The 112961-nt window shown below is 68.9% G+C and carries 108 protein-coding genes and 1 tRNA gene (2 of these 109 running past the window's edge); 59 read left to right on the forward strand and 50 right to left on the reverse strand.

Translation table 11 applies throughout. From position 1 onward, the window contains the following. From ACLIME_RS16365 to ACLIME_RS16380, 4 genes are all read right to left on the reverse strand, one after another. Positions 1-556, reverse strand: partial view of a potassium channel family protein gene (locus ACLIME_RS16365; RefSeq protein ID WP_411557578.1) — the 5' portion only. The gene continues 131 nt to the left of window position 1, outside the view; the window shows 556 of its 687 coding nt (coding positions 1-556); its start codon is at positions 554-556; the stop codon falls past the left edge of the window. Then, complete coding sequence (locus ACLIME_RS16370) at positions 549-1928, reverse strand: TrkH family potassium uptake protein (RefSeq protein ID WP_411557579.1); 1380 nt, start codon at positions 1926-1928, stop codon at positions 549-551. Before ACLIME_RS16370 ends, ACLIME_RS16365 begins: the two co-directional genes overlap by 8 nt. Before the next feature lie 251 nt (positions 1929-2179). After that, positions 2180-5155, reverse strand: coding sequence for a helix-turn-helix transcriptional regulator (locus ACLIME_RS16375; RefSeq protein WP_411557580.1), 2976 nt, complete (start codon positions 5153-5155; stop codon positions 2180-2182). Then, positions 5152-5334, reverse strand: coding sequence for a hypothetical protein (locus tag ACLIME_RS16380; RefSeq protein WP_137242578.1), 183 nt, complete (start codon positions 5332-5334; stop codon positions 5152-5154). The genes ACLIME_RS16375 and ACLIME_RS16380 overlap by 4 nt, the downstream gene beginning before the upstream one ends. 193 nt (positions 5335-5527) lie before the next feature. Between ACLIME_RS16380 and ACLIME_RS16385 the strand changes: the two genes are divergently transcribed. Next, a complete protein-coding gene (locus ACLIME_RS16385; protein ID WP_411557581.1) occupies positions 5528-5716 on the forward strand; it encodes a hypothetical protein in 189 nt (62 codons plus the stop codon). A gap of 49 nt (positions 5717-5765) precedes the next feature. Here the strand turns inward: ACLIME_RS16385 and ACLIME_RS16390 are convergent, their stop codons facing one another. Both ACLIME_RS16390 and ACLIME_RS16395 read right to left on the reverse strand, forming a co-directional pair. After that, positions 5766-6623, reverse strand: a complete 858-nt coding sequence (locus ACLIME_RS16390; RefSeq protein ID WP_411557582.1) for an SDR family oxidoreductase — start codon at positions 6621-6623, stop codon at positions 5766-5768. An 11-nt stretch (positions 6624-6634) separates the two neighbouring features. Beyond that, positions 6635-6862, reverse strand: a complete 228-nt coding sequence (locus ACLIME_RS16395; protein ID WP_411557583.1) for an RNA-binding S4 domain-containing protein — start codon at positions 6860-6862, stop codon at positions 6635-6637. A gap of 100 nt (positions 6863-6962) precedes the next feature. On the opposite strand from ACLIME_RS16395, the gene ACLIME_RS16400 reads away from it, so the two are divergent. The 8 genes from ACLIME_RS16400 to ACLIME_RS16435 all read left to right on the forward strand — a co-directional run bounded on the left by ACLIME_RS16400 (position 6963) and on the right by ACLIME_RS16435 (position 12853). After that, a complete protein-coding gene (locus tag ACLIME_RS16400; RefSeq protein ID WP_411557584.1) occupies positions 6963-7109 on the forward strand; it encodes a hypothetical protein in 147 nt (48 codons plus the stop codon). Positions 7110-7229: 120 nt separating this feature from the next. Beyond that, positions 7230-8426, forward strand: a complete 1197-nt coding sequence (locus ACLIME_RS16405) for a M20/M25/M40 family metallo-hydrolase (protein ID WP_411557585.1) — start codon at positions 7230-7232, stop codon at positions 8424-8426. Next, the gene (locus ACLIME_RS16410; RefSeq protein WP_411557586.1) at positions 8423-9319 is read left to right on the forward strand and encodes an oxidoreductase; all 897 of its coding nucleotides are present in this window, start codon (positions 8423-8425) and stop codon (positions 9317-9319) included. The genes ACLIME_RS16405 and ACLIME_RS16410 overlap by 4 nt, the downstream gene beginning before the upstream one ends. 45 nt (positions 9320-9364) lie before the next feature. Then, entirely contained in the window at positions 9365-10525 is a 1161-nt protein-coding gene (locus ACLIME_RS16415; RefSeq protein WP_124768385.1) for a hypothetical protein, read from the forward strand. 16 nt (positions 10526-10541) lie between these two features. Then, positions 10542-11111, forward strand: a complete 570-nt coding sequence (locus ACLIME_RS16420) for a hypothetical protein (RefSeq protein ID WP_411557587.1) — start codon at positions 10542-10544, stop codon at positions 11109-11111. Positions 11112-11156: 45 nt separating this feature from the next. Next, positions 11157-11672 carry an ASCH domain-containing protein gene (locus ACLIME_RS16425; RefSeq protein WP_411557588.1) on the forward strand — a complete coding sequence of 172 codons (516 nt, stop codon included), beginning with the start codon at positions 11157-11159 and terminating at the stop codon, positions 11670-11672. Positions 11673-11708: 36 nt separating this feature from the next. Further along, a complete protein-coding gene (locus ACLIME_RS16430) occupies positions 11709-12194 on the forward strand; it encodes an NUDIX domain-containing protein (RefSeq protein WP_411557589.1) in 486 nt (161 codons plus the stop codon). Then, positions 12191-12853, forward strand: a complete 663-nt coding sequence (locus tag ACLIME_RS16435; protein ID WP_411557590.1) for an HAD-IA family hydrolase — start codon at positions 12191-12193, stop codon at positions 12851-12853. Before ACLIME_RS16430 ends, ACLIME_RS16435 begins: the two co-directional genes overlap by 4 nt. On the opposite strand, the gene ACLIME_RS16440 is transcribed toward ACLIME_RS16435, so the two are convergent. The 6 genes from ACLIME_RS16440 to ykgO all read right to left on the reverse strand — a co-directional run bounded on the left by ACLIME_RS16440 (position 12803) and on the right by ykgO (position 18504). After that, on the reverse strand, positions 12803-14476 hold the full coding sequence (locus ACLIME_RS16440) for a RecQ family ATP-dependent DNA helicase (RefSeq protein WP_411557591.1): 1674 nt from the start codon (positions 14474-14476) through the stop codon (positions 12803-12805). The genes ACLIME_RS16435 and ACLIME_RS16440 overlap by 51 nt on opposite strands. Positions 14477-14684: 208 nt before the next feature. Beyond that, the gene (locus ACLIME_RS16445) at positions 14685-15494 is read right to left on the reverse strand and encodes a class I SAM-dependent methyltransferase (protein ID WP_411557592.1); all 810 of its coding nucleotides are present in this window, start codon (positions 15492-15494) and stop codon (positions 14685-14687) included. After that, positions 15491-16288 carry an ABC transporter ATP-binding protein gene (locus tag ACLIME_RS16450; protein WP_411557593.1) on the reverse strand — a complete coding sequence of 266 codons (798 nt, stop codon included), beginning with the start codon at positions 16286-16288 and terminating at the stop codon, positions 15491-15493. Before ACLIME_RS16450 ends, ACLIME_RS16445 begins: the two co-directional genes overlap by 4 nt. Then, on the reverse strand, positions 16285-17289 hold the full coding sequence (locus tag ACLIME_RS16455) for an ABC transporter substrate-binding protein (protein ID WP_411557594.1): 1005 nt from the start codon (positions 17287-17289) through the stop codon (positions 16285-16287). The genes ACLIME_RS16450 and ACLIME_RS16455 overlap by 4 nt, the downstream gene beginning before the upstream one ends. Before the next feature lie 34 nt (positions 17290-17323). After that, positions 17324-18385, reverse strand: coding sequence for a FecCD family ABC transporter permease (locus ACLIME_RS16460; RefSeq protein ID WP_411557595.1), 1062 nt, complete (start codon positions 18383-18385; stop codon positions 17324-17326). Then, positions 18382-18504: a type B 50S ribosomal protein L36 gene (gene ykgO, locus ACLIME_RS16465; RefSeq protein ID WP_064295097.1), complete on the reverse strand. Its 123-nt coding sequence runs from the start codon at positions 18502-18504 to the stop codon at positions 18382-18384. Before ykgO ends, ACLIME_RS16460 begins: the two co-directional genes overlap by 4 nt. Before the next feature lie 317 nt (positions 18505-18821). On the opposite strand from ykgO, the gene ACLIME_RS16470 reads away from it, so the two are divergent. After that, on the forward strand, positions 18822-19166 hold the full coding sequence (locus ACLIME_RS16470; RefSeq protein ID WP_411557596.1) for a hypothetical protein: 345 nt from the start codon (positions 18822-18824) through the stop codon (positions 19164-19166). A gap of 19 nt (positions 19167-19185) precedes the next feature. On the opposite strand, the gene ACLIME_RS16475 is transcribed toward ACLIME_RS16470, so the two are convergent. Then, positions 19186-20088 (reverse strand): serine hydrolase domain-containing protein, encoded by a 903-nt coding sequence (locus tag ACLIME_RS16475; protein WP_411557597.1) that lies wholly within the window; start codon positions 20086-20088, stop codon positions 19186-19188. Between the two features lie 74 nt (positions 20089-20162). Between ACLIME_RS16475 and ACLIME_RS16480 the strand changes: the two genes are divergently transcribed. Next, complete coding sequence (locus ACLIME_RS16480) at positions 20163-20633, forward strand: hypothetical protein (RefSeq protein WP_159877177.1); 471 nt, start codon at positions 20163-20165, stop codon at positions 20631-20633. A gap of 30 nt (positions 20634-20663) precedes the next feature. On the opposite strand, the gene ACLIME_RS16485 is transcribed toward ACLIME_RS16480, so the two are convergent. After that, positions 20664-22070 (reverse strand): MFS transporter, encoded by a 1407-nt coding sequence (locus ACLIME_RS16485; RefSeq protein WP_411557598.1) that lies wholly within the window; start codon positions 22068-22070, stop codon positions 20664-20666. 60 nt (positions 22071-22130) lie between these two features. On the opposite strand from ACLIME_RS16485, the gene ACLIME_RS16490 reads away from it, so the two are divergent. Further along, complete coding sequence (locus tag ACLIME_RS16490) at positions 22131-22778, forward strand: TetR-like C-terminal domain-containing protein (protein WP_411557599.1); 648 nt, start codon at positions 22131-22133, stop codon at positions 22776-22778. On the opposite strand, the gene ACLIME_RS16495 is transcribed toward ACLIME_RS16490, so the two are convergent. Beyond that, positions 22737-23309 carry an RBBP9/YdeN family alpha/beta hydrolase gene (locus ACLIME_RS16495; protein ID WP_411557600.1) on the reverse strand — a complete coding sequence of 191 codons (573 nt, stop codon included), beginning with the start codon at positions 23307-23309 and terminating at the stop codon, positions 22737-22739. The two genes, ACLIME_RS16490 and ACLIME_RS16495, sit on opposite strands and share 42 nt — an antisense overlap. A gap of 99 nt (positions 23310-23408) precedes the next feature. Between ACLIME_RS16495 and ACLIME_RS16500 the strand changes: the two genes are divergently transcribed. The 3 genes from ACLIME_RS16500 to ACLIME_RS16510 all read left to right on the forward strand — a co-directional run bounded on the left by ACLIME_RS16500 (position 23409) and on the right by ACLIME_RS16510 (position 25088). Continuing rightward, entirely contained in the window at positions 23409-23864 is a 456-nt protein-coding gene (locus tag ACLIME_RS16500; protein ID WP_079704740.1) for an Lrp/AsnC family transcriptional regulator, read from the forward strand. A gap of 105 nt (positions 23865-23969) precedes the next feature. Beyond that, a complete protein-coding gene (locus tag ACLIME_RS16505) occupies positions 23970-24476 on the forward strand; it encodes a GNAT family N-acetyltransferase (RefSeq protein WP_411558802.1) in 507 nt (168 codons plus the stop codon). Positions 24477-24551: 75 nt separating this feature from the next. Next, complete coding sequence (locus tag ACLIME_RS16510; RefSeq protein WP_411557601.1) at positions 24552-25088, forward strand: MOSC domain-containing protein; 537 nt, start codon at positions 24552-24554, stop codon at positions 25086-25088. Between the two features lie 45 nt (positions 25089-25133). Here ACLIME_RS16510 and ACLIME_RS16515 read toward each other — a convergent pair whose 3' ends face one another. Further along, the gene (locus ACLIME_RS16515; protein WP_411557602.1) at positions 25134-25553 is read right to left on the reverse strand and encodes an Lrp/AsnC family transcriptional regulator; all 420 of its coding nucleotides are present in this window, start codon (positions 25551-25553) and stop codon (positions 25134-25136) included. 70 nt (positions 25554-25623) lie between these two features. Between ACLIME_RS16515 and ACLIME_RS16520 the strand changes: the two genes are divergently transcribed. Continuing rightward, positions 25624-26250, forward strand: coding sequence for a LysE family transporter (locus ACLIME_RS16520; RefSeq protein ID WP_411557603.1), 627 nt, complete (start codon positions 25624-25626; stop codon positions 26248-26250). Positions 26251-26254: 4 nt separating this feature from the next. Here the strand turns inward: ACLIME_RS16520 and ACLIME_RS16525 are convergent, their stop codons facing one another. Next, positions 26255-26767, reverse strand: coding sequence for a GNAT family N-acetyltransferase (locus ACLIME_RS16525; RefSeq protein WP_411557604.1), 513 nt, complete (start codon positions 26765-26767; stop codon positions 26255-26257). Positions 26768-26914: 147 nt separating this feature from the next. Here ACLIME_RS16525 and ACLIME_RS16530 point away from each other — a divergent pair, with 147 nt between their 5' ends. After that, on the forward strand, positions 26915-28069 hold the full coding sequence (locus tag ACLIME_RS16530; RefSeq protein ID WP_411557605.1) for an epoxide hydrolase family protein: 1155 nt from the start codon (positions 26915-26917) through the stop codon (positions 28067-28069). Here ACLIME_RS16530 and ACLIME_RS16535 read toward each other — a convergent pair. Together ACLIME_RS16535 and ACLIME_RS16540 are read right to left on the reverse strand one after the other, a co-directional pair. After that, the gene (locus ACLIME_RS16535; RefSeq protein ID WP_411557606.1) at positions 28053-29072 is read right to left on the reverse strand and encodes a helix-turn-helix transcriptional regulator; all 1020 of its coding nucleotides are present in this window, start codon (positions 29070-29072) and stop codon (positions 28053-28055) included. The genes ACLIME_RS16530 and ACLIME_RS16535 overlap by 17 nt on opposite strands. 110 nt (positions 29073-29182) lie before the next feature. Continuing rightward, on the reverse strand, positions 29183-29479 hold the full coding sequence (locus tag ACLIME_RS16540; RefSeq protein ID WP_079704745.1) for a hypothetical protein: 297 nt from the start codon (positions 29477-29479) through the stop codon (positions 29183-29185). Between the two features lie 100 nt (positions 29480-29579). Between ACLIME_RS16540 and ACLIME_RS16545 the strand changes: the two genes are divergently transcribed. Next, positions 29580-30092, forward strand: a complete 513-nt coding sequence (locus ACLIME_RS16545; protein ID WP_411557607.1) for a hypothetical protein — start codon at positions 29580-29582, stop codon at positions 30090-30092. 34 nt (positions 30093-30126) lie between these two features. Here ACLIME_RS16545 and ACLIME_RS16550 read toward each other — a convergent pair whose 3' ends face one another. Next, positions 30127-30642 carry a MarR family winged helix-turn-helix transcriptional regulator gene (locus ACLIME_RS16550; RefSeq protein WP_411557608.1) on the reverse strand — a complete coding sequence of 172 codons (516 nt, stop codon included), beginning with the start codon at positions 30640-30642 and terminating at the stop codon, positions 30127-30129. Positions 30643-30708: 66 nt separating this feature from the next. Next, positions 30709-31944 carry a DUF2254 domain-containing protein gene (locus tag ACLIME_RS16555; protein WP_411557609.1) on the reverse strand — a complete coding sequence of 412 codons (1236 nt, stop codon included), beginning with the start codon at positions 31942-31944 and terminating at the stop codon, positions 30709-30711. A gap of 170 nt (positions 31945-32114) precedes the next feature. Between ACLIME_RS16555 and ACLIME_RS16560 the strand changes: the two genes are divergently transcribed. Further along, positions 32115-33581 carry an alanine/glycine:cation symporter family protein gene (locus tag ACLIME_RS16560; protein ID WP_411557610.1) on the forward strand — a complete coding sequence of 489 codons (1467 nt, stop codon included), beginning with the start codon at positions 32115-32117 and terminating at the stop codon, positions 33579-33581. Positions 33582-34077: 496 nt separating this feature from the next. Further along, positions 34078-35070 carry an NADP-dependent oxidoreductase gene (locus ACLIME_RS16565; protein ID WP_411557611.1) on the forward strand — a complete coding sequence of 331 codons (993 nt, stop codon included), beginning with the start codon at positions 34078-34080 and terminating at the stop codon, positions 35068-35070. Between the two features lie 70 nt (positions 35071-35140). On the opposite strand, the gene ACLIME_RS16570 is transcribed toward ACLIME_RS16565, so the two are convergent. Beyond that, a complete protein-coding gene (locus tag ACLIME_RS16570; protein ID WP_411557612.1) occupies positions 35141-35854 on the reverse strand; it encodes an SDR family oxidoreductase in 714 nt (237 codons plus the stop codon). A gap of 131 nt (positions 35855-35985) precedes the next feature. Here ACLIME_RS16570 and ACLIME_RS16575 point away from each other — a divergent pair, with 131 nt between their 5' ends. The 5 genes from ACLIME_RS16575 to ACLIME_RS16595 all read left to right on the forward strand — a co-directional run bounded on the left by ACLIME_RS16575 (position 35986) and on the right by ACLIME_RS16595 (position 39907). Further along, entirely contained in the window at positions 35986-36588 is a 603-nt protein-coding gene (locus ACLIME_RS16575) for a TetR/AcrR family transcriptional regulator (protein ID WP_411557613.1), read from the forward strand. Positions 36589-36696: 108 nt separating this feature from the next. Next, a complete protein-coding gene (locus tag ACLIME_RS16580; protein WP_192004307.1) occupies positions 36697-37908 on the forward strand; it encodes an inorganic phosphate transporter in 1212 nt (403 codons plus the stop codon). A gap of 11 nt (positions 37909-37919) precedes the next feature. Further along, positions 37920-38228 carry a hypothetical protein gene (locus ACLIME_RS16585; protein WP_085512127.1) on the forward strand — a complete coding sequence of 103 codons (309 nt, stop codon included), beginning with the start codon at positions 37920-37922 and terminating at the stop codon, positions 38226-38228. Positions 38229-38230: 2 nt separating this feature from the next. Further along, positions 38231-38959 carry a DUF3349 domain-containing protein gene (locus tag ACLIME_RS16590; RefSeq protein WP_411557614.1) on the forward strand — a complete coding sequence of 243 codons (729 nt, stop codon included), beginning with the start codon at positions 38231-38233 and terminating at the stop codon, positions 38957-38959. 81 nt (positions 38960-39040) lie between these two features. Next, on the forward strand, positions 39041-39907 hold the full coding sequence (locus tag ACLIME_RS16595; protein ID WP_411557615.1) for a hypothetical protein: 867 nt from the start codon (positions 39041-39043) through the stop codon (positions 39905-39907). 45 nt (positions 39908-39952) lie between these two features. On the opposite strand, the gene ACLIME_RS16600 is transcribed toward ACLIME_RS16595, so the two are convergent. Next, a complete protein-coding gene (locus ACLIME_RS16600; RefSeq protein ID WP_411557616.1) occupies positions 39953-40771 on the reverse strand; it encodes a sulfite exporter TauE/SafE family protein in 819 nt (272 codons plus the stop codon). A 107-nt stretch (positions 40772-40878) separates the two neighbouring features. On the opposite strand from ACLIME_RS16600, the gene ACLIME_RS16605 reads away from it, so the two are divergent. The 3 genes from ACLIME_RS16605 to ACLIME_RS16615 all read left to right on the forward strand — a co-directional run bounded on the left by ACLIME_RS16605 (position 40879) and on the right by ACLIME_RS16615 (position 42050). Continuing rightward, positions 40879-41160: an ArsR/SmtB family transcription factor gene (locus tag ACLIME_RS16605; RefSeq protein ID WP_079704757.1), complete on the forward strand. Its 282-nt coding sequence runs from the start codon at positions 40879-40881 to the stop codon at positions 41158-41160. 113 nt (positions 41161-41273) lie between these two features. After that, positions 41274-41570, forward strand: a complete 297-nt coding sequence (locus ACLIME_RS16610) for a hypothetical protein (RefSeq protein ID WP_411557617.1) — start codon at positions 41274-41276, stop codon at positions 41568-41570. A 126-nt stretch (positions 41571-41696) separates the two neighbouring features. Further along, entirely contained in the window at positions 41697-42050 is a 354-nt protein-coding gene (locus ACLIME_RS16615) for a hypothetical protein (RefSeq protein ID WP_411557618.1), read from the forward strand. A gap of 39 nt (positions 42051-42089) precedes the next feature. Here ACLIME_RS16615 and ACLIME_RS16620 read toward each other — a convergent pair whose 3' ends face one another. Both ACLIME_RS16620 and ACLIME_RS16625 read right to left on the reverse strand, forming a co-directional pair. Continuing rightward, entirely contained in the window at positions 42090-42314 is a 225-nt protein-coding gene (locus ACLIME_RS16620; RefSeq protein WP_411557619.1) for a hypothetical protein, read from the reverse strand. Positions 42315-42613: 299 nt separating this feature from the next. After that, positions 42614-43795: an ROK family protein gene (locus ACLIME_RS16625; protein WP_411557620.1), complete on the reverse strand. Its 1182-nt coding sequence runs from the start codon at positions 43793-43795 to the stop codon at positions 42614-42616. Between the two features lie 194 nt (positions 43796-43989). Here ACLIME_RS16625 and ACLIME_RS16630 point away from each other — a divergent pair, with 194 nt between their 5' ends. The 10 genes from ACLIME_RS16630 to ACLIME_RS16675 all read left to right on the forward strand — a co-directional run bounded on the left by ACLIME_RS16630 (position 43990) and on the right by ACLIME_RS16675 (position 55959). Continuing rightward, entirely contained in the window at positions 43990-44994 is a 1005-nt protein-coding gene (locus ACLIME_RS16630) for an SIS domain-containing protein (RefSeq protein ID WP_411557621.1), read from the forward strand. Between the two features lie 7 nt (positions 44995-45001). Further along, positions 45002-45922, forward strand: coding sequence for an ROK family protein (locus tag ACLIME_RS16635; protein WP_411557622.1), 921 nt, complete (start codon positions 45002-45004; stop codon positions 45920-45922). Between the two features lie 110 nt (positions 45923-46032). Further along, the gene (locus tag ACLIME_RS16640; RefSeq protein WP_411557623.1) at positions 46033-47613 is read left to right on the forward strand and encodes an ABC transporter substrate-binding protein; all 1581 of its coding nucleotides are present in this window, start codon (positions 46033-46035) and stop codon (positions 47611-47613) included. 152 nt (positions 47614-47765) lie between these two features. Next, entirely contained in the window at positions 47766-48749 is a 984-nt protein-coding gene (locus ACLIME_RS16645) for an ABC transporter permease (protein ID WP_411557624.1), read from the forward strand. Then, on the forward strand, positions 48746-49648 hold the full coding sequence (locus ACLIME_RS16650) for an ABC transporter permease (protein ID WP_411557625.1): 903 nt from the start codon (positions 48746-48748) through the stop codon (positions 49646-49648). The genes ACLIME_RS16645 and ACLIME_RS16650 overlap by 4 nt, the downstream gene beginning before the upstream one ends. 35 nt (positions 49649-49683) lie before the next feature. Further along, positions 49684-50547, forward strand: a complete 864-nt coding sequence (locus tag ACLIME_RS16655) for an ABC transporter ATP-binding protein (RefSeq protein WP_411557626.1) — start codon at positions 49684-49686, stop codon at positions 50545-50547. 31 nt (positions 50548-50578) lie between these two features. Next, on the forward strand, positions 50579-51403 hold the full coding sequence (locus ACLIME_RS16660) for an ATP-binding cassette domain-containing protein (RefSeq protein WP_411557627.1): 825 nt from the start codon (positions 50579-50581) through the stop codon (positions 51401-51403). Positions 51404-52298: 895 nt separating this feature from the next. Beyond that, the gene (locus ACLIME_RS16665) at positions 52299-52586 is read left to right on the forward strand and encodes a hypothetical protein (protein ID WP_411557628.1); all 288 of its coding nucleotides are present in this window, start codon (positions 52299-52301) and stop codon (positions 52584-52586) included. A 208-nt stretch (positions 52587-52794) separates the two neighbouring features. Beyond that, positions 52795-53007: a hypothetical protein gene (locus tag ACLIME_RS16670; RefSeq protein WP_411557629.1), complete on the forward strand. Its 213-nt coding sequence runs from the start codon at positions 52795-52797 to the stop codon at positions 53005-53007. Between the two features lie 606 nt (positions 53008-53613). Next, complete coding sequence (locus ACLIME_RS16675; RefSeq protein ID WP_411557630.1) at positions 53614-55959, forward strand: DUF6923 family protein; 2346 nt, start codon at positions 53614-53616, stop codon at positions 55957-55959. A 143-nt stretch (positions 55960-56102) separates the two neighbouring features. Here ACLIME_RS16675 and ACLIME_RS16680 read toward each other — a convergent pair whose 3' ends face one another. Then, positions 56103-59456: a DUF5979 domain-containing protein gene (locus tag ACLIME_RS16680; protein WP_411558803.1), complete on the reverse strand. Its 3354-nt coding sequence runs from the start codon at positions 59454-59456 to the stop codon at positions 56103-56105. 271 nt (positions 59457-59727) lie between these two features. After that, positions 59728-61506 (reverse strand): sigma-70 family RNA polymerase sigma factor, encoded by a 1779-nt coding sequence (locus ACLIME_RS16685; protein WP_411557631.1) that lies wholly within the window; start codon positions 61504-61506, stop codon positions 59728-59730. A gap of 527 nt (positions 61507-62033) precedes the next feature. Between ACLIME_RS16685 and ACLIME_RS16690 the strand changes: the two genes are divergently transcribed. From ACLIME_RS16690 to ACLIME_RS16700, 3 genes are all read left to right on the forward strand, one after another. Continuing rightward, positions 62034-62465 carry a hypothetical protein gene (locus tag ACLIME_RS16690; protein WP_411557632.1) on the forward strand — a complete coding sequence of 144 codons (432 nt, stop codon included), beginning with the start codon at positions 62034-62036 and terminating at the stop codon, positions 62463-62465. Between the two features lie 334 nt (positions 62466-62799). Further along, positions 62800-64311: a helix-turn-helix domain-containing protein gene (locus ACLIME_RS16695; protein WP_411557633.1), complete on the forward strand. Its 1512-nt coding sequence runs from the start codon at positions 62800-62802 to the stop codon at positions 64309-64311. Between the two features lie 469 nt (positions 64312-64780). Then, positions 64781-68326: a DUF5979 domain-containing protein gene (locus tag ACLIME_RS16700; RefSeq protein ID WP_411557634.1), complete on the forward strand. Its 3546-nt coding sequence runs from the start codon at positions 64781-64783 to the stop codon at positions 68324-68326. A 142-nt stretch (positions 68327-68468) separates the two neighbouring features. Here ACLIME_RS16700 and ACLIME_RS16705 read toward each other — a convergent pair whose 3' ends face one another. From ACLIME_RS16705 to ACLIME_RS16720, 4 genes are all read right to left on the reverse strand, one after another. Then, a complete protein-coding gene (locus ACLIME_RS16705) occupies positions 68469-68852 on the reverse strand; it encodes a YybH family protein (RefSeq protein WP_411557635.1) in 384 nt (127 codons plus the stop codon). A gap of 86 nt (positions 68853-68938) precedes the next feature. Continuing rightward, positions 68939-69421 (reverse strand): RNA polymerase sigma factor, encoded by a 483-nt coding sequence (locus ACLIME_RS16710; protein ID WP_411557636.1) that lies wholly within the window; start codon positions 69419-69421, stop codon positions 68939-68941. Between the two features lie 32 nt (positions 69422-69453). Beyond that, positions 69454-69951 (reverse strand): hypothetical protein, encoded by a 498-nt coding sequence (locus ACLIME_RS16715; protein ID WP_411557637.1) that lies wholly within the window; start codon positions 69949-69951, stop codon positions 69454-69456. A gap of 740 nt (positions 69952-70691) precedes the next feature. Continuing rightward, a tRNA-Gly gene (locus ACLIME_RS16720) sits at positions 70692-70765 on the reverse strand. A gap of 263 nt (positions 70766-71028) precedes the next feature. Here ACLIME_RS16720 and ACLIME_RS16725 point away from each other — a divergent pair. Then, on the forward strand, positions 71029-72117 hold the full coding sequence (locus tag ACLIME_RS16725) for an alpha/beta fold hydrolase (protein ID WP_411557638.1): 1089 nt from the start codon (positions 71029-71031) through the stop codon (positions 72115-72117). 463 nt (positions 72118-72580) lie between these two features. On the opposite strand, the gene ACLIME_RS16730 is transcribed toward ACLIME_RS16725, so the two are convergent. The 3 genes from ACLIME_RS16730 to ACLIME_RS16740 form a co-directional block, all read right to left on the reverse strand. Beyond that, positions 72581-73951 (reverse strand): LLM class flavin-dependent oxidoreductase, encoded by a 1371-nt coding sequence (locus tag ACLIME_RS16730; RefSeq protein ID WP_411557639.1) that lies wholly within the window; start codon positions 73949-73951, stop codon positions 72581-72583. Positions 73952-74034: 83 nt separating this feature from the next. Further along, positions 74035-75459: an APC family permease gene (locus tag ACLIME_RS16735; protein WP_411558804.1), complete on the reverse strand. Its 1425-nt coding sequence runs from the start codon at positions 75457-75459 to the stop codon at positions 74035-74037. Between the two features lie 94 nt (positions 75460-75553). Further along, positions 75554-76975: a DUF222 domain-containing protein gene (locus ACLIME_RS16740; RefSeq protein WP_411557640.1), complete on the reverse strand. Its 1422-nt coding sequence runs from the start codon at positions 76973-76975 to the stop codon at positions 75554-75556. 189 nt (positions 76976-77164) lie between these two features. On the opposite strand from ACLIME_RS16740, the gene phnD reads away from it, so the two are divergent. From phnD to ACLIME_RS16770, 6 genes are all read left to right on the forward strand, one after another. Beyond that, complete coding sequence (gene phnD / locus ACLIME_RS16745) at positions 77165-78061, forward strand: phosphate/phosphite/phosphonate ABC transporter substrate-binding protein (protein WP_411557641.1); 897 nt, start codon at positions 77165-77167, stop codon at positions 78059-78061. Then, a complete protein-coding gene (locus ACLIME_RS16750; protein WP_411557642.1) occupies positions 78058-78879 on the forward strand; it encodes a phosphonate ABC transporter ATP-binding protein in 822 nt (273 codons plus the stop codon). Before phnD ends, ACLIME_RS16750 begins: the two co-directional genes overlap by 4 nt. Continuing rightward, positions 78860-79723, forward strand: a complete 864-nt coding sequence (gene phnE, locus ACLIME_RS16755; protein ID WP_411558805.1) for a phosphonate ABC transporter, permease protein PhnE — start codon at positions 78860-78862, stop codon at positions 79721-79723. The genes ACLIME_RS16750 and phnE overlap by 20 nt, the downstream gene beginning before the upstream one ends. Continuing rightward, positions 79720-80475: a tyrosine-protein phosphatase gene (locus ACLIME_RS16760; protein WP_411557643.1), complete on the forward strand. Its 756-nt coding sequence runs from the start codon at positions 79720-79722 to the stop codon at positions 80473-80475. The genes phnE and ACLIME_RS16760 overlap by 4 nt, the downstream gene beginning before the upstream one ends. Then, a complete protein-coding gene (locus ACLIME_RS16765; RefSeq protein WP_411557644.1) occupies positions 80472-81119 on the forward strand; it encodes a TetR/AcrR family transcriptional regulator in 648 nt (215 codons plus the stop codon). Before ACLIME_RS16760 ends, ACLIME_RS16765 begins: the two co-directional genes overlap by 4 nt. Before the next feature lie 110 nt (positions 81120-81229). Continuing rightward, complete coding sequence (locus ACLIME_RS16770; protein WP_079704767.1) at positions 81230-82684, forward strand: threonine/serine exporter ThrE family protein; 1455 nt, start codon at positions 81230-81232, stop codon at positions 82682-82684. Between the two features lie 141 nt (positions 82685-82825). On the opposite strand, the gene ACLIME_RS16775 is transcribed toward ACLIME_RS16770, so the two are convergent. The 12 genes from ACLIME_RS16775 to ACLIME_RS16830 form a co-directional block, all read right to left on the reverse strand. Then, complete coding sequence (locus ACLIME_RS16775) at positions 82826-84055, reverse strand: MFS transporter (protein ID WP_411557645.1); 1230 nt, start codon at positions 84053-84055, stop codon at positions 82826-82828. Between the two features lie 43 nt (positions 84056-84098). Continuing rightward, positions 84099-84239 carry a hypothetical protein gene (locus ACLIME_RS16780; protein WP_159877259.1) on the reverse strand — a complete coding sequence of 47 codons (141 nt, stop codon included), beginning with the start codon at positions 84237-84239 and terminating at the stop codon, positions 84099-84101. Continuing rightward, positions 84229-84681 carry an SRPBCC family protein gene (locus ACLIME_RS16785; protein ID WP_411557646.1) on the reverse strand — a complete coding sequence of 151 codons (453 nt, stop codon included), beginning with the start codon at positions 84679-84681 and terminating at the stop codon, positions 84229-84231. Before ACLIME_RS16785 ends, ACLIME_RS16780 begins: the two co-directional genes overlap by 11 nt. Before the next feature lie 154 nt (positions 84682-84835). After that, complete coding sequence (locus tag ACLIME_RS16790) at positions 84836-85522, reverse strand: response regulator (RefSeq protein WP_079704770.1); 687 nt, start codon at positions 85520-85522, stop codon at positions 84836-84838. Further along, on the reverse strand, positions 85519-88014 hold the full coding sequence (locus tag ACLIME_RS16795; RefSeq protein WP_411557647.1) for a DUF4118 domain-containing protein: 2496 nt from the start codon (positions 88012-88014) through the stop codon (positions 85519-85521). Before ACLIME_RS16795 ends, ACLIME_RS16790 begins: the two co-directional genes overlap by 4 nt. A 78-nt stretch (positions 88015-88092) precedes the next feature. Beyond that, a complete protein-coding gene (kdpC, locus tag ACLIME_RS16800; protein WP_411557648.1) occupies positions 88093-88701 on the reverse strand; it encodes a potassium-transporting ATPase subunit KdpC in 609 nt (202 codons plus the stop codon). Between the two features lie 150 nt (positions 88702-88851). Continuing rightward, a complete protein-coding gene (gene kdpB, locus ACLIME_RS16805) occupies positions 88852-91017 on the reverse strand; it encodes a potassium-transporting ATPase subunit KdpB (RefSeq protein WP_411557649.1) in 2166 nt (721 codons plus the stop codon). A 94-nt stretch (positions 91018-91111) separates the two neighbouring features. Next, positions 91112-91207 carry a potassium-transporting ATPase subunit KdpA gene (locus tag ACLIME_RS16810; RefSeq protein WP_202939527.1) on the reverse strand — a complete coding sequence of 32 codons (96 nt, stop codon included), beginning with the start codon at positions 91205-91207 and terminating at the stop codon, positions 91112-91114. Continuing rightward, complete coding sequence (gene kdpA, locus ACLIME_RS16815) at positions 91204-92877, reverse strand: potassium-transporting ATPase subunit KdpA (RefSeq protein ID WP_192004347.1); 1674 nt, start codon at positions 92875-92877, stop codon at positions 91204-91206. The genes ACLIME_RS16810 and kdpA overlap by 4 nt, the downstream gene beginning before the upstream one ends. Further along, complete coding sequence (gene kdpF / locus ACLIME_RS16820) at positions 92877-92966, reverse strand: K(+)-transporting ATPase subunit F (RefSeq protein WP_056009336.1); 90 nt, start codon at positions 92964-92966, stop codon at positions 92877-92879. The genes kdpA and kdpF overlap by 1 nt, the downstream gene beginning before the upstream one ends. A gap of 209 nt (positions 92967-93175) precedes the next feature. Next, positions 93176-94114: a hypothetical protein gene (locus ACLIME_RS16825; RefSeq protein ID WP_411557650.1), complete on the reverse strand. Its 939-nt coding sequence runs from the start codon at positions 94112-94114 to the stop codon at positions 93176-93178. Continuing rightward, positions 94111-94533, reverse strand: a complete 423-nt coding sequence (locus ACLIME_RS16830) for a carboxymuconolactone decarboxylase family protein (RefSeq protein ID WP_411557651.1) — start codon at positions 94531-94533, stop codon at positions 94111-94113. The genes ACLIME_RS16825 and ACLIME_RS16830 overlap by 4 nt, the downstream gene beginning before the upstream one ends. Positions 94534-94586: 53 nt before the next feature. On the opposite strand from ACLIME_RS16830, the gene ACLIME_RS16835 reads away from it, so the two are divergent. Then, a complete protein-coding gene (locus tag ACLIME_RS16835) occupies positions 94587-95135 on the forward strand; it encodes a CGNR zinc finger domain-containing protein (protein ID WP_411557652.1) in 549 nt (182 codons plus the stop codon). Positions 95136-95168: 33 nt separating this feature from the next. Here ACLIME_RS16835 and ACLIME_RS16840 read toward each other — a convergent pair whose 3' ends face one another. Beyond that, positions 95169-95861, reverse strand: a complete 693-nt coding sequence (locus ACLIME_RS16840; RefSeq protein ID WP_411557653.1) for a FadR/GntR family transcriptional regulator — start codon at positions 95859-95861, stop codon at positions 95169-95171. A 138-nt stretch (positions 95862-95999) separates the two neighbouring features. Here ACLIME_RS16840 and ACLIME_RS16845 point away from each other — a divergent pair, with 138 nt between their 5' ends. The 3 genes from ACLIME_RS16845 (at position 96000) to ACLIME_RS16855 (ending at position 99866) form a co-directional block, all read left to right on the forward strand. Next, a complete protein-coding gene (locus tag ACLIME_RS16845; RefSeq protein ID WP_411558806.1) occupies positions 96000-97670 on the forward strand; it encodes a 2-isopropylmalate synthase in 1671 nt (556 codons plus the stop codon). A gap of 50 nt (positions 97671-97720) precedes the next feature. Then, the gene (locus ACLIME_RS16850) at positions 97721-98887 is read left to right on the forward strand and encodes a hypothetical protein (RefSeq protein WP_411557654.1); all 1167 of its coding nucleotides are present in this window, start codon (positions 97721-97723) and stop codon (positions 98885-98887) included. A 112-nt stretch (positions 98888-98999) separates the two neighbouring features. After that, the gene (locus ACLIME_RS16855) at positions 99000-99866 is read left to right on the forward strand and encodes an AraC family transcriptional regulator (RefSeq protein ID WP_411557655.1); all 867 of its coding nucleotides are present in this window, start codon (positions 99000-99002) and stop codon (positions 99864-99866) included. 25 nt (positions 99867-99891) lie between these two features. Here the strand turns inward: ACLIME_RS16855 and ACLIME_RS16860 are convergent, their stop codons facing one another. Next, positions 99892-101118 (reverse strand): MFS transporter, encoded by a 1227-nt coding sequence (locus ACLIME_RS16860; protein ID WP_124768453.1) that lies wholly within the window; start codon positions 101116-101118, stop codon positions 99892-99894. A gap of 227 nt (positions 101119-101345) precedes the next feature. Here ACLIME_RS16860 and ACLIME_RS16865 point away from each other — a divergent pair, with 227 nt between their 5' ends. Further along, positions 101346-101993 (forward strand): TetR/AcrR family transcriptional regulator, encoded by a 648-nt coding sequence (locus ACLIME_RS16865; protein WP_411557656.1) that lies wholly within the window; start codon positions 101346-101348, stop codon positions 101991-101993. Between the two features lie 63 nt (positions 101994-102056). Then, on the forward strand, positions 102057-104948 hold the full coding sequence (locus ACLIME_RS16870) for an MMPL family transporter (RefSeq protein WP_411557657.1): 2892 nt from the start codon (positions 102057-102059) through the stop codon (positions 104946-104948). Between the two features lie 103 nt (positions 104949-105051). Here the strand turns inward: ACLIME_RS16870 and ACLIME_RS16875 are convergent, their stop codons facing one another. After that, positions 105052-105699 (reverse strand): pyridoxal 5'-phosphate synthase, encoded by a 648-nt coding sequence (locus tag ACLIME_RS16875; protein WP_086472919.1) that lies wholly within the window; start codon positions 105697-105699, stop codon positions 105052-105054. A gap of 203 nt (positions 105700-105902) precedes the next feature. Between ACLIME_RS16875 and ACLIME_RS16880 the strand changes: the two genes are divergently transcribed. Further along, entirely contained in the window at positions 105903-106760 is an 858-nt protein-coding gene (locus ACLIME_RS16880; RefSeq protein ID WP_411557658.1) for an alpha/beta fold hydrolase, read from the forward strand. 47 nt (positions 106761-106807) lie between these two features. On the opposite strand, the gene ACLIME_RS16885 is transcribed toward ACLIME_RS16880, so the two are convergent. Further along, complete coding sequence (locus ACLIME_RS16885) at positions 106808-108307, reverse strand: PucR family transcriptional regulator (protein WP_411557659.1); 1500 nt, start codon at positions 108305-108307, stop codon at positions 106808-106810. Between the two features lie 73 nt (positions 108308-108380). On the opposite strand from ACLIME_RS16885, the gene ACLIME_RS16890 reads away from it, so the two are divergent. The 4 genes from ACLIME_RS16890 to ACLIME_RS16905 all read left to right on the forward strand — a co-directional run. Next, positions 108381-109517, forward strand: coding sequence for a DUF917 domain-containing protein (locus ACLIME_RS16890; RefSeq protein ID WP_085512084.1), 1137 nt, complete (start codon positions 108381-108383; stop codon positions 109515-109517). Continuing rightward, the gene (locus ACLIME_RS16895) at positions 109514-111118 is read left to right on the forward strand and encodes a hydantoinase/oxoprolinase N-terminal domain-containing protein (protein WP_159877291.1); all 1605 of its coding nucleotides are present in this window, start codon (positions 109514-109516) and stop codon (positions 111116-111118) included. Before ACLIME_RS16890 ends, ACLIME_RS16895 begins: the two co-directional genes overlap by 4 nt. A 106-nt stretch (positions 111119-111224) precedes the next feature. After that, the gene (locus ACLIME_RS16900) at positions 111225-112817 is read left to right on the forward strand and encodes an ABC transporter substrate-binding protein (protein WP_079704786.1); all 1593 of its coding nucleotides are present in this window, start codon (positions 111225-111227) and stop codon (positions 112815-112817) included. Between the two features lie 2 nt (positions 112818-112819). Beyond that, positions 112820-112961, forward strand: partial view of an ABC transporter permease gene (locus ACLIME_RS16905; RefSeq protein WP_137242513.1) — the 5' portion only. 911 nt of this gene lie beyond the right edge of the window; only the first 142 of its 1053 coding nucleotides appear in the window; its start codon is at positions 112820-112822; the stop codon falls past the right edge of the window.

Raw genomic sequence — 112961 nt, forward strand, 5'->3', positions numbered from 1 at the left:
TCACGCTGAACCGGTCGCGGATGCGCGCGGCGGTCAGCGTCTGCCCGACGACCTCTGCCGGAGCGGTCGTCTTGGCCATGACGAAGTCCTTCTCCACCGCGAGGAAGTCGAGCATCCCGCCGCCACGGACGAGGTGCGCCACGCGACGCCCCATGTCGGACTCCGGGTAGACGACGTGCTCGACCCCGATCTGCTCGAGGATGAGCCCGTGCTGGTCGCTGACGGCCTTCGCCCAGATGTTCGTGGTGCCGCGGCGCTTGAGGAGCGACGCGGTCAGGATGCTCGCCTGCAGGTCGGTGCCGATGGCGATCACGACGCGGTCGAACTCGTCGATGCCGAGCTGGTCGAACACGCCGTCACGGGTGGTGTCGGCACGCACCACGTGGGTGAGGACGCCGTTGAGCGACTGGACGATGTCCTCGTCGGTGTCGATCCCGAGGACCTCGGTGCCCGAGTCGACGAGCTCGACGGCGAGGGCACGCCCGAACCGGCCGAGGCCGATGACGACGACGGACTCGACGCCGCGCTGACGCTTGTTGCTGAACGGTCTAGCCAATGATCGGACGCTCCTTCGGGAGTTCATACAGACGGGTCTCGGTCCGAAGCGCGAGCGCGGAACCGAGGGCGATGGGGCCGATGCGGCCGACGAACATGAGGACCACCAGGATCAGCTGCGCGGCGACCGGGAGGGAGGCGGTGATGCCCGTGGAGAGTCCGACCGTCGCGTAGGCGGAGATGACCTCGAACAGGACGCGGTCGAGGCTGTAGTCGGTCATCAGCATGATCGCGGCCGTGGCGCCGACGACGAGGCCGACGGAGAGGAGCGCGACGGTGATGGCCTCCCGATGCGTCGACCGTGGGAGACGCTTGCCGAACATGTTCACCGCCGCACCACCGCGCAGCTCGGTCACGATGATGAAGAACAGCACCGCGAAGGTGGTGATCTTGAGTCCCCCGGCGGTGCTCGCCGGGCCACCGCCGATGAACATGAGGAGGTCGGTGACGAGCCACGTCACCGGGTGCATCTGGCCCACGTCGAGGTTGTTGAACCCGGCGGTGCGGGGGAGGACGCCGGCGGTGAACCCCGCGAGCAGTCGGTCGGCCGGAGCGAGGGCCCCGAGCGTCGCCGGGTTCGACCACTCCAGCGCGGTGATGAAACCGCAGCCGACGACGAGGAGGATCAGGGTGCCGACGACGACGGTCATGGTGTTGAGCGTCCACCGCGAGGGCGTCCTGAACCGGCGGCGCAGCTCCAGGATCACGCCGAAGCCGAGCCCGCCGAGGATGACCGCCGCGCAGATCGTCAGGGAGATCCACGGGTCGGTCGCGTACCCCATGATGCTGTCGCTGAACAGGGCGAAGCCGGCGTTGTTGAACGCCGACACCGCGTGGAACACGCCGAACCAGATCGCGTCGCCCGGCGCCCAGCCGTAGCCGATCATCCACCGCAGGGCGAGGATGGTGGCGCAGAGGACCTCGACCCCGAGCGCGATGAGGATGACCCCGCGCAGGACCCGGCGGACGTCGCCGATCGCGAGCGTGTGGGTCTCGCTGACCGCGGTGAGTCGCGTCCGCAGGCCCAGCCGCCGGGCTACGAGCAGGCCGAGGAGCGTCGCGAACGACATCACCCCGATGCCGCCGATCTGGACGAGTGTGAGGATGACGGCGTGCCCGAACGGCGTCCAGAACACGGGGGTGTCGACGATGATGTGTCCGGTGACACAGATGGCGCTCGTCGCGGTGAACAGCGCCTCGATGAGGTTCGCGCCGCCCGGGCCGGTCTTCGAGATGGGAAGCATCAGGAGCAGGGTGCCGACGAGGGTCGCAGCCCCGAACGCGATCGAGATGACCTGGACGGGACGCGCGGCGGCGAGTTGCCCACGGCGGCGGGCTCTGCCGCCGGCCGACCTCGATCCGTCTCTCGCCACCCGAGAACCATAGCGGCCAGTGCGGCTCGTCGGTGATGCGGACCGATGTCGCGCGTGCTCCGGATGACGATGCGGTCATCAGTACAGATGTTTGGAGCGCTCGGCTATCCACAGAGCGCAACGGGCCACACGACACCCGGCTCCGTGATTACGCTGATGCCCGACAGGACCCTTTCGCCCTGTCGGGGTCCCCGGCCGGCTTCCCCTCGATTCCGGCCGGGACCCACTTCACCGCCAGGCGGACGTCAGAGTCAGTCGGTGTGTCCGGCGCTCGCCGCGAGCAACCCGCTCGCTCCGGCGACCATGGCGGCCTCGGTCCGGGTCGCCACTCCGAGCTTCCGCAGGATGGCCGAGACGTGGACGCTCGCCGTCTTCGCGCTGATGAACAGGCGCTCGCCGATCTGACGGTTGCTCAGGCCTTCCGCGATGAGCTGCAACACCTGGCGCTCCCGGGCGGTCAATTCGATGGAGCCGCTCGTGCCACGCGCTCGGGGGCGGCCGTCGAGGTTCAGCGACGCTCGCTCCGCCAACGCCCGCGCACCGTCGAGCACGAGGCCGGCACCGAGCGTCGTCGCCTCGGCGACCGCGACGACGAGCGTGTCCTGTGCGCCGGCACGATCGCCGGCGGCCACCTGCGCCTCCGCGAGCCGGAGTGCGGCGTAGGGCGCGAGCACGGCCGGTGCGAACGGTCGCTCGGCCATCGCACGAGCCGTCTCCCACGCGCCGACGTCGTCACCGGTGCCGTCCGGTCCGCCGAGTTCGGCGTCGACCAGCGCGCTCCACAGCGGTGCGGTCGGCCAGAACCCCTCCTCGGCGAGCAGCGCCCGCCAGCGATCTTCCAGCTGCCGGAGCTGATCGTCGTCGACGCCCGCGAACGGGCCGGACTCCACGTCGAGCGTGCCGGTGGACAGCGCGACACGGACCCGGGCCAGGACGCGTGCCGCGTCCGCCAGCGCCGGGAGGTCGTACGCCGGCATCGGGCGATGGTCCGGTGCTTCGAACACGCCGACCCCCGCCGGCGACCAGGCCCCGGCGAGGTCGCCGGCCGCCAAACCGACCTGCATCACGACGCGGGCGACACCGAACCTCGTCTGCACCTCCAGGCCGGACAGGGAGAGCATCCCCTTCCGCCACCGGCGGTACATGGTCGCTGCACTCTCGGTGTCGCCCCGCCAGAGGGTGAGCAGGATCAGCGACTGGCGGAGGTACACCGAGAACGCGAGGGGCGGCTGCAGTGCCAGGGCCCGATGCACACGCTCCTCCGCTTCGTCCCAGCGTCCGAGCGCCACCAGCGGGTCGACCGCGTTCGACGACAGGATGAGGCCCGAGCTGCGCTCGACACCCAGCTCCTTCGCCCGCTCGACGCCTTCCAATGCCGACGCGAGCGCCTCCTCGTACGATCCGAGGAGGTTCGCCATGTCAGAGGCGTTCACCCGGTATCGCAGCAACGCACTGCCGTCGCCTTCGGCCAGTGGCTCCGCCGTCGCGAGGAGCGCCCGCCCGGCTTCCAGCTCGCCGTGGTGGATCCGCGCGATGCCGCCGATGTTCGCCGCGACCGAGGCGTTCCGCGCCGAACCGGTCCGCGCCGCCTCCCGGGCCGCCTCGTCGGCGTACTCGATCGCCCGCTCCAGCCGCCCGATGATCATGTGACGAGCGCCGAGGCTCGTCAGTAGCACGCCGCGCAGTTCGCCGGGCGTCTCGGGTGGAACCCGGTCGAGCGCCTGCTCCAGGAGATCGACCGAGCCCGGCCGACCGAGGTTGGCGAGGTAGAAGGCCTTGTCTCGGAGGAGCTTGGCCTGGTCGAGGTCGTCGCGGTCCTCGGGCGTCGCAAGCACCTCGTCGACCATGGCGATCGCCCGGTCCGTCCAGCCGGCGTTCCGCAAGGCGCTCGCCGTCCGTCGCATGAGCTCCGAACGCGAGCGGCCGACGAGTGCCGCGGCATCGGGGACCTGGTCCCAGATCTCCAGGAGACGCTCGCCGAGCTGCGACTCCGTGCTGTACGCGTATGCCGCGTGCGCCTGCTCCATGGCGCGGACGGTCGCGGGGAAGGCCCGTCCGAAGTCGCGGGCGAGCATCCAGTGGTGCGACACCGCGGCAGCGACCGGCTCACCACCGACGCCTGCCTCCAGCGCCTCGGCGAACCCCGCATGGAACCGGCTCCGTTCGCCGGGCAGCAGATCGTCGTGGATCGCCTCCCGGACCAGTGCGTGCCGGAACTCGTACGTGGTCGCATCAGCGACGAGGACGTTCGACCCGATCGCCTCCCGCACACCGGTGTCGAGAGCGTCGGGGCCGCCCGTGAACACCCGCTCCAGGAGGGCGTGCTCGACGCAGACGCCACCGGCCGAGATCACGCGCAGCAGCTGTTGGGTCGCGGGCGCGAGGCGCTCGTAGCGTGCGAGCAGGAGTTCGCGGAGCGTGTCCGGGAGCTCGTCGCCGTCGCCGTCGCGGTCCTGGTCGAGACCGAGCAGCTCCTCGACGAAGAACGGGACGCCCTCGCTCCGCGCGTACACGCTGTCGATCGAGACCGTGTCGAGCGACGTGCCACGGATGGCGATCGCCTGGCGGAGCACGTCGCTGCGGCTCAACCGTTCGAGACTGTGCCGCTCGACGCGCCTCGTGCGGTCGAGCTCGGCGAGGAACCCACGCAACGGGTGTCCGCGGGGGACGTCCTCGCGCCGGAAGGTGAGCACGATCATCACGCGATCGCAGGTGAGCGCGCGGACGAGGAACGCGAGCAGGCTGAGCGTCGCGCCGTCTGCCCAGTGGACGTCCTCGACGACGACCACGACCGGCCGGTCGCGGGAGAGCGCTTCGAACAGCACGGCGACGGTCTCGTGGAGCCGCCCGACGCCGCCCTCCCGCTGATCCTCCGCATCGGGACCGAGTGTCGGCAGCAGCGTCGCGAGGGAGGCCTTGCCCGGGCCCGCAGCCTCCAGCACTGCGTCGCGCCCGCGCTGCGCGACGAGGTCCTTCATGAGGCCGAGGACCGGTGCGTAGGGCGCGGCGACGTCACCGAGGTCCACGCACTGGCCCCTGATGACGAGCGCCGACGACCGGATCGACCGCGCGAACTCGGTGAGCAGGCGCGTCTTGCCGATACCGGCCTCGCCACTCAGGACCACACTGCGTGACTCGCCGGCGGCGACGGCGTCGAACACGGCCTGCAGCGCTCTGAGGTCGGAGGCGCGCCCGATCATCGTCGGGCTGGTGGTGGGCAGGCTCACCACTCCATGGTCCCACCCTCGTCGGAGTCGGCCGCGGCCTCCGCGAGTCGCCCCTGCTCCTCGGGTCGTCGTTCCCGGCGGCGACGCTCCCGCTCGAGATCCCGCTGGAGTTCCTGCTCGATGAACCGTCTCGTCTCGACGGATGTGAACGGGCTGTGACTGGCGCTCGTGATCAACATGGTTCCTCCGCTGCGCACGGTGCTGGTGTCCGTGCTCGACGACTCACGTTCCTCGCTGAGGCCTGATGCCTACCTCGGGCATCTGCCCTAGTTCCGTCGGAAGCGCGTCGCTGTGGAGCCGTAAGACGGGTTCGCACCGCTCGATGGCGTGCGGTTGCCGTTCGCGCACCATGACCTCATTGAGGACATCACGATGGAGCGCACCGCGCTGTCCGGGGGCGGTTTCGTCGACTTGGACGTTGTCGGCGAGGACTTCGCGAGCGTCTTCGTGAGCCCTGGGACGTCCATCTACTTCACGACCAACGACGTGTCCGAGTCGACGCACGTCGACCTCAGCCCCACGGAAGCGGTCGACTGGGAACTGGGGTTCTACAGCCTGTGATCCAGCGGAGCGGTCGTGCCCGGTCGATCGACCGTCGGACGGGGAGTCCTCAGTTCGCGTTCGCCCGCAGGTAGGTCTCGAGGTCCATCGGTGGGACACCAGTGACGTCCTCGATCGCTGGACTGACCTCGGCCATCACACCACTGGCGATGGCTGTATAGGTGCTCACCCAGGCGTCGACCTCCCAGTCGGGTGCGCCGTAGGAGGCTCGCGACGCGTAGGCCTCCTCGATCGTCTCGTCGTGGAAGGTGACCTCGCGGTCGCGCACCCGGCTGATCGTCGCGGCGACCTCGGCCATCGAGAGCGCCTCCGGTCCGGTGAGGTCGTAGGTGCGACCGGCGTGGGACGCCGGGTCGATGAGGATCGCCGCGGCGGTCCGCGCGATGTCGGCGCGTGCCACGAAGGAGGCGCGACCGTCCCCGGCCGGCCCGCGGATGACGCCGTCCTCACCCACGAGGGCTTCCATGAAGTCCAGGTAGAAGCCGTCGCGCAGGAACGTCCACCGCATGCCGGACGATCGGATGTGCTCCTCGGTCGCATGGTGGTCGCGCGCCAGGGTGAACACGGCATCCGGTGCCGCCGCAGCGAACGAGGTGTACACGAGGTGCTGCACGCCGGCGGCTGCTGCCGCATCGATGAACGACCGGTGCTGGTCGACCCGGTCGGCGCTCTCGGAGCCCGACACCATGAACAGGGTGTCGACGCCCTCAAGTGCCGCGCGGGCAGCGTCCTGGTCCGTGTAGCTGAACGGGTGCACGGTGCTCTGCGGGTGCTGCGGCGCCTTCGCCGGGGTGCGCACCAGCAGACGCTGCAGGATCCCGCGAGCGGCGAGATCGTTCGCCACCAGGCCGCCGAGCACACCGGTCGATCCGGTGACGGCGATGGGTCGGGGTGTGCTCTGGTTCACGGGGGTTCCTCTCAGGGGCGGACGCGGACGGCGCGTCCCTCGATCGAGACGACGTCGTCGATCTGGAGCTGGCGACCACGTCGGAGGTCGACCTCGCCGTTGACGCTCACCACGCCGTCGGCGATCGCCGCCTTCACGTCTCCGCCGGAGTCGAGCAGACCGGCGAACTTCAGGAACTGCCCGAGTCGGATGCCCTCGCCGCCGATCGGGACGTCGGTGATCTGTGTCGGGTTCGTCATCCCCGAATGCTAACAAGGATGCGGCGGCTGGACCCGGGGACAGGATGTGGCTGTACCCTCAGCGGTACCGGGCCATCGTGGCTCGCAAAGGAGCAACACCATGGGCGAGAAGTCCGCACGGAAAGAAGGCGGCAAGACCGCACCCGCGAAGACGCTGAAGGAGAAGCGCACCGCGAAGGCCGACAAGAAGGCCGGCAATGCGCGTTCGGAGAACACCGACGCGTTCACGCGGGTCAAGAACCGCTAGTCCTGATCAGCGGCCCATCGTGGCCGGTGATGCGCTCAGGCGTCTGTCCCCTCACGGAGACGGGCGCCTGTTCTGGTCTTCAGGCGTCTCCGTGACGAGCCGTCCCGCTATCGTCGTGGCATGTCCGACCTCAGCCCCGGCGACGACGCGCTCGAGCTCGCCCGCCTGCTCATCTCGATCGACTCCGTCAGTCCGACTCTTGTGCCAGGGGCTCCCGGTGAAGGACGGATCGCGGCGGTGATCGCGCAGCGACTCGAGGGCGCCGGCTTCGTGGTCGACCTCGTGCCCGCGCCGGAGGACGCTCGCCGCGTCAGCGTCGTGGCCGTGCACGCGGGATCGCAGCCTGGTCGGACGGTCGTGTTCAACGGCCATCTCGACACCGTGGGCGTCGAGGGCATGGTCGACCCCTTCAACCCGCGGATCGCGGACGGCAAGCTCTTCGGGCGCGGCGCCAGCGACATGAAGTCCGGCCTGGCTGGGTTGATGGTCGCCGCGGAGCGACTCGCCGCGGCGGACCACCCCGGCACGGTCGTCTTCACCGGTGTCGCCGATGAAGAAGACGCGAGCGTGGGGGCCGCAGCCGTCCTCCGACACCTCGCCGATCGTGGTGTGACGGCGGACGTGTGCCTCATCGCCGAGCCCACCTGGTTGGATCGTGTGTCGGCGCACCGGGGGTACGCAGTCGTCGAGGTGACGCTGCAGGGGACGGCCGCGCACTCGTCACAGCCCGGTCTGGCCGTCGATGCGATCCGCGCCCTCGGCGCGCTGCTGCAGGAGGTGGAGCGGGCCGACGACGAGCTCCATCGGCGACCGGCGCACCCGTTGCTCGACCACGGTTCGTTCACGACGACGGTGGTCCGGGCAGGGAGCGCCCCGTTCACGATCGCCGCCGACGCGACCCTCGTCATCGAGCGACGCACCCTGCCGGGTGAACGCGCGGAGGATGCCCTGGTCGAGGTCCAGGCGATCCTCGACGCGGTCGCCGCCCGGATGCCTGGTCTCCGCACGGGCGCGCGGCTGACCCATCAGCGCGAGGCCTGGGAGGCGGACGAGCATGGGCCGGCTGCGCGGTTCGCCGACATCCTCGCCGCCGAACTTTCCCGGGAGGCTGAGGCCGTACCGGCGGCGGTCGGAGCGCCGTACTGGATGGAGTCGGCGCTCTGGCAGGCGGCCGGGATCCCGACCGTCGTCTGCGGCCCAGCGGGTGGCGGACTGCACGCCGCCGAGGAATGGGTCGACCTCGACCAGCTCCGCCGGTTCCCGGAGGCGGTCATCGCCGCGACGATCGACTCGCTGTCCGGATCGAGCGAGGCATGACGCCCGGTGGGCCCGACCGCATCGCGGTGATCGGGCCGGGCGCGATCGGAACCGTGGTCGCCGCAGCGCTCCATGAACAGGGACGGACGCCGTTCATCGCTGGGCGGTCGAAGCGGCCGGAACTCCAGCTCCAGGTCGATGACGAGACGGTGACGGTCCCCGGGCCGGTCCACACCGATCCGGCGGAGTCTCCGGGCACCGCGGACCTCGTCTTCCTGGCGGTCAAGGCGACCCAGACGGCTGCCGCTGCCGACTGGCTCGCCGCGTTGTGCGGCCCGGACACGGTCGTGTGCGTCCTGCAGAACGGCGTCGAGCAAGGCGAGATGGTGGAGCCACTCGTCCGAGCGGGAACGGTCGTCCCCGCGGTCGTGTGGTTTCCGGCCACCCGTGAGCCCGGCGGCCCGGTCACCCTGCTGAGCCCGCCGCGCCTGTCCCTGCCGGAGGAACCGGGTGCCGACGTGGTGTCGGACGTGCTGCGCGGCTCCCGCTGCACCGTCGAGGTCTCGACCGACTTCGCGACCCTCGCATGGCGCAAGCTCCTGCAGAACGCCGCCGCCGGACTCATGGCGTTGACCGGACGCCGATCCGGCATGTACCGACGCGACGACATCGGCAACTTGATGCTCGGCTACCTCGAGGAGTGCGCGACCGTCGCGCGCGCGGAGGGTGCGCGGTTGACCGACGACGAACCTCGACGGCTCCTCGACCAGTTCCGAGCCGCCCCGGTCGGCCGCGGGACGTCGATCCTCGCCGACCGCGAACAGGGGCAACCGCTCGAATGGGATGTCCGCAACGCGGTGATCCAACGGCGGGGGAGCGTGCACGGCATCCCCACGCCGATCAGCGACGTCATCGTGCCCCTGCTCGCCGCGGCGAGCGATGGACCCGGCTGAACCGCCGGCGGTGGTGGGATCGAGCGCTTCGATAAGGTCGAAAGCATGCTTCGTCTGATCGCCTTCGCGGCTCTCGGTGCTCTGCTCGGCGGCGTCATCGTGATCACCGTCGGTCCGCCCGACGTCGGGTACGCAGTCGCCGGTGTCGCACTCCCCGTCTTCATCATGACCTCGGTGCTCACGCTCGTGGCCCGGTCGGTGGGTAACGCCGTCGGTGCTTCGCCTCAGGCCGTCCAGCAGGCCAAGGACGCTCGTCGGCTCGGGGTCGCCCGCGTCGATGCGCTCCGTCAGACCGGCACCCAGATCAACGACCAGCCGCTGTGCGAACTCGACCTGACCGTCCAGCCGCTTCACGGAGCGGCGTTCGCGAGCACGATGCGCACCGTCGTCCCGCTGACCGCCATCCCGATGTTCCAGCCGGGCACCGAGCGCGATGTCGCGATCCTGCTCGACGGCGGCCCCGAGGTCGCCTTCATCGACGCCGGCGAGCTCGCTCCGGCGGAGCGTTCACGGTTGCGCGTGCCGGCTCGCGCGTCCGTCCCGTTCCTCCCCGTCGAGCCGCACCGGCGCATCGTCGACGGACGGCGACGCGGACCGTTGCTCGGCGTCGGCCGGGCCGGTCGTCCCGGCCGCTTCGCCCTGTTCGCGATCGTCGCCATCGCGGCAGCGGCCATCGTGGTCGTGCCGTACCACCAGTCCGTCGCGCAGGCGATCGCTGCCCTCGAGGACGGACGCCTCCGACCCGACCTCCGTCGCCCGGGGGCGCTCGCGGAGGCGCAGCGCGCGCTCCAGGAAGCGATCGGTCATGACCGTGTGGTGTCGATCACGGTCGCCGCCGATTTCGTCATCGTCCAGGCGCCGCTCACCGTGGGGGACACGAAGACCGACCGGTGGGAGTACCGGTATGGCCAGGTCACCAACGACGGCGCGGCGAGCATCCAACCCGAATCGGCGGCCGAGCAGTTCTCCTGGTCGGACGTCGCGCTCGACCGCGTCTGGGCGTTGATGCAGGACGGCGCAGAGCAGGTCGGCCTGCCCGTGGGTGACGCGCTCGCATACGTCGTCCGGTCGACCGACACCGACGTCGACAGCCCCACGTTCGCCCGTTCGGCCGGACCGCCGCAGATCACCTTCAGTGTCGGGGACGACTACGGTTCCACCTCGTTCGTCGCCGATGCGGACGGCTCGGGCCTCACCGCGCGGTGAGCGGCATACTGTCCTCATGAACGGTGCACCGCAGTCCTTCCCGCCACTCGTCGTCGGCTCCGACCCGGTGCGTACGGAGCGGGCGACCCGCCCGGCGTTCGTCTTCACCCTGATCGGAGCGGCACTGATCCCGGTGCTCGGGATGCTCCTCGCCGTGCTGACCACGACGTCCGGCGGATTCGCCCTCGGCATGCTGTCCGGACTGTCCTTCAGCGTCATCTCCTGGCTCATGCTGTTCGCGGTGGTGCAGTTCGCGACGGTCCGTGGAGCGCAGTCAGTGGCTCGCACGGTACTGACGCTCGACGCCGACGGCCTTCGTGGGAGCATTCCGCAAGGAGAGGTCTTCCTCCCGTGGGGAGCGATCGAGCGCATCTCGGTACGCTCACGCGGCAAGTGGCGGATCCTGACCTTCCACCTCGTGCCCGGTCTGACCGCGCAGTCACCGGGCGTCTCGACCACCCTCCCGCCAAGGTCCTTCGCCGCGCTCGGCAAGCTCGGTTTCCAGGTCGGCGAAGTGGCGATCGACACACCCGTCGACACCGTCCTCGCCGCGACGAACGCGTTCACCGGCGGCCGTCTGCGCTGAGCCATGGTCGACGGCTCTGGCGGATGGTCTGGCACGATCGACGGTATGAACTCCTCGAACGACGCAGCACCGGTCGCGTCGCCCGACCATGACGCTGCGATCGCGATGTGGCAGGCGTACGTCGAGCATCGCGGCGGAGCGCGTGTGGTCGACGCCGACTACACGGTCGAGCATTTCGGTGACACGGCCGGGCTGGCCGACGAACTGCTCGACATCGTCCTGAGCGGACGGAAGCGGGCCACCGCCGAACTCGTCTCGGAGTTCGCGCACCGCGGGGACCCGCTACCGCGGATCGGGTCGCACTGGATCGCGTGCGACAGTACCGGGGACCCGCGGATCATCATCCGCAGCACCGCGCTGCGCATCGGACCGTTCGCGAGTGCAGACGCCGCGTTCGCGTTCGCCGAAGGTGAGGACGACCGCACGCTCGAGAGCTGGCAGCGCGAACACCGACGCTACTGGGAGCGGACCAGCGCGGCCCGGGGTGCGGCGTGGTCGGAGTCCGAGGACATCGTCTTCGAGTACTTCGCCGTGGTGTGGCCGCCGGAGCACGCCGACTGACACGTTCCGGTCAGACCGGTTCCGTAGACTCCCCGCATGCCGATGTCCGACTACGTCGCCTCGATCCGCGCCCACATCGGGACCGGGTTCCTCATGCTCCCCGGGGTCACCGCGGTGATCAGGGACGGGGACCGGTTCCTCCTCGGTCGCCATCACCACTCCGGCCTCTGGAGTCTGATCGGCGGCGGTGTCGAGCCGGGTGAGGAGCCCGCCGACGCACTGCTCCGCGAGGTCCTCGAGGAGACCGGTGCCCGGGTCCGCATCCGCGGCATCGTCGGGGTGTACGGCGGTGAACCGATGATGGTGCGCTACCCGAACGGCGACCACGTCGGGTACGTCACCACCGCCTACGACTGCGAGCTCCTCAGTGAAGCGACCGCGGACCCCGAGGAGCTCCTCGAACTCGGCTGGTTCGCGCGTGACGAGATCTCGACGCTGCCGCGACGCGAGTGGATCGACCGGGTCATCGACGACGCCCCTGGACATGAGTCGGCGGGTAGCGAGGAACGGGTCGGGTCGTGATCAGCGTCGTTCTGTTCGACCTCGACGGCGTGATCCGACACTTCGATCCGGCACCAGTGACCGACATCGAGGTCAGGTACGGGCTGCAGCCCGGGGCGCTCGCCGGGATCGCCTTAGCGGCGACGCTCATCGACGAGGTCACCACCGGCCGGATCACGAGAGCCGAATGGGTCAGCCGGATCGGACACCTCGTCGGTGACCCGGCGGCAGCTGAGGAATGGGGTGCTCAGACGTGGTCGGTCGACGACGCGCTACTGGACCTGTCCGATGAGATCCGCGCCGCCGGGCTGAGGACGGCGGTGCTCACGAACGGCACGGACACCATCGCTGCGGAGCTGGCGACGTCCGGCATCGCCGACCACTTCGACGCGATCTTCAACTCGGCGGACATCGGCTTCGCGAAACCCGACGTCCGAGCGTTCCAGCACGTGCTCGATGCGCTGCAGGTGCGGGGCGAGGACGTGTTCTTCACCGATGACTCGGCAGCGAAGCTCGCCGGAGCAGCACGCCTGTCGATGTCCACGCACCGGTTCACGACGGTCGACGACCTTCGGGGCCGCCTGCACGCCGCGGGAGTACCGGTTCGCGGTGCGCAGGCGCCCGAGCGCTCAGGCCGAGGCGAGCTCTCGGGCGGTGAGGACGCCGGTCTCGAGCGCTGAGAGCGCCACGATCTTGTAGCCCTCCGCGTCGAAGAAGATGGTGACGCGGTCGGGCTCGACGCCCATCACGGTGCCTGGACCGAACTCCTCGTGGTGCACCGCCTGGTCGACGTGCAAGGGGGAGGCGTCGCTGGCGCTGTCCGTCCCGGCGTGCTGCTGTGCCCGCTCCTGCTCCTGATGCGCTTCGTGCCGTTCGCAGCCGTCGCAGTTCCCGCACCACTCCGGGGCCTCGACACCGAAGTACTCCAGCAGGACGCGCCGGCGGCAGTGGGAGGTCTCGGCATAGGTGCGCATCATCGCCAGCCGCGACTCCGCGATGCGTTCCCGCGACGCGAGCGTCTCGCGGACGGCGGCGACGGCTCGCTTGGGACCGACCTCCTGGACGGCCCGGACGCCGTCCACCGTGTCGACCAGCCGTGCGTCGGCGAGGTCGTTGACGAGCCTCGTGACGCTCCGTCGCGGCTGGTTGACCTTCGTCGCGAGCTCGCCGACCGACAGGCCGGGCGTCGAACGGACGGCCCGCCAGACGGCGCGCAGTGCGGATTCCGACACCGAACGCTTGGTGAAGAAGCGCCGGAGACCGAGATCCTCCGCGCGGTAGTGGAGCGCGGTGGTGGCCGGTTCGCCGTCCCGCCCCGCACGACCGACCTCCTGATAGTAGGCGTCGAGCGATTCGGAGGTCGTGGCGTGCAGGACGAAGCGGACGTCTGCGCGGTCGATCCCCATGCCGAACGCCGAGGTGGCGACGACGACGTCGAGCTCGCCGGCGCGCCAGCGGTCGTGGACGGCGCGACGCTCCTTCGACGACAGGCCCGCGTGGTACGCGGCCACCTGTCGTCCGTCGGCGGCGATCTCCTCCGCATATCGGGTCGTCTCGGCTCTCGTGGCCACGTAGACCAACCCGGGGGCGGTCCAGCTGCGGGCCTCGTCGACGACCGCGGCCCGTTTCTCCGCTTCGCTCTCGTGGCGGCGCACGAGGAGTCGGATCTCCGGTCGGTCGACGCCGTGGACCTGGACGTCCGGGTCGTGCATGCGTAACCGTTCGATGATCTCCGAGCGGACGGGCCCGGAGGCGGTGGCCGTCATGGCGAGGACGGGCGGGTCGCCGAGGTCGTGACGGACGTCGGCCAAGCGGAGGTAGTCGGGTCGGAAATCGGTCCCCCACGAGGACACGCAGTGCGCTTCGTCGACGACCATCAGGGACACGCCGGCCGCCCGGAGTCGAGCGACGGTCTCCTCGTTCGCGAGCTGCTCCGGAGCCAGCAACACGTAGACCGGGCCGCCCTGGTCGATGAGGTCCCATGCCGCGGCGACGGCGGCCGTCCCGAGCGAGGCGTTGAGCGCGACGGCCGGCGGTGCGTCCGGTGCGTCGGCGATTGAGGCGATCTGGTCGGCCTGCAGGGCGACCAGCGGTGAGATCACCAGGGTCACGCCGCCGCGCTGGGCGCCGGCGACCTGGTAGACGGCCGACTTCCCGCCGCCGGTGGCGAGGACCAGGAGCGTGTCCCGGCCGGCGACGGCCGACTGGATCGCCTCGCGCTGTCCCGGCAGGAACGTGTCCCACCCGAAGTCCTCGCGGGCGATGCGGGCGAGGGAAGCGGCGGACGAGCGAGAAGAACCCATGTCGGCGACGCTACCTCCGCGCACCGACGCGCAGTTGACTCTTGACGACCGTGCCTGGCTCTGCAACAGCGATCCGTCGAACGCTGTCGGTGGCCTCGTCTACCGTGGGGACCGGTCGACGTCGCATCCTGAGCAGACAGTCCTCGGGCCTCACCGGTGAGGCTTGAGCGAGACATCTTCGCGACGTCGGCCCACCCCGGCGTGGCGATCAGTGCGCCATGATGCCGTAGAGCACGTGGTCGTCGAGGTACTGCCAGACGGTCCCGGTCTCGCTGAACCCCGCGCTACGGAGCGTCTCGAGGTGGAAGCCGAGGGTGACCTTCGGCGGAGCCTGGTGGATCGACTCGCCCCAGACCTCGTCGCGTCGGCGGAGCGCGTCGGCGTAGCGCGGCGTGGCCGCAACCGCGTCCCACCAGTCGTCCCACGTGTCGGTGTCGCCCGAGAAGGTCTCCTGCTGCATCGCTTCGTCGTCGGCGCGGGCGATCCCGGCCAGGGTCGGTTCGTGGTGTCCGCCGTACAAGAGGTGATCGCCGTTCAGGACGATGCCGCCCGGCCGGATGAGTGCGGGCAGCGCCCGGTAGACCTCCACGAGCTCGGCGGGCTGCAACCAGTGCAGCGCGGTCGACGAGACCACGGCGTCGAATGGTCCGTCGCCGATCTGCGGATGCGTGATCCAGTCGCTCAGGGACAGGTCGACCTCGGCGATCGAGAGCCGCGGGTCAGCGGTCGCGAGGTCGGCGGCGATGGCGAGGAGCGCGGGGTCCTTATCCGCGACGACCGCCTGACCGTTCGGGACGGTCGCGAGGACGTGCTCGGCGAGGGAGCCCGTCCCGCCCGCGAGATCGAGGATGCGGGGCGCGGGCGAATCCGCGCAGATCGCCGCGACCACGCGCGCGATCGTGTCGAACCGCTCGGCTCGATGCCTGATGTAGCCGGTCTGCTGCGCATCCCAGCGCGATGCGAGGCTCCGAGCGGTCGCGAGCGTCGTCGCGTCGCCGGCTGAAGTGGATTCGGTCATGAGGACTCCTTGGTGTCGGGGTGGAGGTGTCGTTGGGGTGGCAGTGAGAATTCGAACCGCACCCGGCCGGCCGCGTCTTCGAGCCGCCGGGTGCTCACGTCGTAGACCCGGTCGATGAGGCCGGGATGCAGGACGTCGCGGGGCGGGCCTGCCCCGGCGACGCGGCCGTGGTGGAGGAGGACGAGGTGGTCGCAGACCCGTGCCGCGAGGTCGAGGTCGTGCAACACGACCACCACGGTGGGCGCGATCGTGCGCAGGAGTGCCACGACCTCCAGCCGATGTCTGAGGTCGAGGTGGTTCGTGGGTTCGTCGAGCAGGGCGTGCGGTGCGCGCTGCGCAAGCGCCCTGGCGAGTGCGACCCGCTGGAGCTCGCCGCCGGACAGGGTGGCCAGGCGGTCGAACGCGCGAGGGGTCAGCCCGACCGTGTCGATCGCACCGGCCACCTGCTCATCGTGCGCGGTGCCGCCGGCGCGCAGCACCCCTCGCTCGGCGAGACCACCCAACGACACCTCGTCGACGACGCGCAGCCCCGGGTCAGGGTCGATGCGTTGGCCGACCTCGGCGACCGTTCGGGCGATCCACCGTCGGCGCCGCGTACGGATGTCCTGACCGTCGACGGTGATGCGTCCGCTCACGACCGGGACGGCCCGCACGAGCGCGCGCAGCAGTGTCGTCTTCCCGCCGCCGTTCGGCCCGACGATGCCGGTCACGCTGCCGGTCGGCGCGGTGAAGGAGACGGCGTCGAGCAGCGTTCGGCCGCCGGAGCGGACGGTCACCGCCGCGGCTTCGATCATCCCAGGCCGTCCAGGAGTCGGGCGAGCTCGCCGGGCCCCCGGACCGAAAGCACGCTCGGCGGATCCGTGTACGGGAAGCGGAGGGCCACGACTCGGTCGTCACGGACAGCACGCAGTCCGGAGACGCCCGGCGTGTTCAGGAAGGTGTCGATCGTGCCCTGCGGGTCGCCGCTCGAGTACAGCAGCACGATCGTGCCGGGATCGCGGGAGATGATGTCCTCCACGCTGGCATCGAAGACCCGCTGATCCGAGTCCGCGTACACGTTGGTGAGACCTGCGGCCGCGAAGACCGGGGTGACCATGCTCGGGCCGCCGTATGGTGACAGCACGGCGCCGCCGGACGAGACGTAGAGTGCCGCGGCCGTCCCCGCAGCGGGAGCAGATGACTGCACCGTCGCCTTCGCCGCGGCGATGGCTTGCTCCGCTTGGTCGCCAGCTCCGAGCAGACTTCCGAGTGACCGGACCTCGTTCCAGACCCGGTCGAAGGTCGCGGTCGTGCTGAGCTCCGGGTCCGGGTTCGAGCAGTACGCGGTGGGGGAGTAGACGGGGATTCCACTCGCCGCCAGGGCGTCGCGGTCCACGGCGTTCTCAGGGGCGATGACCAGATCAGGTGACGCGCCGAGGATGCTCTCCTGGGAGACGACCGAACCACCCGTCGCATTCTGCTCGGTGGTGAGCGGCGACAGGGCGTCGAGCGCGTCGTACGTGGCGTCCGCATACAGTCCGGGTTGCGGGGTCGCGGTGATGGCGACGATCCGGTCGACGGCTCTCAGCGCCTCCAGGTTGGGGAGCTCGTCGTCGTTCACGAGCACGATGCGTCGGGCGGGTGCGTCCAACGTGATCGTCGAACCGCAGTTCTCGATGGTGACCGGGAAGCCGGCGTCGCTCGGAGCGGGCGACGTCTCGGCGGCGGTGGTGGCCGTGCAGCCGCTCAGCAGGCCGAGCGCGAGCACGGGGACGGTCGCGGCGAGGAGCGCTCGCCGGAATCGGGGTGTGGTCATCGGTGTCTTCCGTTCTGATGGATGGGTGGGGAGCTCATGCCTCAGACCGGGCGCCTTGGCCCTGCCGGAGGAGCACGAGGAGGAACGGGGCGCCGAGGATCCCGGTGATCACGCCGACCGGGATCTCCTGCGGGGCGAACGCGGTTCGGGCGATGGTGTCGGCGACGACCAGGACGATGCCGCCGAGCAGGGCGGCGACCGGGATCACCGCCCGGTGGCGTCCGCCGACGAGTCTGCGCGCGAGATGCGGGATCACGAGACCGATGAAGCCGACCCCGCCGACGGCCGCGACCGTCACGCCGACCATCGCCGAGACGCCGACCATCAGTCCGATCCGAGCTCGCTCGGGATCGATCCCGACCGATCTGGCCGAGTCGTCGCCCGATGCGAGCGCGTCGGTCCACGGTGCGAGGACGATGAGGGCGCCGAGACCGATGGTCGCCGAGACGGCTGCGGCGAGGAGAGCGACCGGCTGCACCGACGCCAGCGACCCCAGGAGCCAGAACAGCACGGAGCGCGCCGCCTCCGGTGCGTCGCTGGAGAAGACGAGGAAGCTCGTGGTGGCGTTCAGTGCGTATCCGACAGCGAGCCCGGCGAGGACCAGCCGCAGGGGCCCGCGGCGGTTCGCGACCCCGGCGAGCAGAACGACCAGCACCACCGCACCGATGGCCCCGGCCAGGGCGGCACCGGCGACCAGGAGTGCGCCGCCACCGCCGATGACGAGCACGACGAGGGCGACACCCGTCGAAGCGCCAGAGTTGAGCCCGAGCAGGTACGGGTCTGCGAGCGCATTGCGGACGAGGGCCTGCAGCATGACTCCGGCGACGGCGAGCACGGCGCCGGCGACGAGCCCCATGGCCACCCGCGGCGCTCTCGTGATCCAGACGATCTGATCGACCGAGTCCGGCCAGGGGCCGGGCGCGGCCCCGACGAGGTGCCGGGTGAGCACGCCGAGGACCGTCGCCGGGTCGATGGGGACTGGGCCGATCGCCACGGCGACCAGGATCGTCGCCACGGCGAGCAGGACCAGGCCGACGGTCATCGCCGCGTCATGCCGGCGGCCACGCCGGATGGACGCGACGACGACCTCGCTCAACCCTGACGCGCCTTGAAGCGCGGGTTGAGCTTGTTGATGACGAACACGCGACCGCGTCGACGCACCACTTGTGCGCCCGGCATCTTCTTGAGCGACTTCAACGAGTTCCGGACCTTCATGAACGCAGCCTCCGTATTGATAATGGTTATCAATACCATAGCGCGAGCAACGAACCGCTGTCACATCGGGCGGCCGCTCAGAGGTGTGCTCGCCCGGCAGTGGGCGTGGTGCGCGGAACGACGGTGCCGCGGCCACGACCGCGATCACGACGATGATCGCCGTCGACCACGGTGCTGGTCCGCATGAGGCGTGGGTGGGTGATGCGGTGGGGTTCGGATCCCGTGCACCGCGGGTGGTCCCGGCGCTGGTATCTTACGGATGGCGCCGACACCATCGGGGTATGACTCCGGATGCGGTGACGAGTGACGAGGTATCGATGCGAACGGTCGGCGTACTGGACAGTGACGACCGTGCCCGCGCGTCTGCCGTGTCGTGGCTCGACTCCCACGCGCCCGATCTGCAGGTGACCATCGCGGCGTCGTCCTGGGGCGAGATGCTCACGGACGACCGCTTCCCGCCGAGCGCGGTCGTCTTGTGCCCGCGAGCTGGGGACCGCGTCGACATCGCGTACAAGGCGCGTGTCTGCCGCATCCTCGACATCGACGTAGTCGTGCTCTCCGACGCTCCGCAGCAGGAGATCCGGTCGGGGCACCGGAGCGTCGGCGCCACATTCGTCTCGACCGTCGAAGCGGCGGCGGGAGTGCTCCGCGCAGGAAGCTGACCCGCGCCCGCAGGCGGGCTCAGTCCGCGGTGTCGGTGAGGAGCGAGGACACGGAGGCCGCGATGCGGTCGGCCCCCTCGTGGTCTTCGGCCGTGATGGTGACCACAGCGTCGCCGGCGAAGACGACGAGCTGCCCATAGGCACCGTGGAGTCGCCAGGCCGCGCCCGGACCGTCCCATCCGGCGAGCGCATAACGCTCGTACCCGGCACCGGTTCCGGACGGCACCCAGTCGGCGTGCATGGCGTCGACCCACTCCGGCGACAGGAGTTGTTCGCCTGCCCACCGGCCGTGGTCGCGGATGAGTCGTCCGATTCGCGCGAGTTCCGCGGTGCGGAGCTGCAGCCCTCCGCCGGACGCGATGAATCCGCGGGGGCACCGCTCCCAGGGCGCTTCGTGGATGCCGAGCGGTGCGAGGAGTCGCTGCTCGAGGTAGTCGCCGACGTCGCCGACCCTGGTCTCGACCGCGCGCATCGCCGTGTAGGTGCTGGCGGTCGAGTACTGGAAGACGCGACCACGGGACGGCCTGCTCAGGAACTCGAGGGTCAGGTCCGGCCAGTCGGACAGCAGGGTCGGCGACCAGGGGAGGTCGACGCCGCTCGTCATGTTCAAGAGGTGCCGGAGGGCGACGTCGGCGGTGCCCTCGCCGAAGTCGGCTTCCGGGAAGACGGCACCCAGCGTCGTGTCCATCGTGATGAGTCCGTCGTCGATGGCGAGGCCGGCGGCGAGCACACAGACGCCCTTCGCCGCGGAGTGGATGTCCTCACGGACGTCCTCGGTCCAGCGATGCTCGGCCTCGTCGTCACCGGCGAGCACGTGCAGGCCGTGCGCGCCGAAGCCCTGCTCGGCGACCTGCTGGACGATGCGGTCACGGAGGAGGGCTGCTCGGGTGGTGTCGGCTCGGATCGGGTCGGATCTGGTCACCGGTCCAGTCTGCCCGACGGGCGTCCCCGGCACCTACGCTGGAGACCTTGGTCCATTCGGGGAGGGATCGCATCATGCGTCGGACAATGCTCGGCCTCATCGGCATCGTCCTCGCCTGCGCGCTCGCAGGCTGTGGATCGTTGCAGATCAGGCCGGACTACGACACCACGAAGTCGGAGGCGCTCTCGCTCCGTGCCGAGTTCGAGGCGACGCTGCCTGCCGACAGCGCGTCGACGGGGGTCGAGGACGACGTCGACATCCAGTGCACCGGTGGCGCCGCGCAATTCAACGGGATCCTGACGGTCAGCGTCGCAGCGGACTTCGACCGTGCCGCCTGGTTGGACGATGCGGCCGCCATGTACGCCGGACGCGCGGGATGGAAGGTGGAGAAGAAGGTGGCTGCGGATGGATCGTCAGACGCCACTCGGGCCGTGGCGTTCACGTCTGACGACGGATTCTACCTGCGTCTCGGGGAGTTCGCCGATGCGCCCGAAGTGGGCCCGGTCATCGTGTTGTCCGCCTCGGGCCCCTGCAGCGTCCGCTGATCGCGTTGGAGCGCCGGTCGCACGCTGCGCTCACCGTCGCAGGCCTTCGTCCGCCTTCGCCGTGTCCAGTCGTCCGGCGAGCAGGACGCCGAGGAGTCCGAGTGCTGCGGTCAGCCCGAACACCGCAAGGAAGGCCGGGGTCGTCGCTCCGAGTCGGGCGACGACGGCACCGCCGATGCCGGCGATGGTCGCGGTGGCGAGTGTCTGCGCGAGCTGCAGACTCGCGCTGATGCTCCCCGCGGTGTCGGCCGGGGTCGCCGCCATCGTCGCCGAGGTCGCGGCGTTGAAGGCGACGCCCATGCCGATCCCGGCGATGGTCCAGCCGACGATGGCCCACCCCGGCCACACGCCAGGCAGCGCGACGGCGATGCCCATGAGTGCCTCGCCGCCGACGAGCGCGAGGATGCCGGCGCGTGTCGACCGTGCGCGTCTGCCGGGCCGCGCGGTGTCGATCCGCGCCTGCAGGAACGACCCGACGGTCCAAGCGAGCGCGCCGGCGGCGAGACCCAGGCCGGCGAGGGTGACGTCGAGTCCGTGGACACTCGTCAAGCCGAGCGGCAGGAAGGCCTCCGAACCGAAGTAGACACCGCAGAGGATGAAGCGGATGACGATCCCCACCGGGGCGCCGCGGCGGAGCCGGAGGGTGCCGGACGGCAGGATCCACCGCAGCGCCAGGACGGCGCCGACGAGCCCGCCGACGACCAGCGCCACGAGGGCGGGGAGGGCGTCCAGTTCGAGCCCCAGGAGCACAGCTCCAGTGCCGGCGGCGAGCAGGATCGAGAACCACACCGGTGCCGGGAGGCGACGCTGCGAGCCGGATGTCGAGCGCTGTTCCGGACGCGACAGCCGTCGGGCGCCGGGGAGCACGAGCGGGAGGAGGACGAGCGTGAGCGGTGCGATCGACCAGAAGACGACGCGCCAGTCGAGCAGCGAGGTCAGCGCTCCGGCGAACACCGGTCCGATGAGCGACGGGATCGTCCAGGCCGAGGAGAGGAACGCGAACATCACGGCCTGCAACCGTGCCGGGTAGGCGATGCCGACGAGACTGTAGGCGTAGGCCATGATGGCGCCGATGCCCAGTCCCTGGAGGGCGCGGGCCGCGATGAAGACGCCCCACCCCGGGGCGAGTCCCGCGAGCAGGCAGCCGAGCGCGAAGACGATGGTGCCGACGAGGACGGTTCGGGCCGGCCCTCGTCGGTCGATGTCGGTGCCCGCGACGACGGTGCCGACGATGTTGGCCAGCATGAGCGCCGAGAGCCCCCAGCCGTAGCCGCCCAGGCCGCCGAGCTCCTCGGCGACCGCCGGGAGGATCGTCGCGACGCCGAGCGATTCGAACGCCACCGCACCGACGCTCGCGAGGATGCCGATCGTGAAGCCTCTGAACCGTGGTGAGAAGACCCCTCCGGTGTCGTCGTCGGTCATCGTGTCATCGGTCATCGCCACTCCTCCGGTTTCATTCCACTACGGAACGTAATGAATCTAGAGTACGATCGTGGAATGAAGCAAACGGAGCGCGGGGATGCGTCCGCGTCGAGCCCGCCACCACCGGGTCGCCCGCGCGACACGACGATCGACGCGAGAGCGACCGCCGCGGTCGTGGAGATGCTCGCCACCGTGCCCTACAGCGCCCTGACGCTGGAGGGGGTCGCGGCGGCTGCCGGCACGAGCAAACCGGCGTTGCGGCGCCGCTGGGGCAGTCTGCCCGGGGTCGTCGTGCACACGCTCATCTCCGTGCTCGGCACGACGCCGACGCCCGACACCGGGTGCGTCCACTGCGACCTGATCACCGGCATCTCCACCCTGGCGGACGCCTTCCAGGGCTCCCCGATCACCCGGGCGCTTCCGGGGCTCGTGTCCGACCTCGAGGCGGATCCGGCGTTGCGCGAGGTCTTCCGCCGCGACTACTTCGAGGCTCGCCGGGCGACCTCGCGAGCGGTGCTCGAGCACGCGGTCGAGCGTGGCGACATTCAGGGCGGCCTCGACATGGAACTCACACTCGACCTCCTGGCGGCCCCCCTCTACTACCGTGCCTTCTTCGGGCACCAGCCGATCGACGACGGCCTGGCAGAACGGACCGTGCTGAGTGTCCTGAACGGCGTCGCGTCAGTCGACTGGCAGCGCCACCACCGAGCGCGGCCCGCCTGAGATCCTCCCGACCCCCGCGCTGAACGCGGTCAGCAGTCGCCGGCCCTCCGGCCAAGCACCGAGTCCACTGGCGGAGTTCACGTGGCCCTGCCGCCCGATGCCGATCCGAGGTACGCCCCACATGGTGGCGAACTCGGCCGCGCGCGCCTCCGAACAGTACGGGTCGTCCTCGCTGGTCACGAGGAGTGCGGGGACGGGCGGCCGGACATCGATATCCACGGCGAACGCTGCGGCGACCGTCGGGAACCGAGGACCGTCTGGGTCGGGTGCAGCGACGAGGAACAGCCCGGCGACTCGTGCAGGGTTCGCCGCCGCCCAGCGGACGGCCAGCAGACACGAGAGGCTGTGGGCCACCAGGATCGCCGGTTCGTCCGCCACCGCCCGGTCGAGCGCAGCGGACCAGTCGTCGAGATCCGGCTCGTCCCAGGAAGCCGGTGCGAACCGTCGGATCGCAGGCGTCGCGCGCTCCCAGTGGGACTGCCAGTGGGCGTCGTCGGATCCGCCGATCCCGGGCATGGTGATGATCGACATGGGGTTCCTTCGTCGTGGTCGGGCGATCTGCTCTCAGCGTGCCAGTCGAGCCCTCGGTGTCAGCAGCTGGAGCGTCATCATCCGTTGTTTACTAAGCAGATGACGGACGATGCTTCGCTTTCCTTCGATCGAACGGATCAGACGATCCTCGACGTGCTCCAGGTCGACGGGCGAACCACGATGACCGACCTCGCCCGGCTCGTGCACCTGTCCCAGCCGGCGGTGTCGGCGAGGGTCCGCAAGCTCGAGCTCGCCGGGTACATCACCGGCTACGGGGCGCGGGTCTCGCCGCGGAAGCTCGGGCTCACGACGCACGCCGTCGTCCGACTGCGGACGACCCACGCGCAGATCCAGGCGTCACTGACCCAGTTCGACGAGCTGCCGGAGATCCACCGGATCTACCGAGTGACCGGCGAGGACTGTTTCGTCCTCGACGTGCACGCCCCCTCGCCGGAACGCCTCGAGCAGATCATCGACGCCATCGGCCGGTTCGGTCCCGTCAGCACGGCCCTGGTGCTGCGCGAGTACCCGGCGCATCCCATCGCCAGCCGCTGAGTCTCGCTCAGCGATACGCACGTCGCATCGGGGTGGTCGAGTGCGCCCGGCGGCGACTACCGTTGACGGGTGTTCACCGTGATCAACCTCGCCGACGGCATCGACATGCGGCTCTTGGAGCTCGGCGATGCGAAGGAGCTCGCTGCGGCGTACTCGCGGAACCGCGACCATCTGGCTCCGTGGGAACCGGCTCGATCCGACGAGTTCTTCACCGAGGCCGCGCAATCGGCTGACCTCGCCAGCAAGCTCGCGTCGAGTGCCGCCGGCAGCGGATACTCCCTCGGTTTGTTCGACGGCTCGACCATCGTCGGCAGGTTCAATCTGTCGGGGATCGTCCGTGGCCCGTTCCAGAACGCCGGGTTGGGCTACTGGGTGGACGCGCAGTATGCAGGCAAGGGCCTCGCGACGGCCGCCGTGCAGGCGATCGTCCGGGTGGCGCGCGACGATCTCGGCCTGCATCGCGTCGAGGCGAGCACCCTGCTGCACAACCATGGTTCGCAACGGGTGCTCCGCAAAGCCGGGTTCGAGCACATCGGCATGGCGCCGTCGTACCTGCGGATCGCCGGGACCTGGCAGGACCACAACCTCTACCAGGTGATCCTGCACCGCTGAGTGTGCCAGCTCGCGCGCCGGGACATGAGTATCGGGGACTTCCGTCGGTCCTGTTCCCCCGTGCACACTGGGGTGATGACAAACGCCCGTGTCGTCTCGGTCAGCAGCGACGATGAGCACCGTTTCTCCAAGCCGCGACGGGACGCGATCACGCTCGTCGCCGGGCTGGGCGTCGAAGGGGACGCGCATTTCGGTGCGACGGTGCAGCATCGGTCCCGGGTGAGACGAGACCCATCGCAGCCCAACCTCCGGCAGGTCCACCTCATCCACCAGGAGCTGTTCGCGGAGGTGGACGCCGACCTCACCCCGGGTGAGCTGGGCGAGAACATCACCACCGAGGGGCTGGACCTCCTCGACCTCCCCGAGGGAGCCGTGCTCCGGCTCGGGACGGACGCTGTCGTCGAGGTGACGGGGCTGCGGAACCCGTGTGTCCAGATCGACCGCCACGAACCAGGCCTGCTCAAGCAGGTCGTCGGTACGGACGCCGATGGCCGCACCGTCCGCAAGGCGGGAGTCATGGGCGTCGTACTCGCCGGCGGCGTCGTGCAGCCCGGTGACCCGATCACCGTGGAACTGCCGGACGGAGCCCGCGAACCGCTCGCGCCGGTCTAGAGACAGGCCGCGGTCGCGCGATGCGACCGCGCGCGTGGTTCCCGCCTACCGGAGCGCCAGCCGCGTCTGCGTATGGGTCGCGCCTCCATCGTTCTTCATGCTGCGGAGAAGGCGGTCGAGGGCAGCGGTGCCCGCGACGCGGATGTGGACGAGGTAGTCGTAGGCGCCGGTGACGTGCACCGCGTCTCTGATCTCGGGGATCCGACGGGTCCACTCCAGGAACTCCTCCGACTTGCGCGCGGGGTCGAGTCGGACGTCGATGAACGCCTCCAGGCCGTCCTCGGCGACCGGGGCATCGGAGCCGAGGATCGCGCGGTACCCGGTGATGACGCCGCTGTGCTCCAGACGACGCACACGGGCCGCCGTCGCATTCGTGCTCAACCCGATCTGACGGCCGAGCTCACTGAACGATGTCCTCGCGTTCAGCTGCAGCACGCCGATGATTGCACTGTCGAGATCGTCCATGCGACACAGTATGCCGTCTCACTGCCAGAACACACTGTGGTGACCGGTGCGCTGCACCAGAGTCATGGGCATGGATGTCCCCCTCGCCCTCCTCGCCGGGACCGTCGCCGGCCTCGCTCTGGCCGCGCCGCTCGGGGCGATCGGGATCCTGCTCCTCCATGAGGGCATCACCCGCGGGCTGCGCAGTGGACTGCCTGCCGCCGCCGCCGTGGCGACGGTGGACGTGTCGTACTGCGCGGCCGCCGTCGCTGCCGGTGCGCTCGCCGGACCCATCGTGAGCGGCTGGTCTCCCTGGCCGCAGCTCCTCGGTGGTGTCGCCGTCATCGCGCTCGGAGCGCTCGGTCTCATGCAGGGCCTCCGTGCGAAGCCGTCAGCCGGGGAACGGCCCGCTGAGCGCTCGGGCTCCGCACATCAGCGCTACCTGCTCTTCCTCGGTCTGACGGCCATCAACCCGGCCACCCTCGTGTACTTCGCGGCGATCCTGACCGGGCTGGCCGAGTTCACGGAATCAGGGTCGACGGCGGTCGCCTTCATCGTGGGTGTCGGGCTCGCATCCTTCGGCTGGCAGGCGCTGCTGGTCGCGCTCGGAGCCGGACTCCGGCGGAGGACGGGCGCGTCCTTTCGGAGGTGGACGGCCATCGTCGGCAACGGCTTGATCGTCGCATTCGGGGTCGTCCTCATCGTCCAGGCGCTATGACCGTTCAGGTCTGCGAGGAAATCGGCGATTCCCAACGGACCTCGCCGTCCTCGATGCTCGATGTCGGACGGAGGTCTTGGCGGTGTGCCACACGCTGAGACGCAGCGTGCTCCGGATGGATGTGCGCGGCGAGCCGGGTGACCCCTTGCGCGTGCAGCCAACCGATCACGGCGGCCGTCGCTTCGGAGGCGAAGCCTTTGCGTTGGTGGGCTGGATCGACGACCCACGCGATCTCGGCCAGCGTGTCCTGGGCCTGGGACGTCACGGTGGCCTGGACGAACCCGACGAGCGCGCCGGTGTCGTGCCGCCGCGCGATCCAGTTGAACCAGGCTTGCGAGCCGTCGGCCGGCCCGCGGATCTGGGCGGCATATCGAGTGGAGAGTGCGTCGAGCGTCGGCGGCTCTCCGCCGGTGAACGTGTACAGGGAGGGGTCGGAGAGGACGTCGACCATCGGCCGGGCATGGTCGAGCGACAACGGCTCCAGCGCGAGGCGCTCGGACACCAGCGGTTCGATCACAGGCCATGGCATGAATCGAGCGTCGCACCCATCGCTGTCTGTCGCTCCGCGCATCTCAGCGGAGGACAGGTCGTGTCCTCGTTCGTTCCTATCGTCGCTGCTGTGACGTGGCTCGCTCGAGCCCGCACACGATGGAGGGAACCTGTGATGCACGCCGATATTCAGCCGTTTCGAATCGACATCCCCGCGAGTGCGGTGGACGAGCTCAGCCGCCGGCTCAGAGAGACACGTTTCCCGCCGGCCCTGCCGCGCGACGATTGGGCGACGGGAGTCCCGGTCGGCTACCTCCGCAGACTGCTCGCGTACTGGGCTGAGACCTTCGACTGGATGGCGCAGCAGGCGGCGTTGAACGAGTTCCCGCAGTTCACGACGGTGATCGATGGGCAGACCATCCACTTCCTCCACATCCGGTCGATGGTCGACGGGGCATTGCCGCTGGTGCTCACGCACGGCTGGCCGGGCTCGTTCGTCGAGTTCCTGGACCTCGTCGGCCCGCTCACCGACCCGGAAGCGCACGGACGGGACGCGGCGGACGCCTTCGATGTGGTCATCCCCTCCCTGCCTGGATTCGGATTCTCGAGCCCGGTCGCCGAGGGTGGTTGGGATGCGGCCCGTATCGGACGGACGTGGGCGACGCTCATGGAACGGCTCGGCTACGAGCGGTACGGCGTGCAGGGCGGGGACATCGGGGCTGCCGTGTCGCCCGAGGTCGCGAGAGCGGCACCGACGCGCGTTGTCGGTGTGCACGTCAACGGATCGATGGGTATGCCGCTGGGCGCTCCGAGCGAGGCGGACCTCGCCGCCTTCACCCCGTTGGAGCTCGACCGTCTCGCCCGGGTCCAGGCCTTCATGCAGGACGAGTTCGGCTACATCGCGATCCAGTCCACCCGACCCCAGACGATCGCGGCCGGGCTCGTCGACTCCCCGGCCGGCCAGCTGGCATGGATCATCGACAAGTTCCAGGCGTGGACGATGCCGCACGAGGCGCTCCCGGAGACGATCATCGACCTCGATCGCATCCTCACCAACGTGTCGCTCTACTGGTTCACCGGGACGGCCGGCACCGCCGCGTACGTCGGGTACGCGCAGCATTCGGCGTGGGGAGCGGTCAGCGAACCGTCCGGCGTTCCGACGGGCGCCATCATGTTCGCGCACGACGTCGGGATCCGCCGCTACGCCGAGCGCGAGAACACCATCACGCGGTGGACCGAAGTCACCGACCGCGGTGGCCACTTCGCCGCCCTCGAAGAGCCGGCGCTCCTCATGGACGATCTGTCCGAGTTCTTCAGGCCGCTCCGGTAGCACTGGGCGGGTCGGCCTGCTGGTTCGGCCCGCCCGAGCCGGGCCGGCTGGCTCGGTGCGCTTGATCGGCCACCCGGCCGAACGCATTGCGCAGCTCGTCGGGTTCGACGACTTCGACGTCGGCCTGCATCAGCAGGAGCCATCTGGCGATCGCGTCGTAGCTGTCTGCTCCCGCGCGCACCACCGTGACCTCGGGAGACTCGGCTTCGACGGATCCCCAGGCCGGAGCGACCCACCGCCGCACCGCTTCGCTCGGGGCGTGCACGCGGACGGTGGCGCTGACCTGTTGCCATCCGAGCTGGAGCCGTCGCGTGACCCAGCCCTCGAGGTCCGCATCGGGGAGGACGCGTGTCCTGGCCGGCAGCTCGGAGACCACGAGGTCGGAGATCCGGTCGACGCGGAACGTGCGCCAGTCTTCGGCGTCGATGTCGAAGGCCATGACGTACCAGCGCCGCACGGTGTTGACCAGGGCGTGCGGCTCGACCCGGCGCGGTCTCGAGTCGCCGTCTCGCCCGGTGTACTGGAACTCCACTCGGCGTCGAAGCAGACACGACCTCGCCAACTCGCCGAGGAGACCGATGTCGACCGCCGGGTGCTCGATCGGATCCAGACCGTCCACCGGGGCATCGACGGTGACCTCCGCCACCGCGTCGAGCACCCGGCGCGCCCGGGGCGGCAGGGAGGCCGCGACCTTCTCGAGCGCGCTGGTGGCGAGGGTCTGGTCGGCGTCCTCCTTCCACCGCCGAAGGGCCAACGCGCACGCGAGTGCCTCCTCGGTCGACAGGAAGATCGGTGGGAGTACCGCCCCAGCCTCGATCGAGTACCCGCCGTCGACACCTAGCCGAGTGTCGATCGGGTAGCCGAGATCGCGGAGCCGGGCCACGTCTCGACGCACGGTCCTGGTCGTCACCCCGAGGTCGCGCGCGAGGCGCTCGCTGGCCACGAAGCCGTTGCGCTGGAGCATCCCCAGCAGCTCGAACGTTCGCGACGTCGTATCCCACATGGACCCATCATCCTGCGGAGGGAGGACACACGCTGTCCGCTGGTGAACCTGTGGGCGTCCAGCTTCCGCTCGCGCCCGCTCGACAGTGGATGGCGTCTCCGGCTGCGGGTCTACAACAGCGCGGGCCGCTCCTGGTCGCGAACCTCGAACCGCACGCTGCCACCGTCGATCAGGGCGTCGAGTTCCTTCTTCTCCATGCGAGGGCAGGCGACAGGGTCGAGGAAGACCCTGGCGCCGCGGTCTTCGACGACCTCGTCGCCGATCTCGGGCTCGGTGGCGAGATCGACCGCGAAGTGCGACGCACGCTCCGCTTCGGATCGGATGCGAAGACCGCCGGTGCGTGGGTCGTCGGTTCGGGTTGCGAGCGTCCGGATGACCGTGACGGCGTTCTGGGTCAACGTGAGCATGGTGTTCCTTCCGGTGATGAGTCTGCTTTCCCTTTCAGCTTGAGGTGATGTGTGCATGAGTGCAACAGTTGCCGTGTACCGATACTGAATGGAGATGTCCGTGGACGACCTGAATCTGCTGGAGGCCGCCCAGCGACCGCTCCAGAACGAGCTACTCCAGACCGCTCGACGATTGCTCGACGCTCGGACGTCCGATGATGATCGTGCGGCCGCGATCAGTCACCTTCGCGACGAGTCCGAGGACGCCTGGGAGCGATGCAACGCGTTCTTGCTGGCGTACGCGGTCAGTCGATGCTGCGAGCCTGCCGAAGCCGTCGATGACCGGGCCGTCCGATCTGGCCTGCATGACCGGTTCGCAGACGAGTTCATCGATGCGGTCGCCTCGGGACTGCCGGCGCTCGCCCTCGAGTGCTGGACCCATCCGCCGATGCTGATACCGCCGTTGCCGCCGATGGCGAAGCAGACCGCGATGCTCGTGGCGGTGCTGGATGAGGCGATTCGGCGCCAGGTCGGCCAGGCGGGTCCGCAGCCCCTCGTCGATGCGTTCCCTGACGGGGTCTGGATCGAACTCTCCGCCGATCCCGCGCACGTCGGCGCCAACACGGAGCCGTAGCGGGCAGGAAGCGCCCTCGCGGCATCCCGATCGGTCAGAGGCCGAGGTCGAGCAGTTCCGTCGCGGCAGGTTCGCCGGCGGCGAGCGAGAAACGGTTGAGTGCGTCCACGAGGGCGTGCTGGTCGGACACCGGCATCCGCTCGAGGATCCGTGCGATCTCCTGTCGTCGGCGTTCCGTCACCTCCGACACGATCGCCGCCCCGGAGTCCGTGATCTCCACGAGGACCTCCCGCCGGCTGTCGGAGCTCGGGACGCGACGAACCCAGTCCTTCGAGGTCATCCGGTCGATCACCCGCGAGAAGGTGGAGCGATTCATGTGCAGTTGTGCGGCGAGCCGCCCGATGCGCAGTCGTTCCTGCGTCGAGAGGATCACGAGCACGCGGAACTGCGGCAGGCTGATGTCCTGCAGGACCCCGGTCAGGGAGCGGGCCACCACGCCGAGGAGCGCCCGCGAGGCGACGAGTGTCGCTTCCACCGCGGCCGTGTCCTCGACCTCTGCCACCTGACCGACCTCCACCCGCGTCCGATACGCGACGTCCTCGTTCGTCATCGTACAAGTGCCCACGCCCGGCGGGCGCGGCGACTTCGCCCGACGACGGGGTGTGTGCGTGCGTGCTCAGGACTGCAGTCGGCGGTGCAGTGCGTCGAGCACTGCGACATCGGCGTCGTCCAACTTGGTCGACGAGCGCTGCAGGGCGAGTGTCGCGGCGGCACGGAACGTGTCCGCTTGGTCGGGTGCGGTGGCCGCCAGCGCTGCGAAGCACTTCTGCAGTCGCATCTGGACTTCGAGGATGCCGGCGCCATCGCGCGAGAGCGGACGGAACGCATCCATCACGAGGTCCTCGAGGGTGACGCTGCGGACCCAGACCAGCGGGTAGTCGACGTCGACGTCGCGCGTCGTGGTGAGGGTCGCCGTGAAGACCCGTTGCAGGGCTCCGATGATCTCGATCGCCGTGCCCGGGTCGTTCGTCGCCGGCGAGAGGGCCCGGCTGCCGATCTCGGCCAAGGCGATCACGCCGAGACGCGGGTCCTGCTCGTAGGTGCGATGGGCCGCGATCCGGAAGGCCCGCCGGATCGACGCCTGCAGCTTCGTCTCCGTCTCGCCCTCGACGATCGCGAGCGGTGTCGTCGCGTCGGCGACCCGGCCTGCCGTCGCGACCACCTGGATGGAGACGTCGGCGTCCGCCGCGGCTTGGTCCAGCATCGGCAGGTCCACGAAGACGACGTACCCGGGCTTGTCGGCGAACACGGGTGTTCCCTGGCGGTCCGGTCCACCGAGAGGGTTCGCGCCAAGTGACGGCGACTCCGCATAGGCGCTGAGCGACGTCGTGGCAGCGGACTCGACGCGGTCGATGATGTCGGACATGCGGCCGAAGGTGGAGAGATGGGCGATCCAGCGCAGGAGTGTCACGACGATGATCGTGATCATCACCAGTGTTCCGAAGAACAGGATCGTACGTCCCTGGTCGCCGTAGTAGCCCGTCGACAACGCGATGATGCCGACGAGGGAGAAGGTGAAGCCGCCGACGAACGTCGACAGCGCGTTCTGCGAGGTGGTGTCCTCGACCATGAGCTGCGTCGCTCGCGGCGTCGCGATCGTGGTCGCCGACGAGTAGACGGTCACCATCGCGGTGATCGAGAACGTCGTGACCGCGAGCATCGAGCTCGCGATGATCTGCAGGATCGATCCGACGGAGTCCTGACCGAGGTCGATCACCAGCCGGAACGGGAGGAGGCCCCCGATGAAGCCGGCCGCGAGAGCGAAGGCGACGGCCATCAAGGTGAACACGGCGGCCCTGGCCCACACCTTCTTACCGAGCAGGAAGAGGAACCTCGAGAGACCTGTCTTCATGATGTCCTTGCGGTCGACGGCGGAACACCATCCTGCCGGACGATGCAGTCGCACCGTCACCGTCACCGCCGCACGTCGCGGAGCGCAGCGTCAACCGGGCCCACGCAGCGAGTGGGTCGGGTGACGGACGGATCGTGCGCGCCAGGCGTCGCCTGCGCCATACTCTCGGGATGGACATCCTGAACGAAGTGATCCTGGCCGGTGGCGATCTGTTGTGGACCTGGGCGGTGCTGCCCGTCCTCGGGCTCCTCGGTCTGTACTTCACCGTTCGCTCGGGCGTCGTGCAGTTCCGGCTCATCCCCGAGATGTTCCGCACCCTCACGAACAAGACGCCGCTCGGTGACGACGGCAAACCGCAGTCGGTCTCGGCCTTCCAAGCGTTCACGATCTCGGCCGCGTCGCGGGTCGGCGTCGGCAACATCGCGGGTGTCGGGACGGCGATCGCGATCGGCGGCCCCGGAGCGGTGTTCTGGATGTGGACGATGGCGTTCATCGGAGGCGCGTCGAGCTTCGTCGAGTCCACCCTCGGCCAGCTGTTCAAGGTGCGGGACAAGGACGGCTTCCGCGGCGGTCCTGCGTACTACATGCAGCACGGCCTGAAGGCGCGTTGGATGGGGATCATCTTCGCCGTCATCCTCATCGTCTGCTTCCCCTTCGCGTTCAGCTCGCTGCAGGCCAACACGATCAGCGCGACCGTGTCGTCGAGCTTCGGCGGCGAGATCGGCTGGATCCCCTGGGTGATCGGGATCCTGCTCGCTGCCCTCACCGCGCTCGTGGTGTTCGGTGGAATCCGCCGCATCGCGAGCGTGACCCAGGCGGTGGTGCCCGCCATGGCACTCGGCTACCTGCTGCTCGGCCTCGTCATCGTCGGGATGAACATCGATCAGTTGCCGGTCGTGTTCGCGTCCATCTACACGCAGGCGTTCGGGTTCAACGAAGTGGTCGGCGCAGCGCTGGGCACCATCATCATGACGGGCGTGAAGCGGGGCATGTTCTCGAACGAGGCCGGCCTCGGTTCAGCGCCCAACGCCGGTGCGAGCGCGGCCGTGACGCACCCGGTGAAGCAGGGCCTCGTCCAGACCCTCGGCGTCTACTTCGACACCTTCCTCGTATGTTCGATCACGGCGTTCATCATCCTCGTGTCCTCACCGGACCTCGCCGGGGCGACCCGCGGCATCGGACTCACCCAGAACGCCATCGTCGGCAACCTCGGCGAGTGGTCGAACGTCCTGCTGAGCATCATCATCTTCCTTTTGGCGTTCAGCTCCATCCTCGGGAACTACTACTACGGCGAGTCGAACATCGAATTCATCTCGTCGAGCCGTCGTGTGCTCACCGGGTACCGGGTGCTCGTCGTCGCCGTGATCTTCCTCGGTTCGATCGCTTCGGCCGACGTCATCTGGAACACCGCCGACGGCATCATGGGACTCATGGCCCTGGTGAACCTCATCGCGATCGGGTTGCTGTCGGGCATCGTGTTCAAGCTGTTGAAGGACTACTCCGCGCAGCGGCGTGCCGGCCTCGACCCGGTCTTCACCCGTGACCGGTTGCCCGAAGTCAGCGGGATCGAATGCTGGCAGGACGCGCTCAGCGTGACCGGCCCCCTTCCCGTGCAGGAGGGCCGCACCGTTCGCTGACGCGGACATCCCGGTCACCCACGCCATCGCGGACGGTACGCGGCACGTGGTGATCGTCGAAGTCCCGCCGGGAGCGCGGCGTCACGGTGCCGAGCGGTGCTCCGAACCGGCGGGCTTCCTGCGGGAATTCGTCGCTGTGCAGACGGGCGCGGTCGAGGTCGTGGTGCCGGCGGATGCCGGTGAGCATGCCGACGACCACCGGTTGGCCGGGAAGTTCCAGACGATGCTGACCAGGATGACCGCGGAGGCGCAGATCCTCTTCGGGGTCGCGAGTCGCCCAGGCCCGTTTCGGCGCGCCGAGGGTTCGTCGACCGGGCCGGCGTCGCGGAACGTGCCGCGCCCGTCGAACTCGGTGATGCCGTGCTCCTTCATCAGGAAGTGGGCGAGGTCGGGCGCCGGGATGTCTGCGAGCGCGCCTTGACAAAATAACTGAGTGGACTCATGATTGAGTTTACTCGGGCTAAGCCGGGAAAACGACCCGGAAGGAGCCCCACCCATGAGAGCGTTCACCATCTCGAGCTACGCGTCCCCACTGCACGAGACCGAGGTGCCCGAGCCCGTCGTCGGTGCCGGCGACGTCCTCGTGCAGGTACGGGCCGCCGGCCTCAATCAACTCGACGAGAAGATCCGTCTCGGCGAGTTCAAGCAGATCCTGCCGTACCAGTTGCCGATCATCCTCGGCCATGACGTCGCCGGCACCGTCATCCGCGTCGGTGCGCAGGTCCGCGGCTTCAAGCCCGGCGACCAGGTCTACGCGCGTCCTCGTGATCACCGGATCGGCGCCTTCGCCGAGCGCATCGCTCTCGCAGGGGCCGATGTCGCGCTCAAGCCGGCGTCGATCAGCATGGTGGAGGCAGGATCACTGCCGCTCGTCGCACTGACCGCCTGGCAGGCCCTCGTCGAGTTCGGTGACGTGCAGCCTGGTCAGCGGGTCCTCATCCACGCCGGTGCGGGCGGAGTCGGGTCGATCGCGATCCAGCTCGCCAAGCATCTCGGTGCTGAGGTCGCGACGACGACCAGCGCCGCCAACGCCGACTTCGTTCGCGAACTCGGCGCGGACACCGTCATCGACTACCGCACCGAGGATTTCGAAGCGCTGCTCCAGGGGTATGACTTCGTCCTCGACAGCCTCGGCGGCGAGAACCTCGAGAAGTCGCTCCGCATCCTCAAGCGCGGCGGAACGGCCGTCGGCATCGCCGGACCGCCCACCCCGGACTTCGCCCGCTCCGCCGGCCTCAACGCGGTGCTCCGGCTCGCGATCTCAGCACTCAGCGGCAAGGTCCGCAGGCAGGCCAAGCGGCTCGGCGTGAGCTACCGGTTCCTCCTCATGCGGGCGAGTGGTGACCAGCTGCGCGAGATCACCGCCCTCATCGACAGCGGGGCGATCCGTCCCGTCGTCGGACGGGTGTTCCCCTTCGACGACACGGTGGAGGCCCTCGGCTCACTCACTGGCGGCGGCATCCGCGGCAAAGCCGTCATCGTGGCGTAGCCCGCGGACGAGAGCGCGCAAAACGCTCCCATACGCCGTGTTCGGGAGCGTTTCGAGCGCTTTCGGAGCGTCAGCTACGCACTGCGGCGAGCTGCGGGTAGACCGCCTCGAGCGGGGCGCTGAGCCCGGCTTTGAGCTGCACCGAGGTGTCGTCAGCGAGGACTTCGTACTCGCCGGCCTCCGTCGCGTCGAGTACCTTCGTCACCAGGACAGCGGGGTCGAGCTTCGGGTCGGTCGCACCGGCGGCCATCGCCGTGTCCACGTAGCCGACATGCACGCCGACGACGTGCACGCCCGCCGGGGCGAGCTCGAGGCGCAGCGAGTTGGTCGCCGACCAGAGCGCGGCCTTCGTGGCGCTGTAGATGCCCGCGACGGCGTACCAGCTGAGGGCGGAGTGGATGTCGATGATCGCGGATCCGGTGTTGGCGGCGAGGATCGGTGCGAACGCGCGAGCGAGGAAGAGCGGGCCGAGGAAGTTGGTCTCCACGTTGGTGCGGATCTCCTCGTCGGTGTGCGACAGGATGCCGGGCGTCGACGCGTTCGTGCCGGCGTTGTTGATGAGGATCGTGACGTCGGGGGCTGCGGCGACGACGGCGGCGATCGAAGCGGGGTCGGTGACGTCGAGCGCGAGTGGGATGACACGCTCGTCGTCCCAGGTGCGCGGGTTCCGCGCAGTGGCGTAGACCTTGCTGGCGCCGCGGTCGAGGGCGTCGCGGACGAAGTTGGTCCCGATGCCGCCGTTCGCGCCGGTGACGAGGACGACTGCTCCGTTGAGTGAGGGCATGTGGCTGACCGTTCTGTTCGAGTGAGTGGTTCCGAAGTGGTCGTGGAACAATGAGCGACATCCAGCGATGCCGCGATCCAGTGACTATGCTCACAACTGAGCGCAATCATCTTCTATTCCCGAGGGACACCATGACCGTCGATTCCAGACCGCTCGGTCGTCGCGAGCGCAACAAGCTCGACAAACTCGAACGCATCACTGCCGCTGCCGGCGAGCTGTTCGCCGAGCACGGGGTCGACGACGTGACGACGCAGCAGATCGCCGACCGGGCCGACATCGGTACGGGCACGCTCTTCCTCTACGCGAAGACGAAGGGTGAGCTCCTGCTGCTCGTGCAGAACTCCACCTATGCGGATGCACTCGTCCGCGGGGTGGCCGACGCCGAAGCCGCAGCCGACCCGCTCGATGCGGTCATGGCGATCATCCGTCCGGTCGTGGAATGCAATCGGAAGCAGGTCGACAACGGCCGCACCTACCTCCGGGAGATCGTCTTCGGCGATCCTGAGGAGCCGTATCACCGCGCCGCGCTCGCCCTCACCATGCAGACCGAGGAGGCGATCGCCGCGGTGTTGCGACGAGACGACCTGATGACCGCCGAGCGCGCCGCGACGACGGCGCACATCGTGTCCGCGATCATGTTCGTCAGCATGGCGGCGACGATCAACGCCGGGAACACCATCGACGAGATCGTCGCCGAGATCGAAGCACAGGTGCGGGCGATCCTGCCGAGCTGACGATCGACCGTCACGCAGCTCGGTGTCCGGTCCCCCTGACGTGAACAACGGGTGAATCCGCCCGCTCACCCGTTGTCGATCCAGCGATCGAAGAGCAAGCTCGTCGCCGTGGACCCCATTATCCTGCTCTCGCTCGTCGTGATCACGGCACTCGCCTTCGACTTCACCAACGGCTTCCACGACACCGCGAACGCGATGGCGACCTCCATCGCCACCGGTGCGCTGCCGCCGAAGGTCGCGGTCACGCTCTCGGCGGTGCTGAACCTCGTGGGTGCGTTCCTCAGCATCGAAGTCGCGCTCACTGTCACGAACGCGGTTGTGAAGATCCAGGATTCGTCGGGAGCTCCCGATCCCGCGCTCCTCGAGGGAGGCGGCTCGGCGCTCCTGCTGATCGTGCTCGCCGGGCTCATCGGTGGCATCATCTGGAACCTGCTCACCTGGCTGCTCGGTCTTCCGTCGAGCTCGTCGCACGCGCTCTTCGGCGGTCTCATCGGCTCGACGCTCGCGGGCCTCGGCCTGAACGGCGTGAACTGGGCAGGCGACGGCTCGAAGCTCGACGGCGTCGTCGGCAAGGTCATCCTCCCGGCCCTCATGTCGCCCGTGCTCGCCGGCGCGGTGGCTGCGATCGGCACCTGGCTCGTCTTCCGGGTCATCGGCAACCTCGCTCAGGGGCGGCTCCACCGCGGCTTCCGGATCGGGCAGATCGGCAGCGCGTCGCTCGTCTCGCTCGCCCACGGCACGAACGACGCACAGAAGACGATGGGCGTCATCACCCTCGCGCTCATCGCGGCCGGCGGGTGGGACGACACCGAGTCGGTCCCACTCTGGGTGAAGCTCGCTTGTGCCCTCGCGATCTCGCTCGGCACGTACATCGGCGGGTGGCGGATCATCCGCACCGTCGGCAAGGGCATCGTGGAGTTGAACACGCCGCAGGGCATGGCCGCCGAGAGCTCCTCCGCCGCCGTCATCCTCGCCTCGAGCCACCTCGGCTTCGCCCTCAGCACCACGCACGTCGCGACCGGATCGATCCTCGGCTCCGGGGTCGGACGACCGGGTGCGCAGGTGCGCTGGCGGGTGGCCCTGCGGATGGTCGTCGCCTGGATCATCACCCTTCCGGCCGCCGCGCTCATGGGCGCGGTGATGTGGTGGGTCGGTCACCTCGCGGGCGGGGCGATCGGCGGAATCCTCATGGTCGCGATCCTCGTGGGTGTCGCGCTCGCCATCTACCTGCGGTCGCGCCGCGACAGCATCGGATCCCACAACGTGAACGACGACTGGCAGGACGCCCCCGCCCGCTCGTCGCAGAAGACCGCAGCGTAAGGACGTCGGACATGTTCATGCTCTTCCTCGAAGCCGCCGCCCAGGTGGCCGTCATCGCGCTCGTGCTCGGTGCGGGTCTTCCCGCGCTCTTCGCGCTGGGTGTCCGTTCGTTCGCGGTCGCCGGAGGTGCCGGGTCCGACGACCGGAGCGGGTCGGGCACGCCGACGATCCCGTCGGGGCTCCTCCGTGCCATCGGCGTGCTGTGCTTCGCCGTCGTCGTCGCCGCGGTGCTGGTCGGACTCACGATCATCGTGGCCACCGGTCTGGGGCAGGAGGTCAGCTTCGACCACGTGTTCCCGACCTTCACCCCGAAGGACTGAGGATGTCGGACGAGAACGGCGCCGGCGGGACCGGAGCCGACGCGATCCACGAACCGGCCACCGGCAGCGGGTCAGGGGTGGTGGCGCGCGTCGTCGGGTGGCTCCGCGCCGGATACCCATCGGGCGTGCCCGAGCACGACTACGTGCCGTTGCTCGGCATCCTCCGCCGGAGCCTCACGCCCGAGGAGCTGGACGAGGTCGTCGGCGGACTACTCATCGATGCGGAGCAGGCGGAGGCGTCCGGCGAGCCGATCGGTCAGGATCGTCTGCGGGCGCGCGTCGAACAGCTCCTCCTCGGTCCGGCGCTCCCGGAGGACCTCGTCCGCGTCTCCGCCCGGCTCGCGAGCGCGGGGTGGCCGCTCGGCAGCCCGGACGACGTCCGCGCGGCGGCGACTGACCATGACGCCGGTCGGGCTGCGCACGCGACCCTCCTCGAGGAACGCGGAGGGCTGGTCGCCCGCATCGTGCGCTGGCTTCGAGCCGGGTACCCTGCAGGATTCCCCGACCAGGACTTCGTCCCGCTCGTGGCGCTCCTCCGTCGTCGGCTGAGCGACGCCGAGGTGGCCGAGGTGGGTGCGCGCCTCGCGGCGGAGGGCGACACGTCGCTCAGCCGGGTCGACGTCGCAACCGCGATCGCGCGGGTCACCGCGGAGCTGCCGAGCGATGAGGACGTGGAGCGTGTCCGCCGGTCGCTCGCCGAGCACGGGTGGCCGAGCGACTTCGCGGTCTGACGGTCGAGCGGTGGTGCTGACGTGACGACCACTGCATCCTCGCTCGTGGCCGGTGTCGGGGGCCCGTCGTAGGTTCGGCTCGTGCCGGAACGTGTCGAAGCGTGGTGGGCCCGCCGTCAGTGGTCGAAGGGCCTCGAGACGCCGTACCCAGTGGGCGCCTACCGGCAAGCCTGGGCGTCGTTCCCAGCGCTGTGGCGTCAGTACCATGCGGATCTCAACGCCGGGATCGTCCTGAGCCAGGTGCCGCCGGCGGCCGACGTCCTGCTGCAGTGGCAGTGCGACCGGGGGCACCGGTTCGTCGCGACGCCGGGCGAGCAGCGCTCGCGGCCCGGACGCGAGCGTCGCCGCAGCGCGTGGTGCCCGGAGTGTTCCGATGAGGCCGATCCGACGAGGGTCGTCGCGCTGCCGAGGCGGGAGTCGGTGACCGACCCGCTGCCCGCGGTCGCCGGGATCGTCCGGGAGCGTCGCGCACGACCGAAACCGTCGCTGTGCGACAAGACCCCGGACCTGCCGGTGGGGGAGGCCTTCACGTCCGTGTGCGCGCCGAAACCGGCGTCCGCCGTCGAGGCTCAGCTGCGCGCGGACGTCCACGATCGACTCGCGCTGACGGAGGGACTGAACGCGGTGCGAGTGCAGCGTCCGTTCTTCCAGCACCTCGAGGTGTGGCCCGACCTCGTCTACCCGGAACTGCGCGTCGCCATCGAGTACGACAGCATCGGCAGGCACGGTCTCGAGCACGTCGGACGCCGCGAGGAAGTCGACCGACGGAAGGACCGCGCGCTGCGGTCTGCCGGCTGGGAGGTGGTCCGCCTCCGCATCGGGAAGCTCGAGCCCCTCGGCCCCTTCGATCTCCAGCTCTCGTCCTGGAACAGTCGAGCCCTCGGACGCCTGATCGACACGCTCAGGGCCATCCGGGGTCCGTTCATGGTCGACGCGTACCTGCGGTGAACCGCGGAGCGGCGGCGAAGGTTGCCGATGGACCGTGTTCCGTCGTCAGCCGGTGAACTGCACCACGGTGTCCCAGGCCAGCTTCACGATGAGGATGGACAGGGTCAGCAGGAACACGATGCGCACGAAGCCGCTTCCGCGTTTCGTCGCCATACGGGCGCCGATGAACCCTCCGGTGATGTTCATGACGGCCATGGCGAGACCGAGCGCGAGCAGGACCTCGCCATGCACCCCGTACACGACGAGGGCAGCGAGGTTCGTGGTGAGGTTGGCGATCTTCGCGTTCACGCTGGCCTGCAGGAAGCCGTACCCGAGTACGCCGACGATGAGGATGACGAAGAACGAACCCGTTCCCGGTCCGAGGATGCCGTCGTAGAAGCCCACCAGCAGCCCGATCAACGCCGCCCGCCAGGCGACGGCGGTGGCGCGGTCATGGCGGGGTTCGTGGTGCAGGCCCATGGTCGGCTTGAAGAGGGTGTACAGCGCCACAGCGATCACGGCCACGAGCACGATGGGCGTCAACACGTCGCGAGGGACGTACCGCGAGAGGGCGGCACCGACGGTCGACCCGGCGTATGCGCCGGCGACGAGGGGCACCAGGAGCACGAACTGCACCCTGATCTTGCGCAGGTACACCCAGCTCGCCGACAGGGTGCCGAAGAACGATGACAGCTTGTTCGTACCCAGGATGAAGGGGGTCGCGACATCGCTCGGTACGGCGATGACGAGCGCGGGCAGTTGGATCAGTCCGCCGCCACCGACGACCGCGTCGACCCAGCCGGCCACTCCCGCCGCGACGAGGAGGAGGACGAGCGCGGCCACCGAGACGGGGAGCCATTCGGCGATCAGCGGTCCATCGAGCACAGTCGCCCAGCCTAATCGTCAGAGTGATGATCCATCGGGCGGACGTCGAACGGAGCCTTCGAGGATTCAGGCGATCCTGATGCATTCACATCTGCTTATATGTATAGATGAACGAGGATCTCGAACCCGCTGCCGAGTTGTTCAAGGCCCTGTCCTCCTCCTCGCGGTTGCGGTTGCTGCGCATCCTGGCCGCCGGCACGTCCACGGTCGGTCAGCTCGCCGAGCAGAGTCAGTTGTCGCAGCCGTTGGTCTCGCAGCATCTGCGGACGCTGCGATCAGCCGGCCTGGTCTCGGTGCAGCGGATCGGCCGAGAGGCGCACTACGACGTCGCTGACGTGCACGTCTCGCACATCGTCGACGACGCCGTGCAGCACGCACTCGAGGGATAGCGAGAACCACTATCGATTAGCTGCATGTATTGCAATTCGCTTATGAATGAGATGTACTGATGACGCGTCGCCGCCCGTCGCGACACCCGATCCATTCCCCCCGAAAGGCAATCATGAGCACGACTGAGATCCACGCCGAGCACTCCGTCACCGAGCACGAGCACGGTGCCGATTGCGGCCACGAGGCCGTGCAGCACGACGATCACACCGACTACGTGCACGGCACGCACCACCACGCTCTGCACGACGGTCACTACGACGAGCACGAGAGCGTCGCCGAGCACACCGTCGCCGACCACGAGCACGGTGCGGCGTGCGGTCACGACGCCGTCGACCACGACGGTCACGTCGACTACGTTCACGACGGCCACCAGCACGCGGCGCACGGCGAGCACTACGACGAGCACTGATCGCTCGTCGTCGTACGACGCACGAGGGGGCCGGCTTTCGAGTCGGCCCCCTCATGCTGTTGGTGGGCTGGCGTTCGGTCGGTCATCCGTCAGTCGTTGTTCCTCGGTGGCCGTTACGCTCGCTGCATGGAACCGGACTGGATCGAACACCGGCGCTCGGAGGATCGAGAGCGACTGGGGTGGATGAAGCCTGTCGGTGAGGGGTTCGTCGTCATCGATCTCCTGGGCCGTCAGCGAACCGATGCGCTGGACTGGTTCCATGCCGAGGAGGCGCTCGACGAGATCGGCATGGGCTATCTCGCCGACCCGCACGAGCTTCGTCTGGAGGACGGCTCCTGGTTGCGGGTTCGTATCGCCGAGGTCTCGACTGCCGGGATCCGGGTGAAGAAGGATGACTGGGGTGACATGACCGCCGCGCAGCTGTACTACGAGGTCTCCTTCCCCGTGGCCGAGGATCAGCTGCGACCATTGCCGCGCTGACCTCGGGTGTCCTCGCGTCGGGCGGCGCTTCGCCGTGTGTCAGCGTTCGGCGCGCAGGGCCGTCCACATCACGACGAACGCGGCGGCGATGCCGAGCACGCTCCCCGCGAGCCCGACGATCATCGCGGGGTGGCCGGTGTCGGCGAGACCGATGGAGCAGGACACCACTCCGATGCCCGAGGCCATCAAGCCGACGAAGCTGAACGCGGCGAGGATGAAGCGCTTCGTGGTCCGGGTGGGGTCCGGCGCGGGAGGGAGTGACATGGCGTCTTGTTTCCGCCGGTGCTTCCGCCGCGCCGGCTCGTCGGCATCAGCGTAGAGGCGGTCGAGTCGAGATGGTGAGGGGGTTTCCCTGGGTGGTGGACACGCCTTCGCGGTGGGGACGACGGGGCTGACGCCTGGCCGGGCCAGGTGTCGTCACGGCGAGCCGATCTGGAGGAACACCCGGCGGGTGACGCCGGGATGTCCCGGACGAGCCGAGGAGGCGTGTGACACCCGCCGAGCGGAAGGGGCGATCGGTCTCGCTGATCGACACGCTTCGGACGTTGCCTGGCGCCAGAGGATCAGCCGATCGACCAGCGGCTCTCGTACCCAGAAAGCGCGGCGGTCGCGGATGCGCCGAGCATGTGCTCGAGGTGGAGTTCGGCGGCGAGGGCCGCTGCGCCCGCCACGGTCGCGGACGAACCCAGTTCGCCAGAGGTCACGCGGACATCGATCCCCTGATCCTCGAGGAACCGTCTGACGAGGGGGAGGAGGCGAGCGCTGCCACCGATGCCGCCGCCGAGGATGATCAGACTCGGACTCGCGATCGCGACCAGCGCGGCGGCGAGATGCCCGACACCGGCTGCCTCCTCGAGAACCGCCTGCTGAGCAGCGGACAAGCCCGCCTCGGCTCGGCGGAAGACCTCCTCGGAGGAGTCGGCGTCGGCACCGCCCTCCGTGCCACGGGCCTCGTTGTACCGTTCGATGAGTCCGGCCGCACGGAGTTCGTGCTGAGCGTTGCGAGGCGCAGGTCCCGGGGTGAAGAGTCCACTGACCGGGAGCTTGCGCAGTTCGCCGCCCTGGCCGGCGGCGCCGCGCAAGAGGTGCCCGCCGATGATGATGCCGGCTCCGAGGCCCACGCCGACCTGGAGGTAGGCGAGGTCGTGCTCGCCGCGCGCGCCGCCGTGTCGTGCCTCACCGAGGGCGGCGCAGTTGACGTTGTTCTCGGCGTAGACGGGGATCGCCCTCGGCACGCCGATCTGCGCGATGATCTGTGGGAGATCGCCGCCGGGCAGATCTGCGCCCTGCCAGTCCCGTAGTTCCGGCACGGAGCGGGACAGGGCGACACAGACGCTGCGCAACGGCCCGTGGTCGGGTTCGAGCTCCTCGATGAAAGCCCGCACGATCGTGCCGGCGGCGTCACCCAGGATGGCGTTCGCCTGGTTCGGGGCGCCGGCGATCATGTGTTCACGCTCGGCGATGAGGACCCCGGCGAGGGTGCTCGCGGCGACTCGGACGTGCGTCGAGCCCAGGTCGATGCCGAGGAGCCATCCGCTCCGGCGTCCGACGTCGTAGATGACCGCGGCTCGCCCCATCGGGCCCTGCTGGGAGGTGATCTTCTCTGCGAGCCCCGCTGTCTCGAGTTCCTGTACCGCGAGGGACACCGTCTGCTTGGAGAGGTCGGTGAGTGTCCCGAGGGACGGGCGGCTCGCTGCTCCGCCGGCGATCAGCGCGGCGAACACCTTCTTCGCGCTCTCCGACAAGGGGGTCTGTCCGTCGATGATGGCTGCCTTCTGTGTTGGGTTTCTCCGTCGGAAAGCTATCAGACGCCCCATCGACCACATTTTCCGATTCGGTCTTGTGCCCGCGGGGTCGCCTTGCTAGCTTATGACCAACTTAGTTCTTCTACCGACCGAACTAATGGCCCTGTCACCACACGGAAAGACGCACACGACTCATGAAGTTCCCTTCCAAGTTCGAGCACATTCCCGCCACCATCCTGGAGGTCGGCGCCCGGGACGTTCCAGCTGCTGCCCACGAACTCGTCTCCACCGCGGGCTCGCTGCGGATCGTCGCCATGGGCGGCTCGTACAACGCGGCCTGCGCCGCCGTCGAGGCGTTCCTGAGCCGAGGGATCGATGCTCGCGCCGAACTCGCCTCCCACCTCCTGCATGCAGAGAACGAGCCCATCCCGGCCGACGAACTCGTCGTGTTCATCTCCCACAGCGGTACGAGCGTCGAGACGATCCGCGCCGCGCAACGCTTGCGCGACGCCGGTCACACAGCACTCATCTGCATCACGAACGATGTCACCAGCGAGCTCGCGCAGCTCTTCGACGTGGTCATCGACCAGCAGCTCACCGCGGAGACCAAGGTCCCGTTCGGGCCCTGGGTCACGACGTACTTCACGCTCTACAAGCTGGCTCGGGCCGCGGTCGCGCAGGAGCCGGCCGACTGGGCATCCGCAGCACGGGCGATCTCGACGGCGCTCGACGCGCTGCCCAGCATCTCCGCACTCGCCCCTGAGGCGCCCGCGTACATCGAGTTCTTCGGTCGCGGACCGTTCCGTGCGAGCGCCGAGCAGGCGACGCTGATCGTGCGCGAGATCGCCCGCGTCCCCGCCTCCGCATGGGACCCGAGCACCTACCGGCACGGACCGATCGAAGCGGTGAGCTCCTCCCAGCTCTCGATCGTGCTCGCGGCGTCACAGGGTCGCGCCGCGCAGCTGGACCGTTCCTTCGCAGACGCGCTCCGCGGGATCGTCGACAACGTGATCGTCGTCGGCCCCACGGGCGGCGACGTGGAGATCGACACGGACGACGAGCTCGCGGTCCTCGTCAGCATCATCGTCCCCGCGATCCTCGCGTACACCTGGGGTGAGGCCGCCGGCATCCCGATCGGACAGTTCCGGTACACCTCTCACTCGATCACCGACGAGGACAACCTTGTCGCCGAGGTCTGAGCCGCCGGTGCGGACGGTCGGTGTCGACATCGGGGGGACGAAGATCGCCGCCGGTTTCCTCGACGAGACCGGGCGCCCGGTGCTCCTCGGCACCGCACCGACCAGTCCGTACGACGGTGAGGCCAATGTCCGGACGATCGAGCGGCTGATCGACGACCCTCGGGTCGTCGGCGCCGAGGTGCTCGCGGTGTCCGTCGCGACGACGTTCGAGAACGACGGCGCGCTCCGGGATCCGCGCGGATGGTTCGGTTGGAAGGGTCAGGTCCTCGCCGACGTCCTCACGAAGCCGGAACGACAGGCGCTGGTCTTCGCGGACGCAGCGGCCGGTGCCGTGGGGGAGTGCACCCATGGCGCGGGAGCGGGGTACGACCACCTCCTCTACGTGACCGTCGGCACCGGGGTGTCTCACAGCTTCGTCGTGAACGGCGAGCCGCTGCACGGGGCGAGGAACGCGGCCTACTTCAGTGGGTACACGCCGCAGGCGCGCTGTGACCGTCGGCAGTGCGACTTCCCCCACGTCGAAGGCATCTGCTCGGGACCCGGGCTGGCACGCGCGTTCTTCGGACCGGAGGCGCGCGACGCCAGACCCGTGATCGCGGCGGCCACAGCGGGAGACCCCCGCGCCGTCGACGTGGTCGACCACGCAGCCTGGCACCTCGGCGCCCTCATCGCGACCATGGTGTCGATGTACGATCCCTCGGGCGTCGTCATCGGCGGCGGTCTGGGTACGGGTGCCTCGGACTACCGGCAGCAGGCGGTCGAGGTGGCCCGATCGTTGATCACGACCGAGCACGGCAAGGGCGTCCCGGTCGTCCCGGCGTCGCTCGGCGAGATGTCGTGCTGGGTCGGCGCGATCGAGATGGCCGCGATGCAGCACGCCGGCCCGCCGACGCACGCCGACGCCACTCTCGCAGCCACGATCGCCTGACCGGCGCCTGACCGGCGCGCGGCCCGCACGCCACACCCAGTACGACCCGAGCCCCGGGGACCAGGGGCGATCCATCTCCTGCACTGCTTTACACCCGAAGAAGGTCTTGTATGCGCACTCCCAAGAAATGGTTGCTCGCGGTCCTCGCGGCAGTCGCCACTGGCGGCCTCCTGTCGGCCTGTACCGGTCCGGCGGCATCCGGTGGGGATGGTGACGCCGTCTTCGTCGTCGCCATCCCCGCCAACCCGCCGCACTTCAACATGGGCATCACCACCGACGCCGCAGCGACGTTCGTCAGCCGAGCCATCTACAACCCGCTCGTGAACCTCAACAAGGACTACGAACTCGTCCCGTCGCTGGCGGAGTCCTGGTCGGCCAACGCCGACTCGACCGAGTTCACCTTCAACCTCGTCGAAGACGCCACGTGGCACGACGGTGAACCGTTCACCTCCGAGGACGTGAGGTTCTACTTCGACGAGATGATCGGTCTGCACCCGCTCGGCGCGCCGATCGCGGCGATCTACAACGAGACGCTCACACCGGACGAGCACACCGCCGTGGTCCGTCTCACGGCCCCGTTCGCACCGCTTGTCCGCGCGATGACCGCCCACGCCATGCTGCCCGCCCACCTGTATGCGGGCACGGACATGGTCACCAACCCGACCAACCTCGAGCCGGTCGGCACCGGCCCGTACCGGTTCGAGTCGTTCACGAGCGGGGAGTCGGTGACGGTGACCCGCAACGACGACTATTGGGGCGAGCAGGGTGGCGTCGATCGTGTCGTCTACCAGGTGATGCCCGACGCGAACGCCCGAGCCCTGGCCTTCCAGAGCGGCGAGGTGGACCTACCCATCGGGCTGCCGCTCAGCCAGATGACGGACCTCGAGGGCGACGATCGCTTCCAGTTCGAGACCGCTGTGATGGCGGAGCACCTGTACTCGTTCTTCAACACCCGCAACCCGGTCGTCAGCGACCCGGCCGTCCGCGCCGCGCTGTTCCAGGCGATGGATCGCGACGCGCTGGCCGAGAAGGTCTTCCTCGGTACGGGCACGCCGTCCGTCGGGCCCGTTCCGAACCAGGTGACCTGGGCGATCGACCCGAGCGTCGACTACACCGAGGAGTTCCCGTTCGACCTCGACGCCGCAGGCGAGGCACTCGACGCCGCCGGCTACCCGGTCGGCGCCGACGGGAACCGGTTCTCCCTCTCCCTGAGCTACATGAGCAGCAACCCGATCCTCGTCGGCACCGCCGAGCTGATCAAGGCGAACTTCGCCAAGATCGGCGTGCAGCTCGATCTCGTCGGTCAGGAAGTCGCGGTCTACGCGGATTCGGTGTTCGTCAACCATCAGTTCGACCTGACGTTGCTCAACCTCGGAGCCTTCTCCGACCCGAGCCTCGGAGTCGCCAGGGCCTTCGTCTGCAACCCGGAGAACCTCGCGTACCGGAATCCGTCCGGGGTGTGCGACGACCGCATCGACGCCGCGTTCGCCGGTGCTGCCGCGATCGCCGATGAGCAGGCTCGCATCACCGCCTTCGGGGATGCTGCACGGGCCAACGCCGAGGTCCTCGGGACCGCGCCGCTCATCTCGAACAATCAGGTCGAGTCCTACCGTGCCGACAAGTGGGACGGTATCGAAGGCTTCAACAGTCTCGATCGCTGGGACTGGAGTTCGCTCAAGCCCAAGGGCTGAGCGACCGCTCGACTGAACCAGACGGGCGCGGTGGGTGGACACAGCTTGGTGTCCACCTCCCGCCCGCTCCACCCGACATCCGAACTGAGGGAACCGATGCCCCCGCTCGAATCCACCTCCGGCTGCGGCCGACCCGCCCCGAGGAGTCTGACGTGAACATCGCCTGGGCCATGCATGCGCTGAGAGTCCTGCTCTCCTCGCTCCTGTTGATCCTGGTCGTGATCATCATCATGTTCACGCTCCTCGAACTCGCCCCGGGTGATCCGGTGCAGTCCCTCGTGGGACAGGTGCCGGTCAGCGAGGCCTTCCGGGCCGAGATGGCCGCGACCTACGGCCTGGACCGCCCGCTGCCTGAGCGCTTCCTCTCGTACGTCGGGAATCTCCTCACGGGGAACCTCGGCTATTCGTATGCGAACCGTCAGCCGGTGGTGGATCTGATCGTCGCGCGTCTCGGGAACACCCTCGTCCTGACCCTCCCGAGCCTCGTCATCTCCTCGTGCGGAGCGATCGTGCTCGGCGCGTTCGCCGCTCGGACCCGCTCGCGTGCGGCTGACGGAACGGTGTCGTTCCTCGCCGTGGCCGGGTTCTCGCTGCCCGGGTTCTGGCTCGCGCTGTTGCTCATCATGTTCTTCTCCGTGAACCTCGGCTGGCTCCCTGCACAGGGGATGTCGTCGTTCGCCTCATCGGGGATATCCCCCACGCATCTCATCCTCCCGGTGATCGCCCTGTCCGCCTCGGAGCTCGCCTTCAAGACGAGGATCATGCGCTCGACCATGATCGAGGTCCTCGGGCAGGACTACATCGACACGGCTCGGTCGAAAGGCCTCAGTCCCTTCCAGATCCTCCGGAGGCACGGCCTCCTGAACTCGATGCTCCCGATGGTCTCGGTGATCGGGTTCAGCCTCGGGTACACGATCGCCGGTGCGGTCACGATCGAGAAGGTCTTCGGGTGGCCGGGCATGGGATCCCTGCTGTACTCCTCGATCCAGACCGGCGACAACCTGGTGGTGATGGGCATCCTGCTCGTCCTCACCATCACGATCGTCATCGTGAACATCCTGACCGACATCGTCTACGGCCTGGTCGACCCGCGCATCCGTGCGCGGATGCGCACCAGGAGAGGAGCCGACGCATGACCGAGATAGCCGAGTCCACCCCGAGCGCGCCGCGCACGCAGTCCGTGACGACGGCAGCCGCCGGCCCCGGACGCCAGTCGTCGGCCCGAGTGTTCTTCTCCAGCCCGTCCACGATCGTGCTGCTCGCGGTCCTGTTCGCGATGGTCGTGTTCTCCTTCCTCGGGCCACTGGTCAGCCAGAGCCCCTCCGACACCGGGTTCACCGTGCTGAGCCCGCCGAACGGGGCCAACCTCGCCGGCACCGACTCGCTCGGGCGCGACCTGCTCTCCCGACTGATGATCGGTGGTCAGGTCTCCCTCTTCGTGGGTGCGGCGGTCGCCGTCATCTGTCTCACCGTCGCCGTCACGATCGGTGGTCTGGCCGGCTTCTACGGTGGTGTCGCCGATGCCGTGCTCTCACGGGTGTCGGAGTTCTTCCAGGTCATCCCCGGCATCATCCTGGCTCTCGTCGCCGTCGCCATGTTGGGGGCGAGTCTGCCGCTGATCATCGTGATCCTGAGCCTCACGATGTGGCCGGGGGTGGCGAGGATCGTGCGCGCCGAGTGCATGCGGATCGCCGAGCTCGGTTACGTCGAGTCGTCGCGGGCCGCAGGGTTCCGTCCGCTCCGCATCCTGTGGTCGGACGTCCTGCCGAACGCCTTCCCGCCCGTGCTCGTCGCCACGACCATGACCATCGGCCGGGCCATCCTCGCCGAATCCTCGCTCGCCTTCCTGGGCCTCGGCGATGCCAACGCACCCAGCTGGGGTGCACTGCTGTACGAAGCGCAGGCCTACATGCAGTCCGCGTGGTGGTTGACCGTCTTCCCTGGCGTGGCGATCTTCATCGTGGTGCTCGCCGCCAACCTCCTGGGCGACCGTCTGAACGACAGCCTCAACCCGACACTCAGCAGGGTCAAGTGATGCCGCGGAACACGGCCCCCGGACAGGAGAAGACCATGACCGACAACCCATTCGTGGACTCGGGCGACCCGATTCCGCTGCTGCAGGTCGACCGCCTCGGCGTGCGACTCCCGACCGGCAGACGATCCTTCGTGCAGGCCGTGCGGTCCGTCGGGCTCACCGTCCGCGCCGGGGAGCGCGTCGGAATCGTCGGCGAGTCCGGGTCGGGTAAATCGGTGACCGTCAAAGCGATCTCCGGGCTCCTCCCCGAGTCGCCGCTGGTCGGCATCGAGGGCTCGATCCGCCTCGCCGGCCAGGAGTTGGTGGGTGCCGGTCGGGCCGCATGGCAGGACGTCCGGGCGAAGCGGATCGGCATGATCTTCCAAGACCCGTCCAGCTACCTCAACCCGACCATGCGGGTGGGGGCGCAGGTCCGGGAGTCACTGCTCGCCGGTCGGGGGAGTGGTCGCGGCGCGGACGAGACCTATCGGTTCCTGGAGCTCGCGGGTCTGCCGGATGCACGTGAGGTCGCGGAGCGCTACCCGTTCGAACTGAGCGGCGGTATGCGTCAGCGGATCCTGATCGCGATCGCGCTGGCGAAGCAGCCCGAGCTCATCATCGCGGACGAACCGACCACGGCGCTCGACGCGACCGTGCAGCGTCAGGTCCTCAGGTCACTCGACGAGAGTGTGGATGCGCTCGACACGGCGCTCCTGCTCATCACGCACGACCTCGCCGTCGTCGCGGGGCTGTGCGACCGGGTCTACGTCATGTATCGCGGGGAGGTCGTGGAGTCGGGGACGACCGAGCAGATTTTCCTGGAACCGCAGCACGAGTACACCAAGGAACTGCTGCGCTGCGTGCGCAGTTTGTCCGACGACTCGACCGACCTCTACGTCAGCAGCTACGGCGCTCGCTGACCTCCGGCCCATCAATCCAGAAGGACATCCCATGCAACTCGCAGCCAGCAGTGTCTCGAAGACCTTCGGACGATCTCGGGGCGGCCACGCCGGGGCGCGGAAGGCGGTGGACGGGGTGTCCCTGTCGGTCGGTCCCGGTGATTTCACCGCCGTGGTCGGTGAGAGCGGCAGCGGGAAGAGCACGCTCGCAAGGATGCTGCTCGGGCTGATCGCGCCTGACGAGGGCGAGGTGACGTTCGACGGCGTGTCGCTCTCCGCGATGAGCCGCGCTCAACTCCTGCGGTTCCGGCGGTCGGTGCAGTGCGTGCTGCAAGACCCGTCGGCTGCGCTGAACCCGAGGAAGCCGGTTTTCGAGGTGCTCGCGGAAGTGATCCGGTTGCACGGGATCGCCCGCGGACGGGGCGTGCGCGAGAAGGTGTTCGAGGCGCTCGAACTCGTGGACCTGCTGCCGGCGGAGCAGTTCGCGGATCGGTACCCCCACCAGCTGAGCGGCGGCCAGCGTCAGCGGGTGCTCATCGCGCGGGCGGTCATCCTCAACCCGCGGATCATCATCGCCGATGAGGCGGTCTCCGCACTGGACGTGTCGGTGAAGGCCGGCATCCTGAAGCTCCTGAGCAGACTGCAGGACGAGATGGGCCTCGGGTACCTCTTCATCACGCACGACCTTCCCGTCGTCCGCAAGGTGACGAAGGACGTCTTCGTGATGCGGGCCGGTCGTGTGGTCGAGCACGCTTCGAAGGACGAGCTGTTCGCCGGGCCGTCCACGGAGTACGCGCGGGAACTGCTCGCGGCGGCACCCGTGCCGGACCCGTTGCTGGCACGGGCCTGGATCAGGGGTGCCCGAGCGGTGCGCTGAGGTCAGACGATCGCGCTCGTCGCGAACGACCTCGTGTGGTCGGCCGACGCGCGCCTGATCCTGAACGGCGTCGCCCTCGAGTCGCTCCGGCGCGCTCGACGAGGGACACGGAGTCGCCGAAGAACTACTTCTCGACGCTCGTGACGCCTCGGTGAACGGGACTTCGACGACGCGGAGCGGGTCTGTGCAGGTCTTCGTCCAGCCCGAGAACGACCCGTTCGAGGTGTGTCCGGCCTCAGAGCATCAGGTCGAGAGTTGGAGTCTGACCAGGTGATTGGAGCGGATGACGGGAATCGAACCCGCGCTATCAGCTTGGGAAGCTGAAGTTACCAACTGTCGGCTAACTGGGGCTCACTAGAGCGAACTTCCGCGTGATTCCGGGGGAGGGTGAACCGGGATGAGGCGTGGTGTGCTCGATTTCTTGGTGAGAAAAGGGTGAGCGTTCCTCCGTCGAGAGCACGTGAAGGACAGTAGGGCGTGGGGCCGACGACGGTCACGATCCCGGGTCGGCCCAAGATCCAGCACGAAGGTCGCTCGCCGCAGCCTGCCGCCGCGAATGGCGCAGAATGGGTCTCCTTGGACTTCGCGCCGAATGTCTCGTGTGCGAACCGGTTTCTCGATCCGTGCCCTTGGGTGTCGCGTGGCAGTGGGTGGCGAGGCCGTCGACGACTATCGTCACTCATCCCTTCGGCGGGTCTCCGCGCTGGTCGCACACTGTTCCACCGCGGAGAAGGCACCACCCGCATCACAAAAGGCCGAGCGGCACGTCTGCAGCCTGTAGGCGCTTCCCCGCCTGATCGAGTGAATCGCCGAGGGCAGCTTCGTTTCTCGATTCCTTCGGTCACCTGCTCATTCCCCATCTCGGACGAGACTGGAAATCTTGAAAGGACCAACCATGACCCACGCAGCGCAGAAGCGCCCGACCCACCGAGCAGCTTCCCCCCGCGCCGACTATCCGGGCAAGAAGCTCGGTCTCGTCGGTCTCATCCTCGCAATCCTTGTGCCGGTCGTCGGCTTCATCCTCAGCATCGTCGCCCAGAACCAGTCGTTGGCTGCCGGCTACCGGAATCAGCTGGCGACATTCGGTGTCATCATCAGTGCGGTGATCCTCGCGCTCGGCGTCCTCGTATCGCTCCTGTACGTCGGCGTGCTCGGTTCGCTCGGCGCCAGCAGCGGCGACTGATCGCTGCTCTGCGGCAGCTGCAGCATCGACGAAGCGCCGGTCTCGTCCTCGCCGTCGGGACGGGGATGACGGCCGGCACGCGCGGCACCGCTGTGATGTACTCCGCAACGCTTGGTGTTCGCGTCATAGTCGCTGCTGATGGCCGTCTGCGTGCCTGAAGGATTCGCTTCCCAGTGCCTGCCCACGGCCACAGCGACATGGTGCACAAATGATCATCTCCGAGCAGCAGAGATCGTGGTTTCCCCCGGTCATCGAGGGACAACGTGTGGTCGTCACGACGCGAGAGATCGGGCGGAACAACGTCATCGTCGGAGTCGTGACGAGGTCCGGCCGTCAACTCCGCGTGGGGACCGTCCTGCTCTGGGATGACGACGGTGGCCCGAATCTGCTCGCGCGTGTGATTGCCAGCGAACCGAACTGATCGGCGCCGCACAGCTCGAAGCGTTCGACCACTGACGGGCGTTTCGATCATCCGCGTACGGACGAACGAATGGATCCGGTGTCGAATCGACGCCGAACAGAGTCTCGTGCCATCTGCGTCATGAACGCCCCGCAGCCCCGTCTGTGGCTGTGAACGCAACAGCGCCCGTTCGGGCGGGCGTTGTCGTTCTCGGATCCGAGCGCCCATGCTCGGTCCCAGTGCCGGCCGGCACGGTGGGTGGTGATGGTTCGGGCCAACACCACCCACCCGTAGGCCGACGTGCAATGGCAAAGACTCATCAGCATTGCTTGCGACCAGCGTCTGCACCAGTAGCTCTCCCACGACCGATCTGGTCAACCACGGTTTGGCGTCACGAAACGAGGGCACGTGCGTCCGCTGGAATGAGGAGACCGATGTCTCCCGACCAATAGAGGTGGAGAGAACATGAAACAATCGCATGCTCATTCGAGCGTTTTCCGAAGACGTGCCCGGACCGCCTTGGCGTTGGGCATCTCACTGTCGATCGCCGTCGCAGCCCTGGCGGGCGTGGGTGCGGTGATCGCAGCTCCCGCACACGCTGCATCCGGAGACCCGTTTGACCCAGCCGTGCCGACGGTTTTCGTCGCCCAGGGGACGCCCACCCAGCTCTACAAGGCCGAGACGTCCGGCGAGGGCGGCTACACCTTCGCCGCAGAGGGCATCGCTGCGCCAGTGCGGCACAGCGCCCTCGGTTTCAACCCCGCGGACAACTACCTGTACGCCATGGTCGATCAACGAGACACGGCGGAGTTGCCGTTCGGATCACTGGTCCGCATCGGCCAGGACGGAAGCATGCAGCGCGTTGGGACACGTGTGTACAGCCACACCGGCGGAGGGAACCGCTGGTCGTCTGGCGCGTTCAATCCCGACGACGGCTTGTATTACGTCGCAGACGCCGGGACGGTCGCCGTGAACAATCGATCGGTGCTCGCGATCGATGTGAGCACAGGTGCTGAAGTGCGACGCCTCGAGCTCACAGAACCACTCCGAGCTCAAGACTTCACGATCAGCGATGGCTTCGCCTGGGGCGTCGGCCCGAACGGAGCGATGCGTCGACTCAACCTGTCGAACGGGCGCATCCGCACGTTCGTCGGTGTCCTACCGGCGACCCCCAGCGGTTACGGAGCAGCCTGGACGTTCGGCAACGGGAACTTCGGATTCTCGGACAACGACACCGGCCGCGTGTATCAGGTCAGCGTCACCGAACCGACTGCAGCCGACCCGACGTTCGACCTCATCTCGAGTGTGGCGGGCCCTTCGTCGGATTTCAGCGACGGTGCCGCAATCCCTGGACTGCCGACCGATCTTACAATCGCCAAGGACGGCCCTGCGGCCGTCATCTCGGGAAACCGGATCGAATACACGCTGACGGTGACCAACAACGGACCAGGGGTATCCAGCGGCTGGACCGTCTTGGATGTGCTCACGTCCTCGCTGACCAACCCCTCGGTGACCGGCGACGTCAGCTCGGCGATTGAAGGCTCCGAGGTGGTCGTCTCCGGCGGGAGACTCGATCAGGGGCAGTCGATGACGTTCCAAATCTCCGCAGACGCGACCGGAAACGACGGCGAACTCGTCGTCAACACTGCTAACGTCGTCGGCGATCAGGAAGATCCGGTCCAAGCGAACAACAGCGCGACCTCGGAAGCGGTGATCTCCAACCGATCGTTCACACTCGAGCAGTCGGCCGACGTTTCCTCGACGCTTGCCGGCGATACGGTCACCTACACGGTGAAGGTCACCAATACCGGGCAGGCCGACTACACCGCCGACGCACCAGCCTCGTTCGAGGATGACCTCGCGGGCGTTCTCGACGATGCGACCTCCGTCGGAGACGCTTCTCCCGGGGTGAGCATCACCGGGAAGAAGCTCAACTGGGCTGGCGCGCTGCCGGCAGGCACGTCTGTCGCGGTGTCCTACTCCGTCACGGTGAACGATCCGATCACCGGCGACCGGTCACTGGTCACCACCGTCGTACCCACCGGGGTCAACGGGAGCTGCGTCACTCCAGAGCGTTGCTCGACCAGCATCCCGGTCGGCTCCTATGACGTGTCCCAGACAGCAGACGTCGCGAACGCACTTCCCGGAGACCGGGTCCGCTACACGGTCACCGTCACCAACACGGGTTCGGTCGGATATTCGGCGCAGAAGCCGGCGAGTTTCACGAGCGACCTCGCCGGTGTCCTCGATGACGCCGTCTACGACGACGACGCCACGAATGGTGCCTCAGTCAGCGAGTCCACGCTCACCTGGTCCGGCCCGCTCGCTGTCGACGAGACGAAGACGATCACGTACACGGTGACGATCGGCGCTGCCGGCGCGGGCGACTTGCTCCTGCGCAACACGGCGGTGGCCTCGGGGCCGGGCGGGCGGTGCAGTGAAGCGTGCGAGACGCTGACGCCGATTGGATCGTTCCGCGTCTCCAAGACGAGTGACCACGAGACCGCGGTCCCCGGAGATGTCGTGTCGTACCGGATCTCGGTGACCAACATCGGCCAGGTGGCATACACGGCTGACCGTCCGGCGTCGTTCACTGACGACCTGAGCCCTGCCCTGGCCCTCGGTTCGTACAACCGCGACGTCACACAGGGGGCCGTGTACAGGAACGGAGTTCTGTCCTGGTCGGGCGCGCTCGATGTTGGAGAGAGCGTCACCGTCACGTACTCCTTCACGGTCGCGGATGTGGGCGAGGTGACGAACGTCGTCGTCACTCCGGACGGCGCCGGAGCCAACTGTCCGACCGGTGCAGGCGATGACGCGTGCACCGCCACCACGGTCATCCTTCCGCCCGGCTTGGCGAACACCGGTTCAACACTGGCGATCGGCGGCGGCATCGCGGCGGCGGCGCTGCTCCTGATCGGGATCCTCCTGATCGCGCGTCGTCGGACCCGCACGGTGAGCGCAAACGTCTGACGCTGCCGTGTGCGCGAAGGTGCCGTCGGTGGATTCACCGACGGCACCTTTGCGCTGCGTGTGCGTGAGGCGCGCGGCTGGAGCGCCGCGTCACGGTCCCGTCGGACACGTGGGGCCACGGCCCCGTGTGTCCGACGGGGGTACTACCGGGTGCGCCGGCGGCGGTTTCGGAGCATCAGCCCGATGCCGCCGAGGAGCAGCAGGCACGCCCCGAAGGCGACGCTGAGGAGCTGGGCAGCCTCCACCCCGGTCTTGGCCAGTGGTCCCGCATCCTCGGCCGTGGGCGGCAGCACAGGACCGTCCGTCGCCGAGAAACACGCCGCGCTGCTCGCGCCGAGGACGTCCACGGTGACCGCGTCCGGGTCGAGAGCAGAGACTCCGTCCGGAGCGATGTACTGCGCTCCGACGAGGTACGCGCCGGCACGCTGTTGCGCAAGGAAATCACGCACGGACGCTCCGGTCGCGAACGACTGGGAGCCGACGACGTAGGTGATCCCGGTGTCATCCACGGGGATGGGGGTGACGTCGTCGGACGCAGTCCCCGTGTCCGCGGCTCGAGCGTCGAACGTCACCGGTTCTGGTTCTGCATGAGTCGGTGTGTACACGGTTGAACCGGTCGTGTAGCCAGGCAGTGTTGCGGAACACAGCTTGCCACCCCCGGTGAGCGTGAGCGTCGGCTGCGTGACGGAATACGGTGTGATGCCCTCTCGCGACAGGGGTTCACCCGTATTCATCTGCTCGAGGTGGAAGGACAAGGTGCCCTCACCCGGTGTGGCAGAGCGGACGGATGTGGTCACCGTTCCAGTGATGCCGACCGGAACCGACTCTCCCCAGGTCTCGATGATGGGACGGAGACACGCGTCGAAGTTCGCCACCGACCTGTCGGCACAGGTGGGCGAGTCTTCGAGCAGCGCGTTCATGGCCGCGAGCTGAAGCCGGTAGTCGGCGGCCACCTCCGGGCTTGTAGCCCCGAATGAGAACTGGAACACGGCGTAGGTGTCGGCGTCTGAACCATCGAGAGGCCAATCACCGTCGTACGTCAGAACCGGAACCGGATAGCTCACGCACGGTTTCTCGACGGTGTACACCAGCTTCATATCAGACCGCCCGACCCCGACTCGGTCATGCACGGTGTAGGACCCGTCGAGTGGCGCGTCGGAGTCGTTCCTGGTCGAGTACACGACGCTGACGGCGTCTCGGTCGGCGACACACTGTGCCGGGGGAGCCGTGTAGCGGTTGGTGACCGTGACGGTGGCCGCGGTCTCAGACCCGATCGTTACCTGGCCGTCCTGGTCGCCGTCGGAATCGTTGAACGTGGCGGTGAAGTTCGCACGCTCCGCCTCGCTGACGCTGCAGGTCGCTCCGGCGGGGATGCCGGTGATGTTCCGGCTTCCGCCTGCCAGCAGGTCGAATGTCTGATCGGATTCGGCCAGCGCGACTGCGCTGTCCGCGACGCGGCAGCTCAAGCCGAAGGTGAACTCGGTCGCTGGCGGTGCCGGGTCCCCGGTGACCGTTTTCGTGACGGTGAGCGAGCCCGGTTCAGGTGCCGGATAGGTGTTCGTGACGACGATCGTCGACTCGGTCTGGGAACGGACCAGAACGGTGCCATCGCTCTCGGCGCCCGGTGAATCGATGTCGGAGTCCAGGTAGCTCGTGGTGAAGGCACCCGCACTGAGTTCTGCAGCCGTGCAGCTCGCGCCAGCCGGAGCGCTGATCGATCGATGTGCTCCGCTCGTCAAGGTGAACGTCTGATCGGCGGTCGGGAGTACCACCGGTTGTCCGTCGACGGTGCAGGTGAGGGTGAATGCGTAATTCGTGTCCGCGGTGGGCGCGGTACCGCCGTCGACGACGGTCTTCGATACGACGACGGTGCCGGGCTCCGTTTCTGGACGGTCACAGACGGGATCTGAGACCGTGGTGACGGAGGTGTCCCCGTTACCTGCTTCGTTCCAAGCGGAGACACGGAACTGGTAGGCGACGTTCGGATTCAGACCGGCGACGGTCTCGTTCCACGTGGTCGCGGTCGCGGTCGGCACGACGGCCCAGGTTGTGCCGTCATCCGCTGATCGCTCGATGACATAGTCTCGGACGGGCGTCTGGGCGTCTGCGGTCACCCCTTCGGTGACGCCAGCCCAGTTCACCTCCACGCTGGTCCGATCGATCGCGCCAGTTGGAACTCGGTCACCATCGACTGCGCAGGCGTAGCTCGCACGCACAGCCGTCACCGGGTCAGGCGTTCGGGCGAGGATCTGGACTCGCGTGCTCGCGGTGCCCTCGGCCACGGTCACGTACAGGAATCCGCGGGCATCGAACGCGATGCCGCGCACCGTCTGCGAAAGCTGTCCGTTGGCGCTTCCTGAGCCGAAGGCCGAGAAACGGCCCAGGTATGTGCCATCCGCGGCGAACGTATAGAGCTGGCCGTTCTCCATCGCGACGAACAACTCGCCCGTCTTCGGGTCGACAGCCAGCGCGAAGCCGTTGGTGTTGTTCGGGAGGGCACCGACACCGATGGTCTGGACGAGTGCGCCGGTCGAAGCGTCGATGCGCTCGACCATCTGGCCTCGTCCTGAACCGGCAGCGGTGTAGTTCACCAGGATGTCACCGGTGATGGGGTCGACTGCGAGCCCGTTGGGGTTGCGGAATCCGGCATCGCCCGCGTAGGCGGTGTTCGCCGGTCGGTCCAGGAGGATGTTCCGCACCCATGTGCCGTCAGGTTGGAACTCTTGGAGCAGGTCCGCGGTCGTGGATGAGATGAGGACGTTCCCGGTCGTGAGCTTGGCGACTCCGACGGGGTACAGGAGGCGGCCGGGTTCATAGCGTTGCGCCCACGTCGCCGACCCACCGAATGAGGCGCCCTCGGATTCGTCGGCCGCGATCAGCCTGATGTTCTTGCCCGCGTTGGATGCGATCGCACTCCCGATGAAGGTGTCCGAGTCGGCGATCCACGCTGTCCCGTCATCGGCTATCGCGAGACCTCTGACGCCGCCGAACTCACCGTTCGTCATGCCCGGCTCGGTCCCGGACAGGACGGTCGCGTCCGCCAGCGACTCGTAGTTCGCGCCGATGCCACCATTCGCCCCGGCAGGCGGGGCCGCATAGGTCCCGTTTCCGGCGTACTGGCCGACGGCCCAATCCGTGCCCACGGCCGAGTAGTGCATGACGCGGGACTCTCCGACGTAACAGACGCCACCGAAGAGCGTCCCACCGGCGAACCCGCAGATCAGCGAGCTGCTGGTGTAGATGGCTTTCGCCGAGTCGGTGACCCAAACGCTGCCGTCCAGGGGACTGACGGCGAGTCCGTAGGAGTACACGGCGCCGGCGTTGCGGGTCTTGATGTCGCCGACATATCCCCAGAGACCCGAGCCGCCAGCCTTCCCTTGCGTGGCCGCCGCCGAAGTCGTCCCTGCCGGGGTCGTCCTCACAACCGGGTTTCCGACTGTGGCTTGGGCAGGGGTTGCCGTTGTGACGGCTGCGCCCGCTGTCAGCAGGGCGCTCATGAGGAACACGCCCAGTTTACGGCGTATTCGTCGCCGTCCAGACGTGCGTGGTGGTTGCGGTATGAGGTCCATTGTTCGCCTTTCCGTGCAATGCGCTGTGCATGCTGCGACGTGCTCAGCCGATGCGCGTGCACCAGGCGGCCGTCAGGAACGGAGACGATTCGTATCGGCGATCGTGACGGCACTCCGCTGCGCTGTGCCGCGCGAGTGCGCCATCCCCACTCGCCGAGAGGACCTGGTCACGAAGGCCTGCGGTGGCGGGCCGACGCGTCTAGCTGAACGGAAGGACGGTGGTCCGCGGTGGTCCTGAGCGATCTCCGAAAACGTACTGGACGGATACCTCGTGCACGCCAGGTGAGGGAACCCACGTGAACGTGTCTGCCCATCCGTAAGCGCCCAGGAAGCCAGGAATCAGCTCGTGAACGCCCCAGTCCATGCTCCGGTCGGTGAGGAGCCGGATCGATCCAGGCGCCGATCCGAGGACGAGGATGGTGAACCCACCACTTCCCGCGGCAGCGAACAGGCTTGGGGAAGCGTTCAGCGTCACGCGGGTGGTGGCCGGCGGTGACGTCGAGCCGTTCACGGTCGTCTGCGTGACCGAGAGGACATACGTGCCCTGCCCGAAGCCGGTGAGCTGTTCGGTCGACCAAGATCCGTCGAGATCGGCCGTCACCGTGACATCAGCCGAGGTTCCGTTGCTCAGCGTGATGACCGCGCGTGGTTCAGCCGTGCCGGAGACGATCGGGTAGAGCAGGTTCTGTTGCGCTCCTGTACCGGTGTCCACGAGGAGAACCGTGGGAGCCGAGAGCGCGTCGGGAGTCGAGTGCGGTGTCGATGACGGCGCGGGCTGCGGTGTCGGATCGGGTACAGGGACGGGTGTGGGTTGTGTGTTCGGCGGGGGAGACGCTGAAATCACGTCGGAGCCGACCGGAGGGATCGGAGTCGGCGAGCTCTCGGGTGACGGCGAGACAGGTCTCACCGGTGGCTGCTGGGTGGATCCCTCGCTGTCAGGATCCGTGACGACGAGCGGTTCAGGTGAGCGGCCAGATGTGTCGGACGGTGTGACCGCGCGAGGCAGGTCGACTGCAGACGACTCGGGCAGTGTTGCGAGCGAGCTGGAGAGTGCGACCACAGCCCCTCCGAGTGCGGCCACCGTCACGGCAACCAGGCTGCCGACGAGGAGTTGTGCGTTCGGGGAGGCCCCCGAGAAGCGTTTGCTGATTCGTCGGATTCCGGACGGCCGCACGCTCGCGACCATCTGCGCAGAATGTGCACTGCCGCCGAGGAACATCGTCACGGCGCCCATCCCTCCGACGAGAGGGAGGAGCGCCCAGGGTAGGACTGAGGCGACACGTTTCGATTCCGCGGCCACCCGCGTGCAGGCCGCGCATTCTCGAAGATGGGCGTCGATTTTGACCTGTTCCCGCTTCGCCACTTTTCCCCTCGCGTGCGCGCCGAGGCGTTCCACCGTCCAACGATGGTCACCGTCGAGCTTTCCAGACGCGAGGTGTGCTTGGATCCAGGCCTGGCGTAGACCCTCCTTCGCGCGGTAAGCGAGTGCGGACACGGTGTTCGGGGTCATACCGAGTTCGGGCGCGATCTCGCGGGGTTTTCGTCCGTCCACCTCCGTGTACCAGAGGACTTCCTGCCATCGCTCCGGCAGCATCGTGAACGCCTTCGTGATGAGATCCCGGTCCACCGCATTGGCGTTTGCGATCTCGCCGGCCGTGGGATCAGCGAGTTCATCCATGTTGTCGAGTGGCTCGGCCTCCCGGCGGCGGCTCCAGGAGACGGCGACGTTCTGAACCGTTCGCACCAGATAGGCGCGAAACGCTGTCGAAGGCCCCCCTCCGTTGATGATCGCCCGGTAGACGCGCGTGAACGCCTCGGCGACGAGGTCATCGGGATCAAAGCTCGTGGTGAATGAGAGCGCGGCTGCTCGAGCTGGGCCTGCATATCGGCGCCAGAGTTCCGTGTACGCGCTTCGATCGCCCTCGCGGGTGCGCGATACGAGGTCCGCGTCGGGGATGGTTGTGAGTTCGGGGCTCAAGGGGTTCATGCTTCTCCGGGAGTGGGCTGACCAGGTCGGGGGAGGGACAGCCAAGACGAGCGCTCAGACGCAGGGCGAGATGGTTGATGACGCCGCAGATCAGATCTGCCGGGTGCGGTCCGTCGGGTGGGGAGCGCACCGACCGGGTGGTGCCGCTTCGAGCGTTCACAGCCTCGCGTCGCCCGGGAGCCAGCCAGGCCCTTCGCGGCGGATATCACCCCCTGAATCACCCTGGAGCGAATGCGCGGAGTCAAACCGCGGTTCTGCTCATCAGCACAGCCGAGTGCCCGACCGTCAGGGGTCTCCGTCGGCTGAGGACGGGTTGACGACGAGTCAGGCGACGCACCGCGTCATGAGTGACGAGGAATCGCGTCTGCAGGAGCGGATCACTCACCGGAAGAAGGTTCGCCATGTCGTCACAGCCCCGACCGCCACAACAGACTTCGAACTCGAACGGAGCCACTCGGACTGAAACGCGCGTGCGACAGGGCGCTCCGAGCAGACTCAAGCGGCCGGATCTTTCCGAAGTGAGTCGTGAGCGTCAACATCTGGATACGGCCCTCGTTCAGGACTTCCTCGACGACCTGCCCGATCCCATCGGCGTGACCGAGCTCGCCGCGGTCCTCGCGATTCCCCGGGCGGTCGTCCACGGCCGTCTCCGCCGTGGCGCACTCGCCGGTGAAAAGACCCCGAACGGTTGGAACATCGACGTCGAGATGAACCGAGACTGGATCGCGGCGCAGTGGAAGAGTTCCATCAGGCGCCGAGACTGGAGCGAAGCTGTGCGCGCCGACCGGATGCATCTCGTTGTCGACGACCCGCGAGCCCTGACGATCCTGCGCGCGTTGACCTCCTCCCCGATGGCACCTGCCGAAGCCATCGTCGCCGCGCTCATCGCGTTTCACGGCTCGGACGGCAGCAGTCTGGCCCGGCATGAAGGGGCCGAACCGGCGTCCTGACGTAGATCTCGGAGCAGTCTTCGCGCTCAGCGGGGGCGAACGTGCTGTCCGCTGTCACCTCGCGAACACGCTCGACGAGCTCGCCCACCCCCGACGCGCAGAACGAGCTGGAGCGGCCATCTCGGTGACGATCTTTCAGTTCTCACGTCATGGTTACCGGTCAAGGTTGTCTACGCAGCCAGCAGGAGCATCGGCTCAGGCAAGCACGACGGCTGAGGAGGCCCACATGTACAACGCAGGGTCCTCTCTTCTCCTCATCCCACGACTGGCAGACCATTGTGAGCGTCATGGTGGTTAGCTGGCGTGGGGGATCACGTATCAGGAAGGGCCTCTGATGACTCGAGATGAGTCCGTCTCGTCGTCGGAGGCGGGTTCCGCGCTCCGGGCTGCGCTGGTTGGACAGGACTGGGATGTGGTCGCGGAGGTCATCAACGCTCATTGGTCGATCCTGCTTGCCCAGGACTTGCCGTTGTTGGAGGAGGCGCTGTCTGGAGCTCCTGATCGGATTCGACAGGATCAACCGCAATGGGCGACTGCTGCCGCATACGTCGGGTTGGTCGCCGGGGGTGTCAGTGCGCCGACGACCTACCGTGATGTGGTCTCTCGTCCGCGTGTTGAACGGAGCCTGCTCGACAGGGTGTCTGAACTGACCAGCCGCTCGGCTGGACGGCGGGCAGTCGGTGATTTCGACGCTGCCGTCGAAGCTGCTCAGCGGGCGACGGATCTGTTGCATACCGCCGCGGACGAGGAACGGGTGCTCATGAAGTATGTGCTCCCGCATCTGCTGATCCAGTTGGCTCGGAGCTTCGAGCTCGCCGGCGACGAGCGGCTTGCCCTCACAACCTTCACTGAGGCCTACGATCTCGGACGCGTGGTCGACGACGATCACGCGGCTGCTCTGGCGGCGAGCTGGATCGCCTGGATCCATGCGCTGGCCGGCCGACGATTGCTCGCCGAACGGTGGCTCCTGAGGACGGACACGCGGCTGCCGCTGCCCGTTCCGCTCCGTATCGGGGAGATGCTCACACGTGCCCTGCTCGCGGTTGATGCGTTGGACTTCGATGCCGCCCGAGCCTTCCTGGAACAGGTTGCTCCGGATTCAGGCACGGAGTGCTGGGCGGAGATCCTGTTGGTTCGCGCTTCTCTGGCCCGGCCCGAGGAGGGTGACCAGATCATCCGGACCATGGAGGAAGAGATCGCCGGACTGCCCACGGCCCTGTACTCGCGTGGTACGAATGCGGATTGCCTGGCGATCGTCATCGTGCTCGCCCGTCAACTGCAATCGCAGCGGGGGAGAGCGAGTACCGATCTCCAACGACTCGGGATCGGTACGTCGACGGCCGCGACAGCCCTGGCCCATGCGTTCGCGAACGCCTCGAACGGCGACCGAGCTGCCTCCGTGAAACTGGCCCGGTCGGTGCAGAGAGGGTCATCAAGTCATTCGCGTTGGTCGATCATGGCTTCCTTGCTGCTCCACGCCCTGGGAGACGCGTCTGAGCGTGAACTGCGAAGCGTCGTATCGGCTGCGATCCAGGGAGAACAGCTGCGCTCATTGAACGTCATCCCGACTTCCGAGATCCCCTCGCTCGGGCTGCCTCCTGAGATCGCAGACCGGCTGGGGAAGATGCCGGTTTCCGAAAGTCTGGGCCCGATCGTCACGCTCTCTGAGCGAGAGCGGCAGATCCTCGTGCAACTCGAACAGGGCGACTCTGCTGTGGCCATCGCCGCGTCGCTGTTCATCAGCCTCAACACGGTGAAGACGCACCTGAAGAACATCTATCGCAAGCTCGGCGTGACGCGAAGGGACGAGGCAGTCGCGATCGCGCGCGAACTCGGCTGGGCCTGATATCAGCTGAAGCGACTCGCATTGTCCTGCTCGCGCTCGCGCTGACCGTGTTCTTGAGTGCGAGATCAACGGCAACCTGGCATTCCGCTCCATCTCCCCGGGGCGTAGAGCATTCGTCGGTGAGCTTCTCCATCACCCAGGCCCGGAGGCTCATGGTCGGGACCGTTCGGCGGGCGTTGTGCGCGAGTCCGCTTGCACCGGGCGCTGCCTCGTCCGGGCGAGCACCGCGGTACTTGTGGGTCTTGTCGGAACTATGCCTCCTCGGCGTCACAGATGAGCTCGCTCAGCGTCATTGCAGGAGAGAGCACTCGGGAAGAACTGTCATCTGATCACTTTCGACCGTGGGTTCTGGGATCTTGCTGGCACCTCGTGCACCGCTTGCGAGAAATGACGACGTTCTGACCAGCCGTGACCCCGGTTTCACCTGCACAGGTGAGTCCCAACCTCAGAACAACTGAAAGAGAGCCCGATGACTTTCCGAACACTGATCGACTCGAACGAAACGAGAGGTCTGACGCGCCGGGTAGCGCTTGTCGTAGCGATCGCCCTCGCGGCGAGCTCTTTCGTCCTGGGCGGCACCACGTCGGCGCAAGCTCAGCCGCCAGCTTCGTCGGTCAACGACCCGTCCGCAGAGCCAGCTGCTCCCGCGGCGGTTGCTGAGCCCGCGCCCGGAGCTTCCATTGATCTCCAGGTCATTCTGGCGGGCCCCACCAGCAGCTCAGGAGGATCGGCGTTCACCTATACCATCCAGCTGACCAACAACAGCCTGCCCGACGCAGATGGCTCGACATTCTCATTCGCTGCCCCGGCGGGGTCGACCAACGTCACCGCAACGTGCACGAACGCTACGAACGGAGCGAGTTGCGCGACCATCACCTCGACAACGGACTCGGCCGTTGATGGCGCTCTGCCAGTCCTTCCGCATCTCGGAACGGTCTTCATCACGGTCAGCGGCAACTACGCCGTGGGCACACCTTCGGTGACAGCTACGGCAACAGTTGCACCGCCAGCCGGCACGACCGATCCGGATCCGTCGACCAACAGCAGCGACGTGTCGACCGCACTGACCGTCCGGGTGGACACCGCAGTCACCAAGTCTGTCGACTTGCCGAGCATCACCCCGGGGGATTCCGCTACGTACACGCTGACGTACAGCAATGCGGGTCCGTCCAGCGCCGATGGTGCAGCCATCTACGACCGGCTCAGCGCGGTCAGTGCGGGCAGTGAGTTCTCGAGCATGCACATCCGGTTCCTCGGCTGCACGACGAGCGGCGGTGCTGTGTGCCCGACGTTGACGGATAGCGACAGCCCCACGAACAGCGCCGTGGTGCTCCAGACGTCGATCCCGACCTTCCCCGGTAACTCGACTGTCACGATCACGTACAAGGTCACCTTCGACCGGGGAAGCGGATGCTCAGCTTCCAGCAACCCGCTCGTGTACAACAGCGCCCGCGTCAATCCGCCCGGGAACGTGATCGACACGAACGCCGCCAATCAGACCTTCGATCTGTTCACACCGGCCAACGTCACCAACTGCCCCCGCGTGGACACCACTGCTACGAAATCCGTCGACCTGGCGACCATCTCGCCCGGCGACACCGCGACCTACACACTCACCTTCAGCAACAACGAGTCTGGTTCAGCCGATGGTGCCACCATCTACGACCGGCTCAGTGCGGTCAGTGCGGGCAGTGAGTTCTCGAGCATGCACATCCGGTTCCTCGGCTGCACGACGAGCGGCGGTGCTGTGTGCCCGACGTTGACGGATAGCGACAGCCCCACGAACAGCGCCGTGGTGCTCCAGACGTCGATCCCGACCTTCCCCGGTAACTCGACTGTCACGATCACGTACAAGGTCACCTTCGACCGGGGAAGCGGATGCTCAGCTTCCAGCAACCCGCTCGTGTACAACAGCGCCCGCGTCAATCCGCCCGGGAACGTGATCGACACGAACGCCGCCAATCAGACCTTCGATCTGTTCACACCGGCCAACGTCACCAACTGCCCCCGCGTGGACACCACTGCTACGAAATCCGTCGACCTGGCGACCATCTCGCCCGGCGACACCGCGACCTACACACTCACCTTCAGCAACAACGAGTCTGGTTCAGCCGATGGTGCCACCATCGTGGACCAGCTCAACCGCACCAATGCGGGCTCCGCGTTCAACGGAACGAGCGTTCATTTCACCGGTTGCACGACCACCGGCGGCGCGGTCTGTCCGCAACTCACAGATCGCGTCAACGCAGGAAACAACTCAACGGTCCTGCAAACGGTGCTGCCAACGTTCCCGGGCAATTCCAGCGTGACCATCACGTATGAGGTCACGTTTGGGAAGGCGGCAACCGGCGCGTGCAGTAGCAGTGGCAGGTCCGACATGTACAACTTCGCCCGGATCGGTGCGCCAGCGAACACCATCGATACGAACACGTCGAACCAGACCGTTGATCTGTTCACCCCTGTGATCTGCGCCGAGATCACCGTGAACAAATCCGTTTCCCCAGCGAGCGTGCAAGCCGGACAGACGGTCACCTACGCCGTGAGTGTCTCCAACGCAGGAGCCGCGTCGGCCGATTCCATCACCTTCTCCGACCCCCTTCCGACGAACTTCCTCTACTCGTCGGTGGCCTGTGCCCCGCTTGCCGGTTCGCCAGTCTGCCCGACCGCGACGTTCGACGCGGCAACGAACACAGTCAGCGCGGTCATGGATCTCGCCGCTGGTGATGGTGTGACCATCGTCATCACCGGGACTGCTGGGGTCGTTCAGGGGACATATGCCAACACGGCCTCTGCCACTCCGAGCGCGACCAGCGTCTACTTCGATCCCAACCCGGCAACCGACTCCAGCAAGGTCAACCTGCAGATCTTCAACACGACGTCCTCGATCACCGTGACGAAGCGAATCGCAGGACTCCCGGCAGAAGGTCTTCCCGCGCCAGAAACATTCACCGGGTCGATCACTTGCGCCACGCAAGGATCAACACGATGGTCGGTAACCGTCCCGGCCGGAAGCGACAGTGCTGCGGCCTCACCCATCCAGTTCTTCGACGGGGAGTCCTGTTCGATCCAGGAGGATACGCCGAGAGGCACACCAGCCGGATATGCATGGGTCGGGTCGCCGACCATCACACCAGCGGTCATCGCCCAGCTCGGCCCGACAACCCCGGTCTCCGTCACGGTCACGAACACCCTCGCGCCGCTACCGGCGACGTCAGCCTCTCTGATCATCACGAAGAACATCGCTGGATCATCACGAGCCGGTATGCAATCCGACCAAGTGTTCTCTGGGCAGATCATCTGCACCGACCCTGACGGCGGCGTCGACGTGACGCAGGACTGGACCGTCACGGTCCCAGAGGGACAGTTGAGCGCGTCGACCTCACCGATCGATGAACCAGCAGGCGCTGCCTGCGCGGTCGTTGAGTCGGCACCGACAACGGCTCCCCCCGGTTACACCTGGAGCCCACAACCAGAGATCTCTCCGACGTCGACCGGCGCGCTCAGCGCCGGCCAAATCGTCCCGATCACCGTCACGAACACCCTGCAGGCGGACCCATCAGTTCCCAGCGGATCGTTGGCACTGACGAAGAACATCGCAGGCGGACCGACGACCGGCACGACCGGCGCCTTCGGTCTCACCGCCTTCTGTGGCGACGACGGAACCTACGCGGCAGTCATCAGCATCACTGAAGGAACGACCGGATCTGCTGTGATCGCGAACATCCCCGATGGAGCTCAGTGCTCCGTCCAGGAATCATCCGTCACCGCAGCACCCGCGGGCTTCACCTGGAACGCTCCCGAAGTCAGTGCCCAAGCCGTGACCATCGGGGCCGGCTCTGCCACCCCGATCACGGTCACGAACCCTCTTCGAATCAAGGAAGGCGCACCTTCGATCAACCAGTCCGGCGACCTCGCTTCTACGGGCCTGGCGATCGGATCATCAGTCGCGATCGCGGTACTGCTCCTTGCCTTCGGAACGTGGTTCGTCGTCGGACGCCGACGGAGGCGCGTCTAGCCACAAGAGCACGTCAAGCTCGGTTCAGGGCGCAGCCCGCCCCACCACGGAGGGCGGGCTGCCGAAGGCGGCAGGAGAACACGAAGCACCGAGCCCCCGATGCCGCGACGATTGGCGATCGCCGCGGCATCGGGGTCGTGCGTCAGGCGGTTCCGAAGGGGTTGTCGATGACGTATCGCCATCCGTGCTCCTCGTCGTACACGGCGACATCGGAGGTGGTACCGGCGAGCTCGACGTCGGAGCCGTCGGGGCTGACGCCCTCGATCGTCCAATCGGCGACCGCGAGGCCGGTGGTGCCGCTCTGGAACACGCGACGGACGTTCATGCTGATGGGCAGGTTGAGGCCGAGGAACTGGCCGAAGGCACCGCGGACGGCCTCTTCGCCCTGCACCGGCTGTCCGGGCGCCGGTACGAAGACGGCGTCGGGCACGTTCAGCGCCAGCAGGGCGTCGACGTCCTGTGCGTTGAAGCGCTCGGCAAACGCGAGGTTGAGTTGGTCAAGTGATTCGACCCGGGGGTACGACATGGCTGGTTCCTTTCGAGATGACGCCCGCGGAAGCGGGTTCATCGAGAAAGACGGGAGCCGTCGAAGAATGTGACAAGACCGCCGGATCAGCCGCGGAGTGCCCGTCGGGCCCGCGCGATCCGCTGCCGGACGGTTGCCGCGGAGAGGCCGAGCTCCTCCGCGATGTCACCCGTGGACCTGCCGTCGATGACGAACAGGAGCAATGGCTCACGAAGGGGCGGGGGGAGAGCGGCGATCGCTTGAAAGGCAGCGGTCAGCTGCTCCTGCAGTTCCACCTCCCGGGCGACGTCCTGACCCGACTCCAGCCGATCGCAGAGCACCTCGCCGAGGTCATCCTTCCGGGCCCGGTGCATGTCGATCGCGGTCGTGCGGACGATCGTGTCCAACCACGAGCACACCGATCCGCTGTCACTGGAACGCAGCGCATCGACCGAACGCCAGGCGCGGAGTGCGGCGTTCTGGGCTGCGTCGTCGGCGTCCGAGACCGGGACACCCAACGAGATGCTGCGACGTCGAAGCCGCTGCGGCTCGGCCTGGAGCATGGCCGCGAGGCGGTCAGGAGCTGTCATCCTGCTGACGGACGGCCGTTCGGCCAGAGCCATCAACGCGCTTTCGGATTGAGTCCGTCGACAGCTCGATAGACGTCCAGCACAACGGCTACGCTGTTGGGCTCAGGTCTGAGCGGCTCAATGGAATGAAGCACCGTTTGCGCCTGGTCGAACGAAGCGATCGCTGTTCCGAGCAGCCATAGTTCCCATCGTGGTGCTCGTCGCTCCAATACGGTTTCCTGTGTCGTCGCGAGCCACCAAAGCGTCCAAGTGCCCTTGCCGCGATTGTCGTCGTCTCCGTCGCGACGCCAATCTGTTCCGAACGGATACCAGTTCCTGCCACCTTCGCTGTCCGCGGTTCGGCGGGGGTCTTCTCTGACGAAGAGGGCTTCAGTACTGTATCTCGTGAACCCGGTCGGAGACGCATCTCGTTGCGCGACCGCACGCTCGAGCGCCGCCGAGCGGGGTCGGATTCGTCGGTCTGATTCGATCGAGTCCTCATCGACCATCATTCGGTCGGGCCGCTGCGGAACGTCGTTGCGTTCAGCCATCGATACTTCGCATCGCTCACGCGCCTCATGGGACTCCTCCACCGCATGGTCAGTTACCACCACGTCCCGTGGCTGGTCAAACGCATCGACGTGCGCACGACGCCTTCATGACGCGGCGAACAAGGACTTTCGACAGATCGGTGCCAGCCTGGGCGCTGCGAGGGTGGGCAGCCTGTTCGTTGCGAACCTCACGGATCTGCTCGCAGTTCGTCTGCCTGCTGACGCCGCCACTGCGGCTGGGGGAAGCAACTCGTTCACTCCGGCACTGGTACGAGATGCCGAGCAGTGCTGGGCGCCCGGCCACCGACGTCCACCCGGTCACCGCGTGCGCGCACCCAAGCAGAACACCGCGCAACCACCCGCAACTGACCGACCAACGGAACAGCCTCAACGTCATCACGCCGGTCGCGATGTCGAACCATCGTCGCCCGAATGGCCGATGCGTCCGCTGCGTGGACAGCTGGGGAGGCATGAGTACCAGCACTTCCGCACGGTCGCTCCGCGGGCGGCCGATCACTCCTCGGCGTCACACTTCGAGAGGTAGCCAGCATTGCGGCGGACACGAGTCGCGAGTTTACGGTGAGTAACGGGTGACTCACGGTCAAGAGAACCGTTCAGCAGAGTGTGAATAACCTGATGAGAGTACATATCGCAAGCATCGGCTTGAGAATGGCGTTTGCTCACGCGGCAGTTCGAAGATGGCCCCATGGTCGTGAAAAAATCGCCGCTGACCAGATATTTGGAGCGGATGACGGGAATCGAACCCGCGCTATCAGCTTGGGAAGCTGAAGTTCTACCATTGAACTACATCCGCGTGGCGCCGGAGCGTCCTGAGTAATCGTACATGAAGAGGTGGCCTTCGTTCGGTCCCTGAGCTTGTCGAAGGGCGGGGTGTGGTCGTGTGCCCTTCGACAAGCTCAGGGACCGGTGCTGGTGCTGGCTCAGGGACCGGGGCTGGTGCTGGTGCTGGCTCAGGGACCAGGGATAGCTCAGCGACCGGGGTCGGCTCGGTGAGCCGGGTGCCCGGAGCTAGGCTGGTTCACCGTTCCCCGAGCGGGACGGGATCGAGGGTGTGACGTGAAGCGCAGCGCGGGTATCGTCGTGGCCGGCCTTGCCACTGTTGCGGTCGCGGGATTCGGGGTCGCGAGTGCCATGGTCGCCCGGCGCGTCATCGGAGCAGGACGCGTGCACTACAGCGACGTGCTGCCGACCTCGTCGCCGATGACCGTGCGGCTCGAACGGAACGCTGCCACCGCGCTGCCGGGACGATACGGGCTCGAGTTCGACGACGGCTCACGGGTCATCGTCGGACCAGTGATCGGCCGCGAGACGACGGACGGTTCGGTGATGCGGAGTGTGGTCAGCGGCCGCGTTCCCGCAGGGGCGACCCGTGCGCGGTTCACCGGCGCGGCCGTGACACCCGCGGAACTCGGGGTGGACGAGGAGCGCGTGCCGAGGACGCGGTCAGGGGCGTGGCGATTCGACGGCGATGACAGCGAGGCCCGCGACGGCACCTGGGTCGTGCACACCCACGGACTCGGGGCCTCGCCGCTCGCGACTCTCCGCTCCGTGCAGGCCGTGCAGCGCGCGGGACTGCCGTCGCTCGTCACCTGCCTCGGGTCCGCGTTCGCCGAGCGTCGCTCCGGGGCTGACGCCACGGACGTCGACCGCGTCATCGCGGCCATCGACGACGCCGTGGCGCTCGGTGCGCGACGGGTCATCGTCTCCGGGTGGTCCTACGGCGCCGCCCTGAGCCTCGCGGCTGCACGCGAGCGACCCGAGGTGGTGCAGGGCGCGATCCTCATCTCGCCGATGCTCGGCCTCAGCGAGACGGTGCTGCACGCTGCCGCGGTCGCCGGGGTGCCGCGGGTGCTCGTGCACTCGGCGCTCGCCGTGCTCTCGACGCCGGTGCTGGCACGATCCGCCGGGGTGCGCGGCGCGGTTCCGGTCCGCGCGCTGTCCGCCGGGCCGATCGACGGCCTGCCGACGCTCGCGATCCACTCGCCCGGCGACACGACGATCCCCGTGGAACTCACGCGGGCCGTCGCTCACCGTTCACCCACGTTCGAGCTTGTCGAGGTCGCCGCTGCGCCGCACGGCTTGGAGTGGAATGTCGCGCCGGAGGCGTTCGAAGCGGCTGTGCGGGAGTGGCTCGGGGCGCGCTGATCGGGCGACGCTCGGTGCCTGAGCGCGTCGAAGGGCGGGGTGTACTCGTGCTGCCCTTCGACAAGCTCAGGGACCGAGGTGGCTGGGGGCCGGGTCGCGGTCGGTTGGGTGCGTTGTGCCCTTCGACGGGCTCAGGGAGCGAGGGGGCTGGGGGAGCGGGTCGCTGTCGGTTGGGTGCGTGGTGCCCTTCGACAGGCTCAGGGACCGGGATGGTTGGGGGAGCGGGTCACGGTCGGTTGGGTGCGTGGTGCCCTTCGACAGGCTCAGGGACCGGGTGGTTGGGGGAGCGGGTCGCGGTCGGTTGGGTGCGTGGTGCCCTTCGACGGGCTCAGGGATCGAGGTGGTTGGTGCTCAGGGGCCGGGATGGTTGGGGGAGCGGGTCGCAGTCGGTGGGTGCGTGGTGCCCTTCGACAGGCTCAGGGACCGGTGCCCTCGACAGGCTCAGGGACCGAGCAGGCCGGACCTACTTCGCGTAGCGGTAGCGGGCCCCGGTGTGCTCGTCGGGGAGACGGTCGCCACGGCCGTGGAGCTTGTGGCGGAGGCTGCCCTCGACGTACTCCTCGGGGTAGGCACCGCGACGACGCAGCTCGGGGATGACGAACTCGACGATGTCCTCGAAGGTGCCCGGCGTGATCGCGTAGGCGAGGTTGAAGCCGTCGACGTCGGTCTCCTCCACCCACTCCTGCAGGGTGTCGGCGATCTCCGATGCACTGCCGACGATCCGCGGACCGAGCCCACCGATCGCCCCCATGCGCGCGATGTCCTTCACCTTGAACTCGCCACCCTCCTCGTTGGCCGCCTGGTAGTTGGCGACCGCCGACTGGATGGCGTTGCTCTTGACGTTGCCGATCGGCTCCTCCGGGTCGTACTGCGACAGGTCGATGCCCATCCAGCCCGACATGAACACGAGCGCACCCTCCTGCGACGCGTACTGCAGGTAGTCCTCGTGCTTCGCCTGGGCTTGCTCGCTCGTCTCGTCGGTGATGATCGTGAGCAGCGTGTAGATCTTCGCCGAGTACCGGTCACGACCGGCGGCCTCGAGGGCGTCGCGGATGCGGCCGACCGTCGCCTTCAACCCGGCCTTCGTCGACGCACCGACGAAGATCGCCTCCGCGTTGCCAGCGGCGAACTGGATGCCGCGCGGCGACGCACCGGCCTGGTAGATGACCGGCGTCCGCTGCGTGGACGGCTCGGACAGGTGGATGCCGGGCACCGTGTAGTGCTTGCCGAAGTGCCCGATCTCGTGGACCTTCGTCGGGTCGGTGAACACACCCGTCTCGCGGTCGCGCACGACGGCGTCGTCCTCCCACGAGCCCTCCCACAGCTTGTACAGGACCTCGAGGTACTCGTCGGCGACGTCGTACCGCTCGTCGTGCTCGAGCTGGTCGTCGTGCCCCATGTTGCGCGCCGCACTCGGCAGGTAGCCGGTGACGACGTTCCAGCCGACCCGCCCCTTGGTCAGGTGGTCGAGCGTCGACATGCGCCGCGCGAACGGGTACGGGTGCTCGTACGCGGTGCCGGCCGTGACGCCGAAGCCGAGGTGCTTCGTCACCGCGGCCATTGCCGAGACGAGCAGGATCGGGTCGTTCACGGGCACCTGCGCGCCGTTGCGGATCGCGGCCTCGTTGCTGTCGCCGTAGACGTCGTAGGTGCCGAGGACGTCGGCGATGAAGATGCCGTCGAAGTTGCCGCGCTCGAGCAGCTGCGCCAGGTCCGTCCAGTAGGAGAGGTCCTTGTAGGTGCTCGAGCGGTCGTCGGGGTGACGCCACATGCCCGATGCCTGGTGGGCGACGCAGTTCATGTCGAAGGCGTTGAAGCGGATCTGTCGGGTCATACGCACGATCCTGCATCACGAGTCCCGGACGTCGCCTGGCAATCGGCCTCGCTCGTAACAGGGCGTCATCTGGGCGCAGCGCACTACCCGCGGGAGGTGTCCTCCGCTGCGATCGCCTCGGCGTACTCCGCATCGCTGAGCGCGCCGACCGTCGAGTGCCGACGCCCGTACCCGAGGTAGAGCGTCGCTCCGACGAGCATCCAGATGAGGAACACGATCCAGGTCGTCCCGCCGAGCGACACCATCAGCCCGAGGCACATGACGATGCCGAGCGCCGGGACCACCGGGAACAGCGGGACGGAGTAGCTGCGGTCGAGATCGGGACGCAGGCGACGCAGCAGGATGACCGACAGGTTCACGAGGGCGAACGCGAACAGCGTGCCGATGCTCGTGGCGTCGGCGAGCTCGCCGAGCGGGATGAGGGCGGCGACCACGGCGACGACCGCTCCGACGATGACGGTCCCGGCGACGGGTGTCCCGCTGCGGCGACCGACGCGCGAGAACACCCGCGGCACCATGCCGTCCTGCGCCATCCGGTACAGGATGCGCGTCTGCCCGTAGTAGACGGTGAGCACCACGCTCGCGATGGCGATGACCGCGCCGATGGAGAAGAACAGGGCGACGATCGGCTGTCCGGTGATCTCGGTGAGGATGCCGACGAACGCGGACTCGTCGTCGGCGAACTCGGTCCACGGCCGGGCACCGATCGCGGCGATGGCGACGAGGATGTAGACGGCGGTGACGATCACCATCGACAGGATGATCGCGCGCGGCAGGTCGCGACGTGGGTTCGTCGCCTCATCGCCGGCGGTCGACGCCGCGTCGAACCCGATGTAGGAGAAGAACAGCCGGCTGGAGGCTGCCGCGATACCGGCGACCCCCATGGGCGCGAGCGGTTCGAAGTTGCCGAGGGAGAACGCCGAGAACGCGATGACGACGAAGACGAGGAGCACGGCGAGCTTCACGAACACCATGATCGTGTTCGCCCAGGCGCTGTCCTTCGCGCCGCGGACGAGCAGCAGCATCGCGAGGAGGACGAGGGCCGCGGCCGGGAGGTTGATCAGGCCGTCGGCGACGCCGATCGGGTTCGCGAGTGCCGGCGGCAGTCCCAGGCCGAAGACCGCGAGCGCTTCGTTCACGTACTGCCCGGCGCCCACGGCGACCGCCGCGACGGAGACCCCGTACTCGAGCACGAGACACCACCCGCACACCCAGGCGACGCCCTCACCCATCGTCGCGTAGGCGTAGGAGTAGCTGGATCCGGAGACGGGTACCGAACCGGCCATCTCGGCGTAGGACAGGGCCGACAGGAGTGCTGCGAGCCCGGCGACCGCGAACGCGATCCAGACGGCGGGTCCGGCGAGCGGGACGGCGGTGCCGAGGACGACGAAGATGCCGGTGCCGAGTGTCGCGCCGACGCTGATCATCGTGAGCTGCCAGACGCCGAGCGAACGGCGGAGCGACGTCCCCGAGTCGGCGGGATCCGTCCCGAGTCGGACGAGCGGCATGCGCCGGCGCAGCTGCGCGTGGAGCGGGAGTCGGCGGTCAGTCACGGGGATCCATCGTAACCGTGGGTGCGGGGAGCGTCGGGCGCGCTCGCACTCACCCCGTCTCGGCGAGCTCGGGTCTGGTCTCGTGTCGTCGGCCGTCGGGTGTGGTCCAGGTGAGGATGCCGCCGGGGTGGTGCTCGAGGTTCCAACCCGGCAGGTGTTTCAGCCGGTGATGATGTCGGCAGAGACAGGCCAGGTTGTCGACAGCTGTCGTGCCGCCGTCCTGCCAGGCGACCGAGTGGTCGAGGTCGCAGCTCCGGGCGGCTCGTCCGCAGCCCGGAGCCCGACACGTGGTGTCTCGCAGGCGGACGGCGCGCGCCAGGTCTGCCGGTACCCGGTACTGCTCGCGCCCGACGGACACGACGGCTCCCGTTTCCGGTTGGGTGAGGATACGGGTCATGGAAGGGGCCGTGACGGCGAGTCGGGCGGCGGTGTCGGGGTCGATCGGGCCGTAGCCGTCGAGCACGCCGGGTTCGTCGGTGACGCCGAGGGTGGACAGGGCTGGGACGGTCATCTGGACGGTGGCCCGGATGCGGGCCTCGATGCCGACGGGCTCGGCGAGCAAGGGGTCGGCCCCGGCGGCGACCGCCTCCTCCGCGATCCTGACTGCGTCGTCGAGCGGCGCGGAACCGGGCAGCCAGGTGAACGTCCCGGTCGTCTCCGGGTCGACCGGGATGGGACCGACGTCGTCGCTCACCGTGCCGGCCACGGCGAGCGACGCGAGGGCGTCGGCGCGCAGCTGCGCGAGCGTGCGGGTGTCGCCCGCGATCCGCGCCGGGACCGCGACGGCGTCGAGGCGGTTCCTGATCGCGTGCGCCAGCGGGGCGGTGGTGAACAAGTGCAGCCAGGCCATGCCGTCGGCCGCAGCTTCGAGCTCGACACGGCGGTCGGTGATCGAGCGCGTGCGTCGAGCGGTGATCGATTCGGGGTGCAGCCGCTCCCGAACGACCCTCGCGCGCTGACGCAGGCGTGCGGTCGTCGATCGGAGGGCCACGGGCAGCACCTGCTCGAGGAACACCGTGCGGCCCTCTGCCGGGACGTCGCGCAGCTGGTCGGTGATCGCGCGGGCGTGACCGCCGCTGATGGAACCCTGCGCGAGGGCCTCGAGCACGGTGGGTGCGTGGTGGACGAGGGCCTCGGCGTCGCCGACCCGCGCCTGGAGCGTCGATTCGGACATCCTCGTGGCGATCGCGAGCGACGCGCACATCGACCGCCGCGCGAGGTCGCGGGCGTCGGTCGAGGTGGTGCTCGCGGAGACGAGCGCTGACGCGGTCGCATCGGCGTAGGAGAAGGCTTCGGCCAGCAGCTGCGCCTCCTCGGCGTCGAGCGCCGCGCGGCGGCGGGTGAGATCGACGAAGCGGTCGGTGAACGACGCCATCCGAGCAGCGAACACATCGCTCGGGTGTTCCGGGTGCTTCGGATACCCCGAGCGCTCGTGCACCTCGGGGTCGTCGAACGTGGCGGTCTCGGTCATGACTCCAGTCCAACATGGACCACTGACATTCGAGTCGACCAGTCGGCTGTCGAGTCGGTCATGCACTGTTCACCGTCGCTTCCATTCGCGGTACGGCGGTCTCGTAATTCCCGGTCACCTCCGGGGAGTGGAATACCGATGTTCTCGAAATACGAATCCTCCGACTCCTCGCCATCCCGAAAGGTCATCATGCGTCGCCACCTCATCCCCGCCATCGGCTTGCTCGGCGTCTCCGCCCTCGCCCTCACCGGGTGCCAGGCCTCCGCCGCTTCCGACACCGGCGCCTCAGCACCCATCACCATCGCCACGATCCCCGTCTCCGACGACCCCACGCAGGCCAACCCGATCGACGCGCTCGTCGAACTGCTCGAAGCGGAGACCGGACGCGAGGTGGAGGTCACGGACGTCCCCGACTACCTGAGCGTGGTCGAGGCCATCCGGTCAGGCCATGTCGACATCGGCATCATGAGCGGCTTCCCCTCGGCGCTCGCCGTCAACACCGGTGAAGTCGACGCTCTGCTGGCGTGGAAGGGGAGCGACGACCCGGTCTCCACCTGTGTCGTGCTCGACGACTCGCCGATCCGCACCGTCGAGGACCTCCGGGGGAAGACCGTCGCGTTCGCCGACCAGGCGTCGAGCTCGGGGTATTTCATGCCCGTCTACATGCTGCACGAAGCCGGCCTCGAGCAGGGCAAGGACTACGAGTCGATCTTCGCGGGCGGCCACGAGGGCAGCTTCGCGGCGCTTCAGCAGGGCCAGGTCGACGCGGCGTGCACGGCGTTCGTCCTCACCGAGATGGGGGCACCGATGTTCCCCTTCGCCGACGGTGAGTGGCGGGCGGTGGGCGAGAGCCCGTCGATGGACGTCATGGGCACCGTGCTCGCACGCCAGTCGCTCGACGACGAGACGCGTACCCTCCTCGAAGAGGCCATCCCGAAGGTGTTCTCCGAGGAGAACGCCGAAGCGCTCGCCGGGTACAGCTCCTTCATCGGGCTCGACGTGGAGATCGCCCCGAAGCCCAGTATCTTCGCCTCGTTCGCCGAGATCGCAGCGGTGGCCGGTGTGGAACTCGAGGACCTCAAGTGACGACCGTGACCGGCACCGATGCGACCCCATCCATCGCGCAACTCCGGCAGGCACTGCCGCTCGTCAGCGTCCGCGGTCTGCGGGTCGCCTACGACGGGCTGCCCGTGCTCGACGGCGTCGACCTCGACCTGTTCCCGGGGGAGACCGTCGCCCTCCTCGGTGCCTCAGGTTCGGGCAAGTCGACGCTCATGCGGAGCCTCACCGGCTTCGCGCCGGTCTCGGGCGGTTCCGTGCGGGTCGCTGGGCACGACGTCACGAACCTCCGCCGTGGTGAACTGCGCTCCCTCCGCGCTCAGGTCGGGCAGGTGTTCCAGCAGTTCAACCTCATCCCGAGACTCAGCGTGTTGACCAACGTCCTCACCGGGGCACTCCACGGCGCCGGCCCGATCAACGTGTTCGGTGGGTTCTCCGGAGCGCATCGCCGCCAGGCCATGGAACTCCTCGACCGGGTGGGCATCGCGCACAAGGCGACCGCGCCGGCTCGGTCGCTCTCCGGTGGGCAGCAGCAGCGGGTCGCGATCGCCCGCGCCCTCATGCAGCGCCCGCGGGTGATCCTCGCCGACGAACCGGTGGCCTCCCTCGACCCGAAGCTCGCCCACTCGGTGCTCGAGCTGCTGCAGGAGATCAGCCGAGAGGACGGGATCCCCGTGCTCGTCAGCCTCCACGTCCTGCCGCTCGCGCTCGCGCACAGCGACCGCATCGTGGGGCTCCGCCACGGCGAGATGGTCGTCAGCGGTCGCACCGCCGACCTCGACGCGGCCCACCTCGCGGCGCTCTACTCGGATGGGGAGGGTGACGATGAGCACGGCGGCGCCTGACCACGACACCGCCCCACGCGGCGTGAGACGCGACACGATCGCCCCGTCCCTCCCGCCCACCGAGCGGGCACGTCTCGAGCGAGCGGTCTCGATGCCGCGCACCCGGTTCCTGATCGCGTTACCCGTCGCTGCCGTCGTCCTGCTGTGGTCGTTCACCGGCGCGGAGTTCAACGTGGCGAAGCTCGGCGACGGCGCCACGAACATGGGCGAGTTCCTGTCCCGGCTGTTCCCGCCGGACTTCTCCACGTTCGGCACCATCGTCGCGCTGCTCATCGAAACCCTGCAGATGGCGATCGTCGGCACCGTGCTCGGAGCGGCCCTGTCGCTGCTCGTCGCCTTCGGCGCCTCCTCGAACATCGCCCCACGCTGGGCGTACTTCACCGCGCGATGGGTGATGAACATCATCCGATCCGTGCCGGACCTCGTGTTCGCACTCATGTTCGTGTCCGCCGTCGGCCTCGGCCCGTTCGCCGGCATCCTCGCCATGACCCTCGGCTCGATCGGGTCCATCGGCAAGGTGTTCGCGGAGGCGATGGAGTCCGTCGACCGCGGCCCGATGGTCGCGATGGAGGCGGTCGGAGCGTCGAAGCGTCAGGTCGTGCAGTACGGCGTCCTCCCACAGGCTGCCCCGCTCCTCGTCTCCTACACGCTGCTGCTCTTCGAAGGCAACGTGCGCGGGGCGACCATCCTCGGGCTCGTCGGAGCCGGCGGTATCGGCCTCGAACTCACCACCGCGATGCGGATGTACGACTACGGACACCTGAGCGCCATCATCATCTGCATCATCGTCCTCGTCACCGCGATCGACCAGGGCAGCGCCCTCATCAGAAGGAGAATCACATGACCACCATCGACATCGCCCTCAGTGCGCCCGTCAACCTCCGTGACCTCGGCGGCATCCCCATCGAGGGCGGCGTGCTCCGCGAGGGGTTCGCGATCCGCACCGACGACCTCGCCTACGTGACCCGCGAGGTCACCGAGACCTTGATCGCGTCAGGGGTCACCGCCATCATCGACCTGCGCTCGCCGCTCGAAGTGGCTGCGACCGGACGCGGGCCGCTCGCCGAGTACGCGGTCGCGTACCACCACCTCCCGCTGATCGCGAGCGTGGCCGACTCGATGTCCGGCGAGCCCGAGAGCTTCGGCCCAGAGGCGATGGGGGCGATGTATGTACGCATGGTGGAGGGCGCGGCGCCACAACTCGTGACCGCACTCAACGTCATCGCCTACACGCCAGGGGCGACTGCGTTCCACTGCGCGGCCGGCCGTGACCGGACCGGGGTGCTCGCCGCGATGCTGCTCCTCGCGCTCGGAGCCTCCGACGACGACATCGTCGCGGACTACGCACGCACCGGCGAGAACATGGCCGCGATCCTCGAACGCACGAGACCCGTACTCGGCGCGATGTGGACGGCGCTCGGTATCGACGAACGAGCGACGGAGCTCGATACGATCCTCGACGAACCGATGGCCCCATCCATGCGGCTGCTGCTCGCCGAGTTGCGCGAGCGGCACGGCGACGCCCTGGCCGTGCTGCGCGCTGCGGGACTCGACGACGAAACCGTCGCCCGCCTACGGACTCGGGCACTCGCGTGACGACGGTGATCGCCGCTGAGTCGTCACTGGTGGCCACGTCACCGACGGACTCGACCTCCCGTCGCGGTCCGGGGCGCCCGCGCGATCAGGACCTCGACCAGCTCATCGTCGGGGCGACGCTCGAGCTCATCGACGCCGGCGACGAGGTGACGGTGTCGCGGGTCGTCGACCGGAGCGGTGTCAGTCGGGCGGCGCTCTACCGGCGATGGCCGTCGCTCACCTCGCTCATCGCCGCGGCGCTCGACGTCGGCCGCGTCGTCCCACCCGAGCTGCCCGACGACGTCGAGCTGCGCTCAGCATTGTTCGCCTCGATGCTGCAGGGGGCGGACAGTGCAGCGCTCGCCGGCTACACCGACGAACGGTTCCGGCAGCGCATCCGGCTGGTGATGGCGGACCGCGCGCTGCAACGGGCGTACTGGACGTCGCACGTCGCCCGGAGACGGGCTCCGATCGAGGACGCCCTGCGGCGCGGCGTCGAGCAGGGGCGGTTGCGGGCCGACCTCGACGTCGCCGCGTGCTTCGACGCCATGGCGGGCACCGCGTACTACCAGGTCGTCGTCCGCGGTGAACGTCTCGGCGACGCTGCGACGAACGCCCGCCTCGAGGCCGCGCTCGAGGTGATCTGGCGCGGGATGCTGGCGTGAGGCGCGGTCGGGTCTGACGTGCCGTCCCACCCGACCACCTCGCACAGACGACCGCCGAACACCAGGGCGAGCCAGCCGTCACCGGTGGCTCGTACGATGAGCGGGTGGGTATGCGTTCGCTGCTGAGTCAGCTGGCCGGGGGAATCCGAGGAGCGGCGCCGGAGGGCGTCGACGAGCAGGCGGTCGTCCGCCTCAATGCGGAACGGCCCGTGCGCGAGGTGCTCGAGCTGGCCGGCCGGATCGGCGAGTCGATGCTGGCACTCGGAGCCGCAGCGGCCGAGGTCACCGACGCCATCCGTCGCGTGTGCCGCGCGTTCGACCTCGAATGCCAGGTCGACCTCACCTTCACCTCCATCCTCATCGCGCACGACGGGTCCGAGCTGTCACCGGGCGTCACCGTGCTCCGCGTGGTCCGCTCGCCCTCCGCCGACTTCGACCGCCTCGCCAAGGTCGTCGTGGTCGCCGAGGGCATCACCAACCGATCCGAACCGATCATGACGGTCACCGACGTCGCCCGCGACGACGAGGCCGACCTCCGCGACGAACTGCACGCCCGCCTCGGCGCCGCCCACCGCGACCTCGACCGCATCCTCACCGCACGACGGACCTACCGCCGCGGCTTCGTCACCGTGCTGCTGTCGACGATGGCGGCGGCCGTCGCCGTCCTCCTCGGTGGCGGCGTCGTCTCGATGCTGCTCGCCGCCGCCACCACCGCGCTCATCGACAGCGCTTTCCGCGCACTGAACGTCTGGAAGCTGCCGGTCTTCTTCCTGCAACTCACCGGGGCGGCCATCGCCACGACCGTCGCCGTCCTCATCTCGATCCTCAGCCCCTACGTCCCGGACGACCTCTCGGCCCTGCCGCCCGCCCTCATCGTCGCGTCGGGCATCGTCGTCCTCCTCGCCGGCGCTTCGCTCGTCGGGGCGGCCGACGACGCGATCAACGGGTTCCCCGTCACCGCGAGCGGACGGCTCGTCGAGGTGATGCTCCTCACCATCGGGATCGTGGTCGGCATCGGTGGCGTCCTCGACCTCGCCCGGCGCCTCGGCATCTCCCTCGTCCTCTTCGACCTCCCGGTGAGCCCGTGGCCCGTCGCCGTGCAGATCGTCGGCGCGGCCGTGGCCTCCGCCGCCTGGGCGATGGCCTCGCAGGCGGCCCTCCGTGCAGCGTTCTTCGCCGGGGTCACCGGCGCGATCGCGTTCTCCGTCTTCGTGTTCGTCTCCGGCAGTGGCGTCGCGCCCGCCGCAGCCAGTGCGCTCGCCGCGCTCATCATCGGCTTCGCCGCGGAGGCGCTCGGCCCGCGGCTGCGCATCCCGGCGATCATCCTCACCATCTGTGGGATCGTGCCGCTGCTGCCCGGGCTCGCGATCTACCGCGGCATGCTCGCGCTCGTGAACGGCGAGCAGGGTTCCGAGGGGGTCGAACAGCTGCTGCAGGCGGGCCTCACCGGCCTCGCGCTCGCCGCCGGCGTCACGCTCGGCGAGATCCTCGCCCGCCGCACGGGCGTCTCCGGCCGCGTGCTGCTGCCCGGGTACATCCGGCGCTCCAAGCGGCACCCGCGCTGAGCACCCCGGTCACTGAGCAGCCCCGGTCACTGAGCGGTCCCCGGTCACTGAGCTTGTCGAAGTGCGCCCTTCGACAGGCTCAGGGACCGGGATGGTGTTGCTCAGGGACCGGTGACTGCGGCTCAAGGACCGGAGTTCGCCTCATGGACCGGCTGGCGTGACCTGCCGCTCCTGCGGCTTCGCCGCGGACGTCAGGAACGACGCCAGGACGACCACCGCGAGCACGACGATCATCGCGCCGCGCAGCCCGAAGTGCTCCCCGAGGAATCCGAGCAACGGCGGCCCGACGAGGAACGCGACGTAGCCGGCCGAGGCCACGGCGCCGACGGTCGTCGTCGGATCGTCGCTCTCACCCGCCGCCGAGAGGGTCACCGGGAAGCCGAGCGCCGCACCGAGCCCCCACAGCAGCACCGCGAGCCCTGCGACGAGGACACTGTCGGAGAAGACGACGAGCGCGATCCCGACCGCCGACACCAGGGCGCTCACCCGCAGCACGTTTGCCTTGCCGAAGCGGGCGAGGAGCGGTTCGCCGGCGAAGCGACCGATCGTCATGGCGAGTGCGAACCCGGCGAAGACGATCGATCCGACGGCGGCCGTGGTGCCGTGCCCGTCGACCATGATGAGCGGCAACCAGTCGCCGGCGGCGCCCTCGGCCAGCGCGAGGGCGAGCACGATGAGCCCGAGGAAGATCACGCGCTGCTGCCGCCAGACGGCGAGCTGCGCACGGATCCCGGGGGAGCCGGCACCCGTGTCCGACTGTCGTCCCGTCTCGGCGGGGATCTTCGGGATCGCCCACAGCAGCGCCGCCAGCGCGACGGTCGCGACGATCAGCAGATGGATCATCACCGGGAAGGCGATCGCCGTGAGCGCGATGCCGGCGACCGAGCCGATGACGGAACCCAGGCTGTAGCAGCCGTGGAGCACGGGCAGGATGGACCGCCCGGACAGCTGCTCGATCATCGCGCCCTCGATGTTGATCGCGATCTCGGCGAGGCCGAAGCCCAGACCGATGCCGATCAGACCGAGGAAGACACCGACGCCCTGCCCGGCACCCGCCATGAGGGCGAGGAGGGCGAGTCCGATGACGAACGCCGCTCCGCCGATGATGATCGGGCGACGCGCGCCGAACCGACGGACGAGCGCTGCGGACGACAGGATGCCCGTCATCGATCCGACGGAGATGCCGAAGAGGATGAGTCCCATTTCGGCGGTGCTCGCGTGCACGAGGTCGCGGACGGCCGGCGTCCGGACGATGAAGGACGACAGGCCCACGCCGACGGTGAGCATGAAGACGAAGATCGCCCCACGCCGCCGCCGAAGAGGGGCGGACAGCGCGGGGCGGGGGTTCGCCTGACCGGCGCGAGCACTCATGCTCCGAGCCTAGAGGCGGTGATGCGGTGTGACGGGCGTGTTGCTAGCCCGACGGGTTCTCGACGGGGTCGCCCTCGGCGTCGGTCCCCGTCTCGGGGTCGACCTCCTCGGGCTTCGGCACGTCGTGCTTCACGTCGTCGTCGTGCGTGTGCGGGGGACCGGGGCGGGGGCCGTCACTCGACATCGCCACGCCATCCCTGTCCGGTCTGGCCCTCGGATTCGACGAGCTGCTTGAAGTTGCCGAGGTCCTTCTTGACCGCATGGCCGGCCACACCGACGGCTGCGCCGAGGTGCTCGAGGAGGCCCTTGGGCTCCCAGTCCAGCTGCACGGTGACACGCGTCTTGGTGTCCTCCAGGCGGTGGAAGGTGACGACGCCGGCGTGGTCCGCCTCGCCGCCGGTGCTGTTCCAGGCGACGCGCTCGTCGGGGTGCTGCTCGGTGATCTCCGCCTCGAAGGTGCGGGTCTGTCCGGCGACGGTGACCGTCCACTCCGTGAGGGTGTCGGTGACCTGCGTGATCGAGTCGACCTCGTCGAGGAACTTGGGGAAGTCCTCGAAGCGGGTCCACTGGTTGTAGGCGACGGAGACGGGAACGTCGACGTCGATGGTTTCGATGACCTGGGTCATGGGCGCCATCCTCTCTGGTTCTGCGGTACCTGCATGGGTCTCGTCCGGAAAGCCCGGACGCGACTGCGACGGTACGCGTGCAAGCTGCGATTCCGGGGGCATGGCCTCGGGCGCTGCAACCTGTTACCCTGCCCGACTCGACGCGAGCGCTCGCTCAGAGCTGGAAGCGGTACCCCATGCCGGCCTCGGTGAGCAGGTGGCGAGGGGTGGCGGGCTCCGGCTCGAGCTTCTTCCGCAGCTGCGCGATGTAGAGGCGCAGGTAGCCGGTGTCGGTCACGTGCGTCGGACCCCAGATCTCCGTGAGCAGCATCTGTCGGGTCACGAGCTTGCCGGCGTTCCGGATGAGCAGCTCGAGCACCTGCCACTCCGTCGGCGTCAGGCGGACGGTGGCCGGCGACGCACCAGGGGTCTGCTTGGTGACCTGCTTCGCGGCGAGATCGACCACGATGTCGCCGAACCGGACGGTGGGTTCGGCCTCGGCGCCGGGGACCCGCCGGGTGAGCGCGCGGATCCTCGCGAGCAGTTCGTCAATGGCGAACGGCTTGGTCACGTAGTCGTCGGCACCGGCGTCGAGCGCCTCGACCTTGTCCGTCGAACCGGCGCGCCCGGAGACGACCAGGATCGGTGCGTCGGTCCAGCCGCGGAGTCCCTCGATCACCTGCCGCCCGTCGAGCCCCGGCATGCCGAGGTCGAGCAGGTACAGGTCGGGGCGGTGCGTCGTCGCGGCGTTGAGCGCAGCGGTGCCGTCTTCGGCCGTGATGATCTCGTAGCCCCGGGCGGTGAGGGTGATGCGCAGGGCCCGGAGGATCTGCGGGTCGTCGTCGGCGATCAGGATCTTCATCGAGCGGTCCCCTCCTGATCACGTGCCGCCGGCAGTGACACCACCATGGTGAGGCCCCCACCCGGCGTGTCCTCCGGTTCGAGTGTGCCACCCATCCCCTCGACGAAGCCCTTCGACAGCGCGAGTCCCAGGCCGAGACCCGTGAGGTTGTCGGTGTCGCCGAGCCGCTGGAAGGGGACGAACACGTCCTCCCGCCGGTCGGGTGCGATGCCCGGGCCGTGGTCGACGATGCGGATCTCGACGGCGTCGCGGAACCCGCTTGTCGCGATCCGGACGGGGGTGTCGTCCGGGCTGAACCGCTGCGCGTTCGTCAGGAGGTTCACGATGACGCGCTGCAGGAGGCCGGCGTCCGCGAGGACGGGTGGAAGATCGGGCGCGAGGTCGAGCTCGGCGTCGTGCGGCCCGATACCGAGCTCGTCGAAGGCCGGCAGGATCGCGTCCTCGACGTCGATCGGCGCGACGGTCACGGCGAGGACACCGGCCTGGAGACGACTCACGTCGAGCAGGTTCGTGACGAGGGCCGCGAGGGTGCGCAGGCTGTCGTCCGCGGTCTCGAGGAGGTCCTGGCGGTCCGCCGTGGTGAGTTCGACGTCGGTCGCGCGCAGGCCGGTGACGGCGGCGGTCGCGGCGGCGAGGGGGCGCCGGAGGTCGTGACTGACCGCCGAGAGCAGCGCGCTCCGCACCCGGTCTGTGGCAGCCAGCGGGCCGACCTCCCGGGCGGTGGCGCGCAGATCGGTGTGCTCGAGCGAGGCGTCGAGCTGCGCTGCGATGACGGCGAGCAGGCGGCGGTCGGACGCGGCGAGCACCCCGCCGTGCAGTTCGAGTACCGCGCGGGTGCCGATCGGGATGCTCGTGAAGTCGCCGCCGCGGGTCGGTTCGCCGTCGACCGCGAGGACCTGCTCACCCGCGACGAGGCGCACCCCGGCGAGCGAGAAGGACTCGCGGGTCCGGCTGACGAGCGCCTGCAGGGCTCCCTCGCCGCGGAGCACGCTGCCCGCGACCGTCGCGAGCAGCTCGGACTCCGCGGCCGCGCGCCTCGCCGTGCGAGCCCGTCGCGCCGAGAGGTCGACGACCCCGCTCACGATCACCGCGATGACGACGTAGAGCACGAGCGCCACGAGGTGCGCCGGATCGTCGATGGTCACGGTGTAGAGCGGTTGGACGAAGACGAAGTCGAGCGTGACGCCCGACAGGACGGCAGCGAAGACCGCCGGCCAGAACCCGCCCACGAGCGCGACGAGCACGACGAGCAGCTGGTACGACAGCACCTCGCTCGTGATCGACTCCTCCGTGCGGGCGAGGTGGAGGAGCCAGGTGACGAGCGGCCCGCCGATGAGCGCGAGCGCGAAGCCCGCGATGTGGCGCCGTGCGCTCAGGGCGCCACCGAGCTTCGGCAGCCGGAACCGTCCGCCGGCCGCTTCGTGGTTCACGATGTGGACGTCGATGTTGCCCGACTCGCGGATGACCGTGTTGCCGATGCCGGGCCCCGTGACGGCGGCGGACAGGCGACTGCGTCGGCTGACACCGATGACGAGCTGCGTCGCGTTCGCCGCTTTCGCGAAGTCCACGAGCGCGCGCGGCACGTCGTCGCCGACGACCTGGTGGAAGGTGCCGCCGAGGGTGTCGACGAGCGCTCGCTGCTGCGCGAGTGCACCGGGGTTCGCGGACCGGAGGCCGTCCTGCGTCGTCACGTGCACCGCGATGAGCTCGCCACCGGAGGAACGGGCGGCGATCCGGGCGCCGCGTCGGAGCAGGGTCTCGCCCTCCGGGCCGCCGGTGAGGGCCACGACGACCCGCTCGCGCGCCTCCCAGGTGCTGTCGATGCCGTGCTCGGTGCGGTAGTCGCGCAGGGCGGAGTCGACCTCGTCCGCCAGCCACAGCAGCGCCAACTCGCGCAGTGCCGTGAGATTGCCGAGGCGGAAGTAGTTGGACAGTGCGGCGTCGATCCGCTCGGCCGGGTAGACCCGGCCGCCGGCGAGCCGGTCGCGGAGGGCCTGTGGAGCGAGGTCGATGAGTTCGATCTGATCGGCCGCCCGCAGGACGGCGTCGGGGATCGTCTCCCGCTGCGGCGCCCCGGTGATCTGCCGGACGACGTCGTTGAGCGACTCGATGTGCTGGATGTTCACCGTGGAGAGGACGGAGACGCCGGCGGCGAGGAGCGCCTCGACGTCCTGCCAGCGCTTCTCGTTGACGGAGCCGGGGGCGTTCGTGTGCGCCAGCTCGTCCACCAGGGCGAGCTCGGGGTGTCGGGCGAGGACGGCCTCGAGGTCCATCTCGTCGAGCGTGACGCCCCGGTGCTCGACGCCCCGACGCGGCAGCGTCTCGAGCCCCTCGGTCAGGGCTGCGGTCGCGGCCCGACCGTGGGTCTCGACGACCGCGACGATCACGTCGACACCCTCCGAAGCGAGGCGGTGGCCCTCCTCGAGCATGGCGTAGGTCTTGCCGACCCCGGGGGCCGCGCCGAGGAGCACCCGGAGTCGTCCGCGCTGCATGGTGTTCAGTCCTCCTGGAGCATGGCGCTCTGCCTGCCGACCCCGGGGGCCGCGCTGTGTCGTCCGCGCTGCATGGTGTTATCCGTCCAGTCCTGCCACGGCGAGGTTCAGCTGCAGGACATTGACCGTGGACTCCCCAAGGTAGCCGAGGTCGGGGCCCTGCGTCAGGCGCTCGACGAGGGCACGGACCTCGCCCTCGTCGAGGCCGCGCTCGGCGGCGACACGGGGCACCTGCAGCAGCGCGTAGGCCGGGCTGATGTGCGGATCGAGACCGGACGCGGAGGCCGTCAGCGCGTCGGCGGGGATGCTCGACGGATCGACGTCCTCGAAGGCGGCGATGGCCGCGCGGCGCTCCTCGATCGAGGCGACGAGGTCGGTGTTCTCCGGCCCGAGGTTGCTGCCGCTCGACGCGCCACCGTCGTAGCCGTCGCCGGCCGCCGACGGACGCGACTGGAACCACTGCGGCAGCGGCTTGCCGTCGGCGTCGGTGAACGACTGCCCGATGAGCGCCGAGCCGACCGTCTTGCCACCCTCGGTGACGGCGGATCCGTTCGCCTGCCATGACATCGTCGCCTGCCCGATGCCGGTGGCGATGAGGGGGTAGCCGACGCCGAGGACGACGGTGAGGGCGAGCATGGCCCTGATGGCGACCCAGTACTGGGCGATGCCGCTGCGGGATGCACTCATGATGTTCTGTCTGCTTTCGTGTGCTGGGTGGGGCTCAGAAGCCGGGGATGAGGGTGGCGACGAGGTCGATCAGCTTGATCTGGGTCGTCGGCTCAGAAGCCGGGGATCAGGGTGACGACGAGGTCGATCAGCTTGATCTGGGTCGTCGGCTCAGAAGCCGGGGATGAGGGTGACGACGAGGTCGATCAGCTTGATGCCGATGAACGGCGCGATCACGCCACCGAGCCCGTAGACCAACAGGTTGCGGCTGAGGACCTTCGAGGCGCTGAGCGGTCGGTACTTCACACCGCGGAGGGCCAGCGGGATCAGGATCACGATGATGATCGCGTTGAAGATGATCGCCGAGAGGATCGCCGACGCGGGGGAGTGCAACTGCATGATGTTGAGCAGTGCGAGCCCCGGGAACACCCCGGCGAACATGGCCGGGATGATCGCGAAGTACTTGGCGACGTCGTTCGCGATCGAGAACGTCGTGAGGGCGCCTCGGGTGATGAGCAGCTGCTTGCCGATCCGGACGATGTCGATGAGCTTCGTCGGGTCGGAGTCGAGGTCGACCATGTTGCCGGCCTCTTTCGCAGCGGAGGTGCCCGTGTTCATCGCGACACCGACGTCGGCCTGTGCGAGCGCCGGAGCGTCGTTCGTGCCGTCACCGGTCATCGCGACGAGGTTGCCACCCTCCTGCTCCTTGCGGATGAGCTCGAGCTTCTGCTCGGGCGTCGCCTCGGCCAGGAAGCCGTCGACTCCGGCCTCGGCGGCGATCGCCTTCGCGGTGAGCGGGTTGTCACCCGTGATCATGACCGTGCGGATGCCCATGGCGCGCAGCTCGGCGAACCGCTCCGCGATGCCGGCTTTCACGACGTCCTTCAGGCGGACGACGCCGAGTACCCGCGCGGTGCCGGTGGTGTCGGTCTGCGCGACGACGAGCGGGGTGCCGCCGCCGGCGGACACCGCCTCGACGTGCTCCTGGAGCTCGGCGCGGGTCGCCTCGGCGAGGGATCCGAACGACTCCACCCAGGCCAGTACGGCCGAGCCGGCACCCTTGCGGATCTGTGCGCCGTCCGGCTGGTCGAGGCCGCTCATGCGGGTCTGCGCCGTGAACGGGACGATCTCGCCTGCCACGGACCCGTCCAGGTGGATGCCACGCTCGGCGGCGAGGTCGACGATCGACTTGCCCTCGGGCGTCGGGTCGCTGAGTGAGGACCGGGCTGCGGCCTCCGCGAGTTCCTCCGGCGTGACACCGCGGAGGGCGATGAACTCGACCGCCTGGCGGTTGCCGTAGGTGATGGTGCCGGTCTTGTCGAGCAGCAGGGTCGTGACGTCGCCGGCGGCCTCGACCGCGCGGCCGGACATCGCGAGCACGTTCCGCTGCACGAGTCGGTCCATGCCGGCGATACCGATCGCCGAGAGCAGGGCGCCGATGGTCGTCGGGATGAGGCAGACGAGCAGGGCGATGAGGACCGGGACGCTGACGGGAGCCGCCGCATAGGAGGCGATGGGGTTGAGCGTGAGCGCGACGACCACGAACACGATCGACAGGCTCGCGAGCAGGATGTTGAGCGCGATCTCGTTCGGCGTCTTCTGCCGCGCCGCACCCTCGACGAGGCCGATCATGCGGTCGACGAAGGTCTCGCCGGGCTTCGAGGTGATGCGGACGACGATGCGGTCGGACAGCACGCGGGTGCCGCCGGTGACGGCACTGCGGTCGCCGCCGGACTCGCGGACGACCGGGGCCGACTCTCCCGTGATCGCCGACTCGTCGACCGAGGCGATGCCCCAGACGATGTCGCCGTCGCCCGGGACGAGCTCGCCGGCGGTCACCACGACGACGTCGCCGAGGGTGAGGTCCGCGGAGGAGACCTGGCCGATGGCGGCGTGCTCCGCGGACGGGTCCGCCGAGGCGTCGTAGGAAGTGACCTGGTTCGCCATGGTCGAGGTGCGCGTCTTGCGGAGGCTGTCGGCCTGCGCCTTGCCGCGTCCCTCGGCGACGGACTCAGCGAGGTTCGCGAACACGACCGTGAGCCACAGCCAGATCGCGATGCCCCAGGTGAACGACGCCGGCACGGCCGAGCCGCCGGACTCCTGCGCACCACCGAGGAACGGTTCGGCGATCGCGAGGACGGTGGTCAGTGCCGCGCCGACCTCGACGATGAACATGACCGGGTTCTTGACCATGAGCCGCGGGTCGAGTTTGCGGAAGGCACCCGGGGTCGCGGCGAGCAGCTGCGCCGGACCGAACGCGGCCTTCGCGGGCTCGTGGTGGTGGTCCTGCTCCTGCTCGGGTTCCGCCGGGGCGGGAAGCGTGTGCGTGGTGGACATGGTTATGACAGCCCTTCCGCCAGGGGACCCAGCGCGAGTACGGGGAAGTAGGTGAGTGCGGTGATGACCACGCGGTGTGCGTCGCGGACGTGGCTCATGACAGCCCTTCCGCCAGGGGACCCAGCGCGAGTACGGGGAAGTAGGTGAGTGCGGTGATGATCACGCGGTGTGCGTCGCGGACGTGGCTCATGACAGCCCTTCCGCCAGGGGACCCAGCGCGAGTACGGGGAAGTAGGTGAGTGCGGTGATGATCACGGCGACACCGGTGAGGAGGCCGACGAACTGCGGCCGGTTGGTCGGAAGCGTTCCGGCGGTCGACGGCACCCGGTCCTGCGCGGCCAGCGAACCGGCGAGCGCGAGGACGAGCACGATCGGGACGAAGCGACCGAGGAGCATCGCGACACCGAGCGCAGTGTTGAACCACGGGGTGTTCGCCGTGAGACCGGCGAACGCGGAACCGTTGTTGTTCGACGCAGAGGTGAAGGCGTAGAGGACCTCGGAGAGGCCGTGGAGGCCCGGGTTCCAGATCGACGTCGTCTCCACATCCGAGCGGACGCCGGGGATGGCGAAGCTCAGAGCGGTGCCGGCGAGCACGAGGGTCGGCGTCACGAGGATGTACAGGCTCGCGAGCTTGATCTCCCGCGGGCCGATCTTCTTGCCGAGGTACTCCGGGGTCCGGCCGACGAGCAGTCCACCGATGAACACCGCGATGACGGCGAGCACGAGCATGCCGTACAGGCCTGAACCGACGCCGCCGGGGGCGATCTCGCCGAGCATCATGTTGATCATCGGCATCATGCCGCCGAGTGCCGTGTAGGAGTCGTGCATCGAGTTGACGGCACCCGTCGAGGTCAGCGTCGAGGTCGAGCCGAACAGCGTCGAGGCGAAGACGCCGAAACGCTGCTCCTTGCCCTCCATCGCACCGCCGGCCGCCATCGGTGCCGCTCCGAGGCCGCGGGTTTCGAGCGCCGTGAGGATCGAGAACGAAGCGAGGAAGATGACGCCCATGACCGCGAGGATCGTGTAGCCCTGCTTGTGGTCGCCGACCATGCGGCCGAAGGTGCGCGGCAGGGAGAACGGGATCGCGAGCATGAGGATGTTCTGGACGAGACTCGTCCAGGCGGTGGGGTTCTCGAAGGGGTGCGCGGAGTTCGCGTTGAAGAACCCGCCGCCGTTCGTACCGAGGAGCTTGATGGCCTCCTGCGAGGCGACCGGTCCGCCGGGGATGGTCTGCGTCGCGCCCGTGATGGTCGTGACGTCGGTGAAGCCGTTGAGGTTCTGGATGGTCCCGCCCGCGATGAGCACGACCGCCATGACGACCGAGAGCGGCAGCAGCACGCGGAGGGTGCCGCGGGTGAGGTCGACCCAGAAGTTGCCGATGGTGCCGCTGCGGCGACTCGCGAAGCCGCGGACGAGGGCGATCGCGACGGCGATGCCGACGGCGGCGGAGACGAAGTTCTGCACCGCGAGGCCCGTGAGCTGCACGGTGTAGCCCATCGTGACCTCGGGCGAGTACGACTGCCAGTTGGTGTTCGTGACGAAGGACACGGCCGTGTTGAACGACAGGCCCTCGGGGACGGCGGGGAGGCCGAGTGCGAAGGGCAGGACGGCCTGCGCACGCTGGAGGGCGTAGACGAGGAGAACGCCGACGAGCGAGAAGGCGAGCACCCCGCGGAGGTAGGCCTGCCAGGTCTGCTCGGAGCGCGCGTCGACACCGATCACGCGATAGAAGCCGCGCTCGACGGCGAAGTCCTTGCTCGAGGTGTACACCCGGGCGAGGTACTCACCGAGCGGACGGTAGAGCAGCACGAGGACCAGGACGAGGGTCGAGACCTGGAGGATCGCGAAGAGGGTCTGCATCAGAACCTCTCGGGTTTCACGAGCGCGTACACGAGGTACACGACGGCGGCGACGGCCAGGACGGCGGCGAGGAGTTCGAAGACGATCACAGTCTCTCCACTCCCCGGGCGACGAGGCCGACCAGAGCGAACACGGCGATGACGCCGAGCACGTAGACGAGGTCGAGCAAGAGGACTCCAGTGGGTGCGTGGTGCGGGTGCGTGGTGCTGTGTCCCGTTCGGGACAGCTCAGAGCCAACACCCGTCAGCGACCTCCGACGGCGGTCCTCACGGTTTCCATACGCCTTCCGCGTGGATCCTCACGACCTCCCTACGGTGCGTGGTGCGCGGGGCTCGAACGCCCACGCGCGGGCGGGGTTGTCGCGGGTGATCGTCGACACCGCTTCCGCGCCGAGGGCCTTCGCCAACTGCGGTGCGACGGTCGTCAGGAGCGCCGCCGGACCGTACTCCTCCGGCCGAACGCGGGAGGCGGACGTGGTCGTGTCGGCGCCGAGGAGCAGCGCGGGCAGGTGTCCGTCGTCGATGAGGGCTTCGAGGATCCGCGCCAGTCGAGCGGGGTCCATCGGATGGGCCGGCGATGGCGTGTCGAGGCACACCCACGCGCCGGAGCGGGCCGCCTCGAGGATCTGCTCGAGGTGATGGTTCCGGCCGAGATGCCCGAGGACGATGGACCTCGGGTCCACCTCGTCGGCGTCCAGCGCCGCCAGGACGAGCTCGGCCGCGGCTCCCTGCTCGAGGTGCACCGCGATGGGCACTCCGGTGGCGTGATGCGCCACTGCAGCGGCCCGCAACGCGTCCCGCTCGTCCTCGGCGAGGCGGTCGGGGCCGACACCGATCTTGATCAGTCCGCACCGGTGGCGGTCGACGTCGTCGATGAACGCCGCTGCGAGCTCGTCGGCCGAGCGCGTGGGTTCCGCAGCGCCGTCGGGGTAGACGCGTCGCAGATGTCGTCCGGTCGCTGCCACGACGTGGACCCCCCTCGACGCACTGATCCGCCGGAGTGCCGGGAGGCCGGGTCCGAGACCCCGAGGCGTCCACTGGACGACGGTCCTGCCGCCCACCGCTGCGAAGCGCGCGACCGCGGTCGTGGCGTCAGGCTCGTCGACCAGGTCGTCACCGGCCAGGACCGGTGTCCGGAGGAAGAGGTGGTCGTGGGAGTCGACCACGCCCGCCGTGGCCGGGTCGATGTCGCCGAGCACCGTGCGGATCACCCGGGTCTCGAGCCGCACCCGGGTCACCGGGCGTCGTCGTCGCGGTCGGTCGCCGGTGGCTCGGTCGCCGCCTCGGGGAGGAGCCGCAGGGCCGCCATCACCCGGGGCAGCCCGACATACGGCACGAGGTGGACGAGCGCCTCGGCGAGCTCCGTCCGGGTCATCCCGATCCGGAGCGACGTCGTGAGGTGACCGCTGAGTTGCGGGTCGACGCCGCCGAGCGCGGTCAGCGCACCGATGATGAGCAGTTGTCGGTCGCGCGGCGTCAGGCCCTCGCGTTGGTAGGTCCCACCGAACACGGCGCCGACGATCCACTCGTCGAAGCCCGGCGCCGCCGCATCGACCGTCGCGCGCCAAGCCGCGGTCGTCGTCTCGTCCTGCAGCTCCGCCAGTCGTTCGCGGCCGGCCGCCACATCGAACACCTCGTGCATCGTCGCTCCCTGCATCGTCGTTCCCTCGTTCTTCCCTGGTGTAACGGTTGACACGTTACACTCGAACCATGACGACCGAGACCGACTTCCGCTTCGACGGCGGAGCCACCTGGCTGAACCTGCTCGCCACGCAGGGACAGAGCTTCGGAACGCGGCCGGTGGAGCGGATCGGGACGCCCGAGGCGGGGCATCGGTGGCTCGGCCTGGTCGGGTTCGGTGTGGATGGCGAGCTGAGCGCCGACGACCTCGATCGCCTCGTGAGGCTGCGGGAGTCGCTCCGCGAGCTGGCGATGGCGTCGGTCGCCGGGCGCGAACCGGCCCCGGACGATCTCGCGCAGGTGCGTGGACACGCGTCGGGTTCGGCCGGAGCGCTGTGGAGCGGTCCCACTCAGGCCGGCGTCACGCTCGCCGCGGCGCTCGCCGCGATCGCCGTCCAGGCGCTGGTCATGCTGCAGGGGCCGGACCGGGAGCTGTTGCGTCAGTGTGCCGAGGTCGACTGCCGCTGGGTGTTCCTCGACACCTCGGGTCGGCGTCACTGGTGCCCGTCGCCGGCCTGTGCCAGTCGGGGTCGGGTCCGCGCCCACCGCGCGCGGCAGGGGGGTTCTCGCGCCGGATGACCCGGCGCCCATGGGCTCATCCCGCTGCGTCGGTCACGACGGGTCGTCACTCCGGTGGCGGGCCATCCCGTCGCGGAGGGCGAGGAGGTGGGTGCGGCTGCGCTCGAACGCCGCGGTGGCATCGCGATCGGCGACCGCCTGCACGATGTGCTCGTGGACGAGCTGGTCGTGGTCCGTCCCCGGCTCGCCGCTGAGGCGGAGCATCTGGATCATCGCCTCGCGGCTGCGCTCGGCGAAGGTGTCGAACAGTTCGGTGAGGATCTCGTTCCCGCTCGCGGCGACGATGCTCCGGTGGAGCGCGGTGTCGGCGTCGACCCGCCCCTCGATGGTCGCGCGATCGGCGTTCCGATGGGCCAGCGCTGCCCGGATGGCGGCCAGATCGGACGCCGTGTGGCGTTGCGCGGCAAGGGCTGCCGCTTCACACTCGATGGCGATGCGCGCCTCGATGACCGAGCCGATCGCGGTCCGCAGGACGAGCGCGTCCCAATCCTGGACCGGCGCGCGCGACCGGAGGAAGTTCCCCGATCCCTGCCGGGTCGACAGCACGCCCTGGCCGGCCAGCTGGCGGATCGCCTCGCGCATCGTCGAGCGGCCGACGCCGAGCTGCGGTGCCAGGGTCGTCTCGCCGGGCAACTTCTGGCCGATCTCCCACTCGCCGGCCTGGATGCGCTGCAGGAGCAAGCGTGCGACCTGGTCGGAGAGTGATTCACGGTGCACGGTGTCCATGTGTCGATCATAGTCCTCAGCTTGTCTGACAAGTTGTGTTAGCGTTGCCGCGTGATCCCCGCAGACTCCCGACTCTCCACACCCGCCGGCCCCGTTCCGTCCTCCGCGCCGAGCTGGAATCGCCAGCGCCACTCGCAGATGCCGTCCCACCGGTACCAGGACCTGTACTCGCGGGTGGACGTCCCCCTCCTCGACCGGACCTGGCCGTCGAGGCGACTGACCGAGGCGCCGCTCTGGGTGCCGGTGGACCTTCGCGACGGCAACCAGGCGCTCGCCGCGCCCATGGACCCCGAGCGGAAACGGGCGTTCTTCGAGCTGATGGTCACCATGGGGTACAAGGAGATCGAGGTCGGGTACCCCTCCGCCTCGCAGACCGACTACGACTTCGTCCGCTTGATCGCCGAGACCGACATCGCCCCCGAGGACGTCACGATCGTCGTCTTCACACCGGCCCGCCGCGACCTGATCGAGCGCACGGTCGAGTCGATCCGTGGGATCCGGAACCCGGTCGTCATCCACCTGTACACCGCGACGGCGCCGCTCTGGCGGGAGGTCGTCCTCGGACACGACCGCGACTCACTCCGCGCGCTCATCCTCACCGGCGGCTCCGACGTCCTCGAGTTCGCCGGCGACCTCGACGGGGTGCGGTTCGAGTTCTCCCCGGAGGTCTTCAACCTGACGGAGCCGGACTACGCCCTCGAACTCTGCGACGCCATGACGACCCTGTGGGATGCCTCTCCGGACCGCCCGGTGATCCTCAACCTGCCCGCCACCGTCGAAGCGGCGAGCCCGAACGTCTACGCGGACCAGATCGAGTACATGCATCGGAACCTCGACCGCCGCGACGCCGTCATCCTGTCGGTCCACCCCCACAACGACCGCGGCACGGGGATCGCGTGCGCTGAGCTCGCGGTCCTCGCTGGCGCCCAACGCGTCGAAGGGTGCATCTTCGGCAACGGCGAGCGGACCGGCAACGTCGACCTCGCGACCCTGGCGCTCAACCTGCACGCGCAGGGCGTCGATCCGATGATCGACTTCTCCGACATCGACCACATCCGTCGGGTCGTGGAGCACAGCAACCGCATCGAGATCCACCCGCGCCACCCGTACGTCGGCGAGCTCGTCCACACCGCGTTCTCGGGGACGCATCAGGATGCGATCAAGAAGGGCTTCGCGGAACACCGAGCGCGGGCTGAGGCCACCGGCAGCCGCCCGGAGGACCTCCCATGGCGGGTGCCCTACCTGCCGGTCGACCCCGCGGACCTCGGCCGGAGCTACGAGGCGGTCATCCGCGTGAACTCGCAGTCCGGCAAGGGCGGCATCGCCTACCTGCTCGAACGCGACTACGGCATCGAGATGCCCCGTCGTCTCCAGGTGGACTTCTCGCGTCGCGTCCAGCAGCAGGCGGACGAGACGGGTCGCGAACTGGACGCCGAGGCGTTGCTCGCGGCGTTCGAGCGCAGCTACCTGTCGGCGACGCCGTCTCGGGTCGAGCTACTCGAGGTCGATGTGGCGACGACCGGCGAGACCTCGCGGACGACGATCGGTCTGCGGATCGACGGGGACCGCCATGAGGCCACCTTCGCCGACGTCGGTCCGGTCGAGGCGGCGACCCGTCTCCTCGCCGACCACGGCGTCCACGTCGAGATCGTCTCCCTGCATCAGACCTCGCTCAGTGCCGGGAGTGGCGCCGAGGCCCTGACTCTCCTGGAGATCCGCCGCGGGGCGGAGACGGTGTGGGCAGCGGGTCGGCATCGCTCCGTCCTCGACGCATCCGTCCGTGCCGTCGTCAGCGCTGCGGGCCGCTAGCCGCCCTGCCCTACGCTGGGAGGCTGAGGGCGTCGAGGGGATCTGGATCAGTGGAACTGCGATGGCTGACGGCGCCCGAACACGAGGTCGCCGCGGCGATGGCGGATGAGCGTCGCTCCGGCCGGCCCAAACGGGTGCCCACCGGGCGGAGAGTGCTCTTCCATCTCTACTTCAGCCTCGTCCTCTGGTACCTGGCGATCGCGCTCGTCTCGGTCGGGGTCAGCGTCGACGAATACCACGACCGTCGCGTCGAGCCTGATGACGTCATCGGCCTGGTCGTCGCCGCGCTCGTCCTCGTCGGGCTGCTCGTCGGTGCCTGGTTCCTGTACCGCTGGTCGCGACGCCCGCCGTCGCCGAAGGCGCGCCTCGCCGAATGGCGGCGCCACCTGACGGCGGTGGCCAACGGCTTCGAGGAGCAACCGAAGGGTCGGGCGATGTTCTCCTCGCTCATCACCACGACGGGGAAGTACAACAACGCCTTCATCACCGTTCCGGGACCACAGGTGCAGTCGTATCCGCGATTCGTCCGCGGGAACATCGAGTTCGGCAACCTGGTCGACGACGTGAAGCGGTCGAGGGACTGGCATTACCTCGTGGTGCGGCTGCCGGCACCCCTCCCGCATCTGCTGCTCGATGCGACGACGAACGACACCGTGCGCAGCGATCTGCCGCCGGGCGTCGACCGGGGTCTGCAGATCTCCCTCGAGGGCGACTTCGACCGGTGGTTCCGCGTCTACGCGCCGTCCGGGTACGGAGCGGACGCGCGATACGTGCTGACCCCCGACGTGATGTCGTCGCTCGTCAGCACCGCGGCCTACTACAACGTGGAGATGGTCGACGATCGGGTCGTCTTCTTCAGCAGGCCGGCCGCCGACTTCGCCTACGCCGCCCCCTGGGTCGCCATCGACGCGATCCTCACCGACCTGGTGCCGCGTCTCATCACGAGGGCCGAACGGTACCGCGACGAACGGGTGGCGGGACAGGACGCCGAGAGCGTCCTCGAGGCGGCGCGGGACGCCATGGAGGCTGAGCAGGTCTGGACCCGGAAGGAGACGGTCGTCGGCGAGGAAGGCCGTCGCCTCACGGTGCGCGCGCGCTTCCACGCGATCTGGGTGGCTGTCGGCGCGGTCAGTTGGCTCGTCACCCGCACGCTGCTCTACTTCATCCCCGCCGCCTTCGCCTTCGCGGGGTTCATGTCCGTGGTGGACGGGCGCTAGCCGCGACCGAGTCGCCCGAATCTGCTTGGATCCACGTCCAGATCGGACAGATCCGGGCGACTCAGCGGGCAGGTCGCGGAACATCCGGCGGCGCCTTCGCGTTCGCATCGGTGTGACCCTCACCGCGACCCCTCCAGCGTCGACGATCGACACCTTCGATCGCGCACTCGCGAGCCTCGAGTGGACGATCCACGGCACCGACCGCGACCGCCTCGCCGCGGGCACACCGCTGCGACGACCGCACACGGCGTCCGGTTTCGTCTACCTCTCCAGCGGACGCGTCCGCCTCACCGCCGCCGATGGCACCCGCGACCTCGACGCCGGCGACCTCGTCTTCTTCCCCCGCGCCCACGCCACGACGGTGGTCGCGCTCGAGGACGCCGAGCTCCTCGACGTCGCCTTCACCCCGCCGGGCCAACGCCAACAGGTGGCGGAGACGCTGCCCGAGCACCTGTACGTCGCCGACTTCGCCGGGCAGGAGCCCTCGATGGTGGCGCTCATCGAGGGCATGGGCTGCCCGCAGGCGGCTGGTCGTCCGCGGCCGGGCGACACCGTCATCTGCAGCCGCATCGCGACCACGATCGTGTCGGCCGCGCTCCGCACGTGGAACGAGGCCGGCTGCGCGCCGGATCGCTGGCTGCAGCGCATCGGCGACCCGCACATCGGCGCGGTCCTCGACGCCCTGCACGCCGAACCGGGGCGCCCGTGGACCTTCGAGACGCTCGCCCGCATCGCCATGATGTCGCGGTCGGCGTTCGCCGAGCGGTTCCGCGAGGTCGTCGGGCACACCCCGCGCGCCTACCTCACGACCGTTCGCATGGAGACGGCCAAGGGGCTCATCCTCACGGGCGACGCGTCCGTGGCCGAGCTCGCCGGCGCGCTCGGCTACGTGTCGGAAGACGGCTTCGCGCGCGCCTTCCAGCGGTACACGGGCCTGACGCCGGCCCGCTGGCGTGCCGAGGCGGCGCTCGCCGCGTAGGCGGTCGGCCGGGCAGCCTTCGGCATCACCGTGCGGTGCGCGCCGACCCGAAGACGATGCCACCGACGATCGCGGAGATCGCCGCGACCGTGAGCGCCGGGACGATGCCGACCGCGTCGACGAGCAGTCCACCCGCTCCGGCACCGACGGTGATCGCCAGCTGGAAGCCTGCGACGACGAGTCCGCCACCGGATTCCATGCGGTCCGGGACGAGGCGACCCATCCAGGTGCTCAGGGTCGTCAGCCAGGCGCCGAAGCCCATGCCCCAGGTGGTGATCGCGATGGTCACGATCCAGGGCTGCCCCGGGAACAGGGTCACGAGGGCGATCGAGATGCCGATGAAGGCCGGGACGACGTAGCGCAGGGCTGCGAGGTGGCGGTCGACGAGGAGCCCGATGACGAAGTTGCCGACCACGCCGCCGAGGCCGAATGCCGCGAGGAGGACGGCCACACCGGCCGCGTCGAGGTCGGGCACCCGCTCGATCGCGAGTCGGATGTAGGTGAAGGCGATGAAGTGGCCGAGGACGGTCAGGATGTGCCCCGTGAGGCCGACGCGGATTCCCGGGACGCGGAGCGTGTCGACGAGCGACCGCAGACCGCCGCTCGACGGTGCCGGCGCGACGGGTGGGAGGACGAGCCGCAGTGCGACGGCCACCACCGCGGTGATGACCGCGACGCCGGCGAAGATGAGGCGCCAGTCCATGACGGAGCCGAGGTAGGTGCCGACCGGGACACCGGCGACCGTCGCGACGGTGGTGCCGGTGTTCACGAGCATGATCGCCCGACCGAGGTGGTGCGGCGCGGACAATCGGGCGGCGATCGCGATCGACATCGCCCAGAAGGCGCCGAGGGCCGCACCGAGCAGGAGTCGGGCGATGAGCAGCATCACGAAGTCGGCGGAGATCGCGACGAGCGCGCTCGACACCGCGGCGGCGGCCGCGAGCAGGACGAGCAGGAGGCGACGGTCGAGTCGCGGGACGAGGATCCCGATCGTCGGTGCGGTGAGGAAGCCGATGAACGCCGTCGCCGTGACGGCCTGGCCGGCCTGGCCCTCGGTGATCCCGAGCGACGATGCCATCGACGGCAGCAGGCTCGGCGGCAGGAACTCGGCGAGCACGAGCACGAAGCTCGTCGCCATCATGACGGCGACGGCCGCCCATGCGGTCCGCGTGCGCGGGGCGTCGGACGCGGCTGCGTTCGTCGTGGGGACCGAGCCCGTTCGTGGTGCGTCGAGCTTCTCGTCTGTCGTCATGCTCTCAGCTTGCCGGAGCCGTGACCCCTCCACCCGACGCCCAGTCCACCCGACCCGACCGTCCGTCCACCCCGGCACCCGTCCCGGCGTCGCTGAGTCGCCCGTTCCTGCACGATAATCTCGGATATTGGTGCAGATCCGGGCGAGTCAGCGCACCTTCCTGACAGATCGGTGAACACCGCGTCAACAAGTTGCACTGAGTGCATCGGTGCACGTAGTGTACCCACGTGTCCACCGCCGCCCCCGCCGAGGATCGACGCGCCGCTCTCCGCGCGCGCCACCATCGGGCGATCCTCGACGCCGCCCGCGTCATGATCGCGGAGCAGGGCATCGCCGGCTTCAACGTCGACGTCATCGCCGAGCGCGCCGACGTCTCCCGCCGCACGGTGTTCAACCACTTCTCCTCGATCGACGACCTCGTCACCACCTCCTGCACCGAGGAGCTGGCCGTCGTGATCGAGAGCTTCCGGTCCGCCGTCAACGCCCGACCGGCGGGCCCGGGGTCGCGCGTCTCGATGTTCGAGGACGTCGCCGCAGCGCTCCGCACGACCGACATCCCCCGCGTCATCGCTTTCCTCTGGAACGCGCTCGGCGGCTTCGCACCCGACGACTCGCGCCCGCAGCAGCTGTTCCAGGCCACCTTCTCCCGCACCACCCAGGAGCTCGCCCACGAACTGGCCGAGCGCAACACCGACGTCGACGAACTCGAGGCCGGCTTCCTGGTGTCCTCCCTCATGCACGGCGTCGAAGTGCTCGCCCATCACTGGATCGTGAGTACCGGCGCCACCACGGACGATGAAGCCCGTGCCCTCTGGACCGACCTGCTGGAACGGCTCATCGCGAGCGTCCGCACCGGCTACGCGTCCACGCACTGATCCGCTTCCCGCTCCGTCCCCGCACACGTCACCAGCACCACCTCCCGAAGAATCGAGACTCCCTTGGCTGAACTGCTGTATCGCCTCGGACGCTTCTCCGCGCGTCGCGCGTGGGCCGTCCTCATCTCCTGGATCGTGATCCTCGGCATCTCGGTGGGTGCGTTCCTCGCCTTCGGTGGCACCCTCTCGAGCGCCGTCACCATCCCGGGTACACCGACCGCGAAGGTCACCGACCAGCTCGAGGAATCGTTCCCGAGCGCCTCCGGTGGCACCGGGGCGATGGTGTTCCACACGAAGGACGGTGACGCCTTCACCGACAGCCAGAAGACCGCGATCGGTGAGCTGCTCGACGAGACGGCCGACCTCAAGGGCGTCGACTCCACGGTCAACCCCTTCGAGACGCAGGAGACGATCGCCGACCAGGCGAAGCAGATCTCCGACGGCAAGACGCAGATCGACGACGGCCGCACCCAGCTGACCGACGGCCAGACGCAGCTCGACGCCGGACAGCAGCAGCTGACCGACGCGCAGACCCAGCTGAGTGCCGCGCTCGCCCAGGCGCAGCAGGCCGCGGGCGGCACACTCCCGGCCGCCGCACAGGCCCAGTTCGACGCGCAGCAGACCGCGATCACGCAGCAGCAGACGGCGCTCGACGCCCAGCAGGCCACCATCACCGAGAACCTCGCGAAGCTCGACGAGCAGAGCACGAAGCTCGAGCTCTCCTCGCAGCTCCTCGACCTCTCCTCGGGTATCCGCACCGTCTCGACCGACGACACCACTGCGGTCGCGAACGTCGTCTTCGACAAGCGCCAGCAGGAGGTCACGCCGGAGACGAAGCAGTCGGTCATCGACCAGGTGAAGAAGGACGTCCCGTCGGGCGTCGAGGTCGAGTTCTCGAACGAGCTCGCGCAGAGCCTGCCGCAGCTGTTCGGCGTGGGTGAGGCGATCGGCCTCATCATCGCGGCGATCACGCTGCTCGTGATGCTCGGCACGGTCATCGCCGCATCGCTCCCGCTCGTTTCGGCGATCGTCGGCGTCGGTGTCGGCGTCACCGCGTCGCTCTCCCTTTCGGGCGTCGTCGACATGCTCTCGATCACGCCGGTGCTCGGCGTCATGCTCGGGCTCGCGGTCGGCATCGACTACTCGCTGTTCATCCTGAACCGGCACCGCAAGCAGCTGCTCGCGGGCGTCGAACTGCACGAGTCCATCGGCCTCGCGAACGGCACCTCGGGCAACGCGGTCGTCTTCGCCGGATCGACCGTCCTCGTCGCGCTGCTGGCGCTCAACGTCACCGGGATCCCGTTCCTCGGCCTGATGGGCACCGTCGGCGCGATCTGCGTCGCCGTCGCGATCCTGCTCGCGGTCACCCTCACGCCCGCCCTGCTGTCGCTGCTCGGCCTCCGCATCCTCAGCCGGAAGGCACGCGGCACCATCGGCACGCCGCGCCCGGACGCCGTCCCGACCAAGCCCATGGGTACCCTGCGCGCCGTCGGCACGCTCGTCGCCGGACTCGTCGTGCTCGGCGTCGTCGCGATCCCCGCGCTCGACATGCGTCTCGGCCTGCCGGACGGCAGCTCGGAGGCCGTCGACTCGACGCAGTACCAGTCCTACACGCTCATCGAGGACAAGTTCGGTGCCGGCGTCAACGGTCCGCTGCTCGTCGTCGCGACGCTGCCCGACGCCGCCACCGACGAGGAAGTCCTCGAGGAGCAGGTGCGGATCGGCCAGGAGATCGCCGACCAGGACGACGTGAAGGCCGTCGCGCCGGTGGGCGCATCGGACGACAACTCCGTCCTCGCCTTCCAGGTGATCCCGAAGGAGGGGCCGAACGCCGTCTCCACGGAACAGCTCGTCCGCGACCTGCGTGACCTCTCGCCGCTGTCGGGCGATGTCGAGCTCGGCGTGGCCGGCGGCGCGAGCGGCAACATCGACGTCTCGAAGCAGCTCTCCGACGCCCTTCCGCTCTACCTGGCGCTCGTGGTCGGTCTGTCGCTGATCATCATGATCCTCGTGTTCCGCTCGATCCTCGTGCCGCTCACCGCGACGCTCGGATTCATGCTGTCCCTCGCGGCGACCTTCGGTGGCATCACGGCGATCTTCCAGTGGGGCTGGCTCGGACCGGTGTTCGGCGTGCACGACCCGGGGCCCATCCTGAGCTTCCTGCCGACGATCCTCATCGGCATCCTCTTCGGGCTCGCGATGGACTACCAGCTGTTCCTCGTGTCCGGCATGCGTGAGGCGTTCGCTCACGGTGCCCCGGCGCGCCTGGCGGTCCAGCGCGGGCTGCACGCCGGCCGGACGGTCGTCGTGGCGGCGGCGATCATCATGATCTCCGTCTTCGGCGGGTTCATCTTCTCCCACTCGGCGATGATCCGGTCGATCGGGTTCGGTCTGGCGTTCGGTGTGCTCGTCGACGCGTTCGTCGTCCGTATGCTCCTCATCCCGGCGGTCATGCACCTGCTCGGGAAGAGCGCCTGGTGGATCCCGAAGTGGCTCGACCGCATCCTGCCGAACGTCGACGTCGAGGGTGCCGCGCTCGAGCGCAGCCACCCGGCGCATCACGTCGAGGCCGGTGACACGGGTTCGGTCGCGACCGCCCCGTCGAGCGGCGAGCCGCGGAACGCGGTCGACGGCGCGGAGACGGCGGCCCTCGGTGCCGGCGTGACCGCGGGGACGGCGGCACACGTGGCCGCACCGTCGAGTGAGCTGACCCGCCGGGAGGCGGCCGCCGCCGAGCGGACGCACCCGGCGCACGTGCTCACGACCGACCCCGACTCGGCCGACCAGCAGGTCTCCCGGGTGGAGCCCGGGCTCGACGTCATCGTGCACCCGGCGACCGCCGGTGTGCAGCGCGTGGCCGTCGGTGCCTACGTCATCGCGGTCGACGCCGACAACGGCACCGCGGTCGTCGAGCCGCCCGTCGGTGGCGTCGTGGTCGTCCGCGCGCCGAGGTAGCGCGGCGCTCGGTCCCTGAGCCCGTCGAAGGGTGGGGGCTGGGCGGGTTCTCGGTCCCTGAGCTTGTCGAAGGGTGGGGAGGCGGCCGGCGGTCGCCCCTCCGCTACGGCTGCAGGCGGTCCACGATCCAGCCGCCGTCGGCCGCGAGGTAGCGGAGGCGCCGGTGCATCCGGTCGCGACTGGCGTGCCAGAACTCGACCATGTCGGGGACGAGCCGGAACCCGACCCACGTGGCCGGCCGCGGGACGTCGTCCCCCTCGCGCTCGAGCAACGCGTTCGCCTGCGCGATGAGGGCGTCGAGGGTCTCCTCCGGGCCGTCGCGGAATGGCGTCGACTGGTGGGCGACCGCCGTCGCCGCTCGTGACTTGGGCGAGCGGTCGGCGAACAGTGCGTCGGACTCCTCGTCGCTCAGCTGCTCGACGCGGCCCTCGAAGCGGAGCTGCTGCATCGTCTCGCGCCAATACACCTGGAGGGCGGCGCTCGGGTTCTCGGCGAGCTGCCCGCCCTTGCGGCTCTCGGTCGAGGAGCCGAAGATCAGGCCGCGATCGTCGAGGGTCTTCACGTCGACGGTGCGCGCGCTGACGACACCGACCGAGGTGGCGGTCGCGAGGGTCATCGATCGGGGTTCGCTGACGTCCCGCTCGATCGCTGCGGCGAGCCACTGCTGAGCGAGCAGCATGGGCTCGGCGGGCGGCGTGTCGAACTCGGGCAGCTGCAGGGTGTCGTCTCCGGAGAGGGGTTCGGCGCTCATGGCGTGAGCCTACCCGTGCGCTGAGGTGAGGCATCTCGTCGCCCTGCGAGCTGCCGAGCGACGACCTGCCTCACCTCAGTGGCTTGGGCGCTCGGCACAGCTCGGGCGGGAACGCTGGGTCCAGGGCACATGGTGCACGGCCAGGCCGCGGGCTAGCCTCGGAACGCCCGCCAGGGAACACGTTCGAGGAGAGTGAGCACCGCATGCCGTACACCGACACCGACGACGTCTCGATCTACTACGAGGTGGAGGGCGACCCCGCCGACCCGGTGATCGTGCTCATCGCGGGCGGCGGTGCGCAGCTGCTCACCTGGCGTGACCCGTTCCGGGCCATGCTCGTGGACGAGGGCTTCCGCGTCGTGCGGTTCGACAACCGCGACGTCGGGTACTCGCAGCGCTTCGGTGGCGAGCACGACCTCGACGGCGGCTACTCGCTCGGTGACATGGGCGAGGACGTCGTGCGGGTGCTCGACCACCTCGGGGTCGAGGCAGCGCACCTCGTCGGTCACTCCATGGGCGGGATGATGGCGCAGATGGTCGCGCTCGAACACCCCGAGCGGGTGCTGAGTCTCGGCCTACTGTCGACGATCCCCGGCCAGGACCCGCGCTACATCCTGCACGGAGACCGCGCCGAACTGCAGGTCGAGCCCGAGCGGTACAGCCGGGAGGAGTCGGTCGCCGCAATGGCCGTCCTCGCCGCGCCCGTCCCCGGCGCCCGCTACCAGCCGGACACCGAGTGGGAGGTGTGGGCGACCGGCGAGGCCTACGACCGCGGGTACGCGCCGGAAGGGTTCAGTCGCCAGTGGGCCGCGTTGCTCCGCGCACCGGAACGGCTCGACCGGCTGCGCGAGGTGACGGTGCCGACCCTCGTGCTGCACGGACGCGAGGACGACGTGCTGCACTGGCGCTCGGCGGTGGACATCGCCGAGGCGATGCCGGCGGCCGAGCTGCACGTGCTGCCCGACATGGGGCACCTCATCCCGGCGCAGCTGTGGCCGACGCTCGTGGCGGGCGTCGTGCGGACGGCGAGGCACGCGGAGACGCTCGCGTCCGGTCGGTGAGGTCGTCGAGGGGCTGCCCTTCGACAGGCTCAGGGACCGGGGCGGGCCTACGGCATGCCGATGAGCCGCACCCGGCAGGCGAGCTCCGCGGCGAAGCGGACGTCCGGGTCGGCGAGGTCGAGTTCGAGCGACTGCTCGATGCGCCGGATCCGGTAGTTCACCGCGTTCGGGTGCAGGTTCAGCTCGGCCCCGGCACGCGCCAGCGAGTTCCGATGGCTGAGGTAGGAGAGGAGCGTCCGCACCGAGATCGCGGCCCGCTCCGGACCGAGGGCGTCGAGTGGCGAGAGGATGTCGTCGAGGAGCGTCCGACTGAGCGGTGAGGCGTAGAAGTCGAGGAGCACCCGCCGTAGCCCGGTGACGTCCGTCGCCTCCATGGTGCCGAAGCGACCACCCGCAATGGCGGCTTCAGCCGCGACCCGCGCCTCGGTCGCCGACTGCCGGAGCCCTGCCGCTCCGCTCTGCGGTGTCCCGAGCCCGACGGTAAATGTCCATTCCGGCCCCGCGATCGTCGAGGCGTGCGCGACGATCCGCTCCATCACGTCGCGCAGGCGTCGCTGGTGGTCGGGTGCGCCGAGCTCCTCCGACGCGATGACGACGATCTCGTCGCGCCGCATCGCGAGGTGCCACTGCTCCTCGCGCTGGTCGACGAGTTGCAGCGCGAAGAGCTCGACGGAGGGCGCGAGGACCGTGGGTGCGCGGCGGTCGGGATCACTCGCGTGCTTCGGGGTCAGCCACGCCACCGCGTGCGACAGCTGGAGCGGCAGGCCGGCCCGGACCGCGTCCATCGCGAAGCCGTCGATACGGGACGACTCGGCGAAGATCAGCTCGATGATGAGCTCCGCCCGCGAGCGCACCGAACCGAAGCGTCCGTGCAGTTCCCGTTGCAGGGCGCGCGAGAGGACGGAGGCGATGACCGGGAGGGCGATCGCCGCGGCCGGGTCGTCGCGCTCGGCGTGGACCCGGCCGATCGGGATCTCACCGATGCACACCGCATCCGGTTCGAGCCAGCTCGCGCTCGCATCCTCGACGAGGGTGACCGGCACCCCCAGGGTCGTGCTGGCGACCTCGAGGATCGCCTCCCGCACGCCGACACCCGACGCCTGCTCTGCTTCAGCCGCGGACGCGCTGATCACCCGTTGGATCGCGAACTCGGCGCGCGACATCGCCTCTTCCGCTCCACCGCGGATCGTGCGGTCCATGAGCACGGCGAGGTCGGAGGCGATGCCCTCGCTCATGATGACCGGCAGGCCACCGCGGTCCGCGAGGGCCCGCGAGGTCTCGGCGACGGGGAACGCACCGACGAACACGAGGCCGGCACAGCCCGCGGCGATGGCCCGGCGGATGGCGATGTCGACCTGGTATGGCCTCGGGACGGCGCCGTCGGGGGTCGTCACGATGGCGATGGAGTGCTCGGTCGCGTCGTTCAGCTCGTCGAGCGCGAGGATCTCGACGCCGGTGACCGGGACGCCTGCAGGGGCGCCGACGACGCAGCGGGCGCCGAGATGCTCGGCTTGGAGGATGACGTCCGCAACGGTGACTTGGGCCATGAGCACATTCTGCCCCGATTGTGTGGGCCGCGGGAACATTGTCGTGCTTCCCGACCCTGCCTACGCTCGGTACATGTCAACGAACCACCCCGCTGCACGCTCCGCAGCGTCGGCCACGCCGATCACCAGCATCACCCTGGCCGACGTGCCGGCGCTCGCCGCAGGATGCGCCATCTTCGGCACCGGTGGCGGCGGCGCGGTGCAGACCCCGCAGCTCGGCGTCGAGATCGCCCTGGAGCAATTCGGTCCGGTCCCTGTCAAACAGGTCGCCGACCTCGACGCGGACGACGTGGTGGTCGCCATGTCCGGCATCGGCGCCCCGTCGGTGGGCTTCGAGATGCTCGGCGCGAGCGGCCAGGCCGAGATCATCGTCGAGGAGATCGAGCGCCTCACCGGTAAGCGCATCACCACGATCATGGCGACGGAGATCGGCGGCAGCAACGGCGTCGGACCCGTCGGCTGGGCCGCGAGCCTCGGCCTCAGCATCCTCGACGCCGACGGCATGGGACGAGCCTTCCCGGAAGCGCCGATGACCGCGATGAACGTCGCGAACCTCCCGCCCGGGTACGCGGTCCTGAGCGATGTGATCGGCAACGTCTCGATCCTGCGGCCCGTCAGCCTCGCCTGGCTCGAGCGCCACGCCCGCGCCCTCACCGTGGCGAGCGGCGCGATCTCGATCGGCGCCAACTACGTCATGGACCGCGACACCGTCCGCGGCGCCGTCATCGAGGGCAGCGTCAGCCGCGCCGTGCAGGTCGGGCGCCGGCTCCTCACCGCCACCGACCCCGTCGGCGCGCTTACGGACGAACTCGGCGCGTCCCTCATCACGGGCGGCAAGGTCGTCGACATCGAGCGCCGCACCGAGGGCGGGTTCACCCGCGGTTCCGTCACGGTCGAGGGGATCGGCGAGCACCGCGGTCGCCTCACCCGCGTGGAGATCCAGAACGAGAACCTCGTCGTCATGGAGGACGGAGCGGTGATCGTCAGCGTCCCCGACCTCGTCACGATCGTCGACTCCGAGACGGGCGACGCGATCTCCACCGAGATGCTGCGCTTCGGGCAGCGGGTGAGCGTCCTCGCCTGGGCGTGCGATCCACTGTGGCGCACCGAGCGCGGCCTCGAACTCGCCGGCCCGCGCGCGTTCGGCTACGACCTCGACTACGAGCCCTTCGGCGTGAGCGCCGACGAGACCATTGGAGCGACCCGATGAGCGCCGGCACCAGCACCGTCACCGACACCTCGGGCGAACTCGCGATCGGTATCGACGTCGGCGGGACCAACACCGACGCCGTCGCGCTCTCGGGAACGGGCGAGGTCGTCTCGTGGACGAAGCAGCCCACGACCCGCGACGTCACCGGCGGCATCCGGGCCGCGCTCGCCGAGGTCCTCGACCAGCTGGGCGACGACCGGGGCCTCGTCACCCGCGTCATGCTCGGCACCACCCACGCGACCAACGCGATCGTCAACCGCCGCGACCTCGGACGCGTCGTCGTCATCCGGCTGGGCTCGCCTGCCGCCACCTCGCTCCCGCCGCTCGCCGGCTGGCCGCGGGAACTGCGCGACGTCGTCCTCGCGGGGAGCATCCTCGCGGGCGGTGGCCACCTCGTCGACGGCTACCCGATCGCCCCGCTCGACCGCGACCTCATCCGCCGGGAGCTCGACGCCCTGGCCGGCACCTTCGACGCGGTCGCCGTCTGCGGGATCTTCAGCCCGTCGTTCCCCGAGCAGGAGCTCGAGGTCGAGGCACTCGTCCAGGACCACGTCGGGGTCGACATCCCGGTGTCGCTCAGTCACGAGATCGGCGCGCTCGGGTTGTTGGAGCGCGAGAACGCGACGGTCCTGAACGCGTCCCTCTACGCCGTCGCCCGCGACGTCACGAACGCGCTCACGACCGTCGTCGCCGAGGAGCGACTCGACGCGACCACGTACTTCGCCCAGAACGACGGCACGCTCATGGCCGTCGAGTATGCGGCGCGTTACCCCGTGCTCACGATCGGTTCCGGGCCGGCGAACTCCATCCGCGGCGCCGCCTTCCTCTCCGGTGCCGACAACGCGATCATCATCGACGTCGGCGGCACGACGAGCGACCTCGGCGTGCTCGTCGACCGGTTCCCCCGGGAGTCGACCCTGCCCCGCGAGGTCGGTGGCGTGCGGACGAACTTCCGCATGCCCGACATCCTGAGCGTCGGCCTCGGCGGCGGCACGATCGTCGACACCGCGACCGGTGTCCCGCGCCACGACTCGGTCGGTTACCGCCTCACCGAGGAGGCGCTGCTGTTCGGCGGCACCACCCCGACCCTCACCGACGCGGCCTCGCTCCAGTTCGGCATCGCCGACCGCGAGCTGCCGCCCCTCGACCGCGTGACCCGCCAAGCACTCGAGCACGCGCTCGGCGTCGCCCACGAACGCATCGAGTCCGCCGTCGAGCGCATGTCGCTCGGCCGCACCGGCCTCCCACTCGTCGTCGTCGGCGGCGGAGGATTCCTCGTCCCGGACGCCGTCCTCGGCGCGAGCGAGGTCCTGCGCCCGGCGCGCGGCAACGTCGCCAACGCCGTGGGCGCGGCCATCGCGCTCGCCGGTGGGCGCTCCGATCAGCTCTGCGACTTCGCCGACCGCGCAGCCGCCATCGAGGAGGCAGGACGCTCCGCGATCGAGAAGGCGATCCAGGCCGGCGCAGACCCGCGCTCGGTCGAGATCGTCGACGTGCTCGAGACCCCCGTCTCGTACGCGACCCGCCCCACCCTGAAGGTCTCCGTGAAGGCGGCGGGTCCCCTCGCCCGCATCGGCACGGCGACCCGACAGCGCATCTGACGCACCACAGCACCAGCACAGCTCTCCACCAGCACCAGCACGGCACCTCACCCCATCTGATCCGGCCACCCGCGCACCACGGCCACCCGAGTACGAAGGATCCAGCATGAACAGCAAGCGGAAAGCCGCGGCGGCACTCGCCACCGCGGCCCTCACCGCGGTGGCCCTCACCGCGTGCACCTCCTCGCAATCCTCCGATTCCTCCGGCGAGTACGTCTCCGGCGGCACCTTCGTCACCGCGATGAGCGGCGACCCGGGCAGCCTCGTCCCCATGACGGGCATCAGCCTCGAGGCCCGCGAGATCATCAGCTTCCACTACGAGTCGCTCGTGTACGTCAACGCCGACGGCGAGCTCCTGCCCTGGCTGGCCGAGAGCTGGGAGGAGGACGCGAGCTCCACTTCCATCACCTACACGCTCAAGGACGGCATCACCTGCGCCGACGGCACCCCGTTCACCGCGGAGACCGCCGCGGCGAACATCACCTACAACGCCGACCCGGCCAACGCGACCTTCTACTACGGCGCGCAGGTCTCCGAGCGGATGACCGCGACCGCCGACGGCAATCAGCTCACCGTCACGAGCACGACGCCCGACCCGTTCATCCTCGCCAACACGGGCACCGTCGAGATGGTCTGCCAGGCCGGCCTCGATGACCCGGACTCGCTCGTCGAGACGATGAACGGCACCGGCCTCTTCGCCCTCGACAAGGCGACCCCAGGCTCCAGCTACACCTTCACCAAGCGCGACGACTACACCTGGGGCCCGGAGGACGTCACGAGCGACACCAAGGGCCTGCCGGACACCTTCGAGGTCCGCGTCGTCACCGACCCCGGGACCGCCGCGAACCTGCTGCTCTCCGGTGACGTGAACGCCGCGAGCATCGGCGGCGCCGACCAGGACCGCGTCGAGGCCGCCGGTCTCGGCAGCGAGGGCGTGCGCAACCCGATCGGCGAGATGCTCTTCAACGAGCGCCCGGAGCGCCCCACCTCCGACCCGCTCGTCCGTGAGGCCCTCGTCACCGCGATCGACCGCGAGCAGGTCGGCGAGGTCGTCACCGACGGCACCGCCGAGGAGTCCAAGTCGCTCGTCGTGAAGAGCCCGTACCTCTGCGTCGCCGACGGCCCGCAGTGGACGCTCCCCGAGACGGACGTCGAGAAGTCCGGCGAGCTCCTCGACGAGGCGGGCTGGACGCTCGGTTCCGACGGCAAGCGCTCGAAGGACGGCGAGCCGCTGACGATCAAGTTCATCTACGACGCGGCCACCCCGAGCCACGCGGCCGCGGCCGAGCTCGTGCAGCAGACCTGGGACGAGCTGGGCGTCACGACGGAGCTCTCGGGCAACGACGCGAACGCCTGGTCCGAGCAGCTGTTCTCGACCTTCGACTGGGACACCGGCTTCGTGCAGATCGCTCCGGGCGGACCGGTCATCGTGAACACCTTCTTCGGTGGCGAGACCCCGGACAAGGGCGGCAACAACTTCATGTTCGTCGACAACCCGGAGTACGACGCGCTCGCCGAGCAGGCTAAGACGGCCAGCCCGGAGGAGACCTGCGACCTCTGGCAGCAGGCCGAAGCGAAGCTCATCGAGCGGACGGACGTGTTCCCGATCGCCGACGCGCAGGACTTCCTGTACCTGAACGGCGCCGAGGTCGAGCGTCCGAACTTCATCCGCCCGACGAGCATCCGGATGGTCGGCTGATCATGACGATCCCCTCGACCGTGACCACCGAGCAGGCCACCGACCCGGCCACGGGCCCCGGCGGCCCGGCGGTCGCGCGTCGAGGGGGTCGCGGCGTCCTCGGCGGACTCTCCCCGCGGACCTCGTTCATCCTCCGACGACTGG

It is taken from the genome of Plantibacter sp. MPB07, assembly GCF_046619465.1.
Taxonomy (GTDB): Bacteria; Actinomycetota; Actinomycetes; order Actinomycetales; family Microbacteriaceae; genus Plantibacter; species Plantibacter auratus.

What these genes read in the sequence shown, in the direction of transcription:
- ACLIME_RS16380 (WP_137242578.1), bottom strand. Translation starts at nt 5,334, where the DNA reads ATGTTGATCACGAGCGCCAGTCACAGCCCGTTCACATCCGTCGAGACG.
- ACLIME_RS16385 (WP_411557581.1), top strand. Translation starts at nt 5,528, where the DNA reads ATGGAGCGCACCGCGCTGTCCGGGGGCGGTTTCGTCGACTTGGACGTT.
- ACLIME_RS16395 (WP_411557583.1), bottom strand. Translation starts at nt 6,862, where the DNA reads ATGACGAACCCGACACAGATCACCGACGTCCCGATCGGCGGCGAGGGC.
- ACLIME_RS16400 (WP_411557584.1), top strand. Translation starts at nt 6,963, where the DNA reads ATGGGCGAGAAGTCCGCACGGAAAGAAGGCGGCAAGACCGCACCCGCG.
- ACLIME_RS16405 (WP_411557585.1), top strand. Translation starts at nt 7,230, where the DNA reads ATGTCCGACCTCAGCCCCGGCGACGACGCGCTCGAGCTCGCCCGCCTG.
- ACLIME_RS16410 (WP_411557586.1), top strand. Translation starts at nt 8,423, where the DNA reads ATGACGCCCGGTGGGCCCGACCGCATCGCGGTGATCGGGCCGGGCGCG.
- ACLIME_RS16415 (WP_124768385.1), top strand. Translation starts at nt 9,365, where the DNA reads ATGCTTCGTCTGATCGCCTTCGCGGCTCTCGGTGCTCTGCTCGGCGGC.
- ACLIME_RS16420 (WP_411557587.1), top strand. Translation starts at nt 10,542, where the DNA reads ATGAACGGTGCACCGCAGTCCTTCCCGCCACTCGTCGTCGGCTCCGAC.
- ACLIME_RS16425 (WP_411557588.1), top strand. Translation starts at nt 11,157, where the DNA reads ATGAACTCCTCGAACGACGCAGCACCGGTCGCGTCGCCCGACCATGAC.
- ACLIME_RS16430 (WP_411557589.1), top strand. Translation starts at nt 11,709, where the DNA reads ATGCCGATGTCCGACTACGTCGCCTCGATCCGCGCCCACATCGGGACC.
- ACLIME_RS16440 (WP_411557591.1), bottom strand. Translation starts at nt 14,476, where the DNA reads ATGGGTTCTTCTCGCTCGTCCGCCGCTTCCCTCGCCCGCATCGCCCGC.
- ACLIME_RS16445 (WP_411557592.1), bottom strand. Translation starts at nt 15,494, where the DNA reads ATGACCGAATCCACTTCAGCCGGCGACGCGACGACGCTCGCGACCGCT.
- ACLIME_RS16450 (WP_411557593.1), bottom strand. Translation starts at nt 16,288, where the DNA reads ATGATCGAAGCCGCGGCGGTGACCGTCCGCTCCGGCGGCCGAACGCTG.
- ACLIME_RS16455 (WP_411557594.1), bottom strand. Translation starts at nt 17,289, where the DNA reads ATGACCACACCCCGATTCCGGCGAGCGCTCCTCGCCGCGACCGTCCCC.
- ykgO (WP_064295097.1), bottom strand. Translation starts at nt 18,504, where the DNA reads ATGAAGGTCCGGAACTCGTTGAAGTCGCTCAAGAAGATGCCGGGCGCA.
- ACLIME_RS16470 (WP_411557596.1), top strand. Translation starts at nt 18,822, where the DNA reads ATGCGAACGGTCGGCGTACTGGACAGTGACGACCGTGCCCGCGCGTCT.
- ACLIME_RS16480 (WP_159877177.1), top strand. Translation starts at nt 20,163, where the DNA reads ATGCGTCGGACAATGCTCGGCCTCATCGGCATCGTCCTCGCCTGCGCG.
- ACLIME_RS16485 (WP_411557598.1), bottom strand. Translation starts at nt 22,070, where the DNA reads ATGACCGATGACACGATGACCGACGACGACACCGGAGGGGTCTTCTCA.
- ACLIME_RS16490 (WP_411557599.1), top strand. Translation starts at nt 22,131, where the DNA reads ATGAAGCAAACGGAGCGCGGGGATGCGTCCGCGTCGAGCCCGCCACCA.
- ACLIME_RS16495 (WP_411557600.1), bottom strand. Translation starts at nt 23,309, where the DNA reads ATGTCGATCATCACCATGCCCGGGATCGGCGGATCCGACGACGCCCAC.
- ACLIME_RS16500 (WP_079704740.1), top strand. Translation starts at nt 23,409, where the DNA reads ATGACGGACGATGCTTCGCTTTCCTTCGATCGAACGGATCAGACGATC.
- ACLIME_RS16505 (WP_411558802.1), top strand. Translation starts at nt 23,970, where the DNA reads ATGCGGCTCTTGGAGCTCGGCGATGCGAAGGAGCTCGCTGCGGCGTAC.
- ACLIME_RS16510 (WP_411557601.1), top strand. Translation starts at nt 24,552, where the DNA reads ATGACAAACGCCCGTGTCGTCTCGGTCAGCAGCGACGATGAGCACCGT.
- ACLIME_RS16515 (WP_411557602.1), bottom strand. Translation starts at nt 25,553, where the DNA reads ATGGACGATCTCGACAGTGCAATCATCGGCGTGCTGCAGCTGAACGCG.
- ACLIME_RS16520 (WP_411557603.1), top strand. Translation starts at nt 25,624, where the DNA reads ATGGATGTCCCCCTCGCCCTCCTCGCCGGGACCGTCGCCGGCCTCGCT.
- ACLIME_RS16530 (WP_411557605.1), top strand. Translation starts at nt 26,915, where the DNA reads ATGCACGCCGATATTCAGCCGTTTCGAATCGACATCCCCGCGAGTGCG.
- ACLIME_RS16535 (WP_411557606.1), bottom strand. Translation starts at nt 29,072, where the DNA reads ATGTGGGATACGACGTCGCGAACGTTCGAGCTGCTGGGGATGCTCCAG.
- ACLIME_RS16540 (WP_079704745.1), bottom strand. Translation starts at nt 29,479, where the DNA reads ATGCTCACGTTGACCCAGAACGCCGTCACGGTCATCCGGACGCTCGCA.
- ACLIME_RS16550 (WP_411557608.1), bottom strand. Translation starts at nt 30,642, where the DNA reads ATGACGAACGAGGACGTCGCGTATCGGACGCGGGTGGAGGTCGGTCAG.
- ACLIME_RS16555 (WP_411557609.1), bottom strand. Translation starts at nt 31,944, where the DNA reads ATGAAGACAGGTCTCTCGAGGTTCCTCTTCCTGCTCGGTAAGAAGGTG.
- ACLIME_RS16560 (WP_411557610.1), top strand. Translation starts at nt 32,115, where the DNA reads ATGGACATCCTGAACGAAGTGATCCTGGCCGGTGGCGATCTGTTGTGG.
- ACLIME_RS16565 (WP_411557611.1), top strand. Translation starts at nt 34,078, where the DNA reads ATGAGAGCGTTCACCATCTCGAGCTACGCGTCCCCACTGCACGAGACC.
- ACLIME_RS16570 (WP_411557612.1), bottom strand. Translation starts at nt 35,854, where the DNA reads ATGCCCTCACTCAACGGAGCAGTCGTCCTCGTCACCGGCGCGAACGGC.
- ACLIME_RS16575 (WP_411557613.1), top strand. Translation starts at nt 35,986, where the DNA reads ATGACCGTCGATTCCAGACCGCTCGGTCGTCGCGAGCGCAACAAGCTC.
- ACLIME_RS16585 (WP_085512127.1), top strand. Translation starts at nt 37,920, where the DNA reads ATGTTCATGCTCTTCCTCGAAGCCGCCGCCCAGGTGGCCGTCATCGCG.
- ACLIME_RS16590 (WP_411557614.1), top strand. Translation starts at nt 38,231, where the DNA reads ATGTCGGACGAGAACGGCGCCGGCGGGACCGGAGCCGACGCGATCCAC.
- ACLIME_RS16605 (WP_079704757.1), top strand. Translation starts at nt 40,879, where the DNA reads ATGAACGAGGATCTCGAACCCGCTGCCGAGTTGTTCAAGGCCCTGTCC.
- ACLIME_RS16610 (WP_411557617.1), top strand. Translation starts at nt 41,274, where the DNA reads ATGAGCACGACTGAGATCCACGCCGAGCACTCCGTCACCGAGCACGAG.
- ACLIME_RS16615 (WP_411557618.1), top strand. Translation starts at nt 41,697, where the DNA reads ATGGAACCGGACTGGATCGAACACCGGCGCTCGGAGGATCGAGAGCGA.
- ACLIME_RS16620 (WP_411557619.1), bottom strand. Translation starts at nt 42,314, where the DNA reads ATGTCACTCCCTCCCGCGCCGGACCCCACCCGGACCACGAAGCGCTTC.
- ACLIME_RS16630 (WP_411557621.1), top strand. Translation starts at nt 43,990, where the DNA reads ATGAAGTTCCCTTCCAAGTTCGAGCACATTCCCGCCACCATCCTGGAG.
- ACLIME_RS16640 (WP_411557623.1), top strand. Translation starts at nt 46,033, where the DNA reads ATGCGCACTCCCAAGAAATGGTTGCTCGCGGTCCTCGCGGCAGTCGCC.
- ACLIME_RS16650 (WP_411557625.1), top strand. Translation starts at nt 48,746, where the DNA reads ATGACCGAGATAGCCGAGTCCACCCCGAGCGCGCCGCGCACGCAGTCC.
- ACLIME_RS16655 (WP_411557626.1), top strand. Translation starts at nt 49,684, where the DNA reads ATGACCGACAACCCATTCGTGGACTCGGGCGACCCGATTCCGCTGCTG.
- ACLIME_RS16660 (WP_411557627.1), top strand. Translation starts at nt 50,579, where the DNA reads ATGCAACTCGCAGCCAGCAGTGTCTCGAAGACCTTCGGACGATCTCGG.
- ACLIME_RS16665 (WP_411557628.1), top strand. Translation starts at nt 52,299, where the DNA reads ATGACCCACGCAGCGCAGAAGCGCCCGACCCACCGAGCAGCTTCCCCC.
- ACLIME_RS16670 (WP_411557629.1), top strand. Translation starts at nt 52,795, where the DNA reads ATGATCATCTCCGAGCAGCAGAGATCGTGGTTTCCCCCGGTCATCGAG.
- ACLIME_RS16680 (WP_411558803.1), bottom strand. Translation starts at nt 59,456, where the DNA reads ATGAGCGCCCTGCTGACAGCGGGCGCAGCCGTCACAACGGCAACCCCT.
- ACLIME_RS16695 (WP_411557633.1), top strand. Translation starts at nt 62,800, where the DNA reads ATGACTCGAGATGAGTCCGTCTCGTCGTCGGAGGCGGGTTCCGCGCTC.
- ACLIME_RS16700 (WP_411557634.1), top strand. Translation starts at nt 64,781, where the DNA reads ATGACTTTCCGAACACTGATCGACTCGAACGAAACGAGAGGTCTGACG.
- ACLIME_RS16705 (WP_411557635.1), bottom strand. Translation starts at nt 68,852, where the DNA reads ATGTCGTACCCCCGGGTCGAATCACTTGACCAACTCAACCTCGCGTTT.
- ACLIME_RS16710 (WP_411557636.1), bottom strand. Translation starts at nt 69,421, where the DNA reads ATGACAGCTCCTGACCGCCTCGCGGCCATGCTCCAGGCCGAGCCGCAG.
- ACLIME_RS16715 (WP_411557637.1), bottom strand. Translation starts at nt 69,951, where the DNA reads ATGGCTGAACGCAACGACGTTCCGCAGCGGCCCGACCGAATGATGGTC.
- ACLIME_RS16730 (WP_411557639.1), bottom strand. Translation starts at nt 73,951, where the DNA reads ATGACCCGACAGATCCGCTTCAACGCCTTCGACATGAACTGCGTCGCC.
- ACLIME_RS16735 (WP_411558804.1), bottom strand. Translation starts at nt 75,459, where the DNA reads ATGCCGCTCGTCCGACTCGGGACGGATCCCGCCGACTCGGGGACGTCG.
- ACLIME_RS16740 (WP_411557640.1), bottom strand. Translation starts at nt 76,975, where the DNA reads ATGACCGAGACCGCCACGTTCGACGACCCCGAGGTGCACGAGCGCTCG.
- phnD (WP_411557641.1), top strand. Translation starts at nt 77,165, where the DNA reads ATGCGTCGCCACCTCATCCCCGCCATCGGCTTGCTCGGCGTCTCCGCC.
- phnE (WP_411558805.1), top strand. Translation starts at nt 78,860, where the DNA reads ATGAGCACGGCGGCGCCTGACCACGACACCGCCCCACGCGGCGTGAGA.
- ACLIME_RS16760 (WP_411557643.1), top strand. Translation starts at nt 79,720, where the DNA reads ATGACCACCATCGACATCGCCCTCAGTGCGCCCGTCAACCTCCGTGAC.
- ACLIME_RS16770 (WP_079704767.1), top strand. Translation starts at nt 81,230, where the DNA reads ATGCGTTCGCTGCTGAGTCAGCTGGCCGGGGGAATCCGAGGAGCGGCG.
- ACLIME_RS16775 (WP_411557645.1), bottom strand. Translation starts at nt 84,055, where the DNA reads ATGAGTGCTCGCGCCGGTCAGGCGAACCCCCGCCCCGCGCTGTCCGCC.
- ACLIME_RS16780 (WP_159877259.1), bottom strand. Translation starts at nt 84,239, where the DNA reads ATGTCGAGTGACGGCCCCCGCCCCGGTCCCCCGCACACGCACGACGAC.
- ACLIME_RS16785 (WP_411557646.1), bottom strand. Translation starts at nt 84,681, where the DNA reads ATGACCCAGGTCATCGAAACCATCGACGTCGACGTTCCCGTCTCCGTC.
- ACLIME_RS16790 (WP_079704770.1), bottom strand. Translation starts at nt 85,522, where the DNA reads ATGAAGATCCTGATCGCCGACGACGACCCGCAGATCCTCCGGGCCCTG.
- ACLIME_RS16795 (WP_411557647.1), bottom strand. Translation starts at nt 88,014, where the DNA reads ATGCAGCGCGGACGACTCCGGGTGCTCCTCGGCGCGGCCCCCGGGGTC.
- kdpC (WP_411557648.1), bottom strand. Translation starts at nt 88,701, where the DNA reads ATGAGTGCATCCCGCAGCGGCATCGCCCAGTACTGGGTCGCCATCAGG.
- kdpB (WP_411557649.1), bottom strand. Translation starts at nt 91,017, where the DNA reads ATGTCCACCACGCACACGCTTCCCGCCCCGGCGGAACCCGAGCAGGAG.
- ACLIME_RS16810 (WP_202939527.1), bottom strand. Translation starts at nt 91,207, where the DNA reads ATGAGCCACGTCCGCGACGCACACCGCGTGATCATCACCGCACTCACC.
- kdpA (WP_192004347.1), bottom strand. Translation starts at nt 92,877, where the DNA reads ATGCAGACCCTCTTCGCGATCCTCCAGGTCTCGACCCTCGTCCTGGTC.
- ACLIME_RS16830 (WP_411557651.1), bottom strand. Translation starts at nt 94,533, where the DNA reads ATGCAGGGAGCGACGATGCACGAGGTGTTCGATGTGGCGGCCGGCCGC.
- ACLIME_RS16835 (WP_411557652.1), top strand. Translation starts at nt 94,587, where the DNA reads ATGACGACCGAGACCGACTTCCGCTTCGACGGCGGAGCCACCTGGCTG.
- ACLIME_RS16840 (WP_411557653.1), bottom strand. Translation starts at nt 95,861, where the DNA reads ATGGACACCGTGCACCGTGAATCACTCTCCGACCAGGTCGCACGCTTG.
- ACLIME_RS16845 (WP_411558806.1), top strand. Translation starts at nt 96,000, where the DNA reads ATGCCGTCCCACCGGTACCAGGACCTGTACTCGCGGGTGGACGTCCCC.
- ACLIME_RS16860 (WP_124768453.1), bottom strand. Translation starts at nt 101,118, where the DNA reads ATGACGACAGACGAGAAGCTCGACGCACCACGAACGGGCTCGGTCCCC.
- ACLIME_RS16875 (WP_086472919.1), bottom strand. Translation starts at nt 105,699, where the DNA reads ATGAGCGCCGAACCCCTCTCCGGAGACGACACCCTGCAGCTGCCCGAG.
- ACLIME_RS16880 (WP_411557658.1), top strand. Translation starts at nt 105,903, where the DNA reads ATGCCGTACACCGACACCGACGACGTCTCGATCTACTACGAGGTGGAG.
- ACLIME_RS16885 (WP_411557659.1), bottom strand. Translation starts at nt 108,307, where the DNA reads ATGGCCCAAGTCACCGTTGCGGACGTCATCCTCCAAGCCGAGCATCTC.
- ACLIME_RS16890 (WP_085512084.1), top strand. Translation starts at nt 108,381, where the DNA reads ATGTCAACGAACCACCCCGCTGCACGCTCCGCAGCGTCGGCCACGCCG.
- ACLIME_RS16895 (WP_159877291.1), top strand. Translation starts at nt 109,514, where the DNA reads ATGAGCGCCGGCACCAGCACCGTCACCGACACCTCGGGCGAACTCGCG.
- ACLIME_RS16900 (WP_079704786.1), top strand. Translation starts at nt 111,225, where the DNA reads ATGAACAGCAAGCGGAAAGCCGCGGCGGCACTCGCCACCGCGGCCCTC.